Origin of the sequence: Streptomyces sp. NPDC048275 (assembly GCF_040652275.1) — a bacterium.
In the GTDB taxonomy this organism is placed as follows: Bacteria; Actinomycetota; Actinomycetes; order Streptomycetales; family Streptomycetaceae; genus Streptomyces.
This window is the reverse complement of sequence record NZ_JBEZLR010000009.1, coordinates 1-113,243: the sequence shown is the minus strand read 5'-3', so window position 1 is coordinate 113,243 and position 113,243 is coordinate 1. Positions and strand designations below refer to the sequence as shown.

The following is a 113,243-nucleotide window of genomic DNA, read 5'->3' as shown; positions in this document are numbered from 1 at the left end:
TGTTCCTCGGCCGCTTCGCGACGGGCGAGCAGCCGCACTCGCACGCGGCGAACATCGACCGCGTGCGGTCCGGGGCCACCCTGCTCCCGCCGGGCGCCCGCGTGCTGCGCTCGGCCCGCGACGACGACCGCAGCGCGACGCTCGCGGAGGGCGACGGCTGGACGCTGCTGGTGTCCCGCTGGAACCGGGGAGCCGACGTCACGGTCACCGCGACCACCGCCGAACTGGCCGCGAAGATCATCGACCAGGCCACGGACGGCGCGGCCGACGAGCCCGAACCTCAGCCGGAGAACGTGACGATGGGGTTCTGGTACGTGTCCCCGCGCCGGGGCCCGCACCGCACCACCCGCCAGATTTCGGCGGGCACGTGGGAAGAGGTGCGGGCGAACTACACCGCGCCGGTGGCGGACGCGATGGACCACCTGATGAAGACGACCCCGGAGGACATCGCGGGCCGGCTGCTCCTGCTGCACGGCCCGCCCGGCACGGGCAAGACGTCCGCGCTGCGGACCCTGGCCCGCTCCTGGCGCGACTGGTGCCAGGTGGACTGCGTCCTCGACCCGGAGCGGCTCTTCTCCGACGTCGGCTATCTGATGGACATCGCGATCGGCGAGGAGGACGGCACGGGGAAGGGCCGCTGGCGGCTGCTCCTGCTGGAGGACTGCGACGAACTCATCCGCGGCGAGGCCAAGCACACCGCGGGGCAGGCGCTCTCGCGTCTGCTCAATCTCACGGACGGGCTGCTGGGCCAGGGCCGCAATGTCCTCGTGGGCGTCACCACGAACGAGGACCTGGAGCGCCTCCACCCCGCGGTGGTCCGCCCCGGCCGCTGCCTCGCCCGCATCGAGGTCGGGCCCCTGACCCGCGGCGAGGCGGTGAGCTGGCTGGGCACGGAGGAGGGCGTCCCCCGCGACGGCGCGACCTTGGCGGAGCTGTACGCACTCCGCCGGGGAACCACTCCGACGTCGGTACCCGATCAGCGGGAGGGCGCGGACGCGGGGCTGTACCTGTAGGGCCTGTCCGGCATCCGCGCCCCGGTGCTTTGATGGAGATATGACCCTGTTCGTCGGTACGTCGGGGTGGCAGTACAAGGACTGGCGCGACGTCCTGTATCCGGCCGGGGTGCCCATGCGGCTGTGGCTGGAGGAGTACGCGGCGCGGTTCGCCACGGTCGAGATCAACAACGCCTTCTACCGGCTGCCGACCCGGGAGACCTTCGAGGACTGGCGGGAGCGCACCACGCCGGACTTCGTCGTCGCCGTCAAGGCCAGCCGCTACCTGACACACATCAAGCGGCTACGCGACCCCGAGGAGCCGGTGCACCGGCTCCTGAGCCACGCCGCCGGGCTCGGCGACCGGCTCGGACCGGTACTGCTCCAGCTCCCGCCCACCCTGCGCGCCGACCCCGCTCTCCTCGACGGCTGCCTCGCCTGCTTCCCCGCCGACGTCCGCGTCGCGGTCGAACCACGCCACGACTCCTGGTGGACACCGCAGGTGCGCAAGGTACTGGAGGCGCGGGGCGCCGCCCTCTGCTGGGCCGACGTGCTGTCCCGCCCGGTGACCCCGCTGTGGCGGACCGCCGACTGGGGCTACGTCCGCTTCCACGTGGGCCGCGCCGACCCGTGGCCGCACTACGGCCGCCGGGCCCTGACCACCTGGGCCCACCGCATCGCCGACACCTGGCCCGACGACCACGAGATCTACGCGTACTTCAACAACGACCCGCACGCGGCAGCGGTCCAGGACGCGGTGACTTTCGCCCGCGCGGCAACGACAACGGGCCTGACGGTGACCCGCACACCGGCCCACGTGCCCGCGACGTGAACCCTCCTACCCCGCGTAAGCCGCCCGCAGGGCATCCCGTACGGCATCGAGCGCGGCGGACTCCGTCAGGCCGAGGCGGTGTACGCGCTCCGCGTAGACCTGGGCGGCTGTCGCGGCCTCGCGTTCGGCCGCCGAGCCGGCGGCGGCCACGAACGTTCCGTTGCGGCCCCGCGTCTCGATCACCCCGTCCGACTCCAGGGCCCGGTACGCCTTGGCGACCGTGTTCGCGGCGAGACCGAGTTCCTCAGCCAGCCCCCGTACCGTGGGCAGCTTGTAGCCGACCGGCAGCACTCCGGAACGGACCTGCTCGGAGATCTGGGCGCGCACCTGCTCGTAGGGCGCGGCCCCCTCATCGATGTGGATCTTCAGCGTCACGGAGCGATTGTCCCGTACCCGCCGGAAAATGAGAGGCATCGGGACACATCCCACGCGTAGCGTGCGACACCATGACTGTGATCGTTCGCGAACTGCGTCGCGGGGACCGGGCGGACGCCGAGTCCTTCGCCCGCATCCGTCACCTGGCTCTCCCTTTCATGCTCCACACCCCCGAGTCCATCGCCTACGACGTGGAGTACGCCCACCCCGACGCCCACTACCAGCCCCTGCTGGCGCTGGAGGACGGCGAGCCCATCGGCACGGCGAACGTGAGCATGGTGTACGACAGCCCGGAACCCGGGCATGCGCTCGTCAACATCTACGTGCACCCGGAGCGGACGGGCCGCGGCGCGGGCTCCCTGCTGGTGCGCACCGCCGAGAAGCGGCTGGGCGCGCTCGGCGCGACGAGGCTCCACGCCTGGGTCCTGGACCAGCCCGCGAACCGTTCCTTCGCCCAGCGGCACAGCTACCGTCCGAGCCGCTCCGCCCACTTCCTCCGCCTCGACCTGGCGAACGGCGTCCTGCCGCCGCGCCAAGAGCCCCCCGCGGGCGTCGAGCTGCGCACGGCCGCGGACTTCGCGGACGACCCGCGCCCGCTGTTCGAGCTGGACGCGGAGACCCTGCTGGACGAACCGAGCGACGTCGAGCGCGAGTTCACGGACTACGCGGCCTGGCTGCGGGAGACCTGGAACCATCCGCTCCTCAGCCACGAGCTGACCTCGGTCGCGGTGGTCGACGGCCGCCCCGCCGCGTTCAGCGCGGCCCGCACCGACGGTGGCACCCGCTACGGCACCGTCATGACCGGCACCGCCCGCGCCCACCGCGGCCGCGGGCTCGCCAAGCTCGCCAAGAACGACTCCCTGCACCGCGCCCGCGCCGCGGGCCTCACGGAGGCGTTCACGGGCAACGACTCCGGCAACGGGCCGATGCTGGCGATCAACAAGTGGTTCGGCTACGAGGTCTGCGCGACGGAGGTGCAGTATGTCCGCGAACTCGGCTGACACTCCTGCCCTGTTGGAGGTCGTCCTCGTCAAGTCCGGCCGTACGAAGATCCGCTACCCCGCCGAGCTGCTCGCCGACGACGGCACCCGCGTCACCGTGCGCGCACCCTGGGCGGGCGACGGCGTCCGCGACTTCGGCTTCGTACGGTTCGAGCCGGGCGACGTCTTCACCGAGTACTACTGGCGCGACCGCTGGTACGCGGTGAAGGAGGTCCGTGACGTGCGGGGCGTACGGAAGGGCTGGTACTGCGACATCACCCGCCCGGCCACCGTCTCGGGCGGTGAGCTGGTCGTCGAGGATCTCGACCTGGACCTGTGGCGCTCCGCGGACGGCACGGCCGTACTCCGCCTGGACGAGGACGAGTTCGCGGCGAGCGGTCTCGCCACCACCGACCCTCAGGCCGCGGCCGCGGCGCAAGACGCCCTCGACACCCTCGAACGCCTGGCCCTCGAGGGCGGCTTCGAGGCACTGCTCGCCCAGTAGTGCCTCGTCAGGTCCTGTGTCCTGCCCTGCCCTGTCGGTCAGACCTCGGCCAGCACCGCGTACCGCTCGTCCGCCACCTCCCGCCCCCACAGCCGGGCGTCGTCCGACAGCCGCTCCACGCGCAGGTCCGACACGAAGGGCCGGAGGAGGGCGGTCAGCCGGTCGACGGGTATGCCGACGGGGCTCACCGTCCCCCACACCCCCTCGACCAGGACGAGCCGCCCTCCGGGGCGCAGCAGCCCGCACCAGTGCCGCAGGACGCGCTCGGGGTCGGGCAGGGCCCACAGGACGTGCCGGACGAGCAGGACGTCGAACCTCTGCTCACCGACGGACGGCGCCGTCGCGTCACCCACGAGGAACACGGCGTCACGCCCGGCGAGCTTGGCGCGGGCGAGGTCGACCATGCGCGGCGAGAAATCGATCCCGGTGACGCGGTGTCCCCGCTCGGACGCGAGGAGCGACAGGCTGCCGGTGCCGCAGCCGAGATCGAGCACGTCGGAGGGGGCCTCGGGCAGCCATGCGCGCAGCCGCGCCGCCCAGGCCTCCCGCACGGCGGTGTCGCGCAGCCCGTGGTCCGGCTCGTCGTCGAAGGTGGCCGCCTCGGCGTCCCAGTCGACTTCCACACCCGCGTCGACATCGTTCTGACGAAGATTGACCCTGCTCCGACCTGGATTCATGTCGCTGTAACCCGCCATGTGCACCAGGGTGACACCCACCACTGACAGTCGAATCGTGACAGCCGCCACAGACAGATCGCGACCGATGAGGAACTCTCGCCGAAAGGGTCTACCTCCGTACAACGACGGAGTCAGGTAGACGCTAAGGAGGCAGCCATGCGCCGTGTGACCGTGCAGAAGCCCCTGAGGAAGTCGGACTCCCGCCGGGTGCGTGACGAGGCCGACGAGCGTCCGGCCGAGCGCCCGGAGGTCCGAAAGGACATCCACCGCACGTGGTGGCCGGACGGGTGAGCCGCCCGGGCGACCACCACCCGGGCAACCGTCAGCCGAGCCGTTTGCGGTAGTGGATGCGGTCGTACGGACCGTCCACACGGCGCTCCACGACCTCGTACCCGTACTTCGGATAGAGCTCCTGGTTCTCCCACATCATCGCGTTCGTATAGAGCCGGATCTCGGCCAGTCCGAGCGCACGCGCGCGTGCGTCCAGGAACGCCAGCAGCCGTCGCCCCACGCCCTTCCCATGGGCGTCGGGGTGCACGGCGATGCTGTCGAGGAAGAGATGGTCCTCGCAGGCCTCGATCACCACGAGGCCCGTCACGGGCTCCCCCGTGACGAACACCCTCCCCGCGGCCACGTTCGCCGTGTGATCCGCCTCCATGGGCTGGGGCACCACGCCGATGCGCTCGATGTAGTGGTGATACGCGGCGTCGGTCACGTCCTTCACGGCGGCCACGTCGGCGGCGACGGCCGGGCGGATCTCCAGCTCGTTCGAAGCGTTTGTCATGGCCGGAACGGTACCTACCTGATCGCAGTCTCAGCGCTTCCTTAACGCGGCCATAAGGATCTCCCCCACCCGCCTCCAGCAGGCGATTTCGCGGTTTCTTGGGGCTAGCTTGCTGATCACCCCAGGGGTTCACCCCACAGGTTCAGCCCATGCATCCGGGACCGTTTCGAGGAGCTCCCCCATGACTGCACGCCGCAAGGCTGCCTTCGTCGCCGCCGCCGGTGTCGCCCCGCTCGCCCTGACGGCGCTCACCGCCGCGCCGGCCGCCGCGCACGGCACGATGGGCGATCCGGTCAGCCGGGTCTCCCAGTGCTACGCGGAGGGTCCGGAGAGCCCCAGGTCGGCCGCCTGCAAGGCGGTCGTCGCGGCGGGCGGCACCCAGGCGCTGTACGACTGGAACGGCATACGCATCGGCGACGCGAACGGGCAGCACCAGGCGCTGATCCCGGACGGCAAGCTGTGCAGCGCGAACAACGACGAGTTCAAGGGCCTGGACCTGGCCCGCGGGGACTGGCCGACCACGAGCGTGAACAGCGGCTCGTACACCTTCAAGTACCGGGTGACCGCGCCGCACAAGGGCACCTTCAAGGTCTACGTCACCAAGGCCGGTTACGACCCGTCCCAGCCGTTGGCCTGGGACGACCTGGACCTCCGGAACCCGGTCGCCACGGCCACCGATCCGACCGCGTCGGGCGGCTTCTACACGTTCTCCGGCACTCTCCCGCAGCGCTCCGGCAAGCAGTTGCTGTATGCGATCTGGCAGCGGTCGGACAGCCCGGAGGCCTTCTACTCCTGCTCGGACATCACGTACGGCGGGAGCGACAGCGGCACCGGCACCGGCACCGGCACCGGCACCGGCAGTGGTGACGACGGGAGTGGTGACAGCGGCGCCGACAGTGACAGCGGCAGCGGTACGCCGAGCAGTTCTTCCCCGACCCCGACCGCCCCGACCGCCTCGGCACCCTCCGAGGAGCAGATCGAGGCCGGCGCCGACAAGTCGACCGTCGAGCATCACGGCCACGGCGACAACGACGCCAGTACGTCCGCGGAACCCACCACGGCCGCCCCGGTCGCGGAAACCTCCGCCCCGGCCGACCAGGTCCAAGCGGCCGGTGCCTCCGAGAACCTCGCCGAGACCGGCGGCGACGGCACCACCCCGTACCTCGCGATCGGCGGTGCCGCTGCCCTGGCACTGGGTGCGGCGGCGCTGTTCGCCTCGGTCCGCCGCCGCGCGGTGAGCGACGGACGCCACGGCCGCTAGCGGGAGGAACTCCGGGGTCTGTCCGGCGGCTCAGGCCGGACAGACCTCGGCCACGTGCTCAACCGAACACGGACGCGCAGGTGGTCGCGGTGGCGTGCGCCGGGTCGAGGGCGTTGGCCACCTCGTGGAAGGCGATCCGGTCGAAGAGCCCGATCGCCGCGTGCTCGGAGAGGTCGAGCGGACACAGGTCCTGCAGGAGCACGTTGTGGACGTCGGATCCGGTGAGGAACTGCGAGCGGTACGGCGTGACCACCTCGTCGTACTTGGTGGCGATGACCGTGTAGTGGACGCCCGGGACGGTGTCTCCGCCGGCGTTGAGCTTGGTCAGGAACGCGGAGCCGACGACCTGGTCGGCGAGCGCGGGCGTGGCCGTGGACAGCAGGTCCTCGGCGCCGGGGAAGTACGGCAGCAGGTTGGTGAGACCGTTGAGGGTGGTGCCGTGGTTGTCGGGCGCGATGCCGACGAGGGCGTTCACCTTGGCGGCCCCGCCGAGGAACTTGAGGTAGTAACGGGGCATCAGGCCGCCCTGCGAGTGACCGACGAGGTCGGCCTCGGCGGCGCCGCTCGCGGCGAGCACCTTGTCGACGAAGACCTGAAGCTGTTCGGCCGACTTGTCGATGGGCCCGAGGGCGTTGAAGAGCGGGACACCGGACAGTTGCCCGTAGTCGAGGGAGTAGACGCAGTACCCGCGGTTCACCAGGTAGGGCGCGAGGGCCAGCCAGTTGTCCACCGAGTTCGCGAACGTGCCGTGGACGAGGACGACGGGTCGGGGATGGGCGGCGGAGGGCTTGCAGGAGTAGTCGTTCCAGCCACTGCTCGGCGCGGCGGCCTGGGCGGTGGCGGCGGGACCGGCTGCGATCGCACTGGTCAGCAGCAGTGCGGCGAGGAGGGGTCTGAGCAGGCGCTTCCAGGGCAGCATCGGGTGATCTCCTTGCGGCTCAAGGGAGTGACGACGGCGTACGCCCTGTGATCCGGATCACGAGGATGCTGTTCACTCGTCAAGTTACGGACGAGTAGTCCAAGTGTGAAGTTACGCGTCAGTAAAAACTTTCAGCGATGGCCGACAACACCGACGCGCACCAAATAAACGTGATAACGGCCCGTCACCAGGCAGGCCTGATAGGTCCGTTGGGCGCGATACGCACCAACTGGTCACGCAACGCGCGCACTTCACCCTCTCCCAGCAGTTCGCCCCACGTCCGCACGGCGTCGGCAGCCGCCGCCTCCGCCGCGCGCGTGCAGGCCCAGCCGCGCTCGGTCAGCACGATCAGTCGGGCGCGGGCGTCATCAGGGTGCGGCCGCCGCTCCACGTATCCCTTGCGCACCAACTCATCGACGAGCTGACTCGCGGCCTGCTTGGTGACCCCGAGATGAGTGGCGAGGTCGGTGACCGTCGCACCGTCCGGGGCGAGCCGGGTGAACGCGAAGCCGTGCGCGGGCCGCAGCCCCTCGAACCCACGGGCGACGACGCCCTCGTGAATGCGTTGCGTCAGCTCACCGGCGACGGCGAGCAGGGTGGCGGACAAGGCCATGGCGTCGGAGTTCTGCACGCATGAATTGAAACACTCTTGACGGATTGGTCAAGCAACTTGACCATAGACACTGACATAGTCAAGCTTCTTGACCACTTACCTGGAGGCACCCGTGCCCGTCATCCGCTCATCCGAAGCCGTCGTTCACGAGATCCACGGCGCCCGCTTCGTCTCGTACGCCACCCCCCTCAGCGGCAGCAAGGAGTTGTGCGCCTGGCGGGGCGAGATTCCCGCGGGGCACAAGGCTCCGGTGCACACCGTCAACCGCGAGGAGATCTTCCACCTCCTCTCCGGCGAGCTGCTGATCACGCTCGACGGCCGCACCGAGCGGATCACCGCGGGCGACACGGTGATCATCAACCCCGGCGCGACGCTCGGTGTCGAGAACCCGGCCCAGGAGACCGCGGTTTCCTGGGTCACCACCTCCATCGGCTTCCAGGCGGAGCTGGCCGACGGCTCGGTCCTCACCCCGCCGTGGGCGAACTGACCTGACAGTCCGCCATCACTCCAGACACCCAGAAACCGATCTCACGTTCGAATCATGTCGCCGATCAAGGTCGGCGGGAGTTAGAGTAATCGAACGAGCGTACGAGGAACGTTTCGGGCGAATTATCGAAAAGGGGTGGAGTGATGGAGGTGCGGCATGACGGGCTTCGCCCACGTGCACGTCGCGTCCGGTTACTCCGCCCGCTACGGGGCCTCCCACCCTGAGCAGCTCGTCCGGCGGGCGGCCGAGCGGAGCATGGGGGCCCTCGCGCTCACCGACCGGGACACGGTCACCGGAGCCGTCCGGTTCGCCCAGGCCTGCGTGAAGGAAGGGGTCCGGCCGATCTTCGGCGTCGATCTGGCGGTGGAGGCTCTCGCGCCCCCTCCCCCGGCGCAGCGGCGCCGCACCCCTGCGCGCGGCGGCGCGCATGTGATCGAGCCGCCCCTGCGGTTCGTACTGCTCGCGCAGAACCGGGCCGGATGGGCGCGGCTGTGCCGCATCACCTCGGCCGCCCACGCCGGTACCGCGTCGGGGGCGGCACCGGTGGTCGTGCCGTGGGAGGCACTGCGCGAATACGGCGGTCCCGGCCTGACCGTGCTGCTCGGACCGCTCTCCGAACCGGTACGGGCACTGGCGGCGGGCCGGGAGGACGTCGCCGTACGACTGCTGGCGCCCTGGCAGGAGATCTTCGGGAGCGGGATCCGGCTGGAGGCTGTCGCGCAGAAACGTTTCAGCATCGGGCCTGGATCCCTCCGCCTGGCCGCCCGCACCCTGGCGCTGGCCGACCGCACCCGCACCACCGCCGTGCTCTCCAACGCCGTCCGCTATGCCGACCCCGAACAGCACCGGCTTGCTGACGTCCTGGACGCCGCGCGACTGCTGCGCCCCATCGACCGGCGCCGCCTCGACACCGGGCAGCGCTGGCTCAAGGACGAGGGAAGGATGGCGGGCATCGCGCGGCTGATCGCCGAATGCGCCGGAGTGGACGCCCGGCGGGCGCGCCGCCTGCTCGCCGACACCGCTGCCACGGCGGCCGCGTGCACCGTCGACCCGGCGGCAGATCTCGGCCTCGGCACAGCCCACCTCCCGGAACCGGAGATGTTCGGTGCCGAGCCCGGGACGGGCGGCTCGGCCCGGGTGCTGCGCGAGCGGTGCGAGGACGGTATGGCCAGGCGCGGCCTCGACCAGGACCGGACCGCGCGCGACCGGCTGGACGAAGAGCTCTCCGTGATCTCCAAGCTGAACTACTCCTCGTACTTCCTCGCCGTCGGACAGGTCGTCGCCGACATCCGCGCCAAGGGCATCCGGGTCGCGGCCCGCGGCTCGGGCGCGGGCTCGATGGTCTGCCACGCGCTGGACATCGCCACGGCCAACCCGCTCGACCACCGCCTGCTGTTCGAACGCTTCCTCAGCGAACGGCGCGGGACTCTGCCCGACATCGACATCGACGTGGAATCCGCCCGACGGCTGGAGTGCTACGACGCGATCTTCGAACGGTTCGGCAAGGAACGGGTGGCGGTCACCGCGATGCCCGAGACCTACCGCGCCCGCCGCGCCCTGCGCGACACCGGCCTCGCCCTCGGTATCGCACCGGCGGACGTCGACCGGATCGCCAAGAGCTTCCCGCACCTGCGGGCCTCCGACATCACCAGTGCACTCGCCGAGCTGCCCGAACTGCGGCAACTGGCGGCCGAGGCAGGCCGGTACGGGCCGCTGTGGGAGCTGGCCGAGGGGCTCGACTCGCTGGTCCACGGCATGGCCATGCACCCCTGCGGCGTGGTCATCAGCGACGCGACGCTCCTGGACCGGCTGCCGGTGCAGCCGACTCCGCAGGGCGACTACCCGATGGCAATGGCGGCGAAGGAGGAGATCGAGGCGCTGGGCAACATCAAACTGGACGTCCTGGGCGTACGGATGCAGTCCGCGATGGCTCATGCCGTCACCGAGATCGAACGCACGACCGGCAACCGCATCGACCTGAACGATCCACGGCAGGTGCCGCTCGACGACGTCTTCGCCTTCAAGCTCATCCAGGAGAGCCAGACCCTGGGCCTGTTCCAGCTGGAATCACCCGGCCAGCAGGATCTCCTCTCCCGGCTCCAGCCCCGCAACCCGCAGGACGTCATCGCCGACATCAGTCTCTTCCGTCCCGGGCCGGTCGCCGGCGGTATGCCTGAGCGGTACATCGCCGCCCGGCACGGCGGCACACCGTCGTACGCCCACCCGGACCTGGAGCCGGTGCTTTCCGACACCTACGGCGTGACCATCTGGCACGAGCAGATCATCGAGACGTTCTCGGTGATGACCGGCTGCGACTACGCACTGGCCGAGATCGCCCGGCGGGCACTCGGCGACAAGGAGCGGCTGCCGAAGATCAAGGACTGGTTCCACGGCCTGGCACGCGCGCATGGCTACAGCGCAGCCGTCCGGGACGAGGTCTGGAAGACCGTCGAGGCCTTCGGCGCCTACGGCTTCTGCCGGGCCCACGCGGTCGCCTTCGCCGTACCCGCCCTGCAGAGCGCCTGGCTGAAAGCTCATTACCCGGCCTTCCTGCTGGCAGGTCTGCTCGAACACGACCCCGGTATGTGGCCCAAGCGCGTCCTGGTCTCCGACGCCCGCCGCCGCGGCGTACCGATCCTGCCCGTCGACGTCAACCACTCCAGGGCGACGCACACCGTGGAGCAGACCGCCGATCGGCAGTGGGGTGTACGGCTCGCGCTGTCCGCGGTGCACGGCATCAGCGAGGACGAGTGCGCCCGGATCGAGGCGGGGCAGCCTTACGGATCACTGTCGGACTTCTGGCAGCGGGCCCACCCCAGCAGACCGGTCGCCGAGCGTCTCGCGGAGATCGGCGCCTTGGACTCTCTGCAAGACGGCCGCCTCACCCGCCGCGACCTGCTGCTCCAGATCGCCGAACTCCACCGGGCCTCCCGTACCCGGTCCGCGGGCAAAGGCCAACTGCCCTTGCAGGCGGGCGCGGTCGGCGGGGCGGAGCCGAGCGGTCTGCCGGAGATGACCGGGCGCGAAGCCCTGAGCGCCGAGCTGAGCACCCTCGGCATCGACGTCTCCAAACACCTGATGGAGCACCACCACCGGCTGCTGCGCGAAATCGGCGCGACCGACGCGGCCCACCTGGCCGGCCTGCGCGCCGGGCAGCAGGTCCTCGTCGCCGGTGTGCGGGCCTCGACCCAGACCCCGCCGATCGCCAGCGGCAAGCGCATCATCTTCGTCACCCTGGAGGACGGCTCCGGCCTGGTCGACCTGGCCTTCTTCGAGGACTCCCACCCGGCCTGCGCGCACACCGTCTTCCACAGCGGGCTGCTGCTGGTCCGCGGCACGGTCCAGGTGCGCGGCACCCGCCGTACCGTCGTCGGCACCATGGCCTGGGACCTGGACGAGATTGCCGCGGCTCGCCGAGACGAGGGTCCCGAGGCTGCACTTGCCCTCCTCGGCGCCAGCCACCCGCACCCGACCCCTGCACAGCCGCAGCGGACCCTGGTCAACGGCACCACAGGCGCTCGGCTGCACCCGTATGCCGACCTGCAGCCCGCCGGTAACCGTTCGGCCGATCTGAAGAAGTTCGGCTACACCAGCCCGGGGAGCGCAGGATGACCACCCGTCAGCGGCACATCGCCCACCTCCATCTGCACGCCACACTGACCGAGGATCAGTATGCCGACATAATCGAACTGATGTCCGGCATCACGCCTCATGTCCAGGCCGTCCCGCCCAACGCTGTCCAGCTCGATCTGACATCGGCACTCAGATACTTCGACCTGTCCCCCTACGACGTGGTCCAGCTGGCGAAGATGAGGCTGAAGGCCCTCTATGACATCGACAGCAGCGCCGGCCTCGCCGGCAACCGCATGCTGGCCGCCATGGCGGCCGACGCGTCGGCGCCGGGTGACACCACCTGGATCCGTGACGGGCAGGCCGCCGACTGGCTCCACCCCCGCCCGGTCACCGCGCTGCCGGGCATCGGCCGCGCCACAGCGGAAACGCTCAACAGATATGGGCTGCACGCCATCGGTCAGATCGCCGACCTGCCCGCGGCAACCCTGCAGCGACTCCTCGGAGCCGGCTCGGCCCGGCTGCTGGCCGAGCGCGCCCGCGGCCATGATCCCCGCCCGGTCAGCCCTTCGGAACCGGCAGCGCACCTGGTCGCCGACCTCGTGCTGGAGCGGGACTGCCTGGACCCGGCACAGCATCACCGAGCGGTCCTGGGACTTGCCGACCGGATCGGCCAACGTCTGCGCGGGGAAAGGCAGATCGCCGGCCGGCTCGCCCTCACTGTGCGGTACGCCGACCGCAGCTCCACCACACGTACCCGCGGGCTGTCGGAACCCACCAACCACTCACCAGCCCTTGCCGCAACTGCCCTGGGGCTGTTGACCGCCCTGGGGCTGCAGCGGGCACGAGTCCGGGCCTTCGCTGTCCGTGCCGACCACTTGCTGCCGGCCGGCAGTGCCTACTGGCAGCTCTCTCTGGATCCTGGCGATGCTCGTGCCCGCGCAGCCGAAGCCGCCGCAGATCGCGCCCGCCGACGCTTCGGGCCGGAGGCTGTACGTCCAGCAGCTCTGGCGGACTGACCGCTCGCGCCAAGAGCCACTGGTTCCTGACGACTGGCACGCGCCCGCGGCTACACCGCGGCTGTCAACCTTACGGGGCGCAACTTCAGGGTGCACGGCGGAAGCTGTGAGTCCAGGTGACACCGCTTGTTTCACTTCTTGAAACAACGTCAGCATGAGACGCCTCGACCGAAGGCGGGACGGACGTCGACCCGTGCACCAGGAGCGTCCGTTCCTCATTCCGACAGGGAGTCCCTGTGAGCTTGCGAGACGTCCCCCACCCCGACCACGACACCGAGGGCATCGGCCGCCGCCGTTTACTCGGGAGCGCCGTCGGCGCCGCGGCCGGCGCCACACTGCTGGGCAACCTGACAGCCGGACCCGCGTCAGCCGCCTCCCGGGGCGCCGACGATCGTCCGGTGCATACGCGGTCCGGCCTGGTGACCGGTGTCCCGGCTGTCCTGGACGGGATCACCGTCTACAAGGGCATCCCCTACGCGGCCTCGACCGCCGGTGAAAACCGCTGGCGTGCCCCGCAGACCGCGCCGTCCTGGACGGGCGTACGCGCGGCCGACACCTGGGGTGCCGCCTGCCCTCAGCCGGTCACAGGCATCGCCGCCGACAAGGTGCCGCCGCTGAGCGAGGACTGCCTGAACCTCAATGTCTGGACCGGCGCGGCCAGTTCGAGCGAGCGCCGCCCCGTGTTCGTGTGGATCTACGGCGGCCGCAACTCCGCGATGTGGGCCTCGCAGCCGGTGTACGACGGTGCCAACCTGGCGGCCAAGGGCGCGGTCGTCGTCACCTACAACCACCGCGTCGGCGCCTTCGGTAACCTCGCTCACCCCGAGCTGAGCGCGGAGGGCGGGCACGGCGGCTCCGGCAACTGGGGTGTGCTGGACACGGTGGAGGTGCTGAAGTGGATCCAGGACAACATCGCCGCGTTCGGCGGTGACCCGGATCGGGTGACCATAGCCGGCTGGTCCCACGGCTCGTCGTTCGTGAACATCCTGATGATCTCGCGGCTGGCCCGGGGCCTGTACCACCGGGCGCTGCTCGCGGCCGGCGTGCAATACACCAAGGACCCGGCGCTCGGTCATGTGGCGGGCGGCTACGACACGTTGGCCACCGCCGAGGCCAACGGCACAGCGTTCGGCGACTACATGGGCGCCTCCTCGCTGGCCGGCCTGCGGGCGCTGACCGCGGACGAGATCGTGACGAAGGTCTACGCCCCGGGTGCGCCGGCCACCGGCACCGACTTCGGCAACGTCCTGGACGGCCATGTCCTGCCGACCACCTACACCGCCGCCATGGAGTCCGGTGCCGAGGTCGACGTGCCGGTCCTGACCGGCAACAACAGGGACGAGAACGGCGCCTCACCGACCCTCGCGATGACCGTCGCCCAGTACCAGGCGTACGCGCAGACCACCTTCGGCCATCGGGCGGCGGAGTTCCTGGCGCTCTACCCGGCGAGCACCGACACGGAGGCGGCCGCGCAGTACAACAACTACGCGCGCGACGAGGAACGTGTCTCCACCTTCCTGTGGGGCACCCAGTTCCGCAACACCGCCGGCAACCGCAGCCCCATCTACAACTACTGGTGGACCCACGCCCCTCCCGGCTCCGACACCACCAACCCGATCGAGCCCGCGAACGGCGCGGGCGCCTACCACGGCGCGGAGAAGTACTACCTCTTCGGCAACCTCTACGGCACCGACCGCCCCTGGACCGAGTCCGACTACGCGATCGCCGACACCACGTCCTCGTACGTCGCGAACTTCGTAGCCACCGGCAACCCCAACGGCCGCTCCCTGCCCGCCTGGCCCGCCCTGCGCACGACGAAGCCGCTCTCCATGGAACTCGGCGACCACTTCACCACCCTCCCGGCGGCCGACAGCGACGCCAAGTACGCCTTCCTGAAGGACTATCTGCAGTCCCAGACGACGGCGTATTGATCCTGAAGGGCACAAGGAAGGACAGCGGCGGCCGTGCGCGCTGAGAACGGTGCCTGACGGGGGTATCTCCCCTGTCCAGGCGCCGTTTTCTGCCTCTGGAAGAAGCCGAGCGTCTTCGCCGTGCTCAAGAGCGCCCGGCTGTCGACCGACTCTCGTGACCAATACGCTTCGATGCCGAACGGCGCCACATGCCTGCCGGCCGGACCGCCGCCGAATCGGTGGTCCGGCTGAAGAACGACGACGCGATCCTGCCCTTGGACCCTGGCGCACACATGAGCGTCGCGATGATCAGGGAATTCATACTCCGCCGACCGGGGAACGTCCGACTCCGTCGAACCGTCTATCGCCGCTGGTCGCGTTGGGCGGCGAGGCGGATGGTGGTGTTGGCCGCGCCGTAGCCGTGGTAGCCGCTGGTGCGCTGGACGATCTCGAAGCGGATGCGGCCGACGGTCGCTGTGTAGAAGTGGCGGAACTCGCCGCCCTGTTCGTCTCGGTCGTAGAGGATGCCCAGGTCGCGGTAGGTGTCCAGCTCGCCGGGTGAGAACTCGAAACGGGCGTCGAGGTCGTCGTAGTAGTTGGCCGGGACGGGGAGCAGTTCGGTGCCGGCGGCCCGGATGCGGCGGGCGGTGTCGGTGATGTCGCCGGTGGTGAAGGCGATGTGCTGGGCCCGGGTGCCCTGCTCCTCCGGGGCGGGCGCGAGGTTCAGTACGAGGCGTAGCCCGTCCCCGGCGCCGGACGCACTGCTGGTGAGGGCGCGGCTGCGGAGCAGTCCGTACGGGTCGGCCACCTCGACGGTCTCGTGCGGGAGGAGGCCCAGAACGCTGCGGTGGAAGAGGACGGCTTCGTCGAACTGGTGCCAGGGCTGGGTCAGCGCAATGTGGTCGACGCCGGTGATGCCTGCCGGGGCGGCGGCTCGCTCGACGCTCCTCTGCACCAGCGGCAATCCTGCTCACCCGCAGCAGCCACCAGATGGCACAGATGATGGAAAAAAGATGTATCCAATGACGTGATAATGATGGATTCTGCCCCTTCAGTAATGCCCTGCGACCCACCTACCGTTGCGCCCATGTAAACGGCCTGGCCGTTGGCTGATCAGTACTTCTTCGGCCTTGTGAGAGGTCCTTCGGGAGCTCCTCGGAGAGCCACGGACCAGCCTTGACGGTTTCTGGAGGGAGAAGGCAATGGCGCCTGCGGAACTACTCATCGGAAGCCGGTGGCAAGCGTCGGCAGGATCGGGACGGACCCGGGACGTGACGTCGCCCTTCGACGGCTCGACCGTCGGCACCGTGGGGGTGGCCGGTCCTGAGGACGTCGAGGCGGCCCTGGCGGCGGCGGAGCGGGGTGCCGCGGTATGGCGGCGTACACCCGCTCACGAGCGGATGACGATCCTGCTGCGTGCGGCGGAACTCGCCGACCAGCGAGCCGGCAAGATCGCGCAGACCATCAGCGCGGAGTCGGGCAAGACCATCACCGAGGCCACCGGCGAGGCGTCACGATCCGGGGACCTGATCCGGCTCGCGGCCTTCGAGGGCACCCAGCTCTACGGCGAGACACTGCCGTTGGACGCCAACCGCGGCACCGGGCAGGACAAGGTGGGCTTCACGCTGCGCCAGCCGTGCGGAGTCGTGGTGGCCATCACGCCGTTCAACTACCCCTCGCTGCTCGTGCTGCACAAACTGGCGCCCGCGCTCGCGGCGGGCAACGCGGTCGTCCTCAAGCCGGCCACCTCGACACCGCTGACCGCGCTGGAGCTCGCCGAGTGCTTCGTGGACGCCGGGCTTCCCGAGGGCGTGCTCTCGGTGCTCGTCGGCTCCGGCGGGGTGCTGGGGGACGCTCTTGTGACCGACCCCCGCGTACGGAAGATCTCCTTCACCGGCTCCACGGCGACCGGCGAGCACATCGCGCGGGTCGCCGGGGTGAAGAAGCTCTCCCTCGAACTGGGCGCCTCCTGCCCGGTCGTCGTACTGCCCGACGCCGATCTCGAACTGGCCGCGAGCGCCGTCGCGTTGGGCGGCTACGTCAACGCCGGGCAGGTGTGCATCTCCGTCCAGCGAGTGATCACGCACCCCGATATCACCGCGGACTTCCTTGACGCTCTCGTCCCCAAGGTCCGGGCCATCCGGACCGGGGACCCGTCGTCCCCCGAGACGACCATGGGCACCCTGATCACCACCACCGAGGCGGAACGGGTGGAGCGGGCCATCGCCCGGGCCGGGGCGGACGGCGCACGCGTCCTGACCGGCGGCGAGCGCGACGGCGCCGTGGTGCAGCCTGCTGTGGTCGCCGACGTGGATCCCGAATCGGCGTTCAGCCAAGACGAGTTGTTCGGTCCGGCGATCGCCGTCAGCTCGGCCGCCGACTGGGAGTCCGCCATCGCCCAGGCCAACGGCACCGCCTACGGCCTCGGCGCGGGGATCTTCACCTCCGACGTCGCCGGAGCGGTCCGCGCCATCCGGGAGATCGACGCCGGTTCCGTCCACATCAACTGGACGCCCCTGTGGCGTGCCGACCTGATGCCGTACGGCGGCCTGAAGGGCAGCGGCTACGGCAAGGAAGGCCCCCGCGCCGCGGTCAGCGAGATGACCGAGGTCAAGACCGTCGTGCTGCACGGCCGCCCCTGGTGACGCGGCCGCGTCCCCGTACACACCCCCGATCAGGAGCCGACTCATGACCGACCGGACGCAACAGGGCACGGTGCGTCTCACCGTCGCCCAGGCCGTCGTCACCTACCTCTCCCGGCAGTACTCCGTGGCCGACGGCCACCGCCGCCGACTCATACCGGCCGCGCTGGGCATCTTCGGACACGGCAACGTGGCCGGCCTCGGCCAGGCCCTCGACCAGCTCAGCGACCAACTCCCCTTCGTCCAGGGCCGTAACGAGCAGGCGCTGGTCCACATCGCGACGGCCTACGGCAAGGCGACCAAGCGGCACGCCACCCTCGCCGTGACCGCCTCCATCGGCCCGGGCGCCCTGAACATGGTGACCGGCGCGGGCCTCGCCACCGTCAACCGGCTGCCCGTCCTGCTGCTGCCGGGCGACACGTACGCGACCCGTCACCAGGGGCCCGTACTCCAGCAGTTGCAGCACCCCGTCGAGGCCGACGCCTCGGTGAACGACGCCTTCCGGCCCGTCTCCCGCTTCTTCGACCGCATCACCCGGCCCGAGCAGCTCCTGACCGCGCTGCCCGCGGCGATGCGGGCCCTCACCGACGTCGACACCGGCGCGGTCGTCCTCTCCCTCCCGCAGGACATCCAGTCCCACGCCTACGACTACCCGGCGGAGTTCTTCGCCGAGCGCGACTGGCCGATCCGCCGTCCGGCGCCCGACGCCGACGAGGTCGCGGCAGTGGCGCGGATGCTCGCCGAGGCGGAGAAGCCGCTGATCATCGCCGGTGGCGGCGTCGTGTACTCCGGTGCCACCGAGGAGTTGGAGGCCCTCGCCGACGCGGCGGGCATCCCTGTCACGGAGACGTTCGCGGGCAAGGGCGCCATCCAGCGCCGCGCCTGGTGGCAGCTCGGCGGCATCGGCCTCGAGGGCACTCCGGCGGTCAACGTCCTTGCCCGGGAAGCCGACTTCGTGCTCACCGTGGGCTCGCGGCTGACGGACTTCGCCACCGCCTCGCACTCCGTCTTCCAGAACCCGGACGTGCGGTTCGCGAGCATCAACGTCAACGTGCACGACGCGGGCCGCCTGGGCGCGACCGGCATCGTGGCCGACGCCAAGCGGGCCCTGGCCGCGCTGGCAGATGTCGTACGGGCGAACGGCACCACCACGCCGGCCGCCTGGCAGGAGAAGGTGCGCACCCTGGACGAGCAGTGGCGGGAGCAGCGTGCCGCCGCGCTCGACCCGGACATCCCCTTCGACTTCGCGTCGCTGCCCGACGACTCCGACGTCGTACGCGACACCGAGGCGGTCCTCACCCAGGGCCAGTTGATCGGTCTGCTCCAGGAGCACGCACGGTCCGGTGACACGATCATCGCCGCCGCCGGCGGTCCGCCCGGCGACCTGCAGAAGGTGTGGGACGCCACCGAAGGCCGTTTCGCCCACCTGGAGTTCGGCTTCTCCTGCATGGGCTACGAGCTGCCCGCCGCGATCGGGGTCCGCTTCGCCGAGCCGGACCCGTCGAAGCGGGTGCTGTCCCTACTGGGCGACGGAACCTTCCTCATGGCGCCGACCGAGCTGGTGACGGCGGCCCAGGAGAGGCTTCCGGTCACGATCGTCATCCCGGAGAACCACGGCTACCAGGTCATCCACCGACTCCAGATGGGGCGCAACGGGCGGGAGTTCGGCAACGAGTTCCGCTACCGCGACGGCAGCCTGGAGATCGGCTCCGGCAAGCCCGCCCGCCTGGAGGGCGACTATCTCCAGGTCGACCTCGTCAAGATCTCGGAGGGCCTCGGCGCTCGTGCCGTCCGCGCCACGACTGCCGACGAGGTACGTACCGCGCTGGCCGAGACCCGCGACCACAACGGCCCGGTCGTCCTCGTCGTCCCCGTGATCCCGCACGCCGACCTGCCCGGCGCCGGGGTCTGGTGGGACGTGGCCCCGGCCGAGGTCTCCGAGCAGGAAACGGTCGCGCGGCTGCGCGGCGAGTACGAAGAGGGTCTGGCGTCCCAGAGGTGGTACGGATGAACCGCTCTCCCTTGGACCACGGCCGCCTGCGCTCCCGACTCGCCGCCGGTGAGGCCACCCTGGGCACCTTCGTGGGCACCGCCTCCCCGGTCACGGCCGAGGTGTGCGCCGCAGCCGGGGCCGACTGGCTGCTGCTCGACCTCGAACACGGCGCGGGTGGAGAGGAGCAGGCCCGTACGACCGTCCCGATCGCGGCGGCCTACGGCGTCCCGACCGTCGTACGGGTGGAGTCCGCGGCCCGCATCCGCATCGGCCGCGTCCTCGACCTGGGCGCCGCCGGGATCATGCTGCCCCGCCTCGACACGGCGGCCGAAGTCCGGGAAGCGCTACGGCACTTGAGGTACCCGCCTGCGGGGGACCGGGGCGTGGCCACCTACAACCGGGCGTGCCGCTTCGGGCTCGACGCCGGGGCTCTGGACCGGGCGGGCGAGCTCCTCGGTGTGGTCCAGATCGAGTCGGCGGCCGCGCTGTCGGAGGTCGAGGAGATCGCGGCGCTGGACGGCGTCGACGTCCTGTTCGTCGGCCCCCGCGACCTCAGTCACGACCTCGGCGTGCCCGGCGAGTTCGACGCACCGGTCTACCGAGATGCTCTGGAGCGCGTCCGCAAGGCCGCTGCCGCGCACGGCAAGGCCTGCGGACTGCTCGTCCCCGACGGTGCGGCCGCGGCCGCCAAACGGACCGAGGGCTGGACGTTCATCGCCATCGGCTCCGACGCGACCCTGCTCGCGGCAGCCCTGTCCGCCGCGCTCGATCAGGCCCGGCCCCAGCCCCAGGACTCTCAGGACAACTCCCAGGAGACACGATCATGAACCCCACCACCCCGGACGCCGCACGTGAGATCGGCGTCGGACTGATCAGCGTCGGCTGGATGGGCAAGCTCCACAGCCGCGCCTACCAGGCCCTGCCGTCCGTCTACCCCGAGCTGGGCATCAAGCCCCGTCTGGTGCACGCCGCCGACACGGCGGAGGACCGCGCGGCCTACGCCCGTGACGTCCTCGGCTATGCGAAGGCCACCACCGACTACCGCGCCGTCCTCGACGACCCGGACGTCGAGGTCGTCTCGATCTGCGCACCCAACCTCCTCCACCACGAGATCGGCATCGCCGCCGCCAAGGCCGGCAAGCCGTTCTGGATCGAGAAGCCCGTCGGGCGCGGCGCCGAGGAGACCGCCGAGGTCGCCGCCGCGGCCCGCGCTGCCGGGGTCGTCACCTCCATCGGCTACAACTACCGGCACGCCCCCGCCGTCGAGCGGGCCCGCGAGCTGATCGCCGAGGGGCGCCTGGGCCGTATCACCAACGTGCGCGCCACCTTCTTCTCCGGCTACGCCTCCGAGCCCAAGGGCGCCCTGTCCTGGCGCTTCAAGCGGGACCTGGCCGGGCACGGCGCGCTCGGCGACCTCATGAGCCACGTCGTGGACCTCGTCAGCTACGTCGTCGCCCCGATCGACGAGGTCTCCGCCCTCACCAGCACCGTCTACACCGAGCGCCCGATCCTGCCCATGGGCTCGGGTACGCACTTCGCGGTGATCGAGGACGGTGAGATGGCGGCCGTGGAGAACGACGACTACAGCGCCGCCCTCGTCCGCTTCAGCGGCGGAGCCGTCGGCACCCTGGAGGCGTCCCGCATCATCGTCGGCCCGCAGTGCGGCATCGGCTTCGAGATCTACGGCACCGACGGCTCGGTGACCTGGAACTTCGAGCGCATGAACGAGCTGCGCGTCGCCCTCGACCGCAGCGGCCCCCACCAGGGCTACACCACCGTGCTCGGCAACGGCCACATGGGCGACTACGCCAGCTTCCAGCCCGGCCCCGGCAACAGCATGGGCTACGACGACCTCAAGGTGATCGAGGCCAAGAAGTTCCTGGCCGCCGTGGCCGGCCTCGAGCACCACAACTCGACGATCGAGGACGCACACGCCGTCGCCGAGGTGATCGCGGCGGCAGCGGCCTCCGCGGAGAGCGGCTCCTGGCAGCCGGTGCCCGAGGTACCGGGGGCGCACTTCGGTCACCCGGTGCGGAGTTGATCGTATGTCCGAGCACGTCGTAGTGGCCCTCGGCCCCGTCGACATCGGCACGGTGGCCCCCGTCCTCGGGGAACGGGTCACTCTCGTCACCGATCCCACGCCCGATGACCTCGCGGTCGCCGAGGGCGCCATCGTCCGCGCCGACCGGAGGGTCGACGAGGACCTCCTTCGGCGGGCGCCACGGCTGCGGGTCGTCGCCCGCACCGGCGTCGGCGTCGACCTGGTCGACGTGGCGGCGGCCTCCGCCCGCGGGATCCCCGTGGTCATCACCCCGAACAGCGGCAGCCGGGCCGTGGCCGAGGGCGTCTTCGCCATGGCCCTGCACCTGACCAAGCGGCTGAGACCGCTGACCGACCTGGTACGGGACGGCCGCTGGGCCGAGCGGAACGCCGTACCGGTCGGCGACCTGGACGGCGCCACCCTGGGGATCGTCGGCTACGGCCGCATCGGCCGCCGGGTGGGCGAACTCGCCGCCGCCTTCGGGATGTGGACACTCGCCCACGACCCGTTCAGCCCGCCACCGGCCGAGTTCGCCTGCGCCGATCTCGGTGAACTGGCCGAGTCGAGCGACGTGCTCACCCTGCACGCGCCGCTCGTGGAGGGCACCCGGCACCTCGTGGACGAGCGACTGCTGTCCCGCGTCAAGCCGGGAGCGATCCTGATCAACTGCGGCCGCGGTGGCCTGCTCGACCCGGACGCCACCCTGGCCGCCCTGGAGTCGGGCCGGCTGTCGGGCGTCGGACTGGACGTGTTCGACCCCGAGCCGGCCCTCCACCATCCGCTGTTCGACCACCCCGATGTCGTCCTGACCCCTCACCTGATGGGCATGACGCGGCGGGCGCAGACCCTGACCTTCGTCGACGCCGCCCGCGGTGTCGCGGACGTCCTCGCGGGCCGCCCGCCGACCGCGGTCGCCAACCCCGACTGGAACCACCGAAAGGCCACGGCATGACCACGTCACCCTTGTACAGGATCGCCGGCGCGCCCATCTCCTGGGGCGTGTGCGAAGTCCCCGGCTGGGGCTACCAGCTGACGCCCGACCGGGTGCTGAACGAGATGCGCGAAGTCGGCCTCGCCGCCACCGAGATCGGCCCCGAAGGCTTCCTGCCCGGCGAGCCGGACGCGATGGCCCGGACGCTCGCGCACCACGACCTCCAAGCGGTCGGCGGCTTCACCCCGCTGCTGCTGCACGTGCCCGGACACGACCCGCTGCCCGAGGTCGAACAGCTCCTGGAGAGCTATGCCGCCTCGAAGGCGGAGGTGCTCGTCCTGTCGGCCGTCACCGGCCAGGACGGGTACGACTCCCGACCCGAACTCGACGCCGACGGCTGGCGGCTGCTGCTGTCCAACCTCGACCGGCTCGCGTCGCTGGCCACCGAACGCGGCGTACGTGCCGTCCTGCACCCGCACGTCGGCACGATGATCGAGAACGGTGACGAGGTCCGACGTGTCCTGGAGCACTCGGCGATCTCCCTCTGCCTCGACACCGGGCACCTGCTCATCGGCGGCACCGATCCGGCCGAACTCACCCGCCAGGCGCCCGACCGCATCGCCCACACCCACATGAAGGATGTGGACGCCTCCCTCGCCGCCAAGGTCCAGTCCGGACACCTCAGTTACACCGAGGCCGTGCGCAAGGGCATGTACCGCCCGCTGGGCGCGGGAGACGTGGACGTCCAGGCCATCGTCACCCACCTCAGCGCACGCGGCTACGACGGCTGGTACGTCCTGGAACAGGACACCATCCTGACCGAGGAGCCCAAGGCGAAGGGGCCGGTCGAGGACGTGTGGGCCAGCGCCGAGCATCTGCGCGCGGTGCTGCGCGGTGTCGCGTAGCCGTATACAGGCCTGATGTGTTTTTGATGTCTTCTGAGGGATTGACCGGCATGTGCGGAGCATCCAAGAATGCCGAGGCGGCTTGCTGTCTGTTCTCGCCGCCTGTTCTTGTCATTGCCATTCGTCGCGTGCCGGCGTCTTTTCCGAACATGAGGAATCCAGGAAACAGAAATGACCGCTGACGAATTTCTGGCCACTTGTTGGACCACCGCGGGTGACGCCGCTCCCGACCAGGAAGACCAGCGCAGTCCGCTGAGCCTGCGGGAAAGGGTGGAAGCGGCGGCCGACGCCGGATTCAAGGGCTTCGGGCTGCTGTACGCGGACCTGGTGGAAGCCGAGCGCGAGTACGGGCTCGCCGGTGTCCGGTCGCTCTTCGCGGACAACGGAATCCACCACATCGAGGTGGAGCTGCTGACCGACTGGTGGACCGACGGACCCCGGCGGGCCGCGTCGGACGCCGTCCGCGTCGGAATGCTGCGGGCCATCGAGGCGCTCGGCGCACGCACCTTCAAGATCGGCCCCGACGTGGCGGACGAGCCCTGGGACCTGGACGTCTGGGCCAAGGAGTTCGCCACGCTGGCGGCGCAGGCCGACGGGGTGGGCGCCCGGCTCGGGGTCGAGCCCCTGCCCTGGTCCAACCTCAAGACCGTGCACGACGGACTCCGGCTCGTCGAGGCCGCCGGTCACCCGGCGGGCGGCCTCATCATCGACGTCTGGCACACCGAGCGCGCCCACACCCCACCCGCCGACCTGGCGGACGTACCCGGGTCGCGGATCGTGGGCGTGGAGCTCAACGACGCCGACAGTCAGGTCGTCGGCACCCTTTTCGAGGACACCGTCCATCGCCGTCGCCTGTGCGGTGAGGGCTCCTTCGACCTCCCGGGGATCATCGCCGCGCTCCGCACGGCCGGCTTTCGCGGCCCCTGGGGCGTGGAGATCCTCTCCGACACGCACCGCACGCTGCCGGTGCGGGAGGCCGCCGCGGCGGCGTACCGGACGGCCGCGACGCTGGTGAAGTAGATGCCGCAGGGGTGGCGGGGACGAAACCACGGTCGTCCCCGCCACCCCTGTTTCCGTCTGCCGGTGCGGATCGGCTGAGCAAGGTCCTACCTCCGCATGAGCAGCTGGAACTCGAACACGTAGCGCGCCGCGTTGTAGAGATGTGTGCCGTACTCCACGGCTTCCCCAGCGGCGTTGTACGCCGTGCGCCGCATGGTGAGCAGGGGCGCGCCCTCGGGTTCCCCGAGGTGTTCGCCCTCCTCGGCGGTGGCCGCATGGGCGCCGATCGCCTGATGCGCGCTGTGCAGACTGATGCGGTCCGTGCGCAGGATCCGGTACAGACCCGTGGCCTCCAGCAGCTCCGTGTCCAGGTCGAGCAGCAGGTCGGTCGGCAGGTAGTTGCGCAGGACGGCCACGGCGAGTCCGTTCGCGTACCGGATCCGCTCCAACCGGACCACGCTGTCGCCCTTCCTGACACCCAGAGCTGCGGCGACCTCGGCGGACGCGGGCACGACGTCGTTGCGTACCACCCGTGTGCTCGGTGCCTGCCCGGCCTCCTCCAGATCGTCGTAGAGGCTGGTGAGTTCCAGAGGGCGCCTGACCGTGCTGTGCACGACCTGGGTGCCGACGCCCCGACGCCGTACCAACAGTCCCTTCTCGACCAGGGCCTTGATGCCCTGCCGGACGGTCGGCCGGGACAGACCGAGTCGTCCGGCGAGGTCGACCTCGTTGCCGAGCAGGGCGCCCGGCAGGAGCAGGCCGTGCTCGATGGCCTGCTCCAACTGCTGGGCGAGCTGGTGGTACAGCGGTACCGGGCTCATGCGGTCGATGGCGATGTCGAGCACAGCCGTACCGTCGGCCGTTTTCCGGCGCCCGGCCTTCATCAGTGGTTGCGGGGGAAGCCCAGGTCGACGCCCGTGGGGGCGTCGGACGGGTCGGGCCAGCGGGTGGTGACGACCTTGCCGCGGGTGTAGAAGTGGGTGCCGTCGTTGCCGTAGATGTGGTGGTCGCCGAAGAGGGAGTCCTTCCAGCCGCCGAAGGAGTGGTAGCCGACGGGGACCGGGATCGGGACGTTCACGCCGACCATGCCTGCCTCGATCTCCAGCTGGAAGCGGCGGGCGGCGCCGCCGTCCCGGGTGAAGATCGCCGTGCCGTTGCCGAACGGCGAGCTGTTGATGAGGGCGACACCCTCCTCGTAGGTGTCGACGCGCAGCACGCAGAGCACCGGGCCGAAGATCTCGTCCTGGTAGGCCTTCGCGCTGGTGGGCACCTTGTCGAGGAGCGAGATGCCGATCCAGTGACCGTTCTCGAAGCCCTCGACCGTGTGGCCGGTGCCGTCGAGCACGACCTCGGCGCCCTCGGCCGCCGCGCCGGTGACGTAGGAGGCCACCTTGTCGCGGTGGACGGCGGTGATCAGCGGGCCCATCTCGGAGGCCGGGTCGTTGCCGGGGCCTATCTTGATCTTCTCGGCGCGCTCGCGGATCTTGTCGACCAGCTCGTCGCCGATCGCGCCGACCGCGACGACCGCGGAGATCGCCATGCAGCGCTCCCCGGCCGAGCCGTAGGCGGCCGACACGGCGGCGTCCGCGGCCGCGTCCAGGTCGGCGTCCGGCAGGACCAGCATGTGGTTCTTGGCGCCGCCCAGGGCCTGGACGCGCTTGCCGTTCGCGGAGGCCGTGGTGTGGATGTAGCGGGCGATCGGCGTCGAGCCGACGAACGAGACGGCCTTGACGTCCGGGTGCTCCAGCAGGCGGTCCACGGCCGCCTTGTCGCCGTGGACGACGTTGAAGACGCCGTCCGGAAGACCGGCCTCCGCGAGCAGCTCGGCGATCTTCAGGGCCGCCGACGGGTCCTTCTCGGACGGCTTCAGCACGAAGGTGTTGCCGCACGCGATGGCGATCGGGAACATCCACATCGGCACCATGGCCGGGAAGTTGAACGGCGTGATGCCCGCGACCACGCCCAGCGGCTGGCGGATGGACGAGACGTCGACCCGGGTGGCGACCTGCGTGGAGAGCTCGCCCTTCAGCTGCACGGTGATCCCGCACGCCAGGTCGACGATCTCCAGGCCGCGCGCGACCTCACCGAGCGCGTCCGAGTGCACCTTGCCGTGCTCGGCGGTGATCAGCTCGGCGATCTCGTCGCGGTGGGCGTCGAGCAGCGCGCGGAACTTGAACAGGATCGTGGTCCGCTTGGCCAGTGAGGACTGGCCCCAGGTCGCGTAGGCGTCCTTCGCGGCGGCGACCGCCGCGTCGACCTCTTCGACGGAGGCGAAGGGAACCTGCTTCTCCTGGTCGCCCGTGGCGGGGTTGTGGACGGGGCCGTAGCGCTCGGACGAACCCTCGCTGGGCTTGCCGTTGATCCAGTGGTGGAGGTTCTTCATCGGGTGCGGGTTTCCTTTCGGACGGCCGGACTCAGGCGTGGTCGCGGCGGCTGTCGAGGGCGGTGTAGAGAGGCAGGCGAGGGTCGACCGGCCGGCCGTCCCAGGTGTCACGAACCCCGGCGTGGTCGGGGTGGTCGCAGATCAGCCAGGCGCGGTCCGCGCCGGGGCCGGCCATGACGTTGAGGTAGTACATGTCGTGACCGGGCGCGGCGACGGAGGGGCCGTGCCAACCGTCGGGCACGAGCACGGTGTCGCCGTCGCGGACCTCGGCCAGGAGATCGGTGTTGCGGCCGTTGCCGGAGGGGGAGACCCTCTGGTAGCCGAGGCCGTCGGCACCACCGGCGATCTCGAAGTAGTAGATCTCCTCCAGCCGGCTCTCGCCCGGACGGTCCTCGTCGTGCTTGTGCGGCGGGAAGGAGGACCAGTTGCCGCCCGGCGTCAGGACTTCGACGGCGATGAGCTTGTCGCACTCGAAGGCCCCTGCGGCAGCGAAGTTGTTGACCTGCCGGCTGTACTGACCGCTGCCGCGCAGTTCGACGGGAACGGCCGATGCGGGCTGGTAGCGGGCGGGCAGACGCCGGTCGCAGCGTGCTCCGGTGAGGGCGAAGCGGCCGCCGCCCCGGGTGGCGAGGGAGACGTGGGCGTCGCGTGGGGTGTATACGAAGTCGGTGACGCCGGTGAAGACGCTCTCCCGTCCGGCCAGCCGGAACGTCTGGCCACCGACGGCGACCGTGCAGGAGCCGGACAGCGGTAGGACGATCCACTCGCTGTCCCCGGTGTCGAAGTCGTGCCAGCCGCCGGGCGGCAGGTCGAGGACGCTCAGACTGGAGAACTCCCAGTCGGCGGTCCGGGGGGTGACGTCAACGGCGTACAAACCGTTTGCGGTCTTGCCCGCGGGCAGGTGGCACCGGTGGTTCTGGCCACGCGGGTCGGGCGAACGGGTCACGGCGTGAGCGTCCTTCGGGTGGTGGTTCACAGCAGACTCACGGCTGTGTCGACTGCGGCCTCCACGCTGCCGAAGGCGGGGTAGAGCAGCGAGCGGCCGACGACCAGACCGTGCACGGTGGGGAGTTGGAGGGCCTTGCGCCACTTCTCGTACGCGGCCTCCTGCTCCTCGGCGGACGGTCCGACGTCGCCGCCCAGCAGGACGGCGGGCAGTGTGGACGCCTCCAGGGCCTGCGCCATGTCGTCGGAGTTGTCGGTCACGGGGAGCTTGAGCCAGGTGTAGGCGGAGGTGCCGCCGAGGCCGGAGGCGATGGCGATGGAGCGGGTGACCGCATCCGCGCTCAGGTCGTTCCTGACGCGCCCGTCGATCCTCCGGGAGATGAACGGCTCGATGAACAGCGGAAGTTGACGCCCGGCCATCGCGTGGACGGCCTGTGCGGTGGACTCCAGGGTGGTCAACGAGCCGGGGTCGTCGTAGTCGATGCGGAGCAGCAGCTTGCCGGCGTCGAAGCGCAGCCGGGCGAGGTCCTCGGGCCGGTGGCCGGTGAAGCGGTCGTCGAGTTCGAAGGAGGCGCCCGCCAGGCCGCCCCGGTTCATCGATCCCATCGCCACCTTGCCCTCGAGGGCGCCGAGGAGCAGCAGGTCTTCGAGGATGTCGGCAGTGCCGAGTACTCCGTCGACGCCGGGTCTCGACAGCGCGGTGCACAGACGCTCCAGGAGGTCGGCGCGCCGAGCCATGGCGTACGGCTGTCCGCCGGCTGCCAGGGCGCCGCGGGCCGGATGATCGGCGGCGATGATCATCAGGCGGCCGCTCGCGCTGAGCAGGGGGCGGCGCGTGCGGCGGCCAGCGGCCTCGGCGACGGCCTCGGGGTGCCGTGCCCGGATCGCCGGGAGGTCGGTGACGCCGATGTTCATGGGATGACCTCTTTCGATAAGGCGTGTGGGGGTCAGCGGCGGGCGAGGAAGTCGCGCAGCTCGTCCTGGGTGGGCATCGCGGAGGAGCAGGCGAGCCGTGAGGCGACGAGGGCGCCGGCCGCGTTCGCGTACCGCATGATCTGTTCCAGGTCCCAGCCCGCCAGGAGGCCGTGGCAGAGCGAACCGCCGAACGCGTCGCCGGCCCCCAGTCCGTTGACGACCTCGACGGGCGTGGGCGGTACCTCGGCGACCGTGCCGTCGCGGTGCACGGCGAGCACGCCCTTCGGGCCTTGCTTCACCACGGCCAGCTCCACGCCGGCGTCAAGGAGCGCCTGGGCACAAGCACGGGGCTCGCGCACGCCGGTCGCGACCTCGCACTCGTCGAGGTTGCCGACGGCGACGGTGGTGTGCCGGAGCGCCTCGGCGTAGTACGGACGGGCCTCTCCCGGGTCCTTGCGGGCTGTGTCATTCCAAAGCTCCGGGCGCCAGTCGAGGTCGAAGACGGTGATGCCCCGCTTGGCCCGTGCTTCGAGGGCGGCCAGCGTGGCGGAGCGGCTGGGCTCCTCGCTCAGGCCGGTGCCGGTGATCCAGAAGACGAGAGTGCTCCGGATGGCGTCCAGGTCGAGTTCCTCGGTCCTGATCTCCAGGTCGGGGGCCTTGGGTCGCCGGTAGAAGTACAGAGGGAAGTCGTCCGGAGGGAAGATCTCGCAGAAGGTGACGGGCGTCGGGTGGTCGGCCACGGGCGACACCCAGCGGTCGTCGACCCCGAACCCCTTGAGTGCCTCGTGCACATACCTGCCGAACGGGTCCTGCCCGGTTCGGGTGATCACGGCGGTGGAACGTCCGAGACGGGCCGCGGCGACCGCGACATTGGTGGCGGAGCCGCCCAGGAACTTGCCGAAGCTCTCGACCCTTTCCAGGGGGACGCCGATCTGGAGAGGGTATATGTCGACGCCCGTTCGACCCATGGTTATTACATCAAAGGAAGCGTTCATTCGCGGATCTCCTGCATGCGGGCGCGCGTCTCCCCGTCGCGGTCAGGAAGGCGAAGGGAAAGGGCCGGGGACGCCGGCCCATTTCAGGTGTAGAGGTCACGCGTAACCAGCGTCAAGCAATTGTTCTGACATCTTGCCTTGATGGATAAATGATGTCATTACAAACGTTGACCTCAGGGTGGCGTGACGGTTCTATCTCGTCATAGGCAACAGCCGTGTTAACGGCATGTGATCCGCAGCGTTCGCTCGATCAGCCGCTTCCCCCTTTCCCCTGCAGCACAGTGAGGTGCCGGAAAGATGGACCGTTCGTCCCACCCCCGCTCCCGCAGAATCGTTCCCGTCGTCGCAGCAGCGGCCGCCGCACTGCTTGTGGCCGGATGCTCCAGCAGTTCCGGAGGAAAGCAGGCCGAAGAGGGCGGGGACGCTGTCTCGGCCGGCAAGGCCAACACTCCCCGCATGACGGTCGCGATGATCACGCACGCGGCCCCTGGCGACACCTTCTGGGACACGATTCGCAAGGGCGCCGAAGCCGCCGCCGCCAAGGACAACGTCAAGCTGATCTACTCCAGCGACCCCAGCGGCCCCAACCAGGCCAACCTGGTCCAGAACGCCATCGACCAGAAGGTCGACGGCATCGCTGTCACTCTCGCCAAGCCGGACGCCATGAAGGCCGTGGTCGCCAAGGCCGAGCAGGCCGGCATCCCCGTCGTCGGCTTCAACGGCGGTGTGGACGCCTGGAAGAAGCAGGGCCTGCTCGAGTACTTCGGCCAGGACGAGTCCATCGCCGGCGAGGCATTCGGCCGCCGGCTCAACGAGGCCGGTGCCAAGCACACCGTCTGCGTGATCATGGAACAGGGGCAGGTGGCCCTGGAGGCCCGTTGCGCCGGCGTGAAGAAGACCTTCCAGGGCGAGACCGACATCCTCAACGTCAACGGCACCGACATGCCGTCGGTGAAGTCGACGATCACCGCCAAGCTCAAGCAGGACAACTCCATCGACTACGTGACGACCCTCGGCGCCCCGTTCGCGATGACCGCCATCCAGTCCATCGCCGACGCGGGCAGCAAGGCCAAGCTCGCCACGTTCGACCTCAACAAGGATCTGGTCGGCGCCGTCAAGTCCGGCAAGATCCAGTGGGCCATCGACCAGCAGCCTTACCTCCAGGGGTACCTGTCGATCGACTCCCTGTGGCTCTACAAGACGAACGGCAACTACAGCGGCGGCGGCGAGGCACCCGTGCTGACCGGGCCGGCCTTCGTCGACAAGTCCAATGTCGACAAGGTCGCCCAGTTCGCAGCGAAGGGCACCCGGTGATGACCATGACCCAGACCACGGCCCCGGCGACGGGCTCCCCGTCGCCGGCCCCGCCGGCCCCTCAGAAGGACGGGCGAACCTCTGAACGGCCGCTGGCCATCCGGCTGTTGGCCCGACCCGAAGTGGGCGTCTTCCTCGGCGCCCTCGCGGTGTACGTCTTCTTCTTCGCCGCAGCGCCGGCGGTCCGTGACGGCAGTTCGATGGCGACGGTGCTCTACCAGTCGTCGACCATCGGCATCATGGCGCTGCCCGTGGCTCTTCTGATGATCGGCGACGAGTTCGACCTGTCGGCCGGCGTCGCGGTGATCACCTCGGCGCTCACCGCGGCCATGCTCAGCTACCAACTGAGCATGAACATCTGGGTCGGCGTGATCGCCGCGCTCCTGGTGTCGCTGGCGGTCGGCTTCCTGAACGGCTGGCTGGTGGTCAAGACCGGGCTGCCCAGCTTCCTGATCACCCTGGGCAGCTTCCTGGTCCTGCAGGGCGTGAACCTCGCCGTCACCAAGCTGGTCACCGGCAATGTGGCGACCGACGACATCAGCGACATGGACGGCTTCGACCAGGCCAAGAAGGTCTTCGCGTCGTCCTTCGACGTCGGAGGCGTCGAGGTGAAGAGCACCATCGTGTGGTGGCTGGTCTTCGCGGCCATCGCCACCTGGGTCCTGCTGCGCACCAAGTACGGCAACTGGATCTTCGCGGTCGGCGGCAACAAGGAGTCGGCGCGGGCCGTCGGTGTCCCGGTGGCCTTCACCAAGATCTCGCTGTTCATGCTGGTCGGCTTCGGTGCCTGGTTCATCGGCATGCACCAGCTGTTCTCCTTCAACACCGTGCAGTCGGGCGAGGGCGTCGGCCAGGAGCTGATCTTCATCTCCGCTGCGGTGATCGGCGGCTGTCTGCTGACCGGCGGCGCCGGCTCGGCGATCGGCCCGGTCTTCGGCGCGTTCATGTTCGGCATGGTCCAGCAGGGCATCGTCTACGCGGGCTGGAACCCCGACTGGTTCAAGGCGTTCCTCGGCGTGATGCTGCTCGGCGCCGTCCTGATCAATCAGTGGGTCCAGCGCACAGCGAGCCGGAGGTGAACGGAATGACAAGCACCAACGAAACCGGCGCTCACGGGGTCTTCCTCAAGGACAGCGTGCCCGAGGGCGAGGACCGTCCCATCGTCCAGCTCCGCAGCGCCGGCAAGTCCTACGGCAACATCCGTGCCCTGCACGGCGTCGACCTCGCCGTCCACCCCAGCCAGGTCACCTGCGTGCTGGGCGACAACGGCGCCGGCAAGTCCACCCTGATCAAAATCATCTCAGGGCTGCACCAGCACACCGAGGGCGAGTTCCTCGTCGACGGCGAGCCGGTGCGCTTCTCCACCCCGCGCGAGGCCCTCGACCGCGGTATCGCCACCGTCTACCAGGACCTGGCCACCGTGCCCCTGATGCCGGTGTGGCGCAACTTCTTCCTCGGCTCCGAGATGACCAAGGGACCCTGGCCGATCCGACGCCTCGACATCGAGAAGATGAAGAAGACCGCGGACCAGGAACTGCGCAACATGGGCATCGTCCTGGACGACCTGGAACAGCCCATCGGTACCCTCTCAGGCGGCCAGCGCCAGTGCGTGGCGATCGCCCGCGCCGTCTACTTCGGCGCCCGCGTCCTGATCCTGGACGAGCCGACCGCCGCCCTCGGCGTCAAGCAGTCCGGTGTCGTGCTGAAGTACGTCGCGGCCGCCCGCGACCGCGGTCTCGGCGTCATCTTCATCACCCACAACCCGCACCACGCCTACATGGTCGGCGACCACTTCAGCGTCCTGCGCCTGGGCACCATGGAACTGTCGGCCGAACGCAGCGAGATCACCCTGGAGGAGCTGACCAACCACATGGCCGGCGGCACCGAACTCGCCGCACTCAAGCACGAGTTGGCCCAGGTCCGCGGCGTCGACGTCGAGGAACTCCCCGAAGAGGACGCCCTTCAGGTCGGCGCCCCCCAGGCCAACTGACCCTCACCAGCACCGGAGACATCACGAACATGCCACCTCAGCGAACACTGGGTGTCGCCGTCGTCGGCACCGGCAAGATGGGCGCGGACCATGTGCGCAGACTCCACGACGTCGTCAGCGGGGCACGCGTGACAGCCGTCGTCGACATCGAGGCGGAGCGCGCCAAGACACTCGCGGACGCCATCGAGGGCTGCACGGCGTACACCGAACCCGCGGCGGCCATGGCAGCTCAGGACGTGGACGCCGTCCTCATCGCTTCCCCGGGGCCCGCCCACGAGGCGGCCCTGCTCGAAGCCCTCGGCCGTGACCTGCCGGTGCTGTGCGAGAAGCCGCTCACCCCCGACGCGGCCTCCGCCCTGCGCGTCCTGGAGGCGGAGCAGCGGCTCGGGCACCAGCGTGTCCAAGTGGGCTTCATGCGGCGGTACGACACCGAATACATGAAGCTGAAGCAGCTCCTCGACAGCGGGGAGCTGGGCCGGGCACTGATGCTGCACCATCGGCACCGGAACCTGTCCATGCCGCCGTGGTTCACCAACGAGATGCTCATCAACGACTCGGTGGTCCATGAGATGGACGTGACACGCTGGCTCCTCGATCAGGAGATCACAGCGGTCACCGTGTACAAGCCGGCCCCGACGTCGCATGCTCCGGAGGGTATGAACGACCCTCAATTCATACTCTTCGAAACCGAGTCGGGTGCCCTGGTCGACGTCGAGATCTTCGGCCACTGCGGCTACGGCTACCAGGTGCACGCCGAAGCGGTCTGCGAGCGGGGCACCGTGCGCATCGGTGACGAGCACGGGCCACGGCTGAGCGCCGCCGGCCACTGGGGCGGACGCATCACACCGGACTACGTCGAGCGGTTCGAGGACGCCTACGACCGTGAGGTCCAGGGCTGGGTGGACGCCACCCGACGCGGGGGGATCACCGGCCCCAGCGTCTGGGACGGCTACGCGGCGGCGGCCGTGTGCGAGGCGGGAGTGCTCTCCCAGCGGGAGGGGCGACGCGTCGAGGTCGAGCTGATCGAGCGACCCGCTTTCTACCAGTAGGCGGTACACAGCAGTTGAGGGCGGTACCCGACGGGTACCGCCCTCTTCCGTTGCCTCTCAGCCGACGGCCGGAAGGACCGTCCGTGGCCGGACCGGGAACCCGGCCGCCCGGTAGCAGCCGTCGATGAGCCGCATGGTGGTCAGCGCGTCGTCGGCGTCGAGCACCAGCGGTGCACCGTGTCGCAGGTGGGCGGCGAAGGCCTCGAGTTGGTAGGTGTACGAGGACCGGCGCCCGAGTTCCTCGGTGCGCTCACCGGCGGCCGTACGCACGACGACCCGGTCGTCCAGATGGGGCTGTACGAAGTTCACCACCGTGGCTTCGCCGCGCGAGCCCACGACGCGGCAACTCATCTGCCAGGTGTCGTGAGCCATGTGACAGCGGGCGCTGCCCGTGGCGCCGCCCGGGAACTCCAGATCGGCGTCCAGCCACTCGTCGACTCCCGAGGCCTGAGCCTTCTCACCGCCGCGTGCGGCGGCCAGCCGGGGCGCCCCACCTGCCCAGGGCGCGAGCATGCGCTGCGCGTGCAGGCTGTAGCACCCGAGGTCCATCAGCGCGCCGCCCGCCAGCGGAAGCGACCACCGTACGTCGCTGTCCGGCGGCGCGGGCATGGCGACCATGGTCTCCACGTGCCGGAGCTCGCCCAACTCCCCGCTGTCCAGCAGCTCGTGCAGGCGCCGGGTGACCGGGTGGAACAGGTAGTGGAAGCCCTCCATGAACACCGTGCCCGCCTTGGCGACGGCCTCGTGGACCTCGGCCGCCTCCGCCGCGTTGCTCGCGGACGGCTTCTCGGTGAGGACGTGCTTGCCGGCCTGGAGGGCGGCCAGGTTCCACGGCCCGTGCAGGCTGTTGGCCAACGGGTTGTAGACGACCTCGATCTCCGGGTCGGCGACAAGGTCGGCATAGGAGCCGACCACACGTTCCACGCCGTGCGTGGCGGCGAAGGCCTCGGCCCGGTCGCGGGCGCGGGCGGCCACCGCGACGAGGCGGTGACCGGTCGCACGGGCCGGCCCGACGATCGACAGCTCGGCGATCCGGGCCGCGCCCAGGACGCCGATCCGCAGTGGCTCGTCCGTCATCCCTTGCGCACCTCGTCGAGTCGTACGGGCCGGTGCTCATGGAGCGAGAGGGTGCACGCTTCGGCGATCCAGCTCGCCTCGATGGCGTCCGCGACCGTGCAGGGGGAGGTACGGGTGCCGGCGACGACTTCGGTGAACGCCGTGAGTTCGGCGCGGTAGGCGGCGGCGAAGCGGTCCATGAAGAAGTCGTGCGGGGTGCCCGCCGGGAAGGTGACACCCGGCTCGACGGAGCGCAGCGGCAGCTTGTCCTCCAGGCCGACCGCGATGCTGTCCTTCATGCCGTGCAACTCCAGCCGCACGTCGTAACCGCGGGCGTTGTGGCGGGAGTTGGAGATGACGGCGATGGCGCCGTCGTCGAGGGTGAGCAGGGCGGACGCCGTGTCGACATCACCCGCCTCACGGATGTACTCCGCGCCCCGGTTGCCGCCGGTCGCGTACACCTCGACCACCTCGCGGCCGGTCACCCAGCGCACGATGTCGAAGTCGTGCACGCTGCAGTCGCGGAAGATGCCGCCGGAGACAGCCACGTAGGCGGGCGGCGGCGGGGCGGGGTCGAGAGTGGTGGACCGTACGGTGTGCAGCTCGCCGAGCTCACCGCTCACCACCGCCCGGCGCGCGGCCACACAGCCCGCGTCGAAACGCCTGTTGTAGCCGATGTGCACCTCGACGCCGCTGCCCTCCACCGCACGCAGCACCTCCAGGCTCTCCTCGACCCCGCGTGCCACGGGCTTCTCGCAGAAGACCGGGATGCCCGCCTTCACGGCGGCGAGGATGAGCTGGGGGTGAGCGTCGGTCGCGGCGGCGATCACGACGCCGTCGACTCCGGCGGCCAGCAGGGCCTCGGGGGAGTCGGCGGCAGTGGCCCCGAAGCGTTCGGTGGCCGTGGCGACGGCCGCGGCCACCGGGTCGGTGACCACCAGGGAGTCCACCGCGGCAAGGCCGGCGAGGGTCTCCATGTGGAAGGCGCCGATGCGGCCCAGTCCCATGATGCCTATACGCATGAGAATCGTGCTCCTTCTGCCCGAGGGCGGTTCAGTCCTGGCCGCCGAAGACGTTCTGGTCCCAGTCGATGACCGAGCCGGTCACCACACCGCTGCGGTCGGAGAGCAGGAAGACGACGAAGTCGGCGATCTCGTCGACCTGCCCGAGCTTGCCCATGGGCTGCGACCGGGCGGCCCTCTCCCGCCAGTCGTCGCCCGCGTCGTGGAAGGCGCGCTGTGTGGCGTCCTCGCCCTCGGTGTCCGTCCAGCCGATGTTGAGGGTGTTGATCCGGATCCGGTCCCAGCGGTGCGCGTGCGCGGCGTTGCGGGTCAGGCCCGCCAGACCGGCCTTGGCCGCGGAGTACGGGGCCAGGTGGGGCGGCCCGCCGTGGGCGCAGTTGGAGCCGATGTTGACGATGGTGCCCGGCGCCTTGCGGGCCGTCATGTCGGCCACCGCCGCCTGCATCGCGAAGAACGGCGCGCGCAGATTGATCGCCATGTGCTGGTCGAACAGTTCCGGCGTGGTGTCCAACAGCGAGCCACGCGTCGTCAGCCCCGCCGCGTTGACGAGACAGTCGATGCGCCCGTGAGCGTCGACGGCCTGTACGGCGCTGTCGCGCGCCTGCGCCGGATCGGAGAGATCCGCCCGCACGAAGCGCGCGCCCGTGTCCGCGGCGAGCTTCTCGCCGACCTCCGCCCGACGGCCGGTGAAGACGACGGTCGCGCCTTCCCGTACGGCCGCCCGCACGATGCCCGCGCCGACGCCCTGGCTGCCGCCGTTGACGAGGACGACTTTGTCCTCAAGAAGTCCCATGAGTGCTGTGTCCTTTTCAGCTCTGGCGGCGCTTGGCGGCCGCCTGCAGTTCCTGGCGCAGTAGCTCGGGGTCCCAGCCCTCGGCGACGGCCTGCCAGACGATGTCCGCCTGGGATCGCGGGGCGAGACCGTCGACCGGCGGGTCGAGGTCGAGGTCGGTGGGGAAGGGGTAGCCCTCGGCGGTGGCCGCGATCACGCGGCGCAGCCAGTCCTCCGAGGCGCCCTCGGACTTGCGGCGCAGCAGCACCGGGAACAGTGCGTTCGCCATCGCCTCGCGGTCCACCGTCTCCATGGCCCGGCCGAAGGCGGAGGAGACCTGCAACAGATTGGCCATGCGCCTGATGTCGGCCGAACGGTTGTGCCCGGCGGCGTGGAAGAGCGCCGGGTTGAAGAAAACCGCGTCGCCCTTCTCCAGCGGGAGCTGGACGCGGTGGGCGTCGAAGTACTCGACGAACCGCGGCAGTCGCCACGCGAGATAACCCGGCTCGAACTTCTGCGAGTGCGGCAGGTACAGCGTCGGGCCGGACTCGACGGGCATGTCGCAGTGGGCCACCGCGCCCTGCAGGGTGAGCACCGGCGAGAGGCGGTGGACGTGCGCCGGGTAGGCGGCGGCGCGCTCCTGGGAGAGGAAGCCAAGGTGGTAGTCGCGGTGGACGTTCTGCGCCGCGCCGCCCGGATTGACCACGTTGACCTGTGAGGTGACCTGGTAGGCGGGGCCGAGCCAGGCCTCGGCGAGCAGCTCCAGGATGTCGTTGGCGTAGTAGTCGGCGAACGCCTCCGGCGCCCGTACAGCCACCTTGTCCAGGGCGTTCCAGACGCGGTCGTTCGCGCCGGGCTTGGCGAAGTGGTCGCCGCGGGCCGCGCCGCTCGCGCGCTCCTCCTCGATCAGTGCGCGGAAGGCCTCGGACGCCGCGTCCACGACGGCCGCGTCGGTGAAGGCGCCCTTGAGGACCACGATGCCGGGCCCGTCAAGCAGAGCCCGGACCAACTCGTCCTGCACGCTCCGACGGCCCTCCGGGGAGGTCACCAGCGAGCGGAGCCGATCGCTGTCGTAGAGCGGGACGTTCTGTTCGACCCGCTCGGCCGAGGGGTGGTCGGCGGGGTCGGTGCGCTGCTCCACGAGTGAGCGGAACGCGTCGAGATCGCAGTCCGCCTCGGTCAACCAAGTCCGCGCTCCCGCGGCTAGGGGTGACATCCGGGTCCTTTCGCAGTCCGTGTATTTCTGCCAGTCTTGAGAACCCGAACCCATCATTCAATGCTTATCAGTGCATCAAAAATCCATCATCGGCTTTTGGGATCAGTCATGCGACACCGCTACCCGATCAGGGAAATCGCCCGGCAGGCCGGACTGAGTACGGCCACGGTCGACCGCGTCCTCAATGAGCGGGGCAACGTGACGGAGAGCACCGTCAGGGAGGTGCACGAAGCCATCAAGGACCTGGACCGCCAGCAGAGCCAGGTCCGGCTCGGGGGCCGCACCTTCATGATCGACATCGTGATGCAGACGCCGGAGCGGTTCTCCACCGCCGTACGGAACGCACTCGAAGCCGAACTGCCGTCCCTGCATCCCGCTCACGTGCGCTCGCGCTTCCACTTCCGGGAGGCCTGCCCTCCCGAGGAGCTGATCGGAACCCTGGACAAGATCGCGAAGCGTGGCACGCAGGGCGTGATCCTCAAGGCCCCCGACGAGCCCGAGATCGCAGCCGCGGTCGGCCGGCTGGTCTCGGCCGGCATCCCCGTCGTCACCCTGGTGACCGACCTGCCCCACAGCGCACGCCTGGCGTACGTCGGCATCGACAACCGCGCGGCCGGCGCCACCGCCGCCTACCTCCTCGGACAGTGGCTGGGCAAGCGGCCCGGCAACGTGCTCACCACCATCAGCCGGGGCTCCTTCCGAGGCGAGGAGGAACGCGAGATGGGCTTCCGCAGCGCGATGCGCCTCGCCGACCCCGGACGATCCCTGGTGGAGGTCACCGACAGCGACGGCCTCGACGCCACCCAGCACGATCTCGTCCTGAAGGCGCTCAAGCGGGACGAGGACATCATCGCCGTCTACTCCGCGGGCGGGGGCAACCTCGCCACCCTCGACGCCTTCGACGCACTCGGGCGGGAGTGCGCGGTGTTCATCGCCCACGACCTCGACCACGACAACACCCGCCTGCTGCGCGAGCGCCGCCTGTCCGCAGTCCTCCACCACGACCTGCGCCAGGACATGCGCCGCGCCTGCCAGATCATCATGCGCGCCCACAAGGCACTCCCCGACGACGGCCCCTCGGGGCCCTCGGCGATCCAGGTGGTCACGCCGTTCAACCTGCCACCAGGTGCTCCGTCCGTGCCGGTCGTCGACTGAAACCCGCTGTGTCCGGTATGGCAGGCCGCTGTGGCGGACCTGTGAGCTGCGCAGACGGACCGTGGGGCCCTCGCGTCATCGGCATTGGTCGCTTCCTGACACGTTCCCGTCGTCCCGGGTCGAGCGCGCGCTGCGCCCGTTCGGCCCGGATCGCGGTGGAGGCCGGCCAGGCGGGGGGCACGGTGTTCGCGCCGCCCCGCCAGCCCGCCGCTCTCCGACGGCGGGCGGCCTCCGTCAGCCGATCCCGGCGCCGGTCACCGAGAGCGCCTCGGTGACCGGCTGGAAGAAGGTCTCACCGCCCGAGGTGCAGTCGCCGCTGCCGCCGGAGGTGAGGCCGATGGCGGTGGAGCCCGAGAAGAGCGAGCCGCCGCTGTCGCCGGGCTCGGCGCAGACGTCGGTCTGGATGAGTCCGTCGACGATGTCACCGTTGCCGTAGTTCACCGTGGCGTCCAGGCCGGTGACCGTGCCGCTGTGCACCTGGGTCGTCGAACCGCTGCGGGTCACCGACTGCCCGACGGTCGCGTCGCCCGCCCGGGTGATGGCCTGCGTGGAGCCGTTGTAGAGGTTGACCTCGCTCGGGTGGGCGACGTCCGAGGTGTACTTGACCAGGCCGAAGTCGTCGCCGGGGAAGCTGGACTGCTCGTTCGTGCCGATCTCGGTGCCGTCGGCGTCCGACCAGGTGGAGATCTCCTCGGTGCAGTGCCCGGCGGTGATGAAGTACGGCTGACCGTCCTTGACCACGTTGAAGCCGAGCGAGCAGCGCCCGCCGGAACCGGTGATCGCGTCACCGCCCGCGACGAAGGGCTTGAACTCCCCCTTCGTCTGCTTGAGTTCGGCCTTGCCACCGAGGGCGTCCACGACCTCGGTCAGCTTCATGAGGGCCGGACCCTTGACCGTACGGTCCGCGGTGACGACGACTCTGTTGGTCGCCGGGTCGGTCGCCCAGGACGTGCCGGGTATGGTCGCGTCCTTCTTGAGCGTCGTACGGGCGTTCGTCAGCTCGGCGAGGGAATTCTCGACGATTCTGGCCTTGGCGCCGGCCGCCTCGACGGTGTGCGCCGCGTCCTCGCCGAGCACGTTGACGACGAGGTGCTCGGCCTTCGCGTCGTAATACGTTCCCGCCGCGTCGGCGCCCAGGTCCACGCCGAGCGTCAAGGCGAGCTTTCCGGCCGCCGTGATCGAGAGAGTGTGGGGCGCCGCGGTCTTCGCGCTCTCGCTCGCGTTCGCAGTCTGGAAGGTCACTCCCGCGGCGACCAGGGCGGCGATACCTGCGCCCGCAACGGCTGCACGCCGCTTGGGTATGCGTCGGTGCTTCAACTCACGTCCTCCTGTGGGGGGCCGGTCGGGGAGGTTGTGGGGACCCCCGGGACCGGAAGATACGTTGGGCGCCCACTATTCCGAGGCTCACAGGGGACATACAAGGTCGACTTCAGGACGCGCGTGCGCCAAGGGGCGTACGCCCCCGGTGCGTTGACCGTGCGTGGTCACACCACGTGGGTTCGCAGTGCAAATACTGAGCGCGAGTGACCGCTGTGCGGTCTGCGAGGTCTAGTCCTGTCCGAATCTCGACCCTTCGGGGTCCGGGTCCGACGGGGGCACGAGGGGCGGCAGTTGCTCCTGCACCGGTTGCTGAGCACCTTCCACCGACCACTGAGGCACGGTCGCCGCTTCCTCGGGCGCCCGCTGACCGGCCGTCGCCTGACCGGCCGTCGCCTGCACGGGCGCCGCCTGCGCGACCGGCTGCTGCGCCCGCTCCAGGAACCGCAGCAGCTCCACCGGGAAGGGCAGCACAAGCGTCGAGTTCTTCTCCGCCGCGACCGCCACCACCGTCTGCAGCAGCCTCAGTTGGAGCACGGCGGGCTGATCGGACATCACCCCGGCGGCCTCCGCCAGCTTCTTCGACGCCTGGAGCTCCGCGTCGGCGTTGATGACCCGCGCCCGCCGCTCACGGTCGGCCTCCGCCTGTCGGGCCATCGACCGTTTCATCGTCTCCGGCAGCGACACGTCCTTGATCTCCACACGGTCGATCTGCACACCCCAGCCCATGGCCGGGCTGTCGATCATCAACTCGAGCCCCTGGTTGAGCTTCTCGCGGTTGGAGAGCAGATCGTCGAGGTCGCTCTTGCCGATGATCGACCGCAGCGAGGTCTGCGCCATCTGGGAAACCGCGAAACGGTAGTCCTCGACCTGGATGACCGCGTCGGCCGCGTCCACCACCTTGAAGTAGACGACCGCGTCCACCCGCACCGTCACGTTGTCCCGGGTGATGCCCTCCTGCCCGGGCACCGGCATCGTCACGATCTGCATGTTGACCTTGCGCAGCCGGTCGACGAAGGGCACCACCATGGTGAACCCGGGACCACGCACCTCCGAACGCAGCCTGCCCAGGCGCAACACCACACCGCGTTCGTACTGTTTGACGACACGGGCCCCGGCCATCACATAGACCAGCCCCACGGACGCGACGGAGACTCCCGCCGCCACCAGCTCCTCGACCATCACGGCCCCCAGGGTCCGAAGTGGTACATCAGGCGTGTACAGCGCGTACAGCGCATACGCGTGTACTTCGACGGTAACTCCGTCACCCGAACAAGGGCGAGCCCCCGCACGCCGGTTGCGTACGGGGGCTCGCCTTCTGCTGGCTGCACGTCAGGTCGTGCGGATACCGATGCGCTGCGTGCCGGTCAGAAGACGCTGACGCCGTAGGCGCTCAGGGCCTCGGTCACCGGCTGGAAGAAGGTCGTACCGCCCGAGGTGCAGTTGCCGCTTCCGCCGGAGGTCAGGCCGTAGGCGATGCCGCCGTTGGAGTACAGCGGGCCGCCGGAGTCGCCGGGCTCGGCGCAGACCGTGGTCTGGATCATGCCGTAGACGATGTCACCGCTGCCGTAGTTGACGGTCGCGTTGAGCGCGGTGACCCGGCCGCTGTGGGTGCCGGTGGTGGAACCGCGACGGTAGACCGTGGTGCCCACGGACGGGGTGGCGGCGCTGGTGATGTCGACGCTGCCGACAGTGCCCGAGATCGAACTCGTGGGGTAACTGGTGGAGTACCTGACGATCCCGTAGTCGTTGGTCGGGAAGCTGGAGCCGGACGTGGCGCCGAGCAGCGTCGTACGACCGGAGTTGGACCACCAGTTACCCGCGCCGTCGGTGCAGTGACCGGCGGTCAGGAAGTAGTACGTGGAGCCGCTGCGGACGTTGAAGCCCTGGGAGCAGCGCCAGCTACTCGCATAGATTGCGTCGCCGCCGGAGATCAGTTTGCTGAACTTGCCCGGGGTGGACTTGATCTGAAGGGCGCCGGCGTTGCTGCCCGCGGCCTGCTTGATCTTCGCGATCTCCGCCTTGGACACGGTGCTGTCGACGGTGACGACGACCTTGCCGGTCTTGGCGTCGGTCGCCCAAGCGGTGCCCGGCACATCCGCCTTGAGCACCGAGGCGCTGGCGCTCTTCAGCTGGGACGTGCTGAACGTCTGTGCGTCGCTCGCGTTGGCGGTGGGGATGGTGACGGCGGCCGCGGCCACGAGTCCGGTGGTCACGGCGATCAACCGGGTCCGTCTCGCTATACCGCTGCGGGGGGTGGTGCGCTTGATCCTCACTTTTCGTTCCTCCCAGGGGGAAGTAGGGGGCCCGCGTGGGGTCGGGGCCCGTGAGGCGCAGCCGAGGGCAGCCCGTCCGGATTCCGGACAAGCCGTGCCCCTGACAAGCGCTGTGGGGGAGTATTCGGCTGCACGGCCGACCGGCGCAAGGGCGCCTTTCGGCCGCGCAACGTTCAACTCGCGTACCACCAGCGGGAGTTGATCACACCCCCACAGCAGACACCGCTAGCGCAGCTTGCGCTCCCCCGCGGCAATGGCCACGGCCACGGTATTCCCGGGAGGCGGGAACGGGCAGATGAAATGGTCGGCGAATGCGCACGGCGGAAGCACGGCCCGGTTGAAGTCCACCGTCGTACGCCCCTCGGCATCGGGAGCCGTGGAGCGCAGGAAACGGAAGCGGTAACTGCTGTCCCCGCTGGTGGAGTCGGCGAGCACCGCCCACAGCGAGCCGTCGCTCTCGACCGACACCTGGAGGGTGAGGTCCGCGCCGTCCAGCGTGAAGGCGAGAACACCACCGAGCCCGAGGCCACGCGTCCGCCCGTCGGCGTTCTCCACGTGTACGGTGCGGCTCTCGCCGTACGGAGTGAAATGCCCCGGCACCGACCAGCGCGGATCGTACGGCGTCGCCTCGATACCCTTGAAGGCCGCCCGCGCCGCGGCGGCGGGGTCGAAGTCGCGCACGCCCCAGACCCCTTCGCGCACGAGGACGACGAAGCGGCGCTCACCGTGTCCCACCCGGGCCAGCGCCGCCGATCCCAGGTCGGCCGTCAGCCGGACCTCGCCGGTGAAGGGCTCTCCGTCCACGCTCAGGCCGTCTTCGGCGGCGGCCGTCAGCACGACGCCCTCCTCCCCCACAACCCACCGTCCGGGGATGTCCGGTAGTCGCCCCTCCGCATGGTCCTCGAGCCAATGCGTGCCTAGGAGAGCCAGCGGCCCGTAGGGCGCGGACACCGTCTCGATGCGGTGCTCGTGCCACTGCTTCCAGTCCTCGTCCGCCGAGGATGCGTCCGTCGTCATGTGATCAACCCTTCCATACGGGCTCCGCCAACCCGAGGTGCGAGCGCAGCGTCGTCCCCGTGTATTCCGTGCGGAAGGCGCCCCGCTCCTGGAGCAGCGGGACCACCCGGTCCACGAACTCGTCGAGTCCGCCGGGGGTCAGATGGGGGACGAGGACGAAACCGTCGGCGGCGCCGGTGCCCACGAATGCGTCGAGCTCGGCGGCGACCGCCTCCGGGGTGCCGATGAAGGACTGCCGCCCGGACGCCTCGATCACGGTCTGCCGGATGGACAGCCCCTTGGCACGGGACAGGGCCCGCCACTTTTCGGCGACCGCGAAGGGATCGGCGATGCGCACGCGCCCCTGCACGAGGTCCGACTCCGGCTCCGGGTCGATGTTGGGAAGGGGCCCGTCCGGGTCGTACGAGGAGAGGTCGACGCCCCAGATCTGCTCCAGCACGAGGATCGCGTTCTGCGGTGAGATCTGCTGCCGGCGGATCCCGGCTGCCCGCTCCTGCGCCTCGGCCGCGGTGTCGCCGAGCACGACGCTCACCCCGGGCATGATCTTCAGGTCCTCGGGTTCGCGCCCGTACTTCGCGAGCCGCCCCTTCACATCGGCGTAGAACTCCCGGCCCGCCTCCAGGGTCCCGTGCCGGGTGAAGATCACGTCCGCCGTGGACGCCGCGAACTCCCGGCCCTCACCCGAGTCGCCGGCCTGGATGACGACGGGGTGACCCTGCGGCGAGCGCGACAGGGTGAACTCGCCCGCGATGTCGAAGTGCCGGCCCCGGTGCGCGAACGGCCTGGGCAGCCCGTCCGGAGTCCAGGAGTCCCACAACTCCCGTGCCGTGGCGACGAATTCGGCGGCGCGCGGGTATCGGTCGGCCCGGTCGAGGAAGCCGCCGCGCCGGAAGTTCTCCCCGGTGAAGGCGTCGCAGGAGGTGACCACGTTCCAGCCTGCCCGGCCGCCGCTGAGGTGGTCCAACGTCGCGAACCTGCGTGCGAGTTCGTACGGCTCGTTGAAGGTCGCGTCGACCGTGGCGGCGAGCCCGATCCGCTCGGTGACGGCGGCGAGTGCGCCCAGGACGGTGAGCGACTCGGGCCGTCCGACGACGTCCAGGTCGTGGACGCGGCCCTTGTGTTCGCGCAGCCGCAGCCCCTCCGCGAGGAAGAAGAAGTCGAACAGCCCGCGCTCGGCGGTGCGGGCGAGATGCTCGAAGGAGGAGAAGTCGATCTGGGACTTCGACCGCGGGTCCGTCCAGACGGTGGTGTTGTTGACGCCCGGGAAGTGCGCGGCGAGATGCATGCGCTTGCGTACGGTCGGTACGGTCATGACGTTCCCCCTGTCACGGCGTACCGGTTGGCGGGCCGGGCCAGCCGCAGGTGCTCCCTGAGCGTGCTGCCCGGATAGAAGGTGCGGAACAGACCGCGGTGCTGGAGCAGCGCCACCGTTCCGTTCACGAGCCGCTCCAGGTCACGGCGCGGCTCGACCGGGGTGAGGTGGAAGCCGTCGACGGCCTCGGACTCGTGCCAGGCGCCGATCAGCTCGGCCAGGCCGACAGGGCCGCCCCGGTACAGCGGGCCCTGCGCGGTCTGCCGGGGACCACCGCCGCCGTGACCGGGCTCGGCCGCCTGCTCGCCGCCGCCGAGATCGACGGTGAGCCCGCCGAGAACACACAGGGCATCGGGGTCGCGTCCGAACTCCTTTGCCGCTTCCCGCAGTTCGACCCTGAGTGCACGGGCCTGCGCGGGTCCCGCGACCCGGACGAGCGCCACATCGGCATACCGGGCGGCGGTCCGCCGGGCGGGTTTCTCGGTGGCGTCGACGATCCGGACCGGGTGCCCCTGCGGGGGCCGCGGCACGATCGAGGGGCCCTTGACGGAGAAGGTGGCGCCCTCGAAGTCGACGTAATGCAGCTTCTCCCGGTCGATGAAGCGGCCGGTCGCCTCATCGCGTATCTCGGCGCCGTCCTCCCAGCTGTCCCAGAGCCGGGCGGCCACGTCGGCGACCTCGCCGGCCTCCCGCCACAGCGCGTCGGCGGGGGCCGCGTGCCGACGGCCGAAGAGCCGGGCCTCGCCCTCGGTCGTCGACACGTCCAGCTGCCAGCCGGCCCGGCCGCGGCTGACCCAGTCGAGGGTCGCCACGGCCGCCTGGACGTGGAAGGGCTCGGTGTGCGTCGTGGTCACGGTCGGCGCCAGACCGATCCGGCGGGTGGCGGGCGCGATGCGGGCGAGCACGGTGAGCGCGTCGGGCCCGGGGCGCGCGAAGGTGTCGCCGAGCGTCACGAAGTCGAGCGCGCCACGCTCCGCGAGCTGTGCCGACTCGATGTACGAGGCGGCGTCGAAGGCCGCCGGTTGATCGAGGGCGGCGGCCAGGTGCAGCAGCCCCCGGCCGTGCGGTGCGGTCATGTGGGGTGAACCCTTTCTGGGGGAGCTCAGAGGAGATTCTGGGGGGACCTCAGGAGAAAATCTGGGGGGGAACGCTCAGAGGAGACCGGGGTCGAGTTCAGAGGGAAGCGGGGGGAGTTCAGAGGACTTTGGACAAGCTCAGAGGACCTTGGAGAGGAACGCCCGGGTGCGTTCATGCCGCGGCCGGTCCAGTACGTCACCGGGCGCGCCCCGCTCCACGATGCGCCCTTCGTCCATGAAGACCACCGTGTCGGCGACCTCGCGGGCGAAGCCGATCTCGTGCGTGACGACGATCATCGTGGTGCCCTGGTGGGCCAAGTCCTTGATGACGTCGAGGACTTCACCGACCAGCTCGGGGTCGAGCGCCGAGGTCGGCTCGTCGAAGAGCAGCAGCTTCGGCTCCAGGGCGAGCGCTCGGGCGATGGCGACGCTCCCCCAGTGCCTGAAGGGCCTGGGGGTACCCCCAGCTGCTGCCCGCCGGAGAGTTGCTTCGGGTAGGCGTCGGCCTTGTCGGTGAGCCCGACCCGGTCGAGCAGCCTGCGCGCCGCTTCGACGGTGTCCTTGCGCGGGCGTTTCAGCGCGGAGACCGGCGCCTCCACGATGTTGTCCAGCACGGTGAGGTGCGGGAACAGGTTGAAGTTCTGGAAGACGAAGCCGATCCGGGTGCGCTGCTTGAGGATCTCGCGCTCGCGCAGTTCGTACAACTTGTCCCCCAAGCGCCGGTAGCCGACCAGCGAGCCGTCCACGCTGATCCGGCCCCGGTCCACCTTCTCCAGGTGGTTGATGGTGCGCAGCAGCGTGGATTTGCCGGAGCCGGAGGGCCCCAGGACGACCGTGACCTCGCCGGCCCGCACCTCCAGGTCGACGCCCTTGAGCACCTCCAGCGCGCCGAAGCTCTTGTACCCGGCCTTGATGTCGACCATGACGCTCATCGCGGGGACTCCTTCATACCGTTTCGGTGAAAACTGGGCTCGCGGCTGCGACGCAAGAGGCGTCACGCGGCCGTACGACAGGCGAGCGCGCGCAGGAACGACAGCGCGGCCCGTGCCGTCGCGTCGTTCTGCCGGAACGCCGGGCCGCCGGTACGGGGCCGGGTGAACGCGCCCGAGCCCCGGGCATCGGTGTGCGGACCGAGCGCGAAGCGCCGGGGGTGCGGGGTGCCGGAGCGGTCCAGGACGCGACCGTCCGCGGGGTCGACGGCCAGCAGCCCTTCCGGGGTCCCGGCGGCCCCCTCGGCGTACAGCTCGCGCAGCAGCGTGTCGCGGGTGCGCTCGACCGTGGGGTGCGGCAGCCGGGCTTCGACGAGCGCGCGGGCCTCGATCGTCACGCCGGGCACGGTGGCACTGCCCGCCCGGAAGACCCCGTCCTCGGCGGTGACCGTCATGTCCGCGCCCACGAACTTCAGGATCCCGGCCCGCGACAGGGCAAGCATCTGCCGCAGCCGCGGTCCGGGCGGCCCCGACGCGAGAAAGCTGAAGAAGCCGTGCCACCAGGAGCCGATGTCGCCGAGCCGGACCAGTTGGCCGTAGACGGAGAGCAGTCCGAGGAAGACGGCCAGGTCCGGGCTGTGTGAAGGATCGTGACGTCGTCTCAGATCGTCCTCGATGTACCCGCGCAGTCCGCTCTGGAGTTCCTCGTACGAGGTGTGGCGCACCCCGTCCAGCGGCCGGTCCAGCGCGGCGAGGTCGAGCCGGTCGGCGGGGTCGGGCACGGCGGCCGCCACCAGGGCCTGGATCTCGGCGCCGCCGTCGGCCGCCGCGTACTTCTCCTCGAAGTCCGTCCAGGCGATCCGGGTCCGCTCGGGGTGCGCGGCGAACAATCGGTGGTAGTGCGCGAACCCCAACTCCTTCTCGACCAGCGGCCACACGTCCCGCCGGAAGTCGAAACCGTCCGTGCGCGCGAGCAGCCCGTCGACCTCGCCCGGCCCGAAGAACCGGGGCAGTGGCGGCCGTTCGCCCACCCAGTCGTAGTCGATCTTGGAGTGGTAGGGAACGCCGCGCCGGGAGCCGACGTACAGCACGGGCTCACGCCCGGACGGGAGGTACCTCTCCCCCTCATGGCGCCCGCCGCGCCCCTCCGTGAGCAGCACCATCAGGTCGACGAAGGCGAGGCCGAAGCCGCGCACCAGTACCGGTTCGCCGGGCGCGAGGGCGGACAGGTCGCTGTCGGCGGTGAAGTCCGGCGGCAGGTGGACGAGGTCGTTTTCGCGCGCGTACGCGGCCACATCGCGCTGTTCGTCATCGAGTTCGGCGTCGAGATGGCCGAGCGTGAGGACGACGAGATCGGCGAGGAGCGGTCGCGTACGGCCCTCCAGCCAGACCCGCTGACGGTCCTCGCGCGGGCCGCCGACCCGCAGGGCGCGGCGCGCGTGGTGCCGGACCGTGATGCCCGGCGGCAGGGCGGCCACCGTCCGTTCGTACACCCAGCGCAGGTAGGCGCCCTGCCGCTGCCGGTCGGCGAAGGTACGCTCGTCGAGCTGCGCCCATTCGTGCAGCGTCGGGCCTTCGCGGACCGGGCCGGCCATGTCCACCGTCTCGTCGGTGAACATGGTGACGTCCTCGGCCTGCGAGTTCATCCACAGCAGCGGCGACTGCTCCTCGCGCCAGATGCGTCCAGCGCCCACCGGATACGGGTCGACGAGATGGATGTCGAGACCTGAACCGGCGTACAGCTCGGGCGCGTTGGCGGCAATCCGCTCCAGGAGACCGGTCCCCCGCGGCCCTGCCCCCACGATCACCAGCGACGGGCGTCCGGTACTCATCGGGTGCGCTCCGAACCGCGCGCGTAGTGCCGCTCGACGTAGTACTGGCCGACGCTGAGGACGGAGGTGACGACGACGTACCAGAGTGTGGCCACCATCAGCAGCGGAATGACCTGGTAGGTACGGTGGTACACGAGCTGCACGGAGTAGAGCAGGTCCTGCACGGCGATGACGCTGACGATGGAGGTGCCCTTGAGGGTGCCGATCAGCATGTTCCCGGCGGGCGGCACGATGGAGCGCATGGCCTGCGGCAGCACGATCTTCCACCAGCGGCGCCACTGGCTCAGGCCCAGCGCCTGCGCGGCCTCGATCTGGCCGCGGTCGACGGCGAGGATGCCGCCGCGCACCACCTCGGCCGCGTAGGCGGCCTCGTGCAGCGTGAGGCCGATGATGGCGACGGTGACCGGGCCGAGCAGGTTCACCGTCTTCACGCCGAGGATCTGCGGGTACAGCACCCCGATGTTGAACCAGAACAGCAGCTGCACCAGGATCGGCATCGACCGGAACAGCCAGACGTATCCCCAACTGACCGCCCGCAGCACGGGGTTGGCGGAGAGTCGGCACGCGGCGAGCAGCGTACCCAGCGCGAAGCCGAGCGCCATCACGACCGCGGTCAGCCAGAGGGTGAGCCACAGGCCGCGCAGCACGGCGGCCGAGGTGAAGTAGTCGGCGACGACGCCCCATTGGAACGCGTCATTGCGCGCTACGGAGTTGACGGCGAACCCGAGCAGGATGAGGACGACGACGGCGGCCGTCCACTGACCGAGACGGCGCCGCGGGACGATGCGGGGCGGCGTGGCGTCTTCCGGTGCGGCCGCGGTGACCTTGGTGAGGGTGTCGGATGACATGCAAAGGCTCCGTGATGCGTCGAGTCGAACACACGGGTGCCTTCACACAGGGCGCCACGAGGACGCCGTACGGCCGAGCCCCTCAGCAGGGCCGTCCGTCGAGACTACGGGGCCGTTTCCCCTCACTGTCAAGGCTGTCCATACTGTGAGCCGTACGTCTCAAGCCAGTTGACGGGGAAACGGATGCCTGTTCCACTTATGCGCATGCATTCGCAGCAGTGGCTGGTCACGCGCTCCCACATCGACTTCGGTCGCGTGTGGTCCGCATCCTGTTGAGCTGACCTCCGGCGCCCTCTCCGACGGGCGCCTTCTGCGTTTTTCCGGCGCTCGGGCGCCGTTGCCCACGCCTTCACACGCGCACCCCTCCCCTCGCGCTTCCTCACCTTCTGCTGCCCAGGAGACCGCTCACCATGCGAACGACCACGCGTACTCACCATCGGCATTTTGCCCCGTTTGCCCTGATCACGTCGGTGACCCTGCTCCTCGCGGCGTGCGGCTCCGGCTCGAACGACTCCACCGGTGGTACCGCCCAGGCCGCGGCCAAGAGCGACGACGGCATCCCCACCACGGATGTCGTCTCCGCCATCAAGAAGGACGCGGCCGCGGCCGGGCTGCTGCCGTCCGGGGTGCGGAGCCTCACCGTCGCGGTCAGTGTCGGCGGTACGCCGCCCGGCACCGCGTACCTGTCCGACGGCAAGACGCTGACCGGCCAGGACCTCGACTTCACTAACGCCGTCGGCAACGTGCTCGGCATCGAGCTCAGGACGGAACAGGCCTCCTTCGAGGCGATCCTGCCGGCGCTCGACAGCGGCAAGTACGACTTCGGGGCCAGCAACTTCGGCGTGACCGACGAGCGCCGCAAGGTGATCGACTTCGTCACCTACATCAATGACGGCCAGGGCTTCGCCACCCGCGCGGACAGCAAGCTGTCGAAGATCACCGATCTGAAGCAGCTGTGCGGGCTGAACGTCGCGACCGGCGCGGGCACGACCTTCGAGGCGACGCTGGAGGAAAACAAGAAGGTCTGCACCGACGCCGGCGAGAAGGCGTATCAGGTGCAGACGTACAGCGAGCAGGGCGCGATCTGGTCCTCGCTGCAACAGGGCCGCAGCGACATCGTGATGAGCACGATCAACGGACTGCGCTACGCCGTCGCCCACCAGCAGGGCGTCAAGTTCCTCAACGAGTACCACCGCCTCGACGTCGGCTTCGCCTTCAAGAAGGGCACCAAGCTTGCGCCGGCCTTCCAGGCCGCGGTGAACAAGCTCATCGCCGACGGCACCTACGCGAAGATCCTGAAGAAGTGGGGCACGACGGGTTCAGCGATCACGAAGTCCCAGATCTCCCCACCGGAGCTGAAGGACTGAGGGCTCTCCCGCAGCCAACGAACCGACACAAGGCCCGTCAGAGCCCACAGTCACTTTCCTTGTCCTCCACGGCGTCCAGGAGATGCGCGAGCCGCCCGACGAGCCGCCCGGCCTCGGCGAGCGGCTCTGCGTTTCCGGGGCGCCCGGCCAGAACCGCGGACACGACCCCGCCGTCCGCCGCCGCCCTCCCGGAGCTCGGCCTGAGCCTCAGTCAAAACCGGTACGAGCAGCCCTTCCTCATGGGTGAAAACCCGAGCGAACCGCCCGTGATCCCCGCGGAGCGCGAGGCACAGCCCGCGCAGACGCGCCATCCACTGGGCCTTGAGCCCTTCACCGAGGCGATGCGATGACCGCAGGGCCGCACGATTCCGAACACGACACTCCCCCGTACCTCGTACGGCGTTGAGCCGCGGCATCGTACCGACCCCCTCGTTCACCCGTACGCCCCACCCATCACCCGAACACCGTCGAGAATCATATTTCACTCTTAGTCAGCAGCTGTACGCAGCAAGTCCCTTGGGGCACGCGGGCTCTCGACGAATTCGCTGTGCACCAGTACCGTCACGAAACCCCCGCGCGGCGTCTATCCACTTGGCGCGACATCCGCATCATGGACGACCATGGGGATGCGGAAAGCAAGAAAGACCGCTGTGAGAGGAGGCGTCCATGGGATCGGTGCGCAAGGCGAGTGCCTGGCTTGGCCTCGTCGACGACAACGATGACGAGCGTTACTACGACGACGACAACTACGCCGAGGGACAGGACTCGGGCGATGCCTGGGTCACCGACCCGCGTGTGAAGGTCGCGTCCGAGACGGCGGAAGAGACAGGCCGCCGGATCGGCACGGTCACCCCGGACAGCTTCCGGGACGCACGCGGCATCGGCGAGCTCTTCCGGGACGGCGTCCCGGTCATCATCAACCTCACGGCCATGGAGCCCGCCGACGCCAAGCGCGTGGTGGACTTCGCGGCCGGTCTGACCTTCGGCCTGCGCGGCACCATCGAGCGGGTCGCCACCCGAGTCTTTCTACTGACTCCCGCCAACACCGAGATCGTCAGCGGCGAGGCCGCCGGCCGTCAGACGGGCGGGTTCTTCAACCAGAGCTGAGGCAGGGCCGCTCACCGGCCCTGCTCTCCGCGCTCGGCTCACCGGAAGGCGTCGAGTCCGGTGAGCGCCTTGCCCAGCACGAGCTGATGCATCTCGACGGTGCCTTCGTAGGTCAGCACCGACTCGAGATTCGTGGCGTGCCGCATCACCGGGTATTCGAGCGAGATCCCGTTGGCGCCGAGGATGGTACGGGCGGTCCGGCAGATCTCGATCGCCTCCCGTACGTTGTTGAGCTTGCCGAAACTGACCTGCTCGGGACGGAGCCGTCCCGCGTCCATACGTCGCCCCAGGTGATGGGCGAGCAGAATCCCCTTGTGCAGTTCGACCGCCATGTCGGCGAGCTTGGCCTGGGTGAGCTGGAAGCCGCCGATGGGCCGCCCGAACTGCTCACGCGTCTTGGCGTACGCGACAGCGGCCTCGAAACTGGCCCGCGCGGCGCCCATCGCGCCCCACACGATCCCGTACCGAGCGTGCGAAAGACAGCTGAGCGGGCCCTTGAGCCCGCTGACCTCGGGCAGCACGGCAGCGGCGGGCAGCCGTACGTCATCGAGGATCAGCTCACTGGTGACGCTGGCCCGCAGCGACCACTTGTGCTTGATCTCCGGCGCGGAGAACCCGGCCGTGTCGGTGGGCACGACGAACCCGCGAATCCCGTCGTCGGTCTGCGCCCACACGACGGCGACCCCGGCCACCGACCCGTTGGTGATCCACATCTTCCGCCCGTTCAGGACCCAGTCCCCGCCGTCGCGCTTGGCGTACGTCCGCATGGCGCCCGGGTCGGATCCGTGGTCGGGCTCGGTCAGCCCGAAGCATCCGATGACGTCACCGGCGGCCATGCGGGGCAACCACTCCCGCTTCTGCTCCTCGCTCCCGAACCGATGAATCGCGTACATGGCGAGCGACCCCTGCACGGAAACGAGGGACCGGATCCCGGAGTCGGCGGCCTCGAGCTCCAGACAGGCGAGCCCGTACTGCACGGCACTGGCCCCGGCGCACCCGTATCCCTCGAGCGACATCCCGAGCGCCCCGATCCCGCCCAGCTCCCGCGCCAGCTCCCGGATCCCGGGCAGCTCGCCCTTCTCGTACCACTCGGCGACGTACGGCAGCACACGCTCCGCGGCCCAGGCCCGCACGGTGTCCCTGATCGCCAGGTCCTCCGCGTCCAGCAGGTCGTCGATGCCGAGGGGGTCGGCGGGGTCGAAGGACGGGAGCTTCGAGGACGCGGGCATGACAGAACCTCCGGCACGCTAAAACTAGCGGTGTTAGTCACAACTTCGCCGCCGACGCTACGACGCAGTCTCCCGCACGTCCAGTACCTCTCGGAGGTGCGGGTTGCAGGCCCTCGGCATTCGAACACGTAGCCGCCCACGGCGCATCACCCCCGCAGGAGACGAGCACTTGTCGACGAACCCGAAACGGACGGTGCGCGGGTGGGAGAACTACACAGACACGCGGGACTCCGCGACGTCCCGAGGCGCCGGAATAGCGGCAGGCGCCCCACACTCCATCACCCGCGGCAACCGCAACGCCATCGCCGCCCCCAACAGCAACAACCCCGCGCTGACCAGCAACGTCACATGCAGCCCGTGCACGAAGGAGTCCCGAGCCGCATGCCGTAGGGCCTCCCCCCGAGCCCCGCCCAGCCGCGCAGCGACGTCGTACGCCTCCCCCAGCGAGTGCCCCGCCGCCGCGGAATCGCCCGCCGGAACCCCTCGAACGGACGACAGCCCCGGCGCGTACGCCGCGTTCATCACACTTCCCAGGAGCGCGATCCCGATCCCGGCACCCAGTTGGTACGAGGTCTCACCGATCGCCGCGGCCCCACCCGCCTGTGCGGGCGGCGCCTCGCTCAGCATCGACTCGTACGCCCCGAAGAGCGTCGTCTCCAGCCCGAACCCCAGCAGCAGGAACCCGAAGAGCAGCAGCCAGGTGTTGTCGTCCTTGCCCATCGCGGTGAGCGCGACCACCGCGGCCGCGGTGAGGCAGAACCCGGCGCTGACCATCGCGCGCGGCCCGAACCGCCGCAGCATCTGCGCGCCCGCGAGCCCCGCGGCCATCGCCGCGAAGGTGAGTGGCAGCAGCCGCAGCCCGGTCTCCAGCGGTGACAGCCCGAGCACCAGCTGCAAGTACTGCGCGGCGATCAGCTCGAGCCCGACGAGGGCGAGCATGGCCAGCACGATGCACCCCACCGACGTACTGAACGCGGGCCGCGAGAACATCCGCAGATCCACCAGCGGATGCGCGCGCCGCCGCTGCCGCCGTACGAAGCCGGCCATCAGCGCACCGCCCACGAGCAGCGGCGCCAGCGTCAACGGACCGAACGGCGCTTCGCCGCCACCGAGCCGTTTCACTCCGAGCACGAGCCCGAAGAGCCCGGCGGCGGCCATCAGAGCGCCCACCACGTCCCAGGGACCATTGCGGTCGCCGCGCGACTCGGGCAGCAGCAGCCGCCCGATCGGCAGGCTGATGAGCATCAGCGGAATGTTGATGAAGAAGACGGACCCCCACCAGAAGTGCTCCAGCAAGAACCCGCCCAGCAAGGGCCCCACGGCCGCGCCGACCGCGGCGACCGCGCTCCAGATCCCGATCGCGAGCGCCCGCTCCCGCCGGTCGGGAAAGACCTGGCGCAGGATCGACAGCGTCGCGGGCATGATCATCGCGCCGCCGACGCCGAGCAGGGCACGGGCCGCGATCAGGACCTGGGCGTTGTCGGCGAGCGCGGCAATCCCCGAAGCGACGCCGAAAAGCGCGTATCCCAGAAGGAGGACCCGTCTGCGGCCGACCCGGTCGCCGAGCGTGCCGAAGAGGATCAGCAGCGAGGCGCAGACGAGCGGGTAGACGTCGACGATCCAGAGCAGCTCCATCGCACCGGGCTTGAGGTCCTCGGTGACGGCGGGCACCGCGACATGCAGCACGGTGGCGTCGAGGGCGACCAGCAGGAGACTGACGCAGAGGACGACGAGGACGACCCAGCGGTTGGCACCGGCCCCGGCCTCCCGACGGCACCGCGCAGCGGCCGTGGTCGTCCCGGACATGTACGTACCTCCCAGATGTTCCCTCGCGTTCGGCGGATCCGCTGGGTGGGGACTCCCTGCGGCTGCGGCCCGGAAGATGAAGGACGAGGAGCGGTGTCCCGGGCGCACGCAACAAAGGCGAGTGAGCGGCCAGCGTACGCGAGTTCCCGTCGATGACGGGTGGCGGACCTCTCACGTTCTCCTCGCCGGGCGTGTGGCGTGCGCCACGCTTCCTCTGGTCCACCACGCACCGCGTGACCGGCCGGTTCCGTGCACCGTCGATAATCGAGCGCGTGACCGATCTTGAGACGCCCGTCGTGACGCCGCCCCGCGGGGGCGCCCTGCGTCGCGCCGCGCCCGCCCTCCTCGGGTACGTGGGCGTCCGCGCCCTCGGCCTGATCGTCCTCGCCCTGTGGAGCGCGGCGAACGACAAGCGCGCCCACCAGTTGCTGACGGCTCGCTGGGACTCCCTCTGGTACACCCGGGTCGCCGAGTTCGGCTACGGCTGGGAGGTCCGGCTGCCGAACGGCGACGTGCACTCGAACCTCGCGTTCTTCCCGCTGCTGCCCTGGCTGGAGCGGCTCGTCTCGGCGCTCACTCCGCTGTCGTACGCCGATGCGGGCCTGCTGGTCAGCACGCTCGCCTCCCTCGCCGCGGCCTGGGGGATCTTCGCGGTCGCGGACCAGGTGTACGGACCCCGCGTCGGCGTCTGCGCCGTGCTCGTGTGGGCGGTGCTGCCCGTCGGCATCGTGCAGTCGATGGCGTACAGCGAGTCCTTGTTCACGGCGCTCGCCGCCTGGTCGCTCTACGCGGTGCTGACCGGCCGCTGGGTCACGGCGGGTGTACTCGCCTCACTCGCCGGGCTGACCCGACCGGTGGGAGCCGCGGTGGTGGCGGCCGTGTGGGTGACAGCGATCGCCTCGTTCGTGCGGGAGCGGAGCGCGCCACCCGCGGACCGCGCCCCCGTGTGGCGACGCGCCCTCGGCATGCTCCTCGCGCCACTCGGCGCCGCCGGCTACGTCCTGTGGGTCGGCCACCGCACCGGAAAGGGGATGCTGGGCTATCTGGACATCCAGGCGCAGTGGGGCAACGGCTTCGACGGCGGATACGCCTTCGCCCGCTTCGTCGGCGCCAAGTTCACGTCGTTCCCCTCGGCCCTGGCCGGCGTGGGGCTGATCGTCGGGGTCGCCCTGGTGATCTGGCTGTATGTGACCTGCGTACGGCAGGCGCAGCCGCTGCCCCTCGTGGTGTACGCGGGGATCGTCACCGCGCTCGCCCTGTGCGCGTCGGGCTACTTCGGCTCGAAGCCGCGCCTCCTGCTGCCCGCCTTCCCTCTGCTGCTGCCCCTCGCACTGGCCCTGGCCCGGCTGCGTATGTCCAGGTCAGCGCTGATCCTCGGCGGCGTGGCGGCGGCTTCGGCGGTCTACGGGGCCTTTTGGCTGAACGGCTCGGGACCGCCGTGATCAACTCCTCGGTGCCCCGTGAGCGGACGGTGAGCGGACGGAAAACTCCACGCCAGGACCCGGTGAACGAATTCAAAAGGGCGATAAAACCGAAGCCTCCGACCGATCAATGGAATTGAAGGGATCACGCGCCGAAGATTAGAGAATCATTGGAAATAAACATCGCCCTGAGAGGAATCCCACATCACATCGTCATCACAAAGCGAGTGATTGGGCCTGGAACACAGCTCACTCGCTGTAACGTCGATTGAGTGCGTACCGAAGGAAACCTCACCCGTCTGGACCGGGTCTTCGCCCGGCTGGACCGTGAGCCGGAACGGCCGGCCCACATCGATGTGCCGAAGATGAGCCGGCACAGGGTTGTGCTCTTCGCAGCAACCCTGGCCTTTTACGTGGCCATCGTGTGGGCCGTGGCGATCACGTCGTGGCTGGTCCGGTTGGACTGGCAGGTCATGTTCTTCCGGCCTTACCAGCAGTGGCCGTCGATCCACGCGTTCCTCGACTACTACGTGGTGCTGGGCCAGCGCGGCCCCACCGCGGTGATGGTCGCCGCCTGGCTGGGCTGGCGCGCCTGGCGGCAGCACACCCTGCGACCTCTGCTCACGCTGGGTGCCTCCATCCTGCTGCTGAACATCACGGTCGGCGCCGCCAAGCTCGGCATGGGCCGTCTCGGCCCGCACTACGCCATCACCATCGGCTCGAACGAGATGGGTCTGGGCGGCGATATATTTCCCTCGGGCCACACCGCGAATGCCGTCGTGACCTGGGGCATCCTGGCCTATCTGGCCTCGACCCCGCGGGCCAGGCGCTGGCTCTCCGCCCTGTCCGCCGTGACCTCGCTCGGCGTCGGCCTCACCACCGTCTACCTCGGTACACACTGGTTGAGTGACGTGGTGCTGGGCTGGGCCGCGGGTCTGCTGATCCTGCTGGCGCTGCCCTGGTGCGAGCCGCTGATCGCCCGTGCCGAGGCCGGGATCTTCACGCTGCGCGACACCTGGCGCGCCCGTCGCGGCCTCGGGGCACCCGCCCCGGCCGCCCCTCCGGCCCACGCTCCGGTGAGCACACCCGTCCTGGTCAAGCAGTCCACCGTCGCGGAGGAGGAGGTTCCCGCGCACGAGGCGGCGGCCGCCGCCCGCTCGCCCCGAGCGCCCGTCTACCTGGCCCCCGGGCCGCACACGGCCCGCTCGGAGCGCACCCCGGTCACCCCGGTCGGCAGCCGCCGCCCGCCGCACTCGGACCGCACGCCGCGCACCACCACCACAACTTCGGCGCGACCCCTGGCAGGCGGCTGAGACGCAGGTCAGCGGGCCGGTACGCACCCACCGCCCCGCACGACGAAGGCCCCCGGCTCCCACAGGAGCAGGGGGCCTTCGCGCATGCCGCAGGCCGCGCCGTCAGCCCTTCCAGCAACGGGCCACCCGGCCGCCGGCGACCTCGAAATTCAGCCGCCCCACGCGGTACTCCATGGTGATGATCGCGCCGGGCGGCAGCGAGCGCACCGAGGACCAGCCGTGCTCCCGGGCACGGTTCTCGGCGCTCCTCGCCTCCAGTCCGACATAACTCTCAGGACTGTCCTCGGGCTCTGCGGGAGGGGTGGGAATGGGTGCCATGACCGCCACGTTAGGCGGCCCGCCGCGGGCGGGGAAGCCCTGCCCCGTCCCCTTCGTCACCGGTCCCTCTCCGGTCACACTTCTGTCACAGGATCACGACACGCGTGTCGGCCGAACTCCGTCACACGTACGAGGGGTTCTGTACGTGTCACGCACTCCTTCGAACGTAATTCGGGACTATCTTGACGCCGTCCTGAATAAACCGATGGAAAGTGCGGAGACCGTCGTACGGCGATGCGTTTCCCAAGCAATCCATTCCGATTCGGGGCATGTCGCTGAAGCCGACACCGCATAGGAAATGCACGGTTCCCGCACAGAACCCCCGCACACCCTCTGTCGGAGCACGGGGCAACGCGCACATCGTGGCGTGAGCTTCGGGCAGGCCCACGGCGCGACGGCGAAGGGGCGAAGGGGCGAAGCAATGGGGACGGACACCGCGCAGGCGACGGCGCGACCCGTACGCACGGGGCGGCCGGGACGACTGGTCGTGGACTGGCTCACCACCACCGACCACAAGAAGATCGGCCACCTCTACCTGATCACGTCGTTCGCCTTCTTCCTGATCGGTGGCGTGATGGCGCTGCTGATGCGCGCCGAGCTCGCCCGGCCCGGCCTGCAGATCATGGACAACAACCAGTTCAACCAGCTGTTCACGATGCACGGCACGATCATGCTGCTGCTTTTCGCGACCCCGACCTTCGCCGGGTTCGCCAACGAGATCATGCCGCTGCAGATCGGCTCCCCGGACGTGGCCTTCCCGCGGCTGAACATGCTCTCGTACTGGCTGTTCCTCTTCGGCGGCCTGATCGTCCTCGGCTCGCTGCTGGTGCCCGGCGGCCCCGCCGCCTTCGGCTGGTTCGCCTACGCGCCGCTCAACAGCCTGGAGCGCTCACCCGGCATCGGCGCCGACATGTGGATCATGGGCCTTGCGCTGGCCGGCTTCGGCACGATCCTCGGCGCGGTCAACTTCATCACGACCATCATCGGGATGCGCGCCCCCGGCATGACGATGTTCCGGCTGCCGATCTTCACCTGGAACACCCTCTTCACCTCGATGCTCATCCTCTTCGCGTTCCCGGTGCTCGCGGCAACGCTGCTGGTCCTCGAGTCGGACCGGCGGTTCGGATCGGTGGTGTTCGACGCGACCAACGGCGGTGCGCTGCTGTGGCAGCACCTGTTCTGGTTCTTCGGGCATCCCGAGGTCTACATCATCGCGCTGCCGTTCTTCGGAATCATCACGGAGATCCTCCCGGTCTTCAGCCGGAAGCCGGTCTTCGGTTATCTGACGCTGGTCGGCGCGACGATGGCCATCACCGGTCTGTCGATCGTCGTGTGGGCGCACCACATGTTCGCGACGGGCGCGGTGCTGCTGCCGTACTTCTCGTTCTTGTCGTTCCTGATCGCGGTGCCCACGGGCGTGAAGTTCTTCAACTGGTCCGGCACCATGTACAAGGGCTCGCTCTCCTTCGAGACGCCCATGCTGTGGGCCGTCGGCTTTCTGGTGTCGTTCCTGTTGGGCGGTCTGACCGGGGTGATCCTGGCCTCGCCTCCGATGGACTTCCAGGTCACCGACTCGTACTTCGTGGTCGCCCACTTCCACTACGTCGTCTTCGGCACCGTCGCCTTCGCGACCTTCGCCGGCTTCTACTTCTGGTGGCCCAAGTTCACCGGCAAGCTGCTCGACGAACGGCTCGGCAAGATCCACTTTTGGACGCTCTTCGTCGGCTTCCACATCACGTTCCTGGTGCAGCACTGGCTGGGTGCCGAGGGCATGCCGCGCCGGTACTCCGACTATCTGGCCGCCGACGGCTTCACGGCGCTCAACACCGTCTCCACGATCGGCGCCTTCCTGCTGGGCATCTCGACGCTGCCGTTCCTCTACAACGTCTGGAAGACGTCGAAGTACGGCACGAAGGTCGAGGTCGACGACCCCTGGGGCTTCGGACGCTCCCTGGAGTGGGCGACCTCGTGTCCTCCGCCCCGGCACAACTTCGTCACGCTGCCCCGGGTCCGCTCCGAGTCCCCGGCGTTCGACCTGCATCACCCCGGGTTCGCGGCGGCCCCTGCGAAGTCCGCTCCAGCGCCCGGGACAGCAGGTCCCGGGCCGTCCTGATCGTCTCGGTGGCATCCTCCGGTACGAGCACCTCGAACTCGAAGCCCATCATCATCACGTGAATCACCATCACGTCGAGGCTCGCCGCGCCCGTGCGCAGCACACAGCTCTCGGAGGTCTCCGCTTCGAGGACCCCCGCCGAGGGCGAGATCCGCTCCGCCGCCTCCGCCATGGGCACGAACAGCCGGACGACCCCGTGCACGGCGTACGCGCGCGTGGAGACGCCTTTGGAGACATACGCCGCGAGATCCTCGGCCGGTGGCGTACGGGGCGTGAAGCGGGGCCCGTGCGGCGGCCTGGGCGTGATGCGGTCCACCCGGAAGGTGCGCCAGTCCTCGCGGTCGATGTCCCAGGCGACCAGGTACCAGCGGCGCTCGGTGCACACCAGGCGGTGCGGTTCGACGGTGCGGCGGGACGGGGAGCCGTCATGGTCGCGGTACTCGAAGCGCAGCCGCTCCGTGTCACGGCAGACGCCCGCCAGTTCGGTGAGCACGCCCGGGTCGACGGCGGAGGGCTGCGCGCCGCGCAGCATCGGCACGGTGAAGGCGTTGAGGGCCCCCACGCGGCGACGCAGCCTGCCCGGCAGCACCTGCTCGAGCTTGGCGAGGGCGCGTACGGAGCTCTCGCCGATGCCTTCGATGCCCTGCCCGGCGGCCGTGCGCAGCCCGACCGCCACGGCGACCGCCTCGTCGTCGTCCAGGAGCAGCGGCGGCAGCTCGGCCCCCGCACCGAGCTGATAGCCGCCTCCCGTGCCGGGGCTGGCGTTGACCGGATAGCCCAGCTCCCGCAGCCGGTCCACATCGCGGCGCACGGTGCGGGGCGTGACACCGAGGCGGTCCGCCAGGTCGGCGCCGGACCATTCGCGGTGGGCCTGCAGCAGCGACAGCAGGCGCAGCAGTCGTGCCGATGTCTCCAACATGGCTGCGAGTCTGCCAGCCCTTGCGGACAGCGACTGTCCGCAAGGGCCCGGTCGGCTTGCGCACATCAGGGCTCGTAGGACAGTTGCCGCACGTCGAAGCAGTCGCTGTTCATGTCGCCCTGGGAGACCCAGCCCCGGCCGTCCTCCCAGCGGGCCACCGAGACGCATGTCCTGCGGGTCCTCGGAGGCTCGGGCAGATGCTCGTAGGACACGGGGATCAGCAGGCCGCCCGCGGTGTACGGCTCGCCGCGGTTCATGAAGGAGTCGACGCACGCGCGCGTGACGCCCGTCCCCGCACAGGACTTCGCCGCGTCCGTGAACCACATGGCGGCCGCCCAGCCCTCCAGCTGCCACTGGGAATGCGTCTTCAGGCCCTTGGTCGCGTCGCGGAACTCCCGTACGGCGGCGTTGTCCGTGTCCTCGTAGTTGCGGCTTGACCCGGTCGCCCACAGGGCGTTGCGGCAGCGCGGCGCGTCTTTGTAGTCCTCCGGGACGGTGGATGTCCAATTCTGCACATTGGTGACCTTGGCGATGACGTCGGCGCCGACGTCGTCCATCGCCTCGCACAACTGGGCGTTGCCGTGGGTGTCGATGGCGTCGAAGACGAGGTCGGCACCCTGTTCCTTCAGATCGGCCGCGGCGGCACGGAAGTTGGGCAGCGCGAAGTCGACCTGTTCGGCGACCACCTTGTAGCCCTCGGCCTTCAGGCCCTGGGTGACGAGCCGGGCGTACGCGGCCGACGCGGACTGGTTGTAGGAGACCACGGCGGCCGTACGGGCGCCCTGTGCGCGCTGGAAGTAGCGGTAGACCTCCGTGCCGCCGTACAGCTTCCCGCCCCAGCCCGGCGTCCCGCTGCGGGGCGCGAGGCTGCCGTAGATCCCGTAGAGGTGCGGATAGGTGTCGTACGCCGCACCGATGGGCTGGCCGCCGATGTCGGGCACGCGCGCGTGGGACACCCGGGAGGCGCCCGCGTAGTCGAGGGCGGTGGTGGCGACGAGCGCGACGACCTTGTCCTCGTCGATCAGCCGGTGCACGCACGCGTTGTTGCCGACGCCGCTGCCGCCGTCGTCGCAGACGCGCACCTCGACCGGGCGGCCGCCGATGCCGCCGCGCGTGTTCAGGCGGTCGAAATAGGCCTTCGCCCCGTCACGCGGGCCGGTGAAAGCGGAGCCGCCGACGGGGCTGGTGGCGCTGGTGATGATGCCGACGCGGAGCGGGGCGGTGCCCTGCGGGGCGGGAGTGGACCGGTGCGCGAAGTCGCTCTCCGGGAGGCGGCTGCCGCAGGCCGTGCCGAGCAGGAGCAGCAGGCCCACGGCGGCCGACTCAACAGCCGGGGCCCGGCGACTCATTGCCGCTCAACTGCACCAGCGCGCACAGTGTGTTGACGGAGACCTTCCAGGTGCCGTCCTGCTCGACGGCCGTACCGGCGGCACCCGGCAGGGCGGTGGCGCCCTTCAGGAGCAGCGCATACGTCACCTCCGCGTCGGTCGGCGAGGTGAACTGGACCTTCTGGACCTGGGACTGCACCTGCCGGCCCCGCTCGTCACCGCTGAAGCCCTGCAGCACCTCGCTCATCCTGGCGCCGTTCTCCAGGACGGCCTGCTTGTCCTTCAGGGAGACGGCCGGGTCGAAGAACTTCTCCCAGTTCTGCCTGACTTCCTTCTCGGCCGCCGCCGGATCCGCCGGGGCCGTCACCGTCGCCGTCGGGCTGGGCGGCGCGCTGCTGGACTGCTCCACGGAGGGCGTGGGCGGCGTCGTACTGCCACCGCCGCTGTCGTCGCTGCACGCCGTGAGGGCCGCCGCCAGGACGACGACCAACGCCGCCGCCCCCCGGCCGTTCGCCCGCCTGAGATCGCTCCCGAGAACCATCTGGCTCACCACCGGGTGTCGGTCCGGGCCGGTTGCGCCCGGTGCTTTCAGGGTCAGCTTCCAGAAGGCATAGTGCAGTCCATTGGCCGGCATGGACAGACACACGACGTCCGGGAGCCCCGATGCGGACAGCGCGACTGCGGACTGTGCACCCCGTTCTGTGGGCCGGCTGGGCGGCCCTCGCCGCCGGGGCGGTGTTGTGCGTCATCGGCTGGTACGGCGTCTCGGGCGAGCGGTACGCGGAACGGCAGTTGCCGTATCTCGCGTCCTGCACGGTCCCCGGGGCAGCGCTGATCATCGCGGGCGCGGTGCTGCTCACGCACGGCAGGAACGCACGCGCGGCGGCACGCGTCGAGGAGTTGTACGGGCTGCTCGTGGCCGCCGAGCCCGTCGACGCACAGGAGTCGGAGCGGACCGAGCCGGTCGCCGTCAGCGGCGAGTTGCTGATGGTGCCGGGCGGCACACTGTGGCACCGCGCGGACTGTCCGCTGGTCGCCGGGAAACCGGAGGCCCTGCCGGTGGACTCGCGGGTCCTGGCGGGCGGGGAACTGGGCCCGTGCCCGATCTGTGAGCCGCCCGCAGCGGAGCGGTGATGAGTTCCCTGACGTACGACCTCACCCTGGCCGGGCTCTCGGTCGGCGGCGCCGCGGCGCTCACCGGGATCGGACTGATCTTCACCCACCGGGCGACCGGGGTGCTCAACTTCGCGCATGGCGCGATCGCCATGGTATGCGCGTATCTGCTGCGCCATTTCACGGTGGAGTGGGGCTGGCCGCTCGAGCTCGGCGCGGCGGTGACGCTGCTCCTGGTGGCTCCGGCGATCGGCGTGGCCCTGGAACGCCTCGTCTTCCGGCCCCTGTCCGTCCGGGGCGGCGACCCGGCGCAGACCCTCGTGGCGTCCATCGGGGTCTTCGTGCTGCTGGTCGGCGGGGCCGCGCTGGTGTGGGGCACGGGAGCGCGCGCGGACGCGCCGACGCTGGTGTCGGCGGATCCGTGGGGGCAGTTGGCGGTGGCCGTAGCGCTGGCGGTGGGGGTCGGGGCCGTAACGCGGTGGACACGTTTCGGCCGGGAGCTGCGGGCCGTCGTCGACGACCGCTCACTGGCCGTGCTCTGCGGCGTCGACGCGGACCGGGTGGCCGCGGCGGGCTGGGCGTTCGGCTCGTTCACGGCGGGCCTGACGGGCGTGCTCCTCGCCCCGTACGTACGGCTCGACCCGTACGGCATGCCGTTGCTCGTCATGGAGGTGCTGGCGGTCGCGGTGGCCGCCCGGATGCGCAGCCTTCCGGTGGCCGTCGTGGTGGCGCTGGGCCTCGGGGTCGCGCAGAGCCAGTTGACGCGACTGCATCCGTCGGGCCGGGCCGAACCACTGCTCCAGGCCGTCGGCGCCAACCTGTTCGTGGTCGCTCTGCTGATCGCGGCCCTCGTCCTGCCGGGCCTCGGCGACCGCGACGCGCTGCCGCGCACCGCGACGGCCCGCGTGGCCACACCACCGGGCGCGTGGGCCGTGGCGGTCGTCCTGTTCCTGCTGCCGCTCGGCCTCGCGGGTTCGGACCTGCATACGTCGGTGCAGGTGCCGGCGCTGGGCGTGGTGCTGCTGTCCCTGGTCGTCGTCACGGGCCGCGGCGGCCAGATCTCGCTCGGGCAGGCGGCGTACGCGGGTCTGGGCGCCCTCTTCACCGCGCTGCTGGCGGCCGGCCGCTTCCCCGGCCTGCCGCGGCTCCCGGAACTGGCCGCGCTGGCGGTCGCCGTGGTCCTGGTCGCGCCACTCGGCGTCCTGACCGGCTGGCCGGCCATCAGCCGCCACGGACTGGCACTCGCGCTCGCCACCTTCGCGGTGGGCGTGGGGGTGAGCCGTTTCGTCTTCGCCCAGCCGTACGCGACGTCGGGCCTGTCCCTCGACCGCCCGACCGGCTTCGACGGCGACCGCGCGTACTACGTCCTGGAACTGGTCCTGCTGGCGGTGGCGTTGTCGGCGGCCCATGTCCTGCGCCGCGGCCGCACGGGCCGGGCCCTGGCAGCGATGCGCGACCACGAATCGGGCGCGTCGGCAGCGGGCGTCCGCGTTCCGACCGTGAAACTCACGGCGTTCGTCGCGGGCGCCGCGCTGGCCGCGCTCGGCGGCGGCATGCTCGGCATGGGCCTGCGTGCCTTCGACGCGACGGCGTACGACCCGGTCCGTGGGCTGCTGTGGTTCGCGGCGGTCGTGGTTCTGGGTGCCGACAACGTGCTCGGCGCCCTGGCCGCCGCGGCGTTGCTGGTGGGGCTCGACGCGGGGGCGCGCGGCGGGGTGGCGGCGGCTCTGATCGGAATCCTGGCCGTCCTCGTCGGCCGCTTCCCCGGCGGCCCGTACGAGGCGCTGCGTACAGCGGGTTCCCGGCTGCGGACGGGCCGCCGGGCGAGCCTGACTCCGCTGGGGGCGCGCGTGCGACGCGGGCTGCGGCCGCCGGCGGCGAAAAGTCCCGGAAAGCCCGTCCCGGCGGGGGCCACGGCACTGCCCGGCGGAAACGGCGGCACGCCGGACGGGAGCGACGGTACGCCGGATGTTCCGGGGCAACGGCGCCCGGGGACACCCCGGCCACGAGCAGGCCGCCCCCCATCGCACCAGCCCGACCGCCCGAGCGGCATGGTCCCGCGACCCGACGCGGCGTCACTGGGCGCCACCACACCACCGCCCGGCACCGGACGACCACGCACCACCACGTCACCGGACTCCACCGCACGGCCGGGTGTCAGCGGGCGCCGCCCCTCGCGTGCCCCGTCGGCACCCACCGCCCCCCAAACCCTGTGCGCCCGCCGACTGCGCGTCACCTACGGCGGCTTCACCGCCCTCGACGGGGTCGATCTCGAGGTCCGGCCCGGCCGCGTCACCGCAGTCGTGGGCCCCAACGGCGCCGGCAAGAGCACCCTCTTCCACTGTCTCGCCGGGACCGTGCGGCCGGACCAGGGGCGAGTGGCCCTCGGCGAGCGGGACATCACCCGGCTGGCCGCACACGCCCGCACACGGCTCGGCATCGCACGGACCTTCCAACAACTGGCTGTTTTCCCCTCGTTGACCGTGACCGAGAACGTGCAGGTAGGCGCCGAGCAGGGCCGCGTCGCCGATCCGGCGGCCGTGGAGCGGGCGTTGCGGCTGTTCGGGCTCGACGGACCGGTGCGGTCACTGCCCGCGGCGGGCCTGCCGACGGGGACACTGCGCCGGGTCGAACTGGCGCGAGCGCTCGCGGGAAGTCCGCGCGTGCTGCTGCTCGACGAGCCCGCCGCGGGTCTGGACACCGCCGAAATAACCGCGCTCGCCCGCGTGTTGCGGGCCCTCGCCGCGGACGGCACGGCCCTGCTCGTCGTCGAGCACGACCTCGACCTGGTCGCCGACCTGGCCGGTGTCGTCCATGTCATGGCCGCCGGACGCATCGTCATCTCCGGCCCCGCCGACCGCGTACTCCATGCCCTTGAGACGAGGCCCGACGGATGACCATCGCCCTGCGCCACGCGCGCGTGCGCTACGGCCCCCTGGAAGCCCTGCACGGCGTGACCCTCGTCGCGCCGGGCCCCGGCCTCACCGTGCTGCTCGGCCGCAACGGCTCGGGCCGTACGACCGCGCTGCGCGCCCTCGCGGGCGCCGTGGCGCTGTCCGGCGGCACCGTCGTCTGGGACGGCACGGACGTGACCCGGCTGCCCGCGTACGAACGGGCTCGGCGCGGCTTGTGCCTCGTCCCGGAGCGCCGGGCCGTCTTCGGCTCGCTCACCGTCCGCGAGAACCTGGAGCTGGCCGCGGCCGACCTCGCTCCCGCCCTCGACGCCTACCCGTCGCTGGAGCCCCTCCTCCCGCGCCGGGCCGGCACCCTCTCCGGCGGCGAGCAGCGCATGCTCGCCCTCTCCCGTGTCTTGCTGGCACGCGCGCGCGTGGTGCTCGTCGACGAGCCCGCGCAGGGCATGTCGCCGGCGGTCGCGGCCCGCACGTACACCCTTCTGAGTGGCCTCGACGCCTGCGTGGTGCTCGCCGAACAGCGATTGCCGCCCGGTCTGCGCGCGCGGGCGGTCCGGACGACGTACGTCCATGAACTGCGCCGTGGCGCGGTCGTGTTCAGCGGAGAGGCGGCCGAACTGACGCACGAGACAGCGGCGGCCCGAACAACAAGCGGTCCGAGGACCGAGAACCGCCCGAACCCTTCGGGATGACGAGCAGCGTGCCCGTGTTCAGCCGGTCCGGACTTGATCCGATGATCTTCTTGTTGGCCTCGTAGAGCGCCTTCCAGCCGCCCTTGACCTGATATTTGCGGGCGATCGACGTCAGCGTCTCACCGGACTTCACCGCATACATGCGGCCCTTCAAGTTGTACCTCTTGGCACAGACGGGCCAGGCCTCCCACCCCTGGACGGCCACCACCTCCTGAGCGACCTTGATCTGCTCCGCGCGCGAGGCGAGATCCGCGCGCGGGGCGTACGCCAGGCCGCCGAACCTCTCCCAAGTGGGCTGCCAGAACTGCAGCCCACCGTAGAAGCCGTTCCCGGTGTTGATGTGCCAGTTTCCGCCGCTCTCGCACTCGGCGAGACAGCCCCAGGGCCACTCGTCCTTCGCGCAGTCGTACGACACCCGCACGGTCGGCGGGCCGGGCAGCGGCGGCGGGGGCGCTGCGGCCGCCCCCGACGGAACGAGGACGGCCAGGACGGTGGCGGCGACCACGGCCGCATACCAACTGCGCTTGTTCGACACGGGGTACATCGGTCCACGCTAAGCAGCGCGCCTCGTCCGCCCGTCGAGCCGCGCCCGGCCCGCCCGGGGCCCCACCCGGTCGGACGACCGGGCAGGGCCCGTACCCAGGGGCTGGGGGGAGCCGGACTCAGAGGTCGAGCCGCTGCCCGGGCACGATCAGGTCGGGATCACCGCCGATGACCGCCCGGTTGGCGGTGTAGATCTCTCGCCAGGTGGTTCCGTGCCGCGCCGCGATGCCGCTCAGGGTGTCGCCGCCACGGACGGTGTAGTCGCCACGGGACACGTCACGGTTCGTGTGACCGGAGGCGCGTGCCGGCGCCTTCGACGGAGCCGGCTCAGGTGTCGACTTCGAAGGAGCCGACTTGGGTGAGGTCGACTTCGGTGTCGACTTCGTGGCGGCCGACCCACCGGTCGACTCGGCGCCCGAGGACGCCGGAGCGCTTCCGTACGCTCCGGCCCGCGCCGAACAGGTGGGCCAGGCGCCCCATCCCTGCGCACGCTGGACCTTGGTGGCGACGGCTATCTGCGCGTCCTTGGAGGCCTTGTCGGCGGTCGACGCGTAGGCCGTGCCGCCGTAGGCGTTCCAGGTGCCGGCGGAGAACTGCAGTCCTCCGTAGTAGCCGTTGCCGGTGTTGATGTGCCAGTTTCCGCCGCTCTCGCACTGGGCGATGCGGTCCCACACTCCGCTGTCGGCCGCGGCGGCGTTGCCGGTCGCGGCGAGCAGTCCGAGCGGGGCGAGCAGAGCCGCCCCGGCAAGAACCGCCGTCGTACGCGTCGTACGAACCTTACGAGTGTTGTCGGCACATGCGGACATGTAGTTCCCTCTCGAAACACCCGGGGTCCCCCAAGGCGGGGCACGGCTTCCTGCGCGTAGGACGCGGTCGTCGTGCGCCGCCCCGTCCGCCGGAGGTGATGCTGCGAACCTGCTGTGCGGTTCGGCCGGCGGACGTTCCCGAGCGGTGCTCGTTGCACACGGCCGAGAATCTAGGGAGCGCGCCGCCCCGATATCAACCAACTCCTTGTCATTCGAGGCCAGTTCGTGGTTACCGCGGGTATCGTCGATTTTCGGCCAGCCACTTCATCAGCCGATTTCCGGATTTGTCGACCAGCCACTTCGACGATCTGTGACTCACCTCACCGGTTCAACTTCCCGGGAGCTCACAGAAGTTGGCGTGGAGTAACGGATTCCGCACGTGGCCTCACCCTGCGCGCCGGATGGTTCGATTCCGTTCGCCCCCGAGCGTGACTCCGGCCACAGATCGCCCGTTGTCATCTTCATGAGCCGGGGCCCCCGGCTTCATGGGCCGGGAGCCACCCGGCATCGCCACGCACCGCATCCCGAGGAGCCACCCGTGCCGCGCATGCTCGACGTCAGCGACGACGTACGCGCCGAGATCGGCGACGAAGAAGCCGACCGGCTGCTCGCCGGAGAGAACGCCCCGGGCAGTTACGACTGCACGTCCTGCCGCACCCCGGGCGACTCGCAACAGGAGCGCACCAGCACCGTCCTGTTCATCGGCGACGAGACCGCCGTCCTCGCCTTCGCCCACGCCACCTGTCTGCCCTCACAGGTGGTCGAGGTCACCGAGGAGCAACTCCAGGGCGCCGTCCGCTCCATCAACGCCGACGGTGCACCGGCCGCGGCCGTCCCCGAGCAGGCCGTGCTCGGCGTCACCAGCGGACTCGTCCTGATCAGCGGCGAATTGCACCCGGCGCTCGTCGTCGAGCCGACCGGCCCCATCGTGCGCCCCGGCTCGACGGACATCGGCGACGACTTCCTGCCCCTCCTGATCGAGCAGGGCTTCATGCCGCTGACCGAGCTGAACTCGGTGCCGCCCGTGCTGCACGGCTGGTCCGTGCTGCTCGCCATGGGCCAGCTGCACGCGGTGCTGCAGCCGGGCACCGGCGGCGGCTCGCCCGTCGCCTGGTGGCAGGCGCACCAGGCGCTCCAGGTCGCCGACAGCTGGCGGGCGGCCGCCAACAAGCACCAGCAGGTACTGCTGTTCGCGGCCCCGGTCGGCTCGATCGGCCGCCAGCCCCGCGAGGACCTGCTGCGCGACGCGCTGGACAAGGCGGCGGCCAACGGCAAGCTGGTGGCGGCGGCCATGCCGCTCGCCGGCACGTGAGCGCTGTGCCGGGCTGGGCCGGGTGATGCGCGATCGGGGCCCGACGTGCTCCGGGTGGCCTGCGAAAGCAGGGGGATGGCCGCATCTGTTGGGCGGTGGGGTCGTTGGCACGTACGTGCACACCTACGACGCCCCCCGCCGCCAGCCCTTCCAGCCGATCCGGTCCTCGCGACCGGCTCAGGATCTTCCGGGCGGCCCATCGGCCACGCCGATCTACGACGCGCTCTACACCGAGTGGGTCAGATCGTTCAGGGCCCTGCCCGGCGACCGCCACGGCGAAGAGGATCTGGTCTTCACGGCTTTCGGGAGCCTGCCGCACGGATCGAGCGTGTACAGCACGTCCTCGTACAGCTCGTACAGCGCCGGGGCTCACTCCGCGCGTCAGGTCGCCACGACGACCGCCGTCTGGCAGCCGAGCGCACTGCAGCACAGCACGGGAATGCACCACATCCCGGCCGCACTGCCGCCCGCGCCCCGCAGGGGGCTCTGAAGGACAACGAGCAACGGTAAGGGGCGGCTCCCTGCGGAGCCGCCCCTTACCGTTACCTCTGCCTCTGCCGCTACTTCTTCTTGCTGCCGCGCTTCTCGCGCACCCGCACCGAGATATGGATCGGCGTGCCCTCGAAGCCGAACTCCTCGCGCAGTCGGCGTTCGATGAAGCGCCGGTAGCCGTGCTCGATGAAGCCGGAGGCGAAGAGCACGAACCGCGGGGGCTTGGTGCCCGCCTGCGTGCCGAAGAGGATGCGAGGCTGCTTACCGCCGCGGATGGGGTGCGGGTGGGCGGCGACCAGCTCACCGAGGAAGGCGTTCAGGCGGCCGGTCGGGACGCGGGTCTCCCAGCCGTCCAGGGCCGTCTCGATCGCGGGGACGAGCTTCTCCATGTGCCGTCCCGTGCGCGCCGACACATTGACGCGCGGCGCCCACGCCACCTGGAGGAGCTCGGTCTCGATCTCCCGCTCCAGGTAGTAGCGGCGCTCCTCGTCGAGGGTGTCCCACTTGTTGAAGGCCAGGACGATCGCGCGCCCGGCCTCGACGGCCATCGTGACGATGCGCTGGTCCTGGACGGAGATGGTCTCGGACGCGTCGATCAGGATGACGGCGACCTCGGCCTTCTCGACGGCGGCGGCCGTGCGCAGCGAGGCGTAGTAGTCGGCGCCCTGCTGCAGGTGGACGCGCTTGCGGATGCCCGCCGTGTCGACGAACTTCCAGGTGACACCGCCGAGTTCGATGAGCTCGTCGACCGGGTCACGGGTGGTGCCCGCGACCTCGTTGACGACCACGCGGTCCTCGTTGGCCACCTTGTTCAGCAGGGAGGACTTGCCGACGTTCGGGCGGCCGATGAGGGCGATACGGCGGGGACCGCCGACCGCGGCGCCGAAGGTCTGCGCCGGGGCCTCGGGCAACGCCTCCAGAACAGCGTCCAGCATGTCGCCGGTGCCGCGTCCGTGCAGGGCGGAGACGGGGTGCGGCTCACCGAGACCGAGGGACCAGAGATACGAGGCGTCGGCCTCGCCGCTCGGGCCGTCGACCTTGTTGGCACAGAGGACGACGGGCTTGCCGGCCTTGCGCAGGAGCCGTACGACCGCTTCGTCGGTGTCGGTGGCGCCCACCTTGGCGTCGACGACGAAGACGACCGCGTCGGCGGCCTCGATCGCGTACTCGGCCTGCGCGGCCACGGACGCGTCGATGCCGAGGACGTCCTGCTCCCAGCCGCCGGTGTCGACGAGCTTGAAGCGGCGGCCCGCCCACTCCGCCTCGTAGGTGACGCGGTCACGGGTGACGCCGGGCTTGTCCTCGACGACGGCCTCGCGGCGCCCGATGATGCGGTTCACCAGGGTCGACTTGCCGACATTGGGACGGCCTACGACGGCGAGGACGGGCAACGGACCATGGCCCGCCGCCTCGATCGCGCCCTCGACGTCCTCGATGTCGAAGCCCTCTTCCGCGGCGAGCTCCATGAACTCCGCGTACTCGGCATCGCCAAGCGCCCCGTGCTCGTGCTCGGCCGGGCCGGCCGAGCCGTCGGGCTGGATGTGGTCGTTCATGAAGTCCGTACCTCGTCGTTCATTCGTGGTGATCGGTGGACCACCCGCATATCGGGTGATCCACTACTCAAGTGTCGCCTAGTGCCCGGTGGGGCGCCCGGCGTTTTCCGCGTACCCGGCACTCTCCCGGCGTCCGGTCAGACGCCTGGCGTTGTCCAGGTGGACACTCAGCTGCTTCTGGATGCGCGTGGTCGCTTCGTCCAGTGCCTTGCGCGTACGTCGTCCGCTGCCGTCGCCCGCCTCGAAGGGGTCGCCGAAGACGACGTCCACCCGGCTGCGCAGCGGGGGCAGTCCCTTTACCAACCGGCTGCTCTTCTCGGAACTTCCCAGCACCGCCACCGGGACGATCGGGGCGCCGCTGCGTACGGCGAAGTACGCGAGCCCGGCGCGCAGCGAGGCGAAGTCTCCCTCGCCACGGGTGCCCTCCGGGAAGATCCCGAGGACGCCGCCGTCCGTGAGGACACCCAGCGCCTGGGTGATGGCCGTCCGGTCGGTGGTCTCCCGGTCCACCTTCAGCTGGCCGATGCCGAGCAGGAAGGGATCGAGCGGGCCGATGAACGCTTCCTTCTTGATCAGGAAGTGGGTGGGCCGGGGCGCCACGCCCATCACCATCGGGCCGTCGATGTTGTGCGAGTGGTTCACGGCCAGGATCGCCGGGCCGCTCGCGGGAACCTTCCAGGCACCGAGCACGCGCGGCTTCCACAGCCCGTACATCAGGCCGACCCCGATGCGCCGCCCGATCTCTGCGCCCCTCTCGGAAGGAGCCGTCACTTCGCGGCCCGCTTCTCCTCGACGAGGGTGACGACGCACTCGATGACCTGCTGGAGCGTGAGGTCGGAGGTGTCCACCTCCACCGCGTCGTCCGCCTTGGCGAGCGGGGAGGTCTTACGGCTGGAGTCGGCCGCGTCGCGCTTGACGAGCGCCTCGCGGGTGGCGTTGATGTCCGCACCCTTCAGCTCACCGCTACGGCGGGCGGCGCGGGCCTCCGGGGAGGCGGTGAGGAAGATCTTCAGGTCGGCGTCGGGCAGCACGGTGGTGCCGATGTCACGCCCCTCGACGACTATTCCGCTCGCCGCGCCGGCCGCGATCGAACGCTGCAGTTCGGTGATCCGGGCGCGCACCTCGGGCACCGCGCTGACCGCGCTCACCTTGGAGGTGACGTCCTGCGTGCGGATCGGACCCGCGACATCGGTGCCGTCCACCGCGATGGTCGGCGCGGACGGATCCGTCCCGGACAGGATCTCGGGCTTCTCGGCCGCCGCGGCGATCGCGCCCGGGTCCGTGACATCGATCCCGTTGCTCACCATCCACCAGGTGATCGCCCGGTACTGGGCGCCCGTGTCCAGGTAGCTCAGCCCCAGCTGCGCGGCCACGGCCTTCGAGGTGCTCGACTTGCCCGTGCCGGAGGGGCCGTCGATGGCGACAATCACTGCCGGGGCGGTCCGGGCGGCGCCGTTTTCCACGGTGGGAACACCTTCCTGGTGCGAGGTGGAGGTCTACACGGGACACGATCGCGCCCCGCACAAGGTTACTGGTTGCGTCGAGCCACCCTGTACGGCACTTCTCTGCGCCCCCGGGCTCCACAGAAGCGAAGGCCGGAGACCTCAAGCCTCTACTGCCGCAACGCCCAGCCCCGCTCCCGCAGCGCAGCGCTCAGCAGCGGCGCGGTCTTCGGCTCCACCATCAGCTGAACCAGCCCGGCCTGCTGCCCGGTGGCGTGCTCGATGCGTACGTCCTCGATGTTGACCCCGGCCGTCCCCGCATCGGCGAAGATGCGGGCCAGCTGGCCGGGCTGGTCGTCGATGAGGACGGCCACGATCTCGTACGTCCGCGGAGCCGAGCCGTGCTTGCCGGGGACCCGGACCTGACCCGCGTTGCCGCGGCGCAGGACGTCCTCGATGCCACCGGCTCCCTCTCGGCGCTTGGCCTCGTCGGCGGACTGGAGCGCACGCAGGGCCCGCACCGTCTCGTCGAGGTCTGCGGAGACGTCCGAGAGGAGGTCGGCGACCGGCCCCGGGTTCGCGGAGAGGATGTCGATCCACATCCGGGGGTCGGAGGCCGCGATGCGGGTCACATCGCGGATGCCCTGTCCACAGAGCCGTACCGCCGCCTCCTCCGCGTGCTCCAGACGCGCGGCGACCATGCTCGACACCAGGTGCGGCATGTGCGAGACGAGGGCGACCGCCCGGTCGTGGGCGTCGGCGTCCATGACCACGGGGACCGCTCGACAGTGCGACACCAGCTCGAGCGCGAGATTCAGGACCTCGGTGTCCGTGTCCCGGGTGGGCGTAAGGACCCAGGGGCGGCCCTCGAAGAGGTCGCCCGTCGCGGCCAGCGGACCCGACTTCTCGCGGCCCGACATGGGATGCGAGCCGATGTACGCGCAGAGGTCCAGGCCGAGCGCCTCCAGCTCACGGCGCGGCCCGCCCTTGACGCTCGCCACGTCGAGGTAGCCGCGCGCGACCCCGCGCCGCATGGCGTCCGCAACGGTCGCGGCCACGTGCGCGGGCGGGGCCGCGACGACGGCCAGATCGACCGGCCCGCCGGGTGCCTCGTCCGTGCCCGCGCCGAGCGCGGCCGCCGTACGGGCCTGCTGCGGGTCGTGGTCGTCGAGGTGGACGACGACGCCGCGCGCGGTCAGCGCCAGGGCCGCCGACGTGCCGATCAGCCCGGTTCCGATGACGAGAGCGGTTCTCACTGGGCGATGTCCTTGCGCAGCGCACCCGCGGCGCCCAGGTAGACGTGCGCGATATCGGCCCGGGGCTGGTCGGACTCGATGTGCGCGAGGACTCGTACGACCCGCGGCATCGCGCCCTCGATGTCCAGCTCCTGCGCGCAGATCAACGGCACATCGACGATGCCGAGCTTGCGCGCCGCGGCCGCCGGGAAGTCGCTGTGCAGATCGGGCGTCGCGGTGAACCAGATGCTGATCAGGTCGTCCGTAGTGAGCCCGTTCCGCTCCAGGATGGCGGTGAGCAGCTCGCTGACCTGCTCGTCCATGTGCCCGGCCTCGTCCCGCTCCAGTTGGACGGCGCCCCGGACCGCTCGTACCGCCACGGTGATACTCCTCGCTGCGCTGATCTACGTACTCGTCTTGTCACACCAGCGTAGTCAGCCCGCAACGCGTGAGTGCGCGGCGCCCGTCTGACGAGACGGGCGCCGCGCACCGGGCACGGTTCAGACGTTCTGCGCCCTGATGAGGTCCTTCAGAGAGCCGCCGGAGGGCATCTCTCCGGTCGGGGTGAGCTTGTCGACCACCTGGGGCAGGGACTGCGCGATCTGGGACGAGGCCTCCTGCGGGCTCACGCCGGTCTGCTCCGCGATCTTCTGGAGCGTCTCGTCGGGCAGCGCCTGCGCGATCTGCTCGCCGCTGACCGGCTTGTTCTCGCCGGTGCCGACCCACGACTGCGCCTGGTCCATCAGACCGGACTTGGTGAGCATGTCCAGGAGCCCACCGAGGGGGTTGCTGCCGCCCTGCCCGCCGGTCAGGGACTGGAGCAGCGAGCCCAGGATGTTGCCCGCGCCGGAACCGCCGGCGGCTCCACCCTGGCCACCTCCGCCGAGGAGACCGCCGAGCAGGCTGCCGAGATCGTTACCCGCCATGGTCACGCCTTTCGAAAGTGCGGCCGGGGGCAGGTCACCGCCCAGCCTCAGACCATGCCAATGTCACTCGAATCGCCCTATTCCGCCACTTGTAGTGAGAACGCACCAGTGCACCTCTGGACGCCGGGGCGCGGGTCCGCTCTCATGGCAGGAGACTCGCCCCGGGGGAGGCCCGTATGAAGCGTCCAGGACCCCTGCTCACCCTTCTCGCGGGGCTGCTGCTCGCGATGTTCATGCTGTCGCTCAACGCGACGACGGGGACGAAGAGCGCGTCTTCGTACCAGGAGCCGTCGCCCAGCGCCACGGCGCCGACGAGCGCCCCGCCCACGAGTACGCCGCCGTCACCGACCCCGCCAACCCCATCGAGGAGCGCCGCCCCCGACGCCGACTACGCGGGCCGCACGGACGACGACTCCGCCGCGGTAGCCGTCTCCGTCCGCGACGGCAGGGCGATCGCGTACTTCTGCGACGGCCGGGACAAGGAGTCGTGGCTGAAGGGCAACGTCAAGGACGACGGCACCATGAAGCTCTCCGGCAAGCACGGCGCCAAGCTGAACGGCACGCTCGAGGCGGGCAAGCGGATCCGCGGCACCGTCGACCTGGACGGGCAGCGCTACGCCTTCACCGCCGACAAGGCGATCAGGCCGTCCGGGCTCTACCGGGCGACGGCCACGGTGCGCGGCGCCAAGGTCGACGGCGGCTGGATCGTGCTGCCCGGCGGCAACCAGGTCGGCATCCTCAACCGCGACGGCAAGCCCTCGGCGGCACCCCGGATCGACCCGGAGACCGGCGCCGTGACGGTCGACGGGCAGACGCTCACCGCGCGACCCGTCACCCCCTGACCCCCTCTCATGACCCCCTCCTCTCACGCAGGGAGCCGACCATGACCGTGGACCCGAATGCCGCCACTCAGGGCTTCCCTTCCCCCCAGCCCGCCCACCGCCGCCCGCACCCGGCCCGCTATCTGGTCCCGGCCCTGGTCGCCGCGGCGGTCGCGGTCGGCCTCGGCGTGTACGGCAAGGAGCACGACCCGACGGGGACCGCCTTCAATCTCGCGGGGTTCAGCAGCACGGGCGCGGTGAAGTCCTGGCTGGCGACAACGGCGTTCGCCTTCGCGCTCGTCCAAGTCGTCTCGGCGTTCATGGTGTACGGGAAGCTGCCAGGGCCGAGTTGGGCGCCGGCGCTGCACCGCTGGTCGGGGCGGGTCGCGTTCCTGGTGGCGGTGCCGGTCGCGGTGCACTGTCTCTACGCGTTGGGCTATCAGACGTACGAACCGCGCGTGCTGTGGCACTCACTTCTAGGTTGCTTCTTCTTTGGGACATTTAGTGCCAAAATGCTCTTGCTCCGCTCGGAGCGACTGCCCGGCTGGCTGCTGCCGATCGTGGGAGGACTCGTCTTCGTGGTTCTCACGGTCGTCTGGCTGACGTCGGCTCTTTGGTTCTTTCGCACGTTCGGAGTAACGACATGACGAAGTCCCCGGCGCGGCGCACGGTTCTCGGATCCGGCGCGGCGGTTCTCGGCACGGGCGCGGCAACACTGCTCGTGGGGTGCAGCAATTACGACGACAGCGGCAGCGACAGCGACAAATCCCCGGCACCCGCCTCGCCGGAAGCGGCTGCCTCCTCGGCGGTACCCACCACTTCGGCTGCGGCGGCCGCCGGCACGGAACTCGCCAAGACGTCCGACATCCCCGTCGGCGGCGGCAAGATCTTCAAGGACAAGAAGGTCGTGGTCACCCAGCCCACGGCGAACGAGTTCAAGTGCTTCTCGGCGGTCTGCACCCATCAGGGCTGCACGGTGGGCAGCGTCGCGAACGGCTCCATCGTCTGCCCCTGCCACAACAGCAAGTTCAGCATCGAGAACGCCTCGGTGCAGGCCGGCCCGGCCACCAAGCCGCTGCCCGCGGAGCAGATCACGGTGGCGGGAAATTCGATCCTCCTCACCTGATCCGGCGCATACGCTCCGGGACATGGATGCCGAGGCCCTGGTGCGCGACCACACGATCTACTCCTGCGTGATGGGTTCGCGCGCCTTCGGCCTGGCCACGGACTCCAGCGACACGGACCGTCGGGGCGTGTTCCTCGCCCCGACCCCGCTGTTCTGGCGCTTCGAGAAGCCGCCGACGCACGTCGAGGGCCCGGCCGAGGAGCAGTTCGGCTGGGAGCTGGAGCGCTTCTGCGCCCTCGCACTGCGCGCCAACCCGAACATCCTGGAGTGCCTCCACTCCCCCGTCGTCGAGTACGTCGACGACACGGGCCGCGAACTCCTCGCCCTGCGCGAGGCCTTCCTCTCCCGCCAGGCGCACGACACGTTCGCCCGTTACGCCCTGGGCCAGCGCAAGAAGCTCGACGCGGACGTCCGGCAGCACGGCGCACCGCGCTGGAAGCACGCCATGCACCTCCTCCGCCTCCTGATGAGCTCCCGCGACCTGCTGCGCACCGGCGTCCTGACGATCGACGTCGGCGACCAGCGTAAGCCGCTGCTCGCGGTGAAGCGCGGCGAGGTCCCGTGGCCGCGGGTGGAGACCTGGATGTCCCGCCTGGCGACCGAAGCGGACGAGGCAGCCGCCCGCAGCCCCCTGCCACCCGAGCCGGACCGGGCCCGCGTCGAGGCCTTCCTGATCCGGGTACGCCGCGCCTCAGCTCTCCGGACCGCCCCGGAAGCCCTCCAGCCGAACCCGGACGACGAAGTCGTCCAGAGCGTCGTACGCGGCCGGAGCGTCCGGCAGCACTGAGGTGCCCTGCGCCGCGTCCAGCAGGCCGTGCAGCCGCTCCACGTCGTCCCCCACGCGCGCGTGGTCGATGTCCGCGGCCCCGTGCTCCCGCTCCGCCTTCGCAGCGATCAGGTCGGGCAGATACGCGGGAGCCCCGGCCTCCCCCAGGAGCGCGGACAGATCGGCCTGCACCTCGCCGCTGCGCATCAGGTGGATGCCGGTGAGCAGCACCCGGAACGTGTAGAGCAGCGGCTTGAGTTCACCGGTCTTCTCGAAGAGCCGCCACTGCGTCGCCGCGAACCCTCGGTAGTGGTGGGCGTGATGACTGGTGAGGACCCCGGGGGCGAGCGAGACCAGTTCGCGGTGCGCGTCACCGGTGTGCACGACGAGCGGCGACAGCAGCTGCTCCAGCACATAGCCGTTGCGCCGCAGCATCAGTCGTACGAACTTGCGCAGATCGTGGGTGACGAGGTCCATCTCGACCCCGTCCCGGTCCCACATCCTGGACCGGGTCTCCGCCGGCTCGCGCAGCCCGACCAGTTCGGCCGCCGAGAGCAGGTGCACACCGCGCAGGTCCACGTCCGAGTCGCGCGACGGGAAGCCGTACAGGTGCGCCCCGGAGACGGTGGCGAACAGCACCGGGTCGGGCTGCTCCGCCACCACTGCCCTGAGGTCGATGTCGAGAACGTCTGTCATCTCTCAAGCGTCCCAGAGCGCCCCCAGCGACATGAGGTCGCTCTGGTACTCGATGCGGTCGGCCCACTCCGTGGGCCAGGCGTCCGAGCCGTGGTGCGCGCCGGCGAACGCGCCGGTGAGGCAGGCGATGGAGTCGGAGTCGCCGGAGGTGCAGGCGGCCCGGCGCAGGGCGGTGACGGGCTCGTCGACGAACAGCAGGAAGCAGAGCAGGCCGGTGGTGAGCGCCTCCTCCGCGATCCAGCCCGCGCCGGTGGCCAGGCAGGGGTCGGCCTCCGGCGAGACGGTGCGCACCACCTCCCGCAGGCGGTCCAGGGCGTCCAGGCACTCGTCCCAGCCGCGCTCGATGAAGTGCTCCGGGGTCGGGTCCTGGCTGTGCGTCCACAGGTCGCCGAGCCAGCGTGAGCGGTAGACGCTGCGGCTCTCGCGCGCGTACGACCGCAGGAGTCCGACCAGTTCCGTCGGCTCGGCGCCCTGGGCCAGAAGCCAGATCGCGTGTGCGGTGAGGTCCGAGGCGGCGAGCGCGGTGGGATGGCCGTGGGTGAGCGCGGCCTGCAACTGAGCGGCGCCCGCCCGTTGTTCGTCGCTCAGCCCCCGGACCAGCCCGACGGGCGCCACCCGCATGTTGGCGCCGCATCCCTTGGAGCCGATCTGGCTGGCCTCCTGCCAGGGGCGCCCCTCGGTCTTCAGCAGTTCGCAGGCGACGAGGCAGGTGCGGCCGGGCGCGCGGTTGTTGTCGGGCGACCGGTACCAGTCCACGAACTCCTCGCGCACCGGCCGTTCCATCCGCGACGGCTCGAGCAGACCGCTGTCCATGGCCGTACGCAGCCCCCGCCCCAACGCCAGCGTCATCTGCGTGTCGTCCGTGACGATCGCGGGCCTGGGCAGCTCCATCTCCCGCCAGGGGCCGCACTTGGCGAGGATCGACGGCACGTCGTTGAACTCGGTCGGGAACCCCAGCGCGTCACCGAGGGCGAGGCCGAGCAGGGACCCGGTGGCGGCGTGCTTCGCGAGCGTCGGGGTGGTGGTCATGAGGGCCGTCCTTCCGAAGGGGGACGCAGCAGGGGCGGGTGCAGGGCGGTGGCGCCGCCCGCGCGGTAGAGCGCGGCGGGTTTGCCGCGGCCTCCGGTGAGGCGAGCGGCCCCAGGGACCTGTTCGACGAAGCCCGGCGTGGCGAGGACCTTGCGCCGGAAGTTCGGCCGGTCGAGCGGGGTGCCCCACACGGTCTCGTAGACCTGCCGCAGCTCGCCGAGGGTGAACTCGGGCGGGCAGAAGGACGTGGCGAGACAGGTGTACTCGAGCTTGGCGCCGACGCGTTCGTGGGAGTCGGCGAGGATGCGGTCGTGGTCGAAGGCGAGCGGACCGGGCGCCGGGTACGGCAGCCACCGGGCCTGCGCCGCGTCACCGCCGCCGCGCGGCTCGGGAGGGTCCGGGAGGAGCGCGGCGAACGCGACGGAGACGACCCGCATTCTCGGGTCGCGGCCGGGTTCGCTGTAGGTCCGCAGCTGTTCCAGATGGAGGCCGGAGACGTCCGACAAGCCGGTCTCCTCGGCGAGTTCGCGCCGGGCCGCCGTCTCCGCGGACTCGTCCGGCAGCACGAAACCACCGGGAAGCGCCCAGCGGCCCGCGTACGGCTCCTGCCCACGCTCGATCAGCAGCACCTGGAGCTCGCCCGCGCGGACTGTCAGGACAGCCAGGTCGACGGTGACGGCGAAGGGTTCGAAGGCGTATTTGTCGTACCCCTGGGGCGCGTGGCCTTCCCGTGCGAGCACCCTCTCCAGCCCCATCCCACCGCCCCACCACTAATAGTCACTACGACTATAAAGAGACGGGTGGACGCCCACAACCCCCTGACCGCAGGAACGGCGGCCGCGGCGACGGCACGCACACCCCTCAGGGGCCCTCAGGACCCCTCAGGCACGCTGACGGCCGCTGGACCCTCCCGGGGGCCATGGGATGCCCGGGGCGGACGTACGGGCCCTCCAGGGCCCCCAGCCCCCAGGGCAGCGGCGAAAACGAAACGGCCGGCCCCGCACCAACTCCGGGACCGGCCGTCTTACGCACGCACGTCTAGAGGTCGACCTCCTGCATGAGCATCCCGACCTCGGTGTTCGACAGGCGGCGCAGCCAGCCCGACTTCTGGTCACCGAGGGTGATCGGGCCGAAGGCCACGCGCACGAGCTTGTCGACCGGGAAGCCGGCCTCGGCGAGCATGCGGCGCACGATGTGCTTGCGGCCCTCGTGGAGGGTCACCTCTACGAGGTAGTTCTTGCCGGTCTGCTCGACGACCCGGAAGTGGTCCGCCTTCGCGTACCCGTCCTCCAGCTGGATGCCGTCCTTGAGCCGCTTGCCCAGGTCGCGCGGGATCGGGCCCACGATGTGCGCGAGGTAGACCTTCTTCACGCCGTACTTCGGGTGGGTCAGCCGGTGCGCCAGCTCGCCGTGGTTGGTGAGCAGGATGACGCCCTCGGTCTCGGTGTCGAGCCGCCCGACGTGGAAGAGCCGCGTTTCGCGGTTCGTCACGTAGTCGCCGAGGCACTGACGGCCCTCGGTGTCCTCCATGGTCGACACGACACCGGCGGGCTTGTTCAGCGAGAAGAACTGGTACGACTGCGTGGCCACGGTCAGCCCGTCGACCTTGATCTCGTCCTTCTCGGGGTCGACGCGCAGCCCCTGCTCCAGGACGATCTCGCCGTTGACCTCGACCCGGGCCTGCTCGACCAGCTCCTCACAGGAGCGCCGGGAACCGTAGCCCGCGCGCGCGAGCACCTTCTGCAGGCGCTCACCCTCCTGCTCGGCGCCCGGGAAGGTCTTGGGCAGCTTGACGTCCGGCTTGCCCGCGTACCGGTCCCGGTTGCGCTCCTCGGCCCGCGTCTCGTACTCGCGGGAGCGCGCCGGCTCCGTACGACCGCCGCGCTGCTGCCCCTGCTTGGGGCCGCCCTTGGCGCCGCCGCGCGCCGCCGTGCCGCGCCCGGACTTCGGGCCTTCATGGGACGCGGCGGGGCCCACGTCGTAGCGACGCTCCTCGGGGCGGGGCTTGCCGGCACGCTTCGGCTTGTCATCACGCTTCGGCTTGTCGTCGCGCTTTGGCCTGTCGTCGCGCCCGTTCCCGGCCCCCCGGTAGTTACCGCGTCCGCTGCTGTTCCTACCGCTACCGCTGCCGCTGCTTCGCATCAAAGTTCCGTCTGGTCGTCTGCGTCGTCTGTCCCCGGAGCATCGGGAGCATCCGGATCGAACGACGGAACACCTTCCTGCGTCTCAGCCTCGATCGCGTCCGCCTCGGGGAGGAAGGGCGCGAGCTCCGGGAGCTCGTCCAGGCCACGCAGGCCCATTCGCTCCAGGAAGTAGTTCGTCGTCCTATACAGGATCGCACCTGTTTCGGGTTCCGTGCCCGCCTCCTCGACCAGACCCCGCTGCAAGAGGGTGCGCATCACACCGTCGCAGTTCACACCGCGGACCGCGGAGACCCTGGAACGGCTGACCGGCTGGCGGTACGCGACGACCGCCAGAGTCTCAAGAGCCGCCTGGGTGAGGCGGGCCTGCTGCCCGTCCAGGACGAAGCGCTCCACGGCCGCCGCGTACTCGGGACGGCTGTAGAACCGCCAGCCCCCGGCGATCAGCCGCAGCTCGAAGCCACGCCCCTGCACCGTGTACTCGTCCGCCAGCTCGCGCAGCGCGCTCGCGATCTGCCGCCTGGGCCGCTCCAGGATCTTTGCGAGGTGTTCCTCGGTCGCCGGCTCGTCCACGACCATGAGGACGGCCTCCAGGGCGGGCTTGAGCTCGAGGTCGGCGACGGTGCGCAGGCCTGCCGGGATCTCGGTGGTGTCCTCGCTCACGTCTTCTCCTCCTTGGCCGGCTCGGGCGGCCTGTCGAACTCGTCCGTCACCGTCGGCTGCGCGTCCCCGTCGCCGCCCGTCCAGCGCACCACCAGGTCCCCCAGCGCCTCCTCCTGGTCGAGGGCGACGGCCTTCTCGCGGTAGAGCTCCAGAAGGGCCAGGAAGCGCGCTACGACGGTGAGGGTGTCGTCGACGTCCGCCACGAGGTCGCGGAAGCCGGCCTCCCCCACCTCCCGCAGCCGCGCCACGACGATCTGGGCCTGCTCCTGCACGCTGACCAGCGGGGCGTGGATGTGGTCGACATACACCTGCGGCTCGGGCCTCGGCTGCATCGCCTTCACGGCGAGCCTGGCGAATCCTTCCGCCCCGATGCTGATGACCACCTCGGGCAGCAGCTCGGCGTGATGGGCTTCGAGGCCGACGGTACGGGGATAGCGGCGGGCCTCCTCGTCGAGGCGGGCGTTGAAGATGTCCGCGATCCGCTTGTACGCCCGGTACTGGAGCAGCCGCGCGAAGAGCAGGTCCCGCGCCTCCAGCAGCGCCAGATCCGCCTCGTCCTCGACCTCGGCGGCGGGCAGCAGCCGCGCGGCCTTCAGATCGAGCAATGTGGCGGCGACGACCAGGAACTCGGTCGTCTGGTCGAGGTCCCAGTCCGGCCCCATCGCCCTGATGTGCGCCATGAACTCGTCGGTCACGCGTGACAGCGCCACTTCCGTGACGTCCATCTTGTGCTTCGAGATCAGCTGAAGCAGCAGATCGAAGGGCCCCTCGAAGTTCGCGAGCCGCACCTTGAAGACCCCGTCACCGGGTTCGGCGGGGACTTCAGCGGAATCTTCGGGCTCAGCGGCAGCTCGGGGTTCAGCGGCAGCTCGGGGTTCAGCGGCAGCTCGGGGTTCAACAGGAACGACCAGGTCCGCAGGAACCAACGGGTCTGCAGGTGACGCGGTCTCCACAGGATCCACCGGGTCCGCAGGAGGCGCGGCCTCCACAGGAACCACCGGCTCCGCAGGAGGCCCGGCCTCCACCAGCGGCACGACCGGTTCCTCGCCGGGAGCCGGACCGGCTCCCGGCCCTCTCCCCAGCGCACGCCGGCGGCCGCCGGAGCCGGCGGGGACGGACGTGTCGTTCGAGGTCATAGCCGTCGCAGGCTACCGCTACCGCCCGCGCAGTCTTCGTACGAGGATGCTCGCGTCCCCGCGGGATTCAAGATCGGCGAGTACGACGGCGACCGCCTCACGCACGATCCGCCCGCGGTCGACCGCGAGCCCGTGCTCCCCACGGAGCACCAGACGGGCGTGCTCGAGGTCCATGAGCTCCTCGGCGGACACGTACACCGTGATCTTCTCGTCGTGCCGCTCCCGCCCGCTGGGCCGCCGGTTGGCGGCGCGACTGCGCTTGTTGCGGGACTGCTGCCCGGCGGCAGAACCTTCCTGCACCGTCTGAGGTCGCCCGGAGCGCTCCTGAGCCGCACCCCGGCTGCGGGATTCTCCCCCATCGGAGTCGGAGTCGGCCGCGACGTGTTCGTCGCCCTCGCCGTCACCGCCCCGCACGGGCACCGACTGCGGCGCGTCCTCCCCGGCGGCGGCCGCGTCGCTCTCACCGGCCGGAGCCGGCACCCGGGCCTCACCGTTGGTCCGACGATTGGGGGTGGATGCCTGGAGCGCCGTTCCCCCGGTGGTACGGAACAGTTCGTCGGCCCCCGGCAGACTCACTCGGCGTGACACCGGGCGAGCACCTCCCTGGCGAGCTGGCGATAAGCGGCGGCACCGACGGAGTTGGAGGCGTACGTGGTGATCGGCTCACCGGCGACGGTGGTCTCCGGGAAGCGGACGGTCCGGCCGATCACCGTGTGGTAGACGTGATCGTCGAACGCCTCGACCACGCGCGCGAGGACCTCACGGCTGTGCACGGTCCGCGAGTCGTACATCGTGGCGAGGATGCCGTCGAGCTCCAGCTCGGGGTTGAGCCGCTCCTGGACCTTCTCGATGGTCTCGGTGAGCAGCGCGACACCGCGCAGCGCGAAGAACTCGCACTCGAGCGGCACGATCACCTTGTGGGCCGCCGTCAGGGCGTTGACGGTGAGCAGGCCCAGCGAGGGCTGACAGTCGATCACGATGTAGTCGTAGTCGGCCATCAGCGGCTTCAGGGCGCGCTGCAGCGTGGACTCGCGCGCGACCTCGGAGACCAGCTGCACTTCGGCGGCGGACAGGTCGATGTTGCTGGGCAGCAGGTCCATGTTCGGGACCGCCGTCTTCAGGAGCACCTCGTCGGCCGCCATACCCCGCTCCATGAGCAGGTTGTAGACCGTGAGGTCGAGCTCCATCGGGTTGACGCCGAGGCCCACGGACAGCGCGCCCTGCGGGTCGAAGTCGACGAGCAGGACCCGGCGTCCGTACTCCGCGAGCGCGGCACCCAGGTTGATGGTCGACGTCGTCTTGCCGACGCCGCCCTTCTGGTTGCACATCGCGATGATCGTCGCGGGGCCGTGGTCGGTCAGCGGGCCGGGGATCGGGAAGTACGGCAGCGGGCGTCCGGTCGGGCCCACCCGCTCGCGGCGCTGACGGGCAGCGTCGGGCGCGAGCGTGGCCGCGTACTCCGGATCGGGCTCGTACTCGGCGTCGGGGTCGTAGAAGTGCCCCTCGGGCAGTTCGTCGTAGTCGGCGAAGTGGGTGCGGTTCTCGCCACTTCCGTTGCCGGCCATGGCGTTCACGTGATGGCCATCCATGCTCTGGTGTGCTGTCTGAGTCATCCTGGGACTCTTCTGGGCTGCGAAGGTTCGGACAGCGACGGAGCCGACAGCCTCGAGCCCCGTGGGGCCCTGGCCCCGCGTCGGCATTCCTGGTTGACCACCCCCGGGAGTAAATGTCGACTCATTCACAAGTCGTCTTACCTCCTTGGTGACCAGGAAACTTCTAGATAGGTCAGCGTGGCACCATGCCGACGATTGGCGACTCTATGGCGTGTCACCGGTCCGCAGCAACACAATCCGCCGGACCCGACCCGATGTGTCGGCAACCGAACACCCCTCTGTCAAGGGCGTAAGGCCGTCGCACAGCAGGTTTCACGGGTGTGCGAATCGGTTGAAGAGTTACGTTCGTGGCGAGTTGAACGAGTGTCGCAAAGTGACCCGACACACACCCGACCGGACCTTGCTGAACAAGGTCCGGTCGGGTGCGGGTGGTTGACGAACTGTGTTGACGTATCGCCTTTTGTCAGCCCGGAGTCAGCCGGAAAGTCGACTCTCGGGGCCGATCCCGGGCCGCCGGGGCTCAGCCGAGCAGGGACTCGAGCGCCACGCGCTCCAGTCCGTGCGCTTCCGCGACCTCACGGTAAACGACCTTGCCGTCATGCGTGTTGAGGCCCCTGGCCAGCGCGGGATCACGGCGCAGCGCGTCGGCCCAGCCTCGATTGGCGAGCTCCACGATGTACGGCAGCGTGGCGTTGGTCAGGGCGTACGTGGAGGTGTTGGGGACCGCGCCGGGCATGTTGGCGACGCAGTAGAAGACCGAGCCGTGCACCGGGAAGGTCGGCTCGGCGTGGGTGGTCGGACGCGAGTCCTCGAAGCAACCGCCCTGATCGATCGCGATGTCGACAAGAACACTTCCCTGCTTCATCCGCGAAACCAGCTCGTTGGTGACCAGCTTCGGGGCCTTGGCGCCCGGGATGAGGACGGCACCGATGACGAGGTCGGCCTCGAGGCAGGCCTTCTCCAGCTCAAAGGCGTTGGAGACGACGGTCTGGATCTTCGTACCGAAAATCCTGTCCGCCTCCTTCAACTTGTTGATGTCGCGGTCCAGCAAGGTCACCTGGAAGCCCATACCGATGGCGATCTGCGCGGCGTTCCAGCCGGAGACGCCACCGCCGATGACGACGGCCTTGGCCGGCAGGACGCCAGGGACACCGCCGGGCAGGACGCCGCGGCCGCCGTTGGCGCGCATCAGGTGGTAGGCGCCGACCTGCGGGGCGAGGCGGCCGGCGACCTCGGACATCGGAGCGAGCAGCGGCAGCGCACGGTTGGGCAGCTCGACCGTTTCGTACGCGATCGCCGTGGTGCCGGACTCCAGGAGCGCGTCCGTGCACTCCTTCGAAGCGGCCAGGTGCAGGTAGGTGAAGAGCGTCTGGTCCTTGCGGAGGCGGTGGTACTCCTCCGCGATGGGCTCCTTGACCTTCAGCAGCAGGTCGGCGGCGGCCCAGACCTCGTCGGCGGTGGCCAGGATCTGCGCACCGGCGGAAACGAACTCGTCGTCCGTGATCGAGGAGCCGATGCCGGCGTTCTGCTCGATGACGACCTGATGGCCGTGGCGCACCAGCTCGTGCACGCCGGCGGGGGTGATGGCCACCCGGAACTCGTTGTTCTTGACCTCGCGGGGGATGCCGACCTTCACGTCGATCACGGTCCTTGGCTCAGAGGGTTCTGGGGCGATGCATGCCGAGGCGATACAAGCCGGGGCAATGCAGGTCATACCCGGAGACATGCGAGCACACCGGGAGACACCACGAAAGAACGCGGCGGAGCCAGTCTAATGAAGGGTTTCTCTCTGTCTAGCCTTTCAATGCATCAATCTTCAGCTGATGTACTACGGATTTCGCAGGCGTTAGCGTCTTGTTCCGTGCCTTCCAAGGTCGTCGCGCTCTCCGAGAGCTCCTCGCCCAGCATGCGCTCGGCCGCCGCACGGTGCAGTCGGGCGGCGGCAGGGTCGCCGAGCCGGTCCAGCGTGTCGGCCAGCCTGAGCTGCAACGCGGCCTGCAGCCGGACGTCGTCGGCGCGGCGCGCCCAATCGACCGCCTCCTGACAGGTGCGCAGCGACTCCTCGGGGCGCCCCGCGTACTCCTGCACCCGTGCCAGCTCGCTCAACGCCCGGGCCTGGGCGGCCACATCGCCGTTCTTGCGGTGCCCGCCGACGGCGGCACGCCAGTTGCGCAGCGCCTCGCCGTAGCGGCCCGCGTAGGTGTGCGCGGTGGCGATACGGCCGTACAGCCGCGCCGCGTCCACCCGCTCGCCTCGCGCCAGGCGCTGGGCGAGTGCCCTGCCGTACCAGTCGGCGGCTCGGTCGAAGTCCCCCAGCTCCTGGTGGGCGCTGCCTACGGATTCCATCGCGCGGCCGGTCGCATACGGGTCGTTCGCCTCACGTCCGGCGTCCAGCGCGGCCCGGTAGCGCGCCAGGGCTTCCGCCGCGCGGCCCGTCTGCGCGTCCAGGTCGGCGAGGTTCAGCAGCGCCGCGGCCTTCTCGCGGGGCAGGTCTCGGCGCTCGGCGACATCGAGAACGAGCCGGTGGATTCCGTACAGCTCGGGCGCCGCGGCCCGGGTGCCGAAGTGGGTGACCAGCGCCCGCACCAGCGCGGCCATCAGCCGCCGGGCCAGGGTGTCCAGCTCCCCGTCCGCGACCGCGAGCCGGGCCGCGGCCAGCAGTGCGGGCTGGCGGATGCGCAGCCAGTCCTCGGCCGCCCTGGGATGGGGGAAGCGCAGCGCGCGGGGCATTCCGGCGAGCTTTTCGCGGGCGGGCGTGCTGTCGGTCTCGGTGATCGCACGGCACGACACCAGCAGCCGTACGGTCCGCTCCAGCATCCGGGCGCGGGCGAGCTGCAGCTCTGCCGGTCGGTCCTCGGTCTCGGTGAGGTCGCGCAGCAGCGGCAGCAGGCAGCCGGGCACCTCGTACTGCGGCAGCGGCGACTCGACGGCCCGGACGAGCCCGAGCGCGACGAAGTCGTCCAGTGTGCCGTGGGCGGCGCCCACCGAGCAGCCGACCAGCGCGGACGCGGTGTGCGGATCGACGAGGCCGGCCGGAGCGAGCGAGAGCAGCCGCAGTGACCGCGCGGCGGTGCTCGACAGCGAGCCGTACGCGAGCCGGAAGACCCGGGCGAGCGGCGAGCCCTCCGCGCCGTCGCTGCGCAGGTGCCTGACGAGGTCGGCGACGGCCGAACCGGGCCGTGCCGCCAGCCAGCCCCCGGCGAGCACCAGAGCGGCGGGCTGGCCCGCGCACAGCTCGACCAGGCTCTCGGCGGCGAGCGGGTCGACTGTGATACGCACCGAGCCGGTGAAGCGGTCGAGGAGTTCGAGCGCGGACTTGGTGTCCAGGCCGCCCAGGGTGCAGGGGCGGACGTCCGCGATGCCGGTCAGCGGCCCTCCGGAGACCGCGACGACCAGGCACTCGGGTGTGTCGGGCAGTAGGACGTCGACCTGCTCGGCGTCGGCCGCGTCGTCGAGCAGGAGCAGGGTTCGGCGGGTCGCGAGGGCTTCGCGCACGGCCTCGCCCAGGTCCTCGGGGGCGGCCCCGGGCGGCGTGGACAGTCCCAGCGCGGTGAGCAGCTCCCGTGCGGTGCGCTCGGTGGGCACCGGGGTCCCGTCGGGTTCGGTGAGCCGGGCACGCAGCACCCCGTCGGGGTAACTCTCGGCGACCTGTCGTACGAGCTTCTCGGCGAGCGCGGTGCGGCCGGAGCCGGGTTTGCCGGCGATGAGCAGCACGCGCGCGCGGGGTGCCTTGCGGCCCGCGAGGGTGTCCAGGCCGGCACGTTCGATGTCGGCCCGGAGTTCCTTCAACTCTCTTGCACGGCCGAGGAACTGACCCTGTGTGGGAGCGGACCCGGCAGCCGGACGCTGCCCCTTGGCCGACACTTTCGTGCCGCCTGTGTCCACCGCCTGATCCGTCACGGGCCACGCTCCCGTCCCACCGCACGCGCAAGCCCGCCGGGACTCCGGTTCGGGCGTTTCCAGAGCCTAGTTCACGCTCTGCGACGATCCGGGCGGAGCACGGCGGAGACGTCCCCCGATCGGATCAGCCGATCGTAGGACCGATGGTGTCGGCGCGGCGTCGGAGGAGTGCCGGGGGTTGCGCCGGGGCTGTGTCAGGCCTCGAAGGGCCGGGCCGGCCAGGGAGCCTCGGCCGGGCGCAGTGCGTCGAGCCCGTCGCCGCCGCGCGCGGCGAGCAGCGAAAGGACGCCCACGACGAGGCAGTTGTTGTGCAGGTCGCCGGCGAGCACGCCGCGTACGAGCTCGTCGACGGGGACCCGGGCCAGCTCCATGTCGGCCTCCTCGTCCTCGACCTCGAAGCGCTGCCCCTCGGCCTCGGACAGATCGCGGGCGAGGAAGACGCGCACGGCCTCGTCACAGCCGCCCGGCGTGGTGTAGACGTCGGTCAGGACGCGCCAGCTCTCGGCCTTGACGTGCGCTTCCTCGTAGAGCTCACGCTGGGCCGCGTGCAGCGGGTTCTCACCAGGGATGTCGAGAAGTCCGGCCGGGATCTCCCAGAGCTTGTGGCGCACCGGGTGCCGGTACTGGCGCAGCACCAGCACGCGGTCCTGGTCGTCGAGGGCGAGTACGGCCACGGAGCCGGGGTGGACCTGGTAGTCGCGGCGGGCGACCGATCCGTCGGGCATGACCACGTCGTCGGTACGGACGGAGGTCTTGTTGCCGACGAAGGGGGTCGCGGTGGCCCTGACTTCCCACTCCTCGGCGGTGTCCTTGATCGTCATGTCGCCCTGCTCCTCCTACACAAAACGCTGCACACAAAACGCCGCATACGAAACGCCGCATACAAAACGGAAACCGGGGCACGCGCCGCAAAAGACGCGCACCCCGGCAACCGTACAACCCTTGTGTTACTTGCCCGTCTTCCGCTCGACCGCGGCCTTCACCAGGCCCGCGAAGAGCGGGTGCGGGCGGGTCGGGCGGGAGCGCAGCTCGGGGTGAGCCTGGGTCGCGACCAGGTAAGGGTGCACCTCGCGCGGGTACTCGACGTACTCCACGAGCTTGCCGTCCGGGGAGGTGCCGGAGAACTGCAGACCGGCCTTCTTCTCCAGCTCGGCACGGTAGGCGTTGTTCACCTCGTAGCGGTGGCGGTGGCGCTCCTCGACGTACTCCTTGCCGTCGTACACCTCGCGCGCGATGGAGCCCTCGGCAAGCTTGGCGGGGTACATGCCCAGGCGCATCGTTCCGCCCATGTCACCCTCGCCCGCCACGATGTCGAGCTGCTCGGCCATGGTGGAGATGACCGGGTGGGCGGTGGCGGAGTCGAACTCGGTCGAGTTGGCGTCCGGGATGCCGGCCAGGTTGCGGGCGGCCTCGATCACGATGCACTGCAGGCCCAGGCAGAGGCCGAGCAGCGGGATCTTGTTCTCACGGGCGTACTGGATCGCGCCGACCTTGCCCGACACGCCGCGGTCACCGAAGCCACCGGGGATGCAGATCGCGTCGACGTCACCGAGCTGCGCCGCCGCGCCCGCCGGGGTCTTGCAGTCGTCCGAGGTGACCCACTTGATCTTCACGCGAGCCTTGTTGGCGAAGCCGCCGGCGCGCAGGGCCTCGGTGACCGAAAGGTAGGCGTCGGGCAGGTCGATGTACTTGCCGACCAGCGCCATGTTGATCTCGTGCTTCGGGTTGTGGACGCGGTCGAGCAGGTCGTCCCAGGTCGTCCAGTCCACGTCACGGAAGGGCAGGTCCAGCTTGCGCACGACATACGCGTCCAGGCCCTCGGTGTGCAGGACCTTCGGGATGTCGTAGATCGAACGGGCGTCGGGGCAGGCGACCACGGCGGTCTCGTCGACGTCGCACATCAGCGAGATCTTGCGCTTGATGGCGGTGGGCACCTCGCGGTCGGCGCGCAGCACGATCGCGTCCGGCTGGATACCGATGTTCCTCAGGGCCGCGACCGAGTGCTGCGTCGGCTTCGTCTTCAGCTCCCCGGAGGGGCCGATGTACGGAAGGAGCGAGATGTGGACGACGAACACGTTGTCGCGGCCGACCTCGTGCCGGACCTGACGCACGGTCTCCAGGAACGGGAGCGACTCGATGTCACCGACGGTGCCGCCCACCTCGGTGATGACTACATCGACGTCGTCGGTCGCCATACGCCGGATGCGGTGCTTGATCTCGTTGGTGATGTGCGGGATGACCTGCACCGTGTCGCCCAGGTACTCGCCACGCCGCTCCTTGGCGATGACCGTCGAGTACACCTGCCCTGTAGTGACATTGGCGGAGCCGTCCAAGTCGACGTCGAGGAAGCGCTCGTAGTGTCCGATGTCCAGGTCGGTCTCGGCGCCGTCGTTGGTGACGAACACCTCGCCGTGCTGGAAGGGGTTCATGGTGCCCGGGTCGACGTTCAGGTACGGGTCGAGCTTTTGCATGGTGACCCGCAGACCCCGCGCCTTGAGCAGCGCGCCCAGGCTGGAGGCGGTCAGGCCCTTGCCGAGGGAGGAGGCGACACCCCCCGTGACGAAGAGGTGCTTGGTCGTCGTGGCTTTGCTGTTTCGAAAAGCAGCGGGCGGCATGGCCAAGAGGGGGCTCCCGTGGTCGCGGTCTGGTTTGCGTATCGGCGTGGTGTCCGAAGATTTCCGGAGGTGCCGTCGCTGCGGTTCGGGGGACCCCTTTTGCCTGTTGTTTCCTTCGGGGGTGCCCACCGGTCCACGGGCTACCAGGGTATCAGCGACCCAGCGAGCCCGCTTCCGGCCACGCTCCGCGCACGGGTCGACACGGGCTTGGCATGTCCCTCACTCGATCAGCCGACTCGGGTTACCGGGAGCGGCACGCGGATCTTCCACGTGCGTCGTATCCTGCTCGGACACTCACTGCCGAGCCCGGCCGGCGAACGGCACCATCCCCGCCCGTATCCCGGAACAACGAGAGCTTGTCAGTTCGTTTCGCAACGACAATCGCACCGATAATTGACGTTCCGCGACGACGCTTTACCAACGTTCTAACGTTCAAGGTTCTAACGTTTCAACGTTCCCCTGTTCCCCTGACCGCAGAAGCGACCGCCCTCCTGGGGCGACGTGGCCGTTCGACTGGAGATGCACGTGGCCGGGCGCATCGAGGACTACGCACTCATCGGAGACATGCAGACAGCCGCGCTGGTCTGCCGGGACGGCACAGTCGACTGGCTGTGCCTGCCCCGCTTCGACTCCCATGCCGTCTTCGCAGGACTGCTCGGCACGGAGGAACACGGATTCTGGCGGCTCGGCCCGGCCCACGCGGCCGACGCCGAACCCCCGACGGCGGCGCGCCGCTCGTACCGCGGCGACTCGCTGATCCTCGAATCCGAGTGGGACACCCCACGCGGCACGGTCCGTGTGACCGACTTCATGCCGCCGCGTGACGGCGCGCCACAGCTGATCCGGATCGTGGAGGGCGTCACGGGCCGGGTGCCGATGCGTTCCGCGCTGCGGATGCGTTTCAGTTACGGACGTGTGGTGCCCTGGGTGCACAAGCACGAGGGGCGGACGGTCGCCGTCGCCGGACCCGACTCGGTGTGGTTCGACACCGCCTGCGAGACCTACGGCAAGGCGCTGACCACGTACGCCGACTTCACGGTGGCACCCGGTGACCGGATCGCCTTCACCATCTCGTGGGAGCCCTCGCACAAGAAGCCACCCGCACTGCCCGAGCCGGAGCAGGCTCTGGAGGCCACCGAGGAGTTCTGGCGCGACTGGGTCGAGCAGTGCACGTACCACGGCCCCTACCGCGAGGCCGTCGTCCGCTCCCTGATCACGCTGAAGGCCCTGACGTACGCACCCACCGGCGGCATCGTCGCCGCGCCCACCACCTCCCTCCCGGAGGAGATCGGTGGCGTACGCAACTGGGACTACCGCTACACCTGGCTGCGCGACGCCGCGATCACCCTCTCCTCCCTCCTGCGCACGGGCTACCGCGAGGAGGCCCGCGCCTGGCGCGAATGGCTGCTGCGCGCCGTCGCGGGCGACCCGGAGAACCTGCAGATCATGTACGGCATCGCGGGCGAGCGAGAGTTGGGCGAGGCGGAGCTCGACTGGCTCCCCGGGTACGAGAATTCGGGTCCCGTACGCGTCGGGAACGGCGCCGCGCACCAGCTCCAGCTGGATGTCTACGGCGAGGTCACCGAAGCCCTGCACCTGGCCCATATGACGGGCCTGTCCCGCAACGACTACGCCTCGCTCCTCCAGCTGAAACTGATCCGCTACCTGGAGAACCACTGGGACCAGCCGGACGAGGGCATCTGGGAGGTCCGCGGTCCGCGCCGTCACTTCGTGCACTCCAAGGTGATGGCCTGGGTCGCGGTCGACCGCACGATCAAGCTCATCGAGTCCGGTGACGCGGACGGCCCGCTGGAGAAGTGGCGCGAACTGCGCGACGACATCCACCGGGACGTGTGTGAGAAGGGCTACGACAAGGAGCGCAACACGTTCACGCAGTCGTACGGCTCCAGGGAGCTGGACGCCTCGTTGCTGCTGATCCCGCAGATGGGCTTCCTGCCTCCGGACGACAAGCGCGTGATCGGCACCATCGAGGCGATCCAGCGCGAGCTGTCGACCCCCGACGGCTTCATCCTGCGCTACCCGACCACCGGCGAGGACGCGGGCGTGGACGGCCTCGAGGGCGACGAAGGCGCCTTCCTCGCCTGCTCGTTCTGGATGGCCGACGATCTCGCGATGATCGGCCGCGTGGACGAGGCCCGCAAACTCTTCGAAAGGCTCCTGGCCCTCAGGAACGATCTGGGCCTGCTCGCCGAGGAGTGGGACCCCCGCCTCCAACGCCAGGTAGGCAACTTCCCGCAAGCCTTCAGCCACGTGCCACTGATCGACACGGCACTGAGGCTGACAGCTTCGGGGGCCTACGGCGGCTGACAACGGGATGAGGTACAGCCCCGCGCCCCCTTCTGGGGGCGCGGGGCTGTTTTTACGGGCGCGGGACTGTGACATTCTGCGGCTCCGCCGCGTGGGCGCGACCAGCCACGAACTGCCCGCAGCTTCACAACGGCTCCCGCCCAGTGGAGCGCACTACGCTGAAAACAGTCCTGTCCCCTCCTGGAAGGGGCCGGCTGCCATGTCCCCCTTCTCAAAAGCCCACAACGCCCTCGCCACCCTCCGCACCGACCTGACCGGCGACGTTTTCGCCCCGGACGACCCGGGATACGACGACGCCCGAAAAATCTTCAACGCGATGATCGACCGCCGCCCCGCAGTGATCGCCCAGTGCGCGGACGAGGCCGACGTGTCCCGCGCGGTCCACTTCGCACGGGACCTGGACCTGCACATCGCGGTCCACGGCGGCGGCCACAGTGTCGCGGGCATGTCACTCAACGACGGCGGTCTGGTCATCGACCTGCGCCGGATGCACACGGTGACCGTCCATCCCGGTTCCGAGACGGTACGAGTCGAGGGCGGCGCCGTCATGAGCCAACTCGACCGCGCCACCCAGCCGTACCGCCTGGCGACCACCGGTGGCCGGGTCTCGACCACCGGCGTCGGCGGCTTCGTGCTCGGCGGCGGAAACGGCTGGCTCGACCGGGCCTTCGGCCTGGCCGTCGACAATCTGCGCGGCGTCGAACTGGTCACGGCCGACGGATCGACTCTCCGCGCCACCGACGCGGAGAACCCGGAACTCTTCTGGGCCCTGCACGGCGGCGGCGGGAACTTCGGCGTCGCCACCGCGCTCACCCTGAAACTGCACCCGCTGCCGGAATTCTCGATCGCCATGATGATGTACCAGCGGGACATCGGCCCGGACGTGGTCCGCGTCTACCGCGAGATCATCGCGGCCGCGCCGCCGGACGCCGGTGGTGGCGTCATCTATCTGACCGGGCCGCCCGAGGAGTTCATCCCCGAGCACCTGGTGGGCAAGCTGCTGTGCTGCGGGCTCCTGGTGTACGCGGGCGGCGAGGAGGAGCTGCGCAAACTCGCCCAACCGCTGCTGGCGCTGCCGCACGAGGTCGAGATCCTCAAGGACCTTCCCTACGCCGACTTCCAGTGCATGATGGACGTTCCGCCAGGGCAGCGGAACTACTGGTCCGCGGAGCATCTCACCGGCCTGCCCGACGAAGCCGTGGACATCTTCTGCGCCCTCGGGAACTCGACGCCCGTACCCACCAATACCCAGCACGTACTGTTCCCCCAGGGCGGCGCGATCGCCTCGGGCCCTGACCACTTCCCGGTGCCGTACCGGGGCGCGTCGTGGATCGTGCACCCCTTCGGGGTCTGGGAGGACCCCGCGGACGACGAGCACTGCATCCAGTGGGTCAGGGACGTCCGAGCCAATGTCCAGCCGTGGAGCACCGGCGCCGTCTACCTCAACTTCATCGGCGACGAGGGCGCGGACCGGGTGGTGGCCGGCCTCGGCGCCCAGAACACTCGGCGGCTCGCCATGGTGAAGGCCCGGTACGACCGGGACAACGTCTTCCGCTTCAACCACAACATCGTGCCGGCGTAGCGAGCGAAGCGGACCGCCGTAGCAAGCGCCGCAGACCACGGACATGCCTCCGCAAGCCCTCCACCGGTAGCGTCCGCTGCATGGACAGCCGTTTGGACAGCCGTGACGACACCCAGGGCGCCGGAATCACCGTGCAGCGGGCTCTGGAGCTGCCCGGGCTGCGCAGCGGGCTGCCGGAGATCCTCGCGGGCGCCGACCGGCTGCAGCGCACCGTGCGCTGGGTGCACGCGGGCGAGGTCCCGAACATCGCCTCGCTCCTCAAGGGCGGCGAACTGCTCCTGACCACGGGCTACGGCCTAGGCACCCGCCCGGCCGACCAGCGCGCCTTCGTCCGTACGCTGGCCGAGCGCGGTATCGCGGCCCTCGTCGTGGAGCTCGGCCCGCGCTTCACCCGGCTGCCCGCGGCACTCGTGGAGACGGCTCGCTCCGCCGGTCTCCCCCTGGTCCAGCTGCACCGCGAGGTGCCCTTCGTCGCGGTCACGGAGGAGATCCACACCGAGATCGTCAACGGCCACTACGCGCTGCTCCAGCGGGCCGAGGAAGTGCATCGGCGCTGTACGGAGGCCCTGCTCGGCGGCGGCGGTGTACCCCAGGTGCTCGGCATCCTCGCGGACTTCAGCGGCAACCCCGTCTTCCTGGAGACGGCGGACGGGCAGCTCCTGTACGCCGCCGGGGCCGGCTCCGCGGGCGCCGATCCGCTCCAGGTGTGGGAGGGGCTGCGCGGCCAGCACAAGGAGGCTCCGCCCGCCGGGACGACGCTCGTGGACGTGCCGGGTGGCGGCCCCGGCCCGGGCTCGGTACGGGCCCGGCTGGTCCTGCTGCCCGTCAGCGCCCCGATCGCCCCCGTACACCGGATCGCGGCGGAGCGGGCCGCGGGCATCCTCGCCGTCGTCCTGATGCAGGCCCGCCAGGAGGAGGAGCTCGCGGCGCGCGGACGCGGTGACTTCCTGACCGACCTCGCGGAGGGCCGGATCGAGGCCGAGGACGCCCCGGCACAGGCCCGCGTACTCGGCTTCAAGCCCGGCGGCAGCCCGCTCCTGCCGGTCGTCATGCGGCTCGCCGAGGGGCTGTCCCCCGGAGGCGGTACCGCCTCCGGGGGAGGCTGGGCCGTCCTGGCGCGCGCCGTCGCGGAGGAACTGGCCTCGGTGGGGGTGCCGGTCCTGCTGGGCGTACGTCCGGTCGAAGGCCGCGTCCCGCTGCTCCTCGGGCTGCGTTCGGAGTCCGAGCGCTCGGCGGTCGCGGACCGGGTGGCGGCCGCCTTGCGGACCGGTGTGGAGCGCGCGGGGATGCAGCGGCCCGGCGCACAGCCGCCGGTGGTCGTCGTCGGGGTCGCGGGCGGCTGGGCGGCGGCTTCGGCGGGCCTGCGGCACGCGGCGGAGACGGCGACGGCGGCGCAGGGACTGTCGGACCGCCCCTGGTACGACGCGCGCCGCCTGGACATCGACCTGCTGCTGTGGCGGCTGCGCGACCACCCGGACCTGGCTGCCTTCGTGGACCGCGCGATCGGCCCCCTCCGCGACCACGACAACCGCTCCAAGCCGCCGCTCCTACCGACCCTGGAGACGTACTTGGCGCACGCGGGCCGCAAGGCCGAGACGGCCCGCGAGCTGCACCTCAACCGGCAGACGCTCTACAACCGCCTGGCCCGGATCGGGGAGTTGCTGGGCACCGACCTCGACGACCCGCAGACGGTACTGGCGTTGAGCCTGGCCCTTCGCGCGCGCAGGCATGTGCCCTAGCCCGGCGGCCTTGGTCAGCCCAGGGGCCGGTACTGCGTCAACTCGTCGTAGACACTCAACACTTGGGCGACGTTCTCGTCCTCGGTGGGCCAGGTGGCCGCCTGCTGAACGCCCTTCTCCTTGAGCAGCTCGCGACTCGCCGGGTCCTCAAGGAGGCGTGCGACGGCTTCGGCGAGCGCCTCCGCGTCGCCGTACGGGACGAGTTCGGCCGCGTCGCCGACCAGTTCGGGGATGCCTCCGACAGCGGTCGCCACCAGCGGTACGCGCGCGTGGAGGGCCTCTTGGGCGAGGACGGAGCGCGATTCCCAACTGCTCGGCAGCAGCGCGAGATCGGCGGCCAGGAGCAGTTCGGAGACGTCGTCGCGCCGTCCGAGGAGCCGGACCGGGAGTTCCTCGTCCTCGATCCGCCGCTGGAGGACCGTACGCTGCGGCCCCTCGCCGGCGATCACCAGGAGCGGCACGGGATCGAGGGCGCGCCACGCGCGCGTGGCGTCCAGCAGGGTGTCGTACCCGCGGTGCCGGTCGAGGGAACCGACCGCCATGAGCAACGGGCGCTCGGTGGCACCGAGTTCGGCCCGCGCCTTGTGGCGGAGCCGGTCCAGGTCCCCGTACTCGACGGCCTTGCGCGGCGTCGGGAGGGCGACGGCGGCGAGCCGGGCGTCCCGCGCTCCCCTGCGGCGGGCGCGATCCACCAGGTCGGACGAGGTGCCCAGTATCACCGCGGCCGCTTTGGCCACCCTCCGCTCCAGCAGGCGCAGCAGATGGGCGCGCGCCCCCTCGGCGTGCGAGCGGGTGTGCCAGGTGACGACCAGCGGGGTGCGCCGCCCGCTGAGCGCGAGCGCGGCCCGCAACGCGGCGTGCAGCCCGTGCGCGTGCACGAGATCGGCGTCCGCGCAGGCCGTCCGCAGCGCGGCCACGGAGGTGGGGTCACTGCTGCGCGGGACCGGGATGTGGTGGGCGCCCACACCCGTGAATCCGTACACACGATCGGCAGCGGAGGGGGCGCACACGGTTACCCGCACCCCCCGGGCGACGAGGCCCGAGGCCAGCGACCGCACATGGGCGCTGCTGCCCGCGCTGCCGCCGCCGAGCACCTGCACGGTGCGCAGCGGCGACTGGCCGTGCGGTGAGTGGCTGCTCACGTGGCTCACGTGGCCGGGGCTCCTGGTTCGGCGTCGGACGGTCACGAAGGAACGTACAGAAGGATCCAACAGAGACGTGCAGAAGGACGTGCAGAAGGACGTACGGAAAGACGTGCGGAACGATGCGTAGAGGGACGTGCAGAAGGATGTGCGGCGGGGTGTACCGCACGTCGCGCTCCACGTACTACGTCAAGGATGCCAGGCCGCACGGGTGTTCCGGGACAGCCATCGGAGCACGGTTCCCGTGTCATCGGCCAACTCGACGACGCCTGTCACTCACACGAGTGAGAAAACCCGTGGTTTCGGGCGCGGTTGTCGAGCGCGGGTGCGAGTGAGGCGTTGCGGTGATGTCACCGGCGATGTGGGGCCGACCTGGGGTGTCACGGGGTTGACCGCCGCGCGCGAAGCCTCCTGGAGCACACAGTCGCACGCACACTTCCCCGCACACCGGCGCACACCCTCTCAGCGCCTCTCAGCGCGCCTCAGCACCTCGCAACGCCCTCCGCACGACAGGCCGCCCCTCCGCTCACCCTCACCCCAGCGACCGCGCCAGGTCGCTGACCTTCTCCCCGTACACCGTCGCGGCCACCAACGCCGCGGCGTGGGCGACGAGCCCGGCCCGGCCATTGCCCGCGACGATGGCGGTGCCCAGCGCGGCGCCGAGCGCGTGGGCCCCGGCGTCGCCGATCATCGCGCGCTCGCCGAGGTCGTCGGGGAGGACGGCCACCGCCGCACCCAGTGCCGCGGCCGACAGCCGCCCTGCGGGCCCCCCGCGCAGCAGCCCGGGCGCGCTCAACCCGAGCACGGCACCGGCAGCCCTGCCCGGGCGGACATCCACCAGGTTGACGAAGTGTGCGCTCCCAGCGATCACGACCCCCGCGAGCAGTTTGTCCACGAGACGCTCCTTGAGGAGCGCCCCCGCCACCAGCCCCGCGGCCGAGATCCCGAACAACTTGACCGCCCCACTGGTCACTTCGCCGTCCCGCAGCGCCCCAAGGTGCGCCCGAAACCCACGCCGTGGGTCATCCGCCCCGGCGACATCGTCGTACGCCCCGCACGCACCGGCGGCCAGGACGGCGAACCCGGCGCCACGATGGGCCCGAGCCGCACCGAGCGCCGCTCCCACGGCAGCGGCGGGCCCCGCGTACAACTCGACGGTCCGCCCGGCGTAGTTCTTGCGCTCCCAACGGGCGGGGCCGCCGGGTGCTGTGGAGCGGAGGGCGGTGATGCTCGCGCGGGTCAGCGCGGCGACGGCGGTGAACGTGGCGCTCCGGCCGGCAAGTGCGATCATGCGACCACCCTAGGGGCGCCCGCGGAGCGGGCCGGATGCGGGGACTGCGGAGCAGTCCCGAGGGGGGCGGGCGGGAAACCGGCGCGGAGCGGCGAAGAGCGACTGCGGAGCGGTCACGGCCAAGCCGCGGAGCGGTGCAGAAACCCCCACCGCGGAGCGGCGAGGAAGCCCCGGCCCGCCGACGGCTACCCGTCTGCCCGAGCCGTGGCCAGCAACTCCTCCGCATGTGCCCGAGCCGTCTCCGAGTCCTCCTGCCCCGCCAGCATCCGGGACAACTCCCGAACTCGGTCCTCCCCCTCCAGCACCTTCACCCCGGACCGGGTGACCGACCCGTCGTTCGTCTTCTCGACCAGCAACTGCCGATCGGCGAACGCGGCCACCTGCGGCAGATGCGTGACGACCACCACCTGCGCGGTCTTGGCGAGCTTGGCCAGCCGCCGCCCGATCTCGACCGCGGCCTTGCCGCCGACACCCGCGTCGACCTCGTCGAAGAGATACGTCGGCACGGGGTCGGTCCCCGCGAACACGACCTCCACCGCCAGCATCACGCGCGAGAGCTCACCACCGGACGCCCCCTTGGCAATGGGCCGTGGCGGCGCCCCAGGATGCGGCGCGAGCAGCAACTCGACCTCGTCGACACCCGCGGGCCCATACGCGACCGTACGCCCACCGATTTCCACGCCCGCAGGATCGTCGCTCTGCCGGATCTCGAACGACACGCGCGCGTGCGGCATGGCGAGCGAGGCCAGCTCGGCGGTCACGGCGCCGGCGAACCGCTCGGCGGCCTCCGTACGGGCTTCCGTCAATGCCTGTGCCAACCCGCCCAGTTCCGTCCGCAGCACGTCCCGCTCGCCGGTCAGCTCGTCGATCCGCTCGTCGTCGCCGTCGAGTTCGAGGAGCCGCGCGGCGCCCTGCTCGGCCCACGCCAGCACGGCGTCGATGTCCACGCCGTACTTCCGGGTCAGCTGGGTGAGTGCGGCCCTGCGCTCCTCGACCGCCGCGAGCCGCAACGGATCGGCGTCGAGGTCGTCGGCGTACCCGGCCAGCTCCCCCGCCACATCGCGCAGCAGAATGTTGATCTCGCCGATCCGCCCGGACAGCTCGGCGAGCGACGAGTCGTGCGACCGTACGGCCTCCAGCGTCCTATGGGCCCCCGCGACGAGCGTCGCCGCGTCGATGCCCTCCGGGTCCTCGGGATTGCCCGCGAGCGCGGCGTGCGCGGCCGTGGCGGCCGAGGCCAGCGCCTCCGCGTGGCCCAGCCGCTCCGCCTCCGCCCCCAGCTCCACGTCCTCGCCCGCGCGCGGCTCGACCGCCGCGATCTCGTCGAGCCCGAAGCGCAGCATGTCGGCTTCCTGGGCCCGCTCACGCGCGCGCGTGGTGATCTCGTCCAGCTCGGCGGAGATGGCCCGCAGCCGCCGGTAGGCGCCCGCGTACTTGGCGAGCGGCACGGCGACCGCGTCCCCGGCGTACCGGTCGAGCGCCTGCCGCTGCCGGGACAGCTTGAGCAGTCCCTGCTGGTCGGTCTGCCCGTGCACCGCGACGAGCTCGTCGGCGATCTCGGCAAGCACCCCCACCGGCACGGAACGCCCGCCCAGGTGCGCCCGCGAGCGCCCCTCGGCCGAAACGGTACGGCTGATCAGCAGCGCCCCGTCGTCGAGCTCGGCGCCCGCCTCCTCGGCCCGTACGACCGCCGTTCCGCGCGCGGGTACGGCGATCCGCCCCTCCACGACCGCGTTCTTGGCGCCGATCCGCACCAGCGCGGGGTCCGCGCGCCCACCGAGCAGCAGCCCGAGGCTGGTGACCACCATCGTCTTGCCCGCACCGGTCTCACCTGTCACGGCGGTGAAGCCGGGCGACAGCACGACGACCGCGTCGTCGATGACTCCGAGCGACCGTATCCGCATCTCCTCCAACACGCCCCCGACCATACGAGGTTTTCCTGGCCCCGTGCGACGCCGCCCCCGCAACGAGAGCCGGGCGTTACCTTCTCCGGGCAGGCCTCGTTCCCCAGAAGGCTCCCCGCCCACGCGGGGGTGATCCGGTCGTGTCCGTCCTGGACGAGTTACGGATTCGTTGCTCCCCGCCTACGCGGGGGTGGCCCGGCGCCCGGGCAGTACCCGTGGCGCCGGGCACGTTCTAGTGCGGCGCCCCCCGCCACCCCGCCACCGGCAACGCAAACTTGGCCACGAGCCGATCGGTGAACGACGCATGGTGCAGCCGAGCCAGCCGCACCGGCACAGCCCCCCGCCGCACCTCCACCCGCGCCCCCGGCGGCAACTCCACCGTCCGCCGCCCGTCGCACCACAGCACCCCCGGCGGAATGTGCGGCAGCACCTCCACCGCGAGCACCGAGTCCGGCGAGGTCACGAGCGGCTTGGCGAACAGCGCGTGCGCGCTGATCGGCACCATGAGCAGCGCCTCGACCTCCGGCCACACCACGGGCCCGCCCGCGGAGAAGGCGTACGCCGTGGAGCCGGTCGGCGTGGACAGACAGATGCCGTCACAGCCGAAGCCGGTCACCGGCCGCCCGTCGATCTCCAGGATGACCTCCAGGAGCTTCTCGGCGGAGACCTTCTGCACGGCGGCCTCGTTGAGCGCCCAGTCGGTGTGCACGATGTTGCCGTTCTGGTGCACGACGACGTCGACGGTCATGCGTTCCTCGACCTCGTAGGCCTTGGTGACGACCCGGTCGACGACCTTGTCGAGGTCGTCCCGCTCGGCCTCCGCGAGGAACCCGACGCTGCCGAGGTTGACGCCGAGCATCGGCACCCCGGAGGCGCGGGCGAACTCGGCGCCGCGCAGCAGCGTGCCGTCACCGCCGAGGACGATCAGCAGCTCGCATCCGTCGAGGCACTGCGGAGTGGCCTCCTTGACCAGCTCCACTTCGGGAGGCAGCGGCAGATCGGCCGCCTCCGCCTCCAGGACGCGCACCCCGAGCCCAGAGCGCAACAGCCCCTGGACGACGAGTTCGGCGCTGCGGATCGCAGCGGGCCGCCCGGTGTGGGCGAGCAGGAAAACAGTACGAGCTCGGGTCTGTGTCAACGCGGCCCCTCCGCCACTGCACGGTCAACGTCGGCCGGGTCGAGTTCGGGCGCCCCGGCACGCAGCCACAGAAAGTACTCGACATTGCCCGAGGGCCCGGGCAGCGGGCTGGCGGTCACGCCCTTCACCCCGAGACCCAGTTCCGCGGCCCGCCGGGCCACCCCGCGCACCGCCTCGGCGCGCAGTTCCAGGCTGCGTACGACACCACCACTCCCCAGCCGTTCCTTCCCCACCTCGAACTGCGGCTTGACCATCATCACCAGATCGGCGTCGGGCGCCGCGCACCGCACGAGGGCGGGCAGCACCAGGCCGAGTGGGATGAAGGACAGATCCCCGACAACAAGATCCACGGGCTCCCCATCGATCGCCTCCAACGTCAACTCGCGTACGTTCGTACGGTCCTTGACCGTGACGCGTTCATCGCTCTGCAGAGACCAGGCGAGTTGCCCGTAGCCGACATCGACGGCGACCACGTGGGCGGCGCCCGCGCGCAGCAGCACGTCGGTGAAGCCTCCGGTGGACGCTCCGGCGTCCAACGCACGCCGTCCCTCGACAGTCAGCCCCTGTGGCACGAAGGCGGCCAGGGCGCCCGCGAGCTTGTGCCCGCCGCGCGAGACGTAGTCGGGGTCGCTGTCGTCCTGGGTGACGACGATCGCGGCCGCGGTCTCCACCTGGGTGGCGGACTTGGTCGCGAGGGTCTTTCCGACGGTGACCCGGCCCGCGGCGATCAGCTGCCCGGCGTGCTCGCGCGAGCGGGCGAGCTTCCGGCGGACCAGCTCGGCGTCGAGGCGGCGGCGTGCCACTCCTGCCACGTTCGGTTCAGCTCCTGCGGTCGTTGGAATCAAAAGGTGCGGCCCGAAGGGCCTCGTTGAGGGGTGGTGGTCGGGTGACGGGTGGGCGGGGGCGCCGGAGGTCCCGGGCGGGCGTCGAGCGCGGTCAGCGCGTCGCGCAGCCCCCGGTGTACATCCTCGTACACCTCGACGTGTCCGTCCGTGGCGAGGTGGTCGGCGTCGGCAAGCCGGTCCAGCTGGTCGTCGACCTCGGCATTGCCGGTGGGGACGCGCGGGACGTTCAGCGGGGCCGGGGCGGCAGGGTCGTACCCGGGTTCGACATCGACCGGAACCTCCGGCTCCGGCACCTCGTCCCGCGGAGACCCGGTCTCCGACACTGAGTCGCTCATGCCCCGACGCTACCCCGTAGCGCTGCGGTACCGTCGATCACGATGGCCACGATTGAGGAGTGCCGCAGCGCACTCGACAAGCTCTCGGACAATATGGCGAGCGCCGACGGAAACGTGCGCGAGGCGGCGGCCTTGGACCGCTCGCTGAGTTGCCGCATCACCGACCTGGACATCACCTTCGCCGGCCGCCTCGAGGATGGCCGGATCAAGGTGCTGGACACGCTCCAGGGGCCTCCGCGCGAGAAAGCCCAGATCAGACTCACCATGGCCGGCGACGATCTGGTCGCCATGGTCAACGGGGAGCTGAACTTCGCAAGAGCCTGGGGGTCGGGCCGGGTGAAACTGGAAGCGAGCCTGCTCGATCTGCTCCGCCTCAGGAAGCTTCTGTAGCGGGTACACGCGCGCGTGCCTTGCGCGCCGCCGGCACCACCAGCGGCGTCCCCGTCTCCGGGTCGTCGATGACCTGGCAGCGCAGCCCGAAGACCTCCTCGACCAGTTCGGCCGTGACGATGTCGCTGGGCGCGCCCTCGGCGATGACCTCACCGTCGCGCAGGGCGATGAGGTGGGTGGCGTACCGGGCGGCGTGGTTGAGGTCGTGCAGCACGGCGACCAGGGTGCGGCCCTGTTCCTCGTGGAGTTCGGCGCACAGGTCGAGCACATCGATCTGGTGCTGGATGTCGAGGTAGGTGGTCGGCTCGTCGAGCAGCAGCAGCGGGGTCTGCTGTGCGAGCGCCATGGCGATCCACACACGCTGCCGCTGACCACCGGACAATTCATCGACATAGCGATCGGCCAGCTCGGCGACACCGGTCGAGGCCATCGACTCCTGCACGACCCGCTCGTCCTCCGTCGACCACTGGCGCAGCAGCCCCTGGTGCGGATAGCGGCCCCGGCCGACCAGGTCGCCGACCGTGATCCCGTCCGGCGCGATCGACGACTGCGGCAGCAGGCCGAGCGTCCTTGCGACCTTCTTCGCCGGCATCGACTGGATGATCTGCCCGTCGAGCAGCACCCGCCCCTCGGAGGGCTTGAGCATCCGGGAGAGGGCGCGCAGCAGGGTGGACTTGCCGCAGGCGTTCGGGCCGACGATCACAGTGAAAGAGTTGTCGGGAATCTCCACCGACAGCTGCTTGGCGATGACGCGCTGGTCGTAGCCGAGGGTGACGTTGTCGGCGGACAGGCGGTTCACAGTGCTCCTTGGGGTGTTCTTGTGCGCCGAGGCGTTCTGGTACGCCGGGGTGTTCTGGTGCGCCAAGGCGTTCTTGTTCGCCGAGGTGCTCATATCCGGCCCGCCTTGCGCTCGGTGACGAGGAGCCACAGCAGATAGACCCCGCCGAGTACTCCGGTCACGACACCGACCGGCAGCTGATCGGCGCCGAAGGCCCGCTGCGACGCCCAGTCGGCGACGATCAGCAGGGTGGCGCCCATGCACATCGACGAGACCAGATTCGGTCCGGGCGACCGGGTCAGGCGCCGGGCGAGCTGTGGCGCGGTGAGCGCCACGAAGCCGACCGGTCCCGCGGCGGCGGTCGCGCCCGCGGTGAGCAGTACGGCGCACAGCATCAGCAGCAGTCGTACGCGTTCGACGCGTACCCCCAGGGCGTACGAGACATCGTCGCCCATCTCCATCATGCGCAGCCCCCGCGCGTTGCCGAGGACGAGCGGGACGAGGACCGCACACATCACCAGCAGCGGCCAGACCTGCGTCCAGTCACGGCCGTTGAGGGATCCGGTCATCCAGACGACCGCGCGGGTCGCGTCGACGATGTCGGCCTTGGTGAGCAGATAGCCGTTGACCGCCGTGACGATCGCGGACACTCCGATGCCGACCAGAACCAGTCGGTATCCGTGCACTCCCCGCTTCCAGGCCAGCAGATAGATGGCGACTCCGGTCACCAGGCCGCCGATGAGCGCCCCGAAGGCGACCTGGGTCGCGCTCCCGGAGAACAGCACGATCATGATGAGCGCGCCGGCCGTCGCCCCCTGTCCGAGGCCGAGGACGTCCGGGCTGCCCAGTGGATTGCGGGAGATGGACTGGAAGAGCGCCCCGCCGAGCCCGAGCGAAGCGCCCACCAGAAGGCCGACGAGGACCCGCGGCAGCCGCAGGTCGTTGACGATGAACTCCTGGCCCGCGTCACCGTTGCCGACCAGCGTCTTGAGGACGTCGACGGCCGGGATCGGGAAGTCGCCGGTGCCGATGAGCACCACGCTCGCGGCCAGCGCGGCCACCATCAGCAGCACCACGACGGTGAAACCCCGGACGTCGAGCCGCACGGAGAACCCGCCGCGTGTGCGGACCGACCGTATGGCGGGAGTCGGCTTACGTGTGGTCGTCACAGCTGCGCCGTCCTCCGCCGTCGTACGAGATAGATGAAGACCGGGCCGCCGAGGACCGCGGTGACGATGCCGACCTGAAGCTCCGCGGGCCGCGCGACCAGCCGCCCGATGACATCGGCGCCGAGCAGCAGCACAGGCGACAGGACAGTGGCGTACGGCAGGATCCACCGCAGGTCCGGCCCGGTGAAGGACCGCACGACGTGCGGGACCATCAGCCCGACGAACACGATCGGCCCGCAGGCGGCTGTCGCGGCGCCGCACAGCACGGTGGCGGCTGCCATGGACAGCGCGCGGGTGCGGTTCAGGTTGGCGCCGAGCGCGCGGGCGGTGTCGTCACCCATGGCCATGGCGTTCAGCGGCCGGGCCAGGGCCAGCGCGACGAGCGTGCCGACCACAAGGAAGGGCAGCACCTGCTTGATGGTCGTGTCGGTCGCCGAAGCCAGCGAACCGACCGTCCAGAAGCGCATCTTGCCCAGTGCGGCATCATCCATGATCATCACGGCCTGGAGATAGCCGTAGAGGGCGGCGCTGATCGCCGTGCCCGCGAGAGCGAGCCGCACCGGGGTCGCGCCCCGGCTGCCGCCGAGGAACCAGACCAGGGCCCCGACCGCGGCCGCGCCGAAGAAGGCGAACCACACGTAGCCGCTCAGCGAGGTGACACCGAAGTAGGTGATGGCGGTGACGACCGCGGCGGACGCGCCCGCGTTGATGCCCAGCAGTCCGGGGTCGGCCAGGGGATTGCGGGTGAGCGCCTGGAGGACGGCACCCGACAGCCCGAGCGCGGCACCGACGAGCAGTCCGAGGACGGTGCGCGAGAGCCGGTCGCCGACCACGACGTCGGCGTACGTCCCCGAGTCGTGCAACAGACCGTGCCAGACCTGATCCAGCGGCAACGCCTTCGCGCCGATCGCGACGCTCGCCAGCGCGACGAGCACCAGCAGGACCATGGAAGCGAGGAGCCCGACGCTGCGTATCGCCCGGCGGCTCGGGGGCGCGGGGGCGATCTCCGCGCGCTGTTCGGGGGGACTGTCGACCAACACCCGGTTAGGTTAGCCTACCCTCGCCGCCACCTCGATGCCCGGTGACCAGTCACGACAGCGGCGGTGTCCGCCTCCATGTGCCCCGCGCAGCCGCTGACCAACCCTCCGCCGGAGGACTGATCAACTCTCCGCCCTCAGAGGCCCAGCCGCGCCAGCGCCTTCCCCCCGTCCACCCCACACGCCCCGTCCCCGGCGGCCGTCCACGCCGCCGCGCACAGCGCCCGCAGCCCGTCGAGAGCCACCCCGTCACCCGCCAGCTCCAGCCGCTCACTCCCGGCCGTCGCCGTCCAGCCTCCGCAGCGGAACCCGCTTCCCGCCTCGACGACCTCCGGCTGTCCGGTCAGCAGACCGCGCAGATCGGCGTCGACATAGGTCGGCCGGTGCTGCGGCGGAGCGGCGAGGAGTTGCGCACCGTCCGTCACGCCGGTGAGCACGAGCAGCGAGTCCACCTCGCCGTTGAACGCGCCCTCGATGTCCGTGTCCAGCCGGTCCCCGACCACCAACGGCCGCTTTGCCCCGGTGCGCAGGATCGTCTCGCGGTGCATCGGGGGCAGTGGCTTGCCCGCCACCTGCGGCTCGGCGCCGGTGGCGATGCGGACGACCTCCACCGCCGCCCCGTTCCCCGGGGCGATCCCACGGGCGCTCGGAATCGTCAGATCGGTGTTGGACGCGAACCACGGCACCCCGCGCGCGATGGCGTAGCACGCCTCCGCGAAGCGCCCCCAAGCCAGCTCAGCACCCCCGAACCCCTGCACGACCGCCGCCGGGTCGTCCTCGGCCGACTCGACCGGTTCCAGCCCGCGCTCCCGCAGCGCGACCCGCAGTCCCTCACCCCCGATGACCAGCACGCGCGCACCGGCCGGCACCTGCTCGCTGATCAGCCGGGCGGCAGCCTGCGCCGACGTGATGACGTCGGACGCCCCCGTCGGTATACCCAGCTCGCTCAGATGCTCCGCCACGACGTCGGGCGTCCGCAGCGCGTTGTTGGTGACATACGCGAGATGCATCCCGCCCGAGCGAGCGGTACCGAGCGACTCCACGGCGTACGCGATCGCGTTACCACCCGCGTACACCACCCCGTCGAGGTCGAGCAGAGCCGTGTCGTAGGCCTCGCTCAGAGCCTGCGCACTGCCCTCGGGCCGCGTCCTGACGGTCTGGCTCATTGCACATCTCCTCGTTCGTTCTCTGTCCCACGATCATCGCTCATGCCACTGACACACTTACGATGCCTCAATGAACTATGCAGGTCCCGCGGAGCAAACACCCGCGCGCATCGGCCTCGAACTGACCCCGTTCCGGGGCCTGCGCTACGACCCCGACCGGGTCGGCAGCCTCGCCGCCGTGACATCTCCGCCGTACGACGTCGTCGTACGGCCGGACGGTCTGCTCCACCTCGAATCCTCAGACCCGCACAACATCGTCCGGCTGATCCTCCCTCAGGACGGAACCCCCACCGCCCGCAACCGCCAGGCGGCGGACACCCTGCACGACTGGCTGTCCAAGGGCGTCCTGACCACCGACCCCGAGCCGGGCCTGTACGTCTACGAGCAGCACGACGACGGCATGCTGCAGCGCGGCATCATCGGCGCCCTGCGCCTGTCGGAGCCGTCCGACGGCGTCGTCCTCCCGCACGAGGACGTCATGCCCCACATCATCGCGGACCGCGCGGCCCTGATGCGCGCCACCGCCGCCAACCTCGAACCCCTGCTGCTGACCTACCGCGGCAACGGCTCCCGGGTAGGCACGGCCGCCGTCATCGAACGCACCGCCGAGCGCGAACCGCTGCTCTCCACCACCACGGAGGACGGTTTCAACCACCGCCTGTGGGCGGTCACCGACCCCGTCGATCTGGCCGAGGTCCAGACAGACCTCGGCAACCACCAGGCACTCATCGCGGACGGCCACCATCGCTGGGCGACGTATCTGCGGCTGCGTACCGAACATCCCTCGCCCAGCCCCTGGGACTACGGTCTGGTGCTCCTGGTGGACACCGTTCGCTATCCGCTCCGCGTCCGCGCGATCCACCGCCTGCTCCACGGCTTGCCGGTCGCGGACGCGCTGGCCGCCCTCACGGGCTCCTTCCGGGTACGTCACCTCGACGTCCCCCTTCCCGAGGCCCAGGCGGCCCTCGCCGAAGCGGCCGGTTCGGGCAACGCCTTCCTCCTCGCGGGCGACGGCGCGTTCCACCTGGTCGACCGCCCGTCCCCGGACCTCCTCGCCCGTACGGTCCCGGCCGACCGCCCCGAGGCCTGGCGCACCCTGGACGCGACCGTCCTGCACAGCACGCTCCTCGGCCACCTCTGGGGCATCCCGGAGGACTCGCCCGCCCACATCGCGTACATCCACGACACCGCGGCCACCGTCGCCAAGGCGGAACACGACGGCGGCACGGCCGTCCTGATGCACCCGGTCCGCGAAGAGGTCGTACGCGATCTCGCCCGCCAAGGCGTCACGATGCCCCGCAAGTCGACGTCGTTCGGCCCGAAGCCGGCGTCGGGGCTGGTCCTGCGGGCACTCGTTCTCTGAAACGCCGACGGCGGGACCCCTTCCGGAGTCCCGCCGCCCGTGCCCCGCTACATCCGCCTGGCGTCAGCTCTGAGGCGCGTCCTCGTCGCCGCCCTCAACAACCGGCGCCTGCTCGCCCTTCGAAGCGGCAGCTTCGTCCTGAACGTCGTCCTCGTCGTCGTACTCTTCATCCTCGACGTCGGCCTCGGGCGTGGCTTCTTCCTCGCCCTCGCCCTCATCCTCGACGAGCACGTCGACGAATTCGACACCGTCCAGCTCGGCGAGTCGGTCGGAGGCGTCCGTGCTGCCGTCCTTGTCGGACTCCACGGCCTTCGCGAACCACTCGCGCGCCTCGCCCTCACGACCGGCGGCAAGAAGCGCGTCGGCGTACGCGTAGCGCAGTCGCGCGGTCCAGGGCTGCACGGAGTTCGAGGCGAGCTCCGGGCTCTGGAGGGTCACGATGGCGGCCTCGAGCTGCCCCATGTCCCGCCGCGCGCCGGCAGCCACGAGCCGCATCTCGACCTGACCGGCCTTGTCCAGCTTGTGCACCTCGGGCGCACCGGCCATGTCCAGCGCCTTCTCGGGCCGACCCATGCCGCGCTCGCAGTCCGCCATGACGGGCCACAGATCCACGTTCCCGGTCATGCGACGCGCGGCCCGGAACTCGGCGAGCGCCTCGCTGTACTTCTGGTTCGCATACGCGGCGAACCCGGCCGCCTCGCGCACAGCGGCGACGCGCGATGCCAGGCGCAGGGCAATCCTCGAGTACGCGTATGCACCCTCGGGGTCCTCGTCGATGAGCCGGGCGACCATCACCAGGTTCCTCGAGACTTCCTCGGCAAGCCCCTTGGGCAGGCTCAGCAACTCCTGCCGTACGTCGTTGTCGATCTCCTCACCCGTGACGTCATCGGGGATCGGCAGCCGCTTGATCGGCTCACGGTCCCGATCGCGCTCGTCGCGGCCACGGAAGCCGCCACGGTCGTCGCCCCGCCGGTCATCACGGCCGCGGAAACCACCGGGACGGCCGCCCCGGTCGTCGCGACGCGGGCCGCGGCTCCGGTCGTCACGGCCCCGGTCGTCGCGGGGCCGGAAGCCGCCACGGTCGCCGTCTCGCCGGTCGTCACGACGGTCGTCACGGCGGAAACCACCGCGGTCATCGCCCCGGCGGTCGTCCCTGCGATCGTCTCGCCGATCGTCACGGCGGAAGCCGCCACGGTCGTCGTCTCGACGCTCACCACGGTCATCACGACGGAACGGCGGACGGTCCCCGTCACGACGGAACCCACGATCACCCTCGTCACGACGAGGCCCGCTGGTGGAACGGTCGTCACGCCGGAACGGCGGACGGGAACCACCACGATCGCCCTCGCGCCTCTCGTCCCGACGGAAACCCCCACCACCACGACTGTCATCACGGCGGAAGCCACCACGATCGTCGTCTCGACGCTCACCACGGTCATCACGACGGAACGGCGGACGGTCCCCGTCACGACGGAACCCACGATCACCCTCGTCACGACGAGGCCCGCTGGTGGAACGGTCGTCACGCCGGAACGGCGGACGGGAACCACCACGATCGCCCTCGCGCCTCTCGTCCCGACGGAAACCCCCACCACCACGACTGTCATCGCGACGGAAGCCACCACGATCGTCGTCTCGACGCTCACCACGGTCATCACGACGGAACGGCGGACGGTCCCCGTCACGACGGAACCCACGATCACCCTCGTCACGACGAGGCCCGCTGGTGGAACGGTCGTCACGCCGGAACGGCGGACGGGAACCACCACGATCGCCCTCGCGCCTCTCGTCCCGACGGAAACCCCCACCACCACGACTGCCATCACGGCGGAAGCCACCACGATCGTCGTCTCGACGCTCACCACGGTCATCACGACGGAACGGCGGACGGTCCCCGTCACGACGGAACCCACGATCACCCTCGTCACGACGAGGCCCGCTGGTGGAACGGTCGTCACGCCGGAACGGCGGACGGGAACCACCACGATCGCCCTCGCGCCTCTCGTCCCGACGGAAACCCCCACCACCACGACTGGCATCACGGCGGAAACCACCACGATCGCCGCGGTCATCGCCCCGACGATCGTCACGGCGGTCATCCCTGCGGTCATCACGCCGGTCGCCAGGACGGTCGTCACGGCGGAAGCCACCACGGTCACCGCCGCGGTCACCATCACGGCGGTCATCACGGCGTGGGCCCCCGCGGTAGCCGCCGCGGTCACCACTGTCCCGGCGGCGCTGATCGCGCTCCGGTCGCTCATCGGGAGAGTTGGGGGACATGGGTGACTCCTGTCTTCGGTACCGCAAGTCATTCTCGCGCAGCCGGGTACCCGGCGCGCTTCGGAAAAACAAAAAAAGGACCTTTGGTCCCAGCGAGTCGCTGGGACCAAAGGTCCTCCAAAGATTGTTCGGCGGCGTCCTACTCTCCCACAGGGTCCCCCCTGCAGTACCATCGGCGCTGTGAGGCTTAGCTTCCGGGTTCGAAATGTAACCGGGCGTTTCCCTCACGCTATGACCACCGAAACCCTTTCAGACACCCCACCTAAAAGCAGGGTCTTGAACGGGCAGCGAACAAGCACACTTTTCAATTAGTGAAACTGTTCAGCCAGCACAACCGTTCGTTGTCTGGGAACTACACAGTGGACGCGAGCAACTGAGGACAAGCCCTCGGCCTATTAGTACCAGTCACCTCCAGCGGTTACCCGCCTTCCAGATCTGGCCTATCAACC

Annotated in this window: 100 protein-coding genes, 1 rRNA gene and 3 pseudogenes (1 of these 104 running past the window's edge); 41 read left to right on the top strand and 63 right to left on the bottom strand. The window is 70.4% G+C overall.

What is annotated here, in order from left to right; translation table 11 throughout:
* Positions 1–1,013, top strand: the 3' portion of a protein-coding gene (locus AB0D57_RS08565; RefSeq protein ID WP_362068825.1) for a DUF5925 domain-containing protein. 82 nt of this gene lie to the left of the window's left edge; 1,013 of the gene's 1,095 nt are visible here — the last part of the coding sequence; its start codon lies beyond the left edge, outside the window; it ends in the stop codon at positions 1,011–1,013.
* 40 nt (positions 1,014–1,053) lie between these two features.
* Positions 1,054–1,824 carry a DUF72 domain-containing protein gene (locus AB0D57_RS08560; RefSeq protein WP_362068822.1) on the top strand — a complete coding sequence of 257 codons (771 nt, stop codon included), beginning with the start codon at positions 1,054–1,056 and terminating at the stop codon, positions 1,822–1,824.
* A gap of 6 nt (positions 1,825–1,830) precedes the next feature.
* Here AB0D57_RS08560 and AB0D57_RS08555 read toward each other — a convergent pair whose 3' ends face one another.
* Positions 1,831–2,199 carry a GntR family transcriptional regulator gene (locus AB0D57_RS08555; protein WP_362068819.1) on the bottom strand — a complete coding sequence of 123 codons (369 nt, stop codon included), beginning with the start codon at positions 2,197–2,199 and terminating at the stop codon, positions 1,831–1,833.
* 71 nt (positions 2,200–2,270) lie between these two features.
* Between AB0D57_RS08555 and AB0D57_RS08550 the strand changes: the two genes are divergently transcribed.
* Together AB0D57_RS08550 and AB0D57_RS08545 are read left to right on the top strand one after the other, a co-directional pair.
* Positions 2,271–3,200, top strand: coding sequence for a GNAT family N-acetyltransferase (locus AB0D57_RS08550; protein WP_362068816.1), 930 nt, complete (start codon positions 2,271–2,273; stop codon positions 3,198–3,200).
* Positions 3,181–3,684 carry a DUF402 domain-containing protein gene (locus AB0D57_RS08545; RefSeq protein WP_362068812.1) on the top strand — a complete coding sequence of 168 codons (504 nt, stop codon included), beginning with the start codon at positions 3,181–3,183 and terminating at the stop codon, positions 3,682–3,684. The genes AB0D57_RS08550 and AB0D57_RS08545 overlap by 20 nt, the downstream gene beginning before the upstream one ends.
* Positions 3,685–3,722: 38 nt before the next feature.
* On the opposite strand, the gene AB0D57_RS08540 is transcribed toward AB0D57_RS08545, so the two are convergent.
* Positions 3,723–4,361 (bottom strand): class I SAM-dependent methyltransferase, encoded by a 639-nt coding sequence (locus AB0D57_RS08540; RefSeq protein ID WP_362068937.1) that lies wholly within the window; start codon positions 4,359–4,361, stop codon positions 3,723–3,725.
* Positions 4,362–4,517: 156 nt separating this feature from the next.
* On the opposite strand from AB0D57_RS08540, the gene AB0D57_RS08535 reads away from it, so the two are divergent.
* Positions 4,518–4,652 (top strand): hypothetical protein, encoded by a 135-nt coding sequence (locus AB0D57_RS08535; protein WP_362068809.1) that lies wholly within the window; start codon positions 4,518–4,520, stop codon positions 4,650–4,652.
* 31 nt (positions 4,653–4,683) lie between these two features.
* Here AB0D57_RS08535 and AB0D57_RS08530 read toward each other — a convergent pair whose 3' ends face one another.
* Positions 4,684–5,145, bottom strand: coding sequence for a GNAT family N-acetyltransferase (locus tag AB0D57_RS08530; RefSeq protein WP_362068806.1), 462 nt, complete (start codon positions 5,143–5,145; stop codon positions 4,684–4,686).
* Between the two features lie 181 nt (positions 5,146–5,326).
* Between AB0D57_RS08530 and AB0D57_RS08525 the strand changes: the two genes are divergently transcribed.
* Positions 5,327–6,406 (top strand): lytic polysaccharide monooxygenase, encoded by a 1,080-nt coding sequence (locus AB0D57_RS08525; RefSeq protein WP_362068803.1) that lies wholly within the window; start codon positions 5,327–5,329, stop codon positions 6,404–6,406.
* A gap of 58 nt (positions 6,407–6,464) precedes the next feature.
* Here the strand turns inward: AB0D57_RS08525 and AB0D57_RS08520 are convergent, their stop codons facing one another.
* Together AB0D57_RS08520 and AB0D57_RS08515 are read right to left on the bottom strand one after the other, a co-directional pair.
* On the bottom strand, positions 6,465–7,325 hold the full coding sequence (locus tag AB0D57_RS08520; RefSeq protein ID WP_362068800.1) for an alpha/beta fold hydrolase: 861 nt from the start codon (positions 7,323–7,325) through the stop codon (positions 6,465–6,467).
* A 184-nt stretch (positions 7,326–7,509) separates the two neighbouring features.
* Positions 7,510–7,956, bottom strand: coding sequence for a MarR family transcriptional regulator (locus tag AB0D57_RS08515; protein WP_362068797.1), 447 nt, complete (start codon positions 7,954–7,956; stop codon positions 7,510–7,512).
* Positions 7,957–8,050: 94 nt separating this feature from the next.
* Here AB0D57_RS08515 and AB0D57_RS08510 point away from each other — a divergent pair, with 94 nt between their 5' ends.
* The 4 genes from AB0D57_RS08510 (at position 8,051) to AB0D57_RS08495 (ending at position 14,945) form a co-directional block, all read left to right on the top strand.
* Positions 8,051–8,425 carry a cupin domain-containing protein gene (locus AB0D57_RS08510; RefSeq protein WP_362068934.1) on the top strand — a complete coding sequence of 125 codons (375 nt, stop codon included), beginning with the start codon at positions 8,051–8,053 and terminating at the stop codon, positions 8,423–8,425.
* Positions 8,426–8,581: 156 nt separating this feature from the next.
* Positions 8,582–12,037 (top strand): DNA polymerase III subunit alpha, encoded by a 3,456-nt coding sequence (gene dnaE, locus AB0D57_RS08505; RefSeq protein WP_362068794.1) that lies wholly within the window; start codon positions 8,582–8,584, stop codon positions 12,035–12,037.
* A complete protein-coding gene (locus tag AB0D57_RS08500; protein WP_362068791.1) occupies positions 12,034–13,014 on the top strand; it encodes an ImpB/MucB/SamB family protein in 981 nt (326 codons plus the stop codon). The genes dnaE and AB0D57_RS08500 overlap by 4 nt, the downstream gene beginning before the upstream one ends.
* Before the next feature lie 236 nt (positions 13,015–13,250).
* On the top strand, positions 13,251–14,945 hold the full coding sequence (locus tag AB0D57_RS08495; protein WP_362068788.1) for a carboxylesterase family protein: 1,695 nt from the start codon (positions 13,251–13,253) through the stop codon (positions 14,943–14,945).
* Between the two features lie 340 nt (positions 14,946–15,285).
* Here the strand turns inward: AB0D57_RS08495 and AB0D57_RS08490 are convergent.
* Positions 15,286–15,831 (bottom strand): annotated as a pseudogene (locus tag AB0D57_RS08490) (VOC family protein); the annotation flags it as partial.
* A gap of 295 nt (positions 15,832–16,126) precedes the next feature.
* Between AB0D57_RS08490 and AB0D57_RS08485 the strand changes: the two are divergent.
* The 7 genes from AB0D57_RS08485 to AB0D57_RS08455 all read left to right on the top strand — a co-directional run bounded on the left by AB0D57_RS08485 (position 16,127) and on the right by AB0D57_RS08455 (position 24,456).
* Positions 16,127–17,569, top strand: coding sequence for an aldehyde dehydrogenase family protein (locus tag AB0D57_RS08485; RefSeq protein WP_362068785.1), 1,443 nt, complete (start codon positions 16,127–16,129; stop codon positions 17,567–17,569).
* Positions 17,570–17,612: 43 nt separating this feature from the next.
* A complete protein-coding gene (iolD, locus tag AB0D57_RS08480; RefSeq protein ID WP_362068782.1) occupies positions 17,613–19,577 on the top strand; it encodes a 3D-(3,5/4)-trihydroxycyclohexane-1,2-dione acylhydrolase (decyclizing) in 1,965 nt (654 codons plus the stop codon).
* The gene (locus tag AB0D57_RS08475) at positions 19,574–20,386 is read left to right on the top strand and encodes an aldolase/citrate lyase family protein (RefSeq protein ID WP_362068779.1); all 813 of its coding nucleotides are present in this window, start codon (positions 19,574–19,576) and stop codon (positions 20,384–20,386) included. Before iolD ends, AB0D57_RS08475 begins: the two co-directional genes overlap by 4 nt.
* Positions 20,383–21,600 carry a Gfo/Idh/MocA family oxidoreductase gene (locus AB0D57_RS08470; protein WP_362068776.1) on the top strand — a complete coding sequence of 406 codons (1,218 nt, stop codon included), beginning with the start codon at positions 20,383–20,385 and terminating at the stop codon, positions 21,598–21,600. Before AB0D57_RS08475 ends, AB0D57_RS08470 begins: the two co-directional genes overlap by 4 nt.
* A 4-nt stretch (positions 21,601–21,604) precedes the next feature.
* The gene (locus AB0D57_RS08465; RefSeq protein WP_362068772.1) at positions 21,605–22,552 is read left to right on the top strand and encodes an NAD(P)-dependent oxidoreductase; all 948 of its coding nucleotides are present in this window, start codon (positions 21,605–21,607) and stop codon (positions 22,550–22,552) included.
* Positions 22,549–23,436, top strand: coding sequence for a sugar phosphate isomerase/epimerase (locus AB0D57_RS08460; RefSeq protein WP_362068769.1), 888 nt, complete (start codon positions 22,549–22,551; stop codon positions 23,434–23,436). The genes AB0D57_RS08465 and AB0D57_RS08460 overlap by 4 nt, the downstream gene beginning before the upstream one ends.
* A 171-nt stretch (positions 23,437–23,607) precedes the next feature.
* A complete protein-coding gene (locus AB0D57_RS08455) occupies positions 23,608–24,456 on the top strand; it encodes a sugar phosphate isomerase/epimerase family protein (protein WP_362068762.1) in 849 nt (282 codons plus the stop codon).
* An 86-nt stretch (positions 24,457–24,542) separates the two neighbouring features.
* Here the strand turns inward: AB0D57_RS08455 and AB0D57_RS08450 are convergent, their stop codons facing one another.
* Genes AB0D57_RS08450 through iolC form a run of 5 tightly spaced genes read right to left on the bottom strand, consistent with a single transcriptional unit; the run spans position 24,543 to position 29,673 of the window.
* Positions 24,543–25,319, bottom strand: coding sequence for a GntR family transcriptional regulator (locus AB0D57_RS08450; RefSeq protein ID WP_362068759.1), 777 nt, complete (start codon positions 25,317–25,319; stop codon positions 24,543–24,545).
* The gene (gene mmsA / locus AB0D57_RS08445; RefSeq protein ID WP_362068756.1) at positions 25,319–26,818 is read right to left on the bottom strand and encodes a CoA-acylating methylmalonate-semialdehyde dehydrogenase; all 1,500 of its coding nucleotides are present in this window, start codon (positions 26,816–26,818) and stop codon (positions 25,319–25,321) included. The genes AB0D57_RS08450 and mmsA overlap by 1 nt, the downstream gene beginning before the upstream one ends.
* Positions 26,819–26,849: 31 nt before the next feature.
* Positions 26,850–27,764, bottom strand: coding sequence for a 5-deoxy-glucuronate isomerase (gene iolB, locus AB0D57_RS08440; protein WP_362068753.1), 915 nt, complete (start codon positions 27,762–27,764; stop codon positions 26,850–26,852).
* Positions 27,765–27,790: 26 nt separating this feature from the next.
* Positions 27,791–28,678 (bottom strand): deoxyribose-phosphate aldolase, encoded by an 888-nt coding sequence (locus AB0D57_RS08435; RefSeq protein ID WP_362068750.1) that lies wholly within the window; start codon positions 28,676–28,678, stop codon positions 27,791–27,793.
* Between the two features lie 32 nt (positions 28,679–28,710).
* A complete protein-coding gene (gene iolC, locus AB0D57_RS08430) occupies positions 28,711–29,673 on the bottom strand; it encodes a 5-dehydro-2-deoxygluconokinase (protein WP_362068747.1) in 963 nt (320 codons plus the stop codon).
* A 297-nt stretch (positions 29,674–29,970) separates the two neighbouring features.
* On the opposite strand from iolC, the gene AB0D57_RS08425 reads away from it, so the two are divergent.
* Genes AB0D57_RS08425 through AB0D57_RS08410 form a run of 4 tightly spaced genes read left to right on the top strand, consistent with a single transcriptional unit; the run spans position 29,971 to position 34,026 of the window.
* Complete coding sequence (locus AB0D57_RS08425; RefSeq protein WP_362068744.1) at positions 29,971–30,987, top strand: sugar ABC transporter substrate-binding protein; 1,017 nt, start codon at positions 29,971–29,973, stop codon at positions 30,985–30,987.
* Complete coding sequence (locus AB0D57_RS08420) at positions 30,987–32,066, top strand: ABC transporter permease (protein WP_362068741.1); 1,080 nt, start codon at positions 30,987–30,989, stop codon at positions 32,064–32,066. Before AB0D57_RS08425 ends, AB0D57_RS08420 begins: the two co-directional genes overlap by 1 nt.
* 5 nt (positions 32,067–32,071) lie before the next feature.
* Positions 32,072–32,977 carry an ATP-binding cassette domain-containing protein gene (locus AB0D57_RS08415; protein ID WP_362068738.1) on the top strand — a complete coding sequence of 302 codons (906 nt, stop codon included), beginning with the start codon at positions 32,072–32,074 and terminating at the stop codon, positions 32,975–32,977.
* 29 nt (positions 32,978–33,006) lie between these two features.
* Entirely contained in the window at positions 33,007–34,026 is a 1,020-nt protein-coding gene (locus tag AB0D57_RS08410) for a Gfo/Idh/MocA family oxidoreductase (RefSeq protein ID WP_362068735.1), read from the top strand.
* Positions 34,027–34,083: 57 nt separating this feature from the next.
* Here AB0D57_RS08410 and AB0D57_RS08405 read toward each other — a convergent pair whose 3' ends face one another.
* From AB0D57_RS08405 to AB0D57_RS08390, 4 genes are read right to left on the bottom strand one after another with little or no spacing between them, the layout of a single operon-like run.
* Positions 34,084–35,103: a Gfo/Idh/MocA family oxidoreductase gene (locus AB0D57_RS08405; protein WP_362068732.1), complete on the bottom strand. Its 1,020-nt coding sequence runs from the start codon at positions 35,101–35,103 to the stop codon at positions 34,084–34,086.
* Positions 35,100–36,104 carry a Gfo/Idh/MocA family oxidoreductase gene (locus tag AB0D57_RS08400; RefSeq protein WP_362068729.1) on the bottom strand — a complete coding sequence of 335 codons (1,005 nt, stop codon included), beginning with the start codon at positions 36,102–36,104 and terminating at the stop codon, positions 35,100–35,102. Before AB0D57_RS08400 ends, AB0D57_RS08405 begins: the two co-directional genes overlap by 4 nt.
* A 31-nt stretch (positions 36,105–36,135) precedes the next feature.
* A complete protein-coding gene (locus AB0D57_RS08395) occupies positions 36,136–36,897 on the bottom strand; it encodes an SDR family oxidoreductase (protein ID WP_362068726.1) in 762 nt (253 codons plus the stop codon).
* A gap of 16 nt (positions 36,898–36,913) precedes the next feature.
* A complete protein-coding gene (locus tag AB0D57_RS08390; protein ID WP_362068723.1) occupies positions 36,914–38,092 on the bottom strand; it encodes a phytanoyl-CoA dioxygenase family protein in 1,179 nt (392 codons plus the stop codon).
* Between the two features lie 108 nt (positions 38,093–38,200).
* Between AB0D57_RS08390 and AB0D57_RS08385 the strand changes: the two genes are divergently transcribed.
* Complete coding sequence (locus AB0D57_RS08385; protein ID WP_362068720.1) at positions 38,201–39,247, top strand: LacI family DNA-binding transcriptional regulator; 1,047 nt, start codon at positions 38,201–38,203, stop codon at positions 39,245–39,247.
* Positions 39,248–39,481: 234 nt separating this feature from the next.
* On the opposite strand, the gene AB0D57_RS08380 is transcribed toward AB0D57_RS08385, so the two are convergent.
* From AB0D57_RS08380 to AB0D57_RS08340, 9 genes and pseudogenes are all read right to left on the bottom strand, one after another.
* Complete coding sequence (locus AB0D57_RS08380; protein WP_362068717.1) at positions 39,482–40,564, bottom strand: S1 family peptidase; 1,083 nt, start codon at positions 40,562–40,564, stop codon at positions 39,482–39,484.
* 231 nt (positions 40,565–40,795) lie between these two features.
* Positions 40,796–41,746 (bottom strand): slipin family protein, encoded by a 951-nt coding sequence (locus AB0D57_RS08375; protein WP_362068931.1) that lies wholly within the window; start codon positions 41,744–41,746, stop codon positions 40,796–40,798.
* A 185-nt stretch (positions 41,747–41,931) separates the two neighbouring features.
* Entirely contained in the window at positions 41,932–42,840 is a 909-nt protein-coding gene (locus tag AB0D57_RS08370) for a S1 family peptidase (protein WP_362068714.1), read from the bottom strand.
* A 225-nt stretch (positions 42,841–43,065) separates the two neighbouring features.
* Positions 43,066–43,857, bottom strand: a complete 792-nt coding sequence (locus tag AB0D57_RS08365) for a DUF1684 domain-containing protein (RefSeq protein WP_362068711.1) — start codon at positions 43,855–43,857, stop codon at positions 43,066–43,068.
* Positions 43,858–43,861: 4 nt separating this feature from the next.
* Positions 43,862–45,169 (bottom strand): NtaA/DmoA family FMN-dependent monooxygenase, encoded by a 1,308-nt coding sequence (locus tag AB0D57_RS08360; RefSeq protein WP_362068708.1) that lies wholly within the window; start codon positions 45,167–45,169, stop codon positions 43,862–43,864.
* Positions 45,166–46,245, bottom strand: a complete 1,080-nt coding sequence (locus tag AB0D57_RS08355) for an LLM class flavin-dependent oxidoreductase (protein ID WP_362068705.1) — start codon at positions 46,243–46,245, stop codon at positions 45,166–45,168. Before AB0D57_RS08355 ends, AB0D57_RS08360 begins: the two co-directional genes overlap by 4 nt.
* 138 nt (positions 46,246–46,383) lie before the next feature.
* Positions 46,384–47,168 (bottom strand): annotated as a pseudogene (locus AB0D57_RS08350) (amino acid ABC transporter ATP-binding protein).
* A 71-nt stretch (positions 47,169–47,239) separates the two neighbouring features.
* A complete protein-coding gene (locus AB0D57_RS08345) occupies positions 47,240–49,006 on the bottom strand; it encodes an FAD/NAD(P)-binding protein (RefSeq protein WP_362068702.1) in 1,767 nt (588 codons plus the stop codon).
* Positions 49,003–49,854, bottom strand: coding sequence for an amino acid ABC transporter permease (locus tag AB0D57_RS08340; RefSeq protein WP_362068699.1), 852 nt, complete (start codon positions 49,852–49,854; stop codon positions 49,003–49,005). Before AB0D57_RS08340 ends, AB0D57_RS08345 begins: the two co-directional genes overlap by 4 nt.
* Before the next feature lie 410 nt (positions 49,855–50,264).
* On the opposite strand from AB0D57_RS08340, the gene AB0D57_RS08335 reads away from it, so the two are divergent.
* Positions 50,265–51,221: an ABC transporter substrate-binding protein gene (locus AB0D57_RS08335; protein ID WP_362068696.1), complete on the top strand. Its 957-nt coding sequence runs from the start codon at positions 50,265–50,267 to the stop codon at positions 51,219–51,221.
* Between the two features lie 49 nt (positions 51,222–51,270).
* Here AB0D57_RS08335 and AB0D57_RS08330 read toward each other — a convergent pair.
* A pseudogene (locus tag AB0D57_RS08330) lies at positions 51,271–51,597 on the bottom strand (hypothetical protein); the annotation flags it as partial.
* A 290-nt stretch (positions 51,598–51,887) separates the two neighbouring features.
* On the opposite strand from AB0D57_RS08330, the gene sepF reads away from it, so the two are divergent.
* Positions 51,888–52,328: a cell division protein SepF gene (sepF, locus tag AB0D57_RS08325; protein WP_362068693.1), complete on the top strand. Its 441-nt coding sequence runs from the start codon at positions 51,888–51,890 to the stop codon at positions 52,326–52,328.
* Between the two features lie 38 nt (positions 52,329–52,366).
* Here sepF and AB0D57_RS08320 read toward each other — a convergent pair whose 3' ends face one another.
* Both AB0D57_RS08320 and AB0D57_RS08315 read right to left on the bottom strand, forming a co-directional pair.
* Positions 52,367–53,557: an acyl-CoA dehydrogenase family protein gene (locus tag AB0D57_RS08320; RefSeq protein WP_362068690.1), complete on the bottom strand. Its 1,191-nt coding sequence runs from the start codon at positions 53,555–53,557 to the stop codon at positions 52,367–52,369.
* A gap of 210 nt (positions 53,558–53,767) precedes the next feature.
* On the bottom strand, positions 53,768–55,363 hold the full coding sequence (locus tag AB0D57_RS08315; protein WP_362068687.1) for an MFS transporter: 1,596 nt from the start codon (positions 55,361–55,363) through the stop codon (positions 53,768–53,770).
* A 272-nt stretch (positions 55,364–55,635) separates the two neighbouring features.
* Between AB0D57_RS08315 and AB0D57_RS08310 the strand changes: the two genes are divergently transcribed.
* Positions 55,636–56,805 carry a glycosyltransferase family 39 protein gene (locus AB0D57_RS08310; protein WP_362068684.1) on the top strand — a complete coding sequence of 390 codons (1,170 nt, stop codon included), beginning with the start codon at positions 55,636–55,638 and terminating at the stop codon, positions 56,803–56,805.
* Between the two features lie 251 nt (positions 56,806–57,056).
* Entirely contained in the window at positions 57,057–58,097 is a 1,041-nt protein-coding gene (locus AB0D57_RS08305) for a phosphatase PAP2 family protein (RefSeq protein ID WP_362068681.1), read from the top strand.
* Between the two features lie 102 nt (positions 58,098–58,199).
* Here AB0D57_RS08305 and AB0D57_RS08300 read toward each other — a convergent pair whose 3' ends face one another.
* A complete protein-coding gene (locus tag AB0D57_RS08300; RefSeq protein WP_362068678.1) occupies positions 58,200–58,415 on the bottom strand; it encodes an I78 family peptidase inhibitor in 216 nt (71 codons plus the stop codon).
* A gap of 421 nt (positions 58,416–58,836) precedes the next feature.
* Between AB0D57_RS08300 and ctaD the strand changes: the two genes are divergently transcribed.
* Complete coding sequence (ctaD, locus tag AB0D57_RS08295) at positions 58,837–60,528, top strand: cytochrome c oxidase subunit I (RefSeq protein WP_362068675.1); 1,692 nt, start codon at positions 58,837–58,839, stop codon at positions 60,526–60,528.
* On the opposite strand, the gene AB0D57_RS08290 is transcribed toward ctaD, so the two are convergent.
* The 3 genes from AB0D57_RS08290 to AB0D57_RS08280 form a co-directional block, all read right to left on the bottom strand.
* Entirely contained in the window at positions 60,410–61,447 is a 1,038-nt protein-coding gene (locus AB0D57_RS08290; RefSeq protein WP_362068672.1) for a YafY family protein, read from the bottom strand. The genes ctaD and AB0D57_RS08290 overlap by 119 nt on opposite strands.
* Before the next feature lie 65 nt (positions 61,448–61,512).
* The gene (locus AB0D57_RS08285; protein ID WP_362068669.1) at positions 61,513–62,796 is read right to left on the bottom strand and encodes an ABC transporter substrate-binding protein; all 1,284 of its coding nucleotides are present in this window, start codon (positions 62,794–62,796) and stop codon (positions 61,513–61,515) included.
* Entirely contained in the window at positions 62,771–63,316 is a 546-nt protein-coding gene (locus AB0D57_RS08280; protein WP_362068666.1) for a hypothetical protein, read from the bottom strand. Before AB0D57_RS08280 ends, AB0D57_RS08285 begins: the two co-directional genes overlap by 26 nt.
* Positions 63,317–63,438: 122 nt before the next feature.
* Between AB0D57_RS08280 and AB0D57_RS08275 the strand changes: the two genes are divergently transcribed.
* From AB0D57_RS08275 to AB0D57_RS08265, 3 genes are read left to right on the top strand one after another with little or no spacing between them, the layout of a single operon-like run.
* Positions 63,439–63,909 (top strand): hypothetical protein, encoded by a 471-nt coding sequence (locus AB0D57_RS08275; RefSeq protein ID WP_362068663.1) that lies wholly within the window; start codon positions 63,439–63,441, stop codon positions 63,907–63,909.
* On the top strand, positions 63,909–66,785 hold the full coding sequence (locus tag AB0D57_RS08270) for an ATP-binding cassette domain-containing protein (RefSeq protein WP_362068660.1): 2,877 nt from the start codon (positions 63,909–63,911) through the stop codon (positions 66,783–66,785). Before AB0D57_RS08275 ends, AB0D57_RS08270 begins: the two co-directional genes overlap by 1 nt.
* The gene (locus tag AB0D57_RS08265) at positions 66,782–67,492 is read left to right on the top strand and encodes an ATP-binding cassette domain-containing protein (protein ID WP_362068657.1); all 711 of its coding nucleotides are present in this window, start codon (positions 66,782–66,784) and stop codon (positions 67,490–67,492) included. The genes AB0D57_RS08270 and AB0D57_RS08265 overlap by 4 nt, the downstream gene beginning before the upstream one ends.
* Here AB0D57_RS08265 and AB0D57_RS08260 read toward each other — a convergent pair.
* Positions 67,398–68,036 (bottom strand): transglycosylase family protein, encoded by a 639-nt coding sequence (locus AB0D57_RS08260; RefSeq protein ID WP_362068654.1) that lies wholly within the window; start codon positions 68,034–68,036, stop codon positions 67,398–67,400. The genes AB0D57_RS08265 and AB0D57_RS08260 overlap by 95 nt on opposite strands.
* 118 nt (positions 68,037–68,154) lie before the next feature.
* Positions 68,155–68,841: a transglycosylase family protein gene (locus AB0D57_RS08255; protein WP_362068651.1), complete on the bottom strand. Its 687-nt coding sequence runs from the start codon at positions 68,839–68,841 to the stop codon at positions 68,155–68,157.
* Positions 68,842–69,379: 538 nt separating this feature from the next.
* Between AB0D57_RS08255 and AB0D57_RS08250 the strand changes: the two genes are divergently transcribed.
* Positions 69,380–70,153 (top strand): hypothetical protein, encoded by a 774-nt coding sequence (locus tag AB0D57_RS08250; protein WP_362068648.1) that lies wholly within the window; start codon positions 69,380–69,382, stop codon positions 70,151–70,153.
* Between the two features lie 115 nt (positions 70,154–70,268).
* Positions 70,269–70,643, top strand: a complete 375-nt coding sequence (locus tag AB0D57_RS08245) for a hypothetical protein (RefSeq protein WP_362068645.1) — start codon at positions 70,269–70,271, stop codon at positions 70,641–70,643.
* Between the two features lie 70 nt (positions 70,644–70,713).
* On the opposite strand, the gene der is transcribed toward AB0D57_RS08245, so the two are convergent.
* From der to AB0D57_RS08215, 6 genes are all read right to left on the bottom strand, one after another.
* Positions 70,714–72,198, bottom strand: a complete 1,485-nt coding sequence (gene der / locus AB0D57_RS08240) for a ribosome biogenesis GTPase Der (RefSeq protein WP_362068642.1) — start codon at positions 72,196–72,198, stop codon at positions 70,714–70,716.
* A gap of 78 nt (positions 72,199–72,276) precedes the next feature.
* On the bottom strand, positions 72,277–73,008 hold the full coding sequence (locus tag AB0D57_RS08235) for a lysophospholipid acyltransferase family protein (RefSeq protein WP_362068639.1): 732 nt from the start codon (positions 73,006–73,008) through the stop codon (positions 72,277–72,279).
* Complete coding sequence (gene cmk, locus AB0D57_RS08230; protein WP_362068636.1) at positions 72,966–73,661, bottom strand: (d)CMP kinase; 696 nt, start codon at positions 73,659–73,661, stop codon at positions 72,966–72,968. Before cmk ends, AB0D57_RS08235 begins: the two co-directional genes overlap by 43 nt.
* A gap of 149 nt (positions 73,662–73,810) precedes the next feature.
* Entirely contained in the window at positions 73,811–74,896 is a 1,086-nt protein-coding gene (locus AB0D57_RS08225) for a prephenate dehydrogenase (protein WP_362068633.1), read from the bottom strand.
* Positions 74,893–75,255 (bottom strand): chorismate mutase, encoded by a 363-nt coding sequence (gene aroH / locus AB0D57_RS08220; RefSeq protein WP_362068630.1) that lies wholly within the window; start codon positions 75,253–75,255, stop codon positions 74,893–74,895. The genes AB0D57_RS08225 and aroH overlap by 4 nt, the downstream gene beginning before the upstream one ends.
* Positions 75,256–75,375: 120 nt before the next feature.
* Positions 75,376–75,801, bottom strand: coding sequence for a YidB family protein (locus tag AB0D57_RS08215; RefSeq protein ID WP_362068627.1), 426 nt, complete (start codon positions 75,799–75,801; stop codon positions 75,376–75,378).
* 176 nt (positions 75,802–75,977) lie between these two features.
* Here AB0D57_RS08215 and AB0D57_RS08210 point away from each other — a divergent pair, with 176 nt between their 5' ends.
* The 4 genes from AB0D57_RS08210 to AB0D57_RS08195 are packed head-to-tail and all read left to right on the top strand — an operon-like array spanning position 75,978 to position 78,535.
* Complete coding sequence (locus AB0D57_RS08210; RefSeq protein WP_362068624.1) at positions 75,978–76,643, top strand: hypothetical protein; 666 nt, start codon at positions 75,978–75,980, stop codon at positions 76,641–76,643.
* 41 nt (positions 76,644–76,684) lie between these two features.
* Positions 76,685–77,269, top strand: coding sequence for a DUF6529 family protein (locus tag AB0D57_RS08205; protein WP_362068621.1), 585 nt, complete (start codon positions 76,685–76,687; stop codon positions 77,267–77,269).
* The gene (locus AB0D57_RS08200) at positions 77,266–77,748 is read left to right on the top strand and encodes a Rieske (2Fe-2S) protein (RefSeq protein WP_362068618.1); all 483 of its coding nucleotides are present in this window, start codon (positions 77,266–77,268) and stop codon (positions 77,746–77,748) included. The genes AB0D57_RS08205 and AB0D57_RS08200 overlap by 4 nt, the downstream gene beginning before the upstream one ends.
* A 22-nt stretch (positions 77,749–77,770) precedes the next feature.
* Positions 77,771–78,535 (top strand): nucleotidyltransferase domain-containing protein, encoded by a 765-nt coding sequence (locus tag AB0D57_RS08195; protein WP_362068615.1) that lies wholly within the window; start codon positions 77,771–77,773, stop codon positions 78,533–78,535.
* Here AB0D57_RS08195 and AB0D57_RS08190 read toward each other — a convergent pair.
* The 12 genes from AB0D57_RS08190 to AB0D57_RS08135 form a co-directional block, all read right to left on the bottom strand.
* Positions 78,440–79,210 (bottom strand): nucleotidyltransferase domain-containing protein, encoded by a 771-nt coding sequence (locus AB0D57_RS08190; protein ID WP_362068612.1) that lies wholly within the window; start codon positions 79,208–79,210, stop codon positions 78,440–78,442. The genes AB0D57_RS08195 and AB0D57_RS08190 overlap by 96 nt on opposite strands.
* Positions 79,211–79,213: 3 nt before the next feature.
* Positions 79,214–80,239: an ADP-ribosylglycohydrolase family protein gene (locus AB0D57_RS08185; protein ID WP_362068609.1), complete on the bottom strand. Its 1,026-nt coding sequence runs from the start codon at positions 80,237–80,239 to the stop codon at positions 79,214–79,216.
* A complete protein-coding gene (locus AB0D57_RS08180; protein ID WP_362068606.1) occupies positions 80,236–80,994 on the bottom strand; it encodes an NUDIX domain-containing protein in 759 nt (252 codons plus the stop codon). Before AB0D57_RS08180 ends, AB0D57_RS08185 begins: the two co-directional genes overlap by 4 nt.
* Positions 80,995–81,277: 283 nt before the next feature.
* Complete coding sequence (locus tag AB0D57_RS08175; RefSeq protein WP_362068603.1) at positions 81,278–82,381, bottom strand: pseudouridine synthase; 1,104 nt, start codon at positions 82,379–82,381, stop codon at positions 81,278–81,280.
* Entirely contained in the window at positions 82,381–83,043 is a 663-nt protein-coding gene (gene scpB, locus AB0D57_RS08170) for an SMC-Scp complex subunit ScpB (protein WP_362068600.1), read from the bottom strand. The genes AB0D57_RS08175 and scpB overlap by 1 nt, the downstream gene beginning before the upstream one ends.
* Positions 83,040–84,179: a segregation/condensation protein A gene (locus AB0D57_RS08165; RefSeq protein WP_362068597.1), complete on the bottom strand. Its 1,140-nt coding sequence runs from the start codon at positions 84,177–84,179 to the stop codon at positions 83,040–83,042. The genes scpB and AB0D57_RS08165 overlap by 4 nt, the downstream gene beginning before the upstream one ends.
* Positions 84,180–84,197: 18 nt before the next feature.
* Positions 84,198–84,767, bottom strand: coding sequence for a hypothetical protein (locus tag AB0D57_RS08160; RefSeq protein WP_362068592.1), 570 nt, complete (start codon positions 84,765–84,767; stop codon positions 84,198–84,200).
* Positions 84,752–85,879, bottom strand: coding sequence for a ParA family protein (locus tag AB0D57_RS08155; protein ID WP_362068589.1), 1,128 nt, complete (start codon positions 85,877–85,879; stop codon positions 84,752–84,754). Before AB0D57_RS08155 ends, AB0D57_RS08160 begins: the two co-directional genes overlap by 16 nt.
* A gap of 433 nt (positions 85,880–86,312) precedes the next feature.
* Complete coding sequence (gene ald / locus AB0D57_RS08150; RefSeq protein ID WP_362068586.1) at positions 86,313–87,437, bottom strand: alanine dehydrogenase; 1,125 nt, start codon at positions 87,435–87,437, stop codon at positions 86,313–86,315.
* Between the two features lie 164 nt (positions 87,438–87,601).
* Complete coding sequence (locus tag AB0D57_RS08145) at positions 87,602–89,692, bottom strand: tetratricopeptide repeat protein (protein ID WP_362068583.1); 2,091 nt, start codon at positions 89,690–89,692, stop codon at positions 87,602–87,604.
* 194 nt (positions 89,693–89,886) lie between these two features.
* On the bottom strand, positions 89,887–90,513 hold the full coding sequence (locus AB0D57_RS08140) for an NUDIX hydrolase (protein ID WP_362068580.1): 627 nt from the start codon (positions 90,511–90,513) through the stop codon (positions 89,887–89,889).
* A gap of 126 nt (positions 90,514–90,639) precedes the next feature.
* Positions 90,640–92,307, bottom strand: a complete 1,668-nt coding sequence (locus tag AB0D57_RS08135) for a CTP synthase (RefSeq protein ID WP_362068928.1) — start codon at positions 92,305–92,307, stop codon at positions 90,640–90,642.
* A 519-nt stretch (positions 92,308–92,826) separates the two neighbouring features.
* Between AB0D57_RS08135 and AB0D57_RS08130 the strand changes: the two genes are divergently transcribed.
* The 3 genes from AB0D57_RS08130 (at position 92,827) to AB0D57_RS08120 (ending at position 97,956) form a co-directional block, all read left to right on the top strand.
* Positions 92,827–94,635 (top strand): glycoside hydrolase family 15 protein, encoded by a 1,809-nt coding sequence (locus AB0D57_RS08130; RefSeq protein WP_362068925.1) that lies wholly within the window; start codon positions 92,827–92,829, stop codon positions 94,633–94,635.
* A gap of 199 nt (positions 94,636–94,834) precedes the next feature.
* Positions 94,835–96,217 (top strand): FAD-binding oxidoreductase, encoded by a 1,383-nt coding sequence (locus AB0D57_RS08125; protein WP_362068577.1) that lies wholly within the window; start codon positions 94,835–94,837, stop codon positions 96,215–96,217.
* 80 nt (positions 96,218–96,297) lie between these two features.
* The gene (locus tag AB0D57_RS08120) at positions 96,298–97,956 is read left to right on the top strand and encodes a PucR family transcriptional regulator (protein WP_362068574.1); all 1,659 of its coding nucleotides are present in this window, start codon (positions 96,298–96,300) and stop codon (positions 97,954–97,956) included.
* 14 nt (positions 97,957–97,970) lie between these two features.
* Here AB0D57_RS08120 and AB0D57_RS08115 read toward each other — a convergent pair whose 3' ends face one another.
* The 6 genes from AB0D57_RS08115 to AB0D57_RS08090 form a co-directional block, all read right to left on the bottom strand.
* Positions 97,971–99,107, bottom strand: coding sequence for a glycosyltransferase family 4 protein (locus AB0D57_RS08115; protein ID WP_362068571.1), 1,137 nt, complete (start codon positions 99,105–99,107; stop codon positions 97,971–97,973).
* Between the two features lie 523 nt (positions 99,108–99,630).
* Positions 99,631–100,389, bottom strand: a complete 759-nt coding sequence (locus tag AB0D57_RS08110; RefSeq protein ID WP_362068568.1) for a hypothetical protein — start codon at positions 100,387–100,389, stop codon at positions 99,631–99,633.
* Between the two features lie 185 nt (positions 100,390–100,574).
* A complete protein-coding gene (recN, locus tag AB0D57_RS08105; protein ID WP_362068565.1) occupies positions 100,575–102,317 on the bottom strand; it encodes a DNA repair protein RecN in 1,743 nt (580 codons plus the stop codon).
* Positions 102,318–102,525: 208 nt separating this feature from the next.
* Positions 102,526–103,431, bottom strand: a complete 906-nt coding sequence (locus AB0D57_RS08100; RefSeq protein WP_362068562.1) for an NAD kinase — start codon at positions 103,429–103,431, stop codon at positions 102,526–102,528.
* Positions 103,428–104,243, bottom strand: coding sequence for a TlyA family RNA methyltransferase (locus AB0D57_RS08095; protein WP_362068559.1), 816 nt, complete (start codon positions 104,241–104,243; stop codon positions 103,428–103,430). Before AB0D57_RS08095 ends, AB0D57_RS08100 begins: the two co-directional genes overlap by 4 nt.
* Before the next feature lie 29 nt (positions 104,244–104,272).
* Positions 104,273–104,611 (bottom strand): hypothetical protein, encoded by a 339-nt coding sequence (locus AB0D57_RS08090; protein WP_362068556.1) that lies wholly within the window; start codon positions 104,609–104,611, stop codon positions 104,273–104,275.
* Between the two features lie 42 nt (positions 104,612–104,653).
* On the opposite strand from AB0D57_RS08090, the gene AB0D57_RS08085 reads away from it, so the two are divergent.
* Entirely contained in the window at positions 104,654–105,001 is a 348-nt protein-coding gene (locus tag AB0D57_RS08085) for an SCP2 sterol-binding domain-containing protein (protein ID WP_362068553.1), read from the top strand.
* Here the strand turns inward: AB0D57_RS08085 and AB0D57_RS08080 are convergent.
* From AB0D57_RS08080 to AB0D57_RS08065, 4 genes are all read right to left on the bottom strand, one after another.
* A complete protein-coding gene (locus AB0D57_RS08080; protein WP_362068550.1) occupies positions 104,985–105,893 on the bottom strand; it encodes an ABC transporter ATP-binding protein in 909 nt (302 codons plus the stop codon). The genes AB0D57_RS08085 and AB0D57_RS08080 overlap by 17 nt on opposite strands.
* Positions 105,890–106,948, bottom strand: coding sequence for an iron chelate uptake ABC transporter family permease subunit (locus tag AB0D57_RS08075; protein ID WP_362068547.1), 1,059 nt, complete (start codon positions 106,946–106,948; stop codon positions 105,890–105,892). The genes AB0D57_RS08080 and AB0D57_RS08075 overlap by 4 nt, the downstream gene beginning before the upstream one ends.
* Complete coding sequence (locus AB0D57_RS08070; RefSeq protein WP_362068544.1) at positions 106,945–107,988, bottom strand: iron chelate uptake ABC transporter family permease subunit; 1,044 nt, start codon at positions 107,986–107,988, stop codon at positions 106,945–106,947. The genes AB0D57_RS08075 and AB0D57_RS08070 overlap by 4 nt, the downstream gene beginning before the upstream one ends.
* Before the next feature lie 134 nt (positions 107,989–108,122).
* The gene (locus AB0D57_RS08065) at positions 108,123–109,151 is read right to left on the bottom strand and encodes an HAD hydrolase-like protein (protein ID WP_362068541.1); all 1,029 of its coding nucleotides are present in this window, start codon (positions 109,149–109,151) and stop codon (positions 108,123–108,125) included.
* Between the two features lie 70 nt (positions 109,152–109,221).
* On the opposite strand from AB0D57_RS08065, the gene AB0D57_RS08060 reads away from it, so the two are divergent.
* Positions 109,222–110,514, top strand: a complete 1,293-nt coding sequence (locus AB0D57_RS08060; RefSeq protein ID WP_362068538.1) for a DUF1015 domain-containing protein — start codon at positions 109,222–109,224, stop codon at positions 110,512–110,514.
* Positions 110,515–110,577: 63 nt separating this feature from the next.
* Here the strand turns inward: AB0D57_RS08060 and AB0D57_RS08055 are convergent, their stop codons facing one another.
* Positions 110,578–111,414 carry a hypothetical protein gene (locus AB0D57_RS08055; RefSeq protein ID WP_362068922.1) on the bottom strand — a complete coding sequence of 279 codons (837 nt, stop codon included), beginning with the start codon at positions 111,412–111,414 and terminating at the stop codon, positions 110,578–110,580.
* Positions 111,415–112,920: 1,506 nt separating this feature from the next.
* Positions 112,921–113,037: ribosomal RNA gene (rrf, locus tag AB0D57_RS08050) — 5S ribosomal RNA — on the bottom strand.
* Between the last annotated feature and the right edge of the window lie 206 nt (positions 113,038–113,243).

Bases quoted from the DNA above. Each gene is read 5' to 3' on its own strand.
- AB0D57_RS08165 (WP_362068597.1), bottom strand. From the start codon at position 84,179: ATGACCTCGAACGACACGTCCGTCCCCGCCGGCTCCGGCGGCCGCCGG.
- AB0D57_RS08470 (WP_362068776.1), top strand. From the start codon at position 20,383: ATGAACCCCACCACCCCGGACGCCGCACGTGAGATCGGCGTCGGACTG.
- AB0D57_RS08110 (WP_362068568.1), bottom strand. From the start codon at position 100,389: ATGATCGCACTTGCCGGCCGGAGCGCCACGTTCACCGCCGTCGCCGCG.
- AB0D57_RS08280 (WP_362068666.1), bottom strand. From the start codon at position 63,316: ATGGTTCTCGGGAGCGATCTCAGGCGGGCGAACGGCCGGGGGGCGGCG.
- der (WP_362068642.1), bottom strand. From the start codon at position 72,198: ATGAACGACCACATCCAGCCCGACGGCTCGGCCGGCCCGGCCGAGCAC.
- AB0D57_RS08545 (WP_362068812.1), top strand. From the start codon at position 3,181: ATGTCCGCGAACTCGGCTGACACTCCTGCCCTGTTGGAGGTCGTCCTC.
- AB0D57_RS08320 (WP_362068690.1), bottom strand. From the start codon at position 53,557: ATGCCCGCGTCCTCGAAGCTCCCGTCCTTCGACCCCGCCGACCCCCTC.
- AB0D57_RS08175 (WP_362068603.1), bottom strand. From the start codon at position 82,381: ATGCGAAGCAGCGGCAGCGGTAGCGGTAGGAACAGCAGCGGACGCGGT.
- AB0D57_RS08200 (WP_362068618.1), top strand. From the start codon at position 77,266: ATGACGAAGTCCCCGGCGCGGCGCACGGTTCTCGGATCCGGCGCGGCG.
- iolD (WP_362068782.1), top strand. From the start codon at position 17,613: ATGACCGACCGGACGCAACAGGGCACGGTGCGTCTCACCGTCGCCCAG.
- AB0D57_RS08315 (WP_362068687.1), bottom strand. From the start codon at position 55,363: ATGTCCGGGACGACCACGGCCGCTGCGCGGTGCCGTCGGGAGGCCGGG.
- AB0D57_RS08365 (WP_362068711.1), bottom strand. From the start codon at position 43,857: ATGACGACGGACGCATCCTCGGCGGACGAGGACTGGAAGCAGTGGCAC.
- AB0D57_RS08080 (WP_362068550.1), bottom strand. From the start codon at position 105,893: ATGAGCACCTCGGCGAACAAGAACGCCTTGGCGCACCAGAACACCCCG.
- AB0D57_RS08090 (WP_362068556.1), bottom strand. From the start codon at position 104,611: ATGAGCGACTCAGTGTCGGAGACCGGGTCTCCGCGGGACGAGGTGCCG.
- AB0D57_RS08485 (WP_362068785.1), top strand. From the start codon at position 16,127: ATGGCGCCTGCGGAACTACTCATCGGAAGCCGGTGGCAAGCGTCGGCA.
- AB0D57_RS08195 (WP_362068615.1), top strand. From the start codon at position 77,771: ATGGATGCCGAGGCCCTGGTGCGCGACCACACGATCTACTCCTGCGTG.
- AB0D57_RS08360 (WP_362068708.1), bottom strand. From the start codon at position 45,169: ATGACCGTACCGACCGTACGCAAGCGCATGCATCTCGCCGCGCACTTC.
- AB0D57_RS08390 (WP_362068723.1), bottom strand. From the start codon at position 38,092: ATGTCACCCCTAGCCGCGGGAGCGCGGACTTGGTTGACCGAGGCGGAC.
- AB0D57_RS08460 (WP_362068769.1), top strand. From the start codon at position 22,549: ATGACCACGTCACCCTTGTACAGGATCGCCGGCGCGCCCATCTCCTGG.
- AB0D57_RS08300 (WP_362068678.1), bottom strand. From the start codon at position 58,415: ATGGCACCCATTCCCACCCCTCCCGCAGAGCCCGAGGACAGTCCTGAG.
- iolC (WP_362068747.1), bottom strand. From the start codon at position 29,673: ATGAACGCTTCCTTTGATGTAATAACCATGGGTCGAACGGGCGTCGAC.
- AB0D57_RS08405 (WP_362068732.1), bottom strand. From the start codon at position 35,103: ATGACGGACGAGCCACTGCGGATCGGCGTCCTGGGCGCGGCCCGGATC.
- AB0D57_RS08265 (WP_362068657.1), top strand. From the start codon at position 66,782: ATGACCATCGCCCTGCGCCACGCGCGCGTGCGCTACGGCCCCCTGGAA.
- AB0D57_RS08535 (WP_362068809.1), top strand. From the start codon at position 4,518: ATGCGCCGTGTGACCGTGCAGAAGCCCCTGAGGAAGTCGGACTCCCGC.
- AB0D57_RS08385 (WP_362068720.1), top strand. From the start codon at position 38,201: ATGCGACACCGCTACCCGATCAGGGAAATCGCCCGGCAGGCCGGACTG.
- AB0D57_RS08290 (WP_362068672.1), bottom strand. From the start codon at position 61,447: ATGTTGGAGACATCGGCACGACTGCTGCGCCTGCTGTCGCTGCTGCAG.
- AB0D57_RS08260 (WP_362068654.1), bottom strand. From the start codon at position 68,036: ATGTACCCCGTGTCGAACAAGCGCAGTTGGTATGCGGCCGTGGTCGCC.
- AB0D57_RS08135 (WP_362068928.1), bottom strand. From the start codon at position 92,307: ATGCCGCCCGCTGCTTTTCGAAACAGCAAAGCCACGACGACCAAGCAC.
- AB0D57_RS08205 (WP_362068621.1), top strand. From the start codon at position 76,685: ATGACCGTGGACCCGAATGCCGCCACTCAGGGCTTCCCTTCCCCCCAG.
- AB0D57_RS08120 (WP_362068574.1), top strand. From the start codon at position 96,298: ATGGACAGCCGTTTGGACAGCCGTGACGACACCCAGGGCGCCGGAATC.
- dnaE (WP_362068794.1), top strand. From the start codon at position 8,582: ATGACGGGCTTCGCCCACGTGCACGTCGCGTCCGGTTACTCCGCCCGC.
- AB0D57_RS08215 (WP_362068627.1), bottom strand. From the start codon at position 75,801: ATGGCGGGTAACGATCTCGGCAGCCTGCTCGGCGGTCTCCTCGGCGGA.
- AB0D57_RS08345 (WP_362068702.1), bottom strand. From the start codon at position 49,006: ATGAGTACCGGACGCCCGTCGCTGGTGATCGTGGGGGCAGGGCCGCGG.
- AB0D57_RS08475 (WP_362068779.1), top strand. From the start codon at position 19,574: ATGAACCGCTCTCCCTTGGACCACGGCCGCCTGCGCTCCCGACTCGCC.
- AB0D57_RS08060 (WP_362068538.1), top strand. From the start codon at position 109,222: ATGAACTATGCAGGTCCCGCGGAGCAAACACCCGCGCGCATCGGCCTC.
- AB0D57_RS08255 (WP_362068651.1), bottom strand. From the start codon at position 68,841: ATGTCCGCATGTGCCGACAACACTCGTAAGGTTCGTACGACGCGTACG.
- AB0D57_RS08355 (WP_362068705.1), bottom strand. From the start codon at position 46,245: ATGACCGCACCGCACGGCCGGGGGCTGCTGCACCTGGCCGCCGCCCTC.
- AB0D57_RS08395 (WP_362068726.1), bottom strand. From the start codon at position 36,897: ATGGGACTTCTTGAGGACAAAGTCGTCCTCGTCAACGGCGGCAGCCAG.
- AB0D57_RS08285 (WP_362068669.1), bottom strand. From the start codon at position 62,796: ATGAGTCGCCGGGCCCCGGCTGTTGAGTCGGCCGCCGTGGGCCTGCTG.
- AB0D57_RS08210 (WP_362068624.1), top strand. From the start codon at position 75,978: ATGAAGCGTCCAGGACCCCTGCTCACCCTTCTCGCGGGGCTGCTGCTC.
- AB0D57_RS08400 (WP_362068729.1), bottom strand. From the start codon at position 36,104: ATGCGTATAGGCATCATGGGACTGGGCCGCATCGGCGCCTTCCACATG.
- ctaD (WP_362068675.1), top strand. From the start codon at position 58,837: ATGGGGACGGACACCGCGCAGGCGACGGCGCGACCCGTACGCACGGGG.
- AB0D57_RS08180 (WP_362068606.1), bottom strand. From the start codon at position 80,994: ATGGGGCTGGAGAGGGTGCTCGCACGGGAAGGCCACGCGCCCCAGGGG.
- AB0D57_RS08140 (WP_362068580.1), bottom strand. From the start codon at position 90,513: ATGACGATCAAGGACACCGCCGAGGAGTGGGAAGTCAGGGCCACCGCG.
- mmsA (WP_362068756.1), bottom strand. From the start codon at position 26,818: ATGAAGAACCTCCACCACTGGATCAACGGCAAGCCCAGCGAGGGTTCG.
- AB0D57_RS08465 (WP_362068772.1), top strand. From the start codon at position 21,605: ATGTCCGAGCACGTCGTAGTGGCCCTCGGCCCCGTCGACATCGGCACG.
- AB0D57_RS08085 (WP_362068553.1), top strand. From the start codon at position 104,654: ATGGCCACGATTGAGGAGTGCCGCAGCGCACTCGACAAGCTCTCGGAC.
- AB0D57_RS08540 (WP_362068937.1), bottom strand. From the start codon at position 4,361: ATGAATCCAGGTCGGAGCAGGGTCAATCTTCGTCAGAACGATGTCGAC.
- AB0D57_RS08190 (WP_362068612.1), bottom strand. From the start codon at position 79,210: ATGACAGACGTTCTCGACATCGACCTCAGGGCAGTGGTGGCGGAGCAG.
- AB0D57_RS08065 (WP_362068541.1), bottom strand. From the start codon at position 109,151: ATGAGCCAGACCGTCAGGACGCGGCCCGAGGGCAGTGCGCAGGCTCTG.
- AB0D57_RS08415 (WP_362068738.1), top strand. From the start codon at position 32,072: ATGACAAGCACCAACGAAACCGGCGCTCACGGGGTCTTCCTCAAGGAC.
- AB0D57_RS08420 (WP_362068741.1), top strand. From the start codon at position 30,987: ATGACCATGACCCAGACCACGGCCCCGGCGACGGGCTCCCCGTCGCCG.
- AB0D57_RS08275 (WP_362068663.1), top strand. From the start codon at position 63,439: ATGCGGACAGCGCGACTGCGGACTGTGCACCCCGTTCTGTGGGCCGGC.
- AB0D57_RS08125 (WP_362068577.1), top strand. From the start codon at position 94,835: ATGTCCCCCTTCTCAAAAGCCCACAACGCCCTCGCCACCCTCCGCACC.
- sepF (WP_362068693.1), top strand. From the start codon at position 51,888: ATGGGATCGGTGCGCAAGGCGAGTGCCTGGCTTGGCCTCGTCGACGAC.
- recN (WP_362068565.1), bottom strand. From the start codon at position 102,317: ATGGTCGGGGGCGTGTTGGAGGAGATGCGGATACGGTCGCTCGGAGTC.
- AB0D57_RS08340 (WP_362068699.1), bottom strand. From the start codon at position 49,854: ATGTCATCCGACACCCTCACCAAGGTCACCGCGGCCGCACCGGAAGAC.
- AB0D57_RS08375 (WP_362068931.1), bottom strand. From the start codon at position 41,746: ATGGTCGAGGAGCTGGTGGCGGCGGGAGTCTCCGTCGCGTCCGTGGGG.
- AB0D57_RS08155 (WP_362068589.1), bottom strand. From the start codon at position 85,879: ATGCCGACGCGGGGCCAGGGCCCCACGGGGCTCGAGGCTGTCGGCTCC.
- AB0D57_RS08185 (WP_362068609.1), bottom strand. From the start codon at position 80,239: ATGACCACCACCCCGACGCTCGCGAAGCACGCCGCCACCGGGTCCCTG.
- AB0D57_RS08410 (WP_362068735.1), top strand. From the start codon at position 33,007: ATGCCACCTCAGCGAACACTGGGTGTCGCCGTCGTCGGCACCGGCAAG.
- AB0D57_RS08450 (WP_362068759.1), bottom strand. From the start codon at position 25,319: ATGAAGGCCGGGCGCCGGAAAACGGCCGACGGTACGGCTGTGCTCGAC.
- AB0D57_RS08550 (WP_362068816.1), top strand. From the start codon at position 2,271: ATGACTGTGATCGTTCGCGAACTGCGTCGCGGGGACCGGGCGGACGCC.
- AB0D57_RS08130 (WP_362068925.1), top strand. From the start codon at position 92,827: ATGCACGTGGCCGGGCGCATCGAGGACTACGCACTCATCGGAGACATG.
- AB0D57_RS08425 (WP_362068744.1), top strand. From the start codon at position 29,971: ATGGACCGTTCGTCCCACCCCCGCTCCCGCAGAATCGTTCCCGTCGTC.
- AB0D57_RS08455 (WP_362068762.1), top strand. From the start codon at position 23,608: ATGACCGCTGACGAATTTCTGGCCACTTGTTGGACCACCGCGGGTGAC.
- AB0D57_RS08525 (WP_362068803.1), top strand. From the start codon at position 5,327: ATGACTGCACGCCGCAAGGCTGCCTTCGTCGCCGCCGCCGGTGTCGCC.
- AB0D57_RS08270 (WP_362068660.1), top strand. From the start codon at position 63,909: ATGAGTTCCCTGACGTACGACCTCACCCTGGCCGGGCTCTCGGTCGGC.
- AB0D57_RS08335 (WP_362068696.1), top strand. From the start codon at position 50,265: ATGCGAACGACCACGCGTACTCACCATCGGCATTTTGCCCCGTTTGCC.
- AB0D57_RS08500 (WP_362068791.1), top strand. From the start codon at position 12,034: ATGACCACCCGTCAGCGGCACATCGCCCACCTCCATCTGCACGCCACA.
- AB0D57_RS08560 (WP_362068822.1), top strand. From the start codon at position 1,054: ATGACCCTGTTCGTCGGTACGTCGGGGTGGCAGTACAAGGACTGGCGC.
- AB0D57_RS08530 (WP_362068806.1), bottom strand. From the start codon at position 5,145: ATGACAAACGCTTCGAACGAGCTGGAGATCCGCCCGGCCGTCGCCGCC.
- AB0D57_RS08520 (WP_362068800.1), bottom strand. From the start codon at position 7,325: ATGCTGCCCTGGAAGCGCCTGCTCAGACCCCTCCTCGCCGCACTGCTG.
- AB0D57_RS08435 (WP_362068750.1), bottom strand. From the start codon at position 28,678: ATGAACATCGGCGTCACCGACCTCCCGGCGATCCGGGCACGGCACCCC.